At 47.9% G+C, this 114,557-nt stretch carries 119 protein-coding genes, 4 tRNA genes and 1 riboswitch (1 of these 124 cut by a window edge); of the genes, 27 read left to right on the top strand and 96 right to left on the bottom strand.

Annotated features, from left to right (window positions below):
* The 28 genes from rplQ to rpsJ all read right to left on the bottom strand — a co-directional run.
* A protein-coding gene (rplQ, locus tag AKL11_RS09065) for a 50S ribosomal protein L17 (RefSeq protein WP_067516611.1) crosses the window boundary here: on the bottom strand, positions 1-195 show its beginning. The gene continues 198 nt to the left of window position 1, outside the view; 195 of the gene's 393 nt are visible here — the first part of the coding sequence; the start codon lies at positions 193-195; the stop codon falls past the left edge of the window.
* 68 nt (positions 196-263) lie between these two features.
* Positions 264-1,265, bottom strand: a complete 1,002-nt coding sequence (locus tag AKL11_RS09060; protein ID WP_067516609.1) for a DNA-directed RNA polymerase subunit alpha — start codon at positions 1,263-1,265, stop codon at positions 264-266.
* A gap of 31 nt (positions 1,266-1,296) precedes the next feature.
* Entirely contained in the window at positions 1,297-1,917 is a 621-nt protein-coding gene (rpsD, locus tag AKL11_RS09055) for a 30S ribosomal protein S4 (RefSeq protein ID WP_067516606.1), read from the bottom strand.
* Between the two features lie 15 nt (positions 1,918-1,932).
* A complete protein-coding gene (gene rpsK / locus AKL11_RS09050) occupies positions 1,933-2,322 on the bottom strand; it encodes a 30S ribosomal protein S11 (protein ID WP_067516604.1) in 390 nt (129 codons plus the stop codon).
* A gap of 60 nt (positions 2,323-2,382) precedes the next feature.
* Entirely contained in the window at positions 2,383-2,739 is a 357-nt protein-coding gene (gene rpsM / locus AKL11_RS09045; RefSeq protein WP_067516602.1) for a 30S ribosomal protein S13, read from the bottom strand.
* Between the two features lie 320 nt (positions 2,740-3,059).
* Positions 3,060-3,173 carry a 50S ribosomal protein L36 gene (gene rpmJ / locus AKL11_RS24545; RefSeq protein WP_081622108.1) on the bottom strand — a complete coding sequence of 38 codons (114 nt, stop codon included), beginning with the start codon at positions 3,171-3,173 and terminating at the stop codon, positions 3,060-3,062.
* A gap of 59 nt (positions 3,174-3,232) precedes the next feature.
* Complete coding sequence (secY, locus tag AKL11_RS09040; RefSeq protein ID WP_067516600.1) at positions 3,233-4,558, bottom strand: preprotein translocase subunit SecY; 1,326 nt, start codon at positions 4,556-4,558, stop codon at positions 3,233-3,235.
* Positions 4,559-4,993, bottom strand: a complete 435-nt coding sequence (gene rplO, locus AKL11_RS09035; RefSeq protein WP_067516598.1) for a 50S ribosomal protein L15 — start codon at positions 4,991-4,993, stop codon at positions 4,559-4,561.
* A gap of 1 nt (position 4,994) precedes the next feature.
* On the bottom strand, positions 4,995-5,180 hold the full coding sequence (gene rpmD, locus AKL11_RS09030; protein WP_020582398.1) for a 50S ribosomal protein L30: 186 nt from the start codon (positions 5,178-5,180) through the stop codon (positions 4,995-4,997).
* Between the two features lie 3 nt (positions 5,181-5,183).
* A complete protein-coding gene (rpsE, locus tag AKL11_RS09025; protein WP_067516596.1) occupies positions 5,184-5,699 on the bottom strand; it encodes a 30S ribosomal protein S5 in 516 nt (171 codons plus the stop codon).
* A gap of 12 nt (positions 5,700-5,711) precedes the next feature.
* Positions 5,712-6,062, bottom strand: a complete 351-nt coding sequence (gene rplR, locus AKL11_RS09020) for a 50S ribosomal protein L18 (RefSeq protein ID WP_067516594.1) — start codon at positions 6,060-6,062, stop codon at positions 5,712-5,714.
* A gap of 14 nt (positions 6,063-6,076) precedes the next feature.
* Positions 6,077-6,610: a 50S ribosomal protein L6 gene (gene rplF / locus AKL11_RS09015; RefSeq protein WP_067516592.1), complete on the bottom strand. Its 534-nt coding sequence runs from the start codon at positions 6,608-6,610 to the stop codon at positions 6,077-6,079.
* A gap of 12 nt (positions 6,611-6,622) precedes the next feature.
* Positions 6,623-7,015 (bottom strand): 30S ribosomal protein S8, encoded by a 393-nt coding sequence (rpsH, locus tag AKL11_RS09010; RefSeq protein ID WP_067516590.1) that lies wholly within the window; start codon positions 7,013-7,015, stop codon positions 6,623-6,625.
* Between the two features lie 28 nt (positions 7,016-7,043).
* Positions 7,044-7,349: a 30S ribosomal protein S14 gene (rpsN, locus tag AKL11_RS09005; RefSeq protein WP_067516588.1), complete on the bottom strand. Its 306-nt coding sequence runs from the start codon at positions 7,347-7,349 to the stop codon at positions 7,044-7,046.
* A 16-nt stretch (positions 7,350-7,365) separates the two neighbouring features.
* Entirely contained in the window at positions 7,366-7,905 is a 540-nt protein-coding gene (gene rplE / locus AKL11_RS09000; RefSeq protein ID WP_067516586.1) for a 50S ribosomal protein L5, read from the bottom strand.
* Between the two features lie 10 nt (positions 7,906-7,915).
* Complete coding sequence (gene rplX, locus AKL11_RS08995; protein WP_067516584.1) at positions 7,916-8,233, bottom strand: 50S ribosomal protein L24; 318 nt, start codon at positions 8,231-8,233, stop codon at positions 7,916-7,918.
* A gap of 12 nt (positions 8,234-8,245) precedes the next feature.
* Positions 8,246-8,614 carry a 50S ribosomal protein L14 gene (gene rplN, locus AKL11_RS08990; protein ID WP_067516582.1) on the bottom strand — a complete coding sequence of 123 codons (369 nt, stop codon included), beginning with the start codon at positions 8,612-8,614 and terminating at the stop codon, positions 8,246-8,248.
* A 129-nt stretch (positions 8,615-8,743) separates the two neighbouring features.
* Positions 8,744-9,007 (bottom strand): 30S ribosomal protein S17, encoded by a 264-nt coding sequence (gene rpsQ, locus AKL11_RS08985; protein WP_067516580.1) that lies wholly within the window; start codon positions 9,005-9,007, stop codon positions 8,744-8,746.
* Positions 9,008-9,011: 4 nt separating this feature from the next.
* Positions 9,012-9,203 carry a 50S ribosomal protein L29 gene (gene rpmC, locus AKL11_RS08980; RefSeq protein WP_067516578.1) on the bottom strand — a complete coding sequence of 64 codons (192 nt, stop codon included), beginning with the start codon at positions 9,201-9,203 and terminating at the stop codon, positions 9,012-9,014.
* The gene (rplP, locus tag AKL11_RS08975) at positions 9,203-9,616 is read right to left on the bottom strand and encodes a 50S ribosomal protein L16 (RefSeq protein WP_067516576.1); all 414 of its coding nucleotides are present in this window, start codon (positions 9,614-9,616) and stop codon (positions 9,203-9,205) included. The genes rpmC and rplP overlap by 1 nt, the downstream gene beginning before the upstream one ends.
* 11 nt (positions 9,617-9,627) lie before the next feature.
* Positions 9,628-10,332 carry a 30S ribosomal protein S3 gene (gene rpsC / locus AKL11_RS08970; RefSeq protein ID WP_067516574.1) on the bottom strand — a complete coding sequence of 235 codons (705 nt, stop codon included), beginning with the start codon at positions 10,330-10,332 and terminating at the stop codon, positions 9,628-9,630.
* 11 nt (positions 10,333-10,343) lie between these two features.
* Positions 10,344-10,679, bottom strand: coding sequence for a 50S ribosomal protein L22 (gene rplV / locus AKL11_RS08965; RefSeq protein WP_067516572.1), 336 nt, complete (start codon positions 10,677-10,679; stop codon positions 10,344-10,346).
* Between the two features lie 11 nt (positions 10,680-10,690).
* Positions 10,691-10,969 carry a 30S ribosomal protein S19 gene (gene rpsS, locus AKL11_RS08960; RefSeq protein ID WP_067516570.1) on the bottom strand — a complete coding sequence of 93 codons (279 nt, stop codon included), beginning with the start codon at positions 10,967-10,969 and terminating at the stop codon, positions 10,691-10,693.
* 21 nt (positions 10,970-10,990) lie between these two features.
* Complete coding sequence (rplB, locus tag AKL11_RS08955; RefSeq protein ID WP_067516568.1) at positions 10,991-11,818, bottom strand: 50S ribosomal protein L2; 828 nt, start codon at positions 11,816-11,818, stop codon at positions 10,991-10,993.
* Positions 11,819-11,829: 11 nt separating this feature from the next.
* Entirely contained in the window at positions 11,830-12,126 is a 297-nt protein-coding gene (rplW, locus tag AKL11_RS08950; RefSeq protein ID WP_067516566.1) for a 50S ribosomal protein L23, read from the bottom strand.
* Positions 12,123-12,725: a 50S ribosomal protein L4 gene (gene rplD, locus AKL11_RS08945; RefSeq protein WP_067516564.1), complete on the bottom strand. Its 603-nt coding sequence runs from the start codon at positions 12,723-12,725 to the stop codon at positions 12,123-12,125. The genes rplW and rplD overlap by 4 nt, the downstream gene beginning before the upstream one ends.
* A 12-nt stretch (positions 12,726-12,737) precedes the next feature.
* The gene (gene rplC / locus AKL11_RS08940; RefSeq protein WP_067517284.1) at positions 12,738-13,376 is read right to left on the bottom strand and encodes a 50S ribosomal protein L3; all 639 of its coding nucleotides are present in this window, start codon (positions 13,374-13,376) and stop codon (positions 12,738-12,740) included.
* Between the two features lie 102 nt (positions 13,377-13,478).
* Positions 13,479-13,814, bottom strand: a complete 336-nt coding sequence (gene rpsJ / locus AKL11_RS08935; RefSeq protein ID WP_020582417.1) for a 30S ribosomal protein S10 — start codon at positions 13,812-13,814, stop codon at positions 13,479-13,481.
* 529 nt (positions 13,815-14,343) lie between these two features.
* Between rpsJ and AKL11_RS08930 the strand changes: the two genes are divergently transcribed.
* Positions 14,344-15,006 (top strand): class I SAM-dependent methyltransferase, encoded by a 663-nt coding sequence (locus AKL11_RS08930; protein WP_067516562.1) that lies wholly within the window; start codon positions 14,344-14,346, stop codon positions 15,004-15,006.
* Between the two features lie 154 nt (positions 15,007-15,160).
* Here the strand turns inward: AKL11_RS08930 and tuf are convergent, their stop codons facing one another.
* The 5 genes from tuf to AKL11_RS08900 all read right to left on the bottom strand — a co-directional run bounded on the left by tuf (position 15,161) and on the right by AKL11_RS08900 (position 22,202).
* Entirely contained in the window at positions 15,161-16,354 is a 1,194-nt protein-coding gene (gene tuf, locus AKL11_RS08925) for an elongation factor Tu (RefSeq protein WP_067516560.1), read from the bottom strand.
* A 169-nt stretch (positions 16,355-16,523) separates the two neighbouring features.
* The gene (fusA, locus tag AKL11_RS08920) at positions 16,524-18,626 is read right to left on the bottom strand and encodes an elongation factor G (RefSeq protein ID WP_067516558.1); all 2,103 of its coding nucleotides are present in this window, start codon (positions 18,624-18,626) and stop codon (positions 16,524-16,526) included.
* An 18-nt stretch (positions 18,627-18,644) separates the two neighbouring features.
* Positions 18,645-19,115, bottom strand: coding sequence for a 30S ribosomal protein S7 (gene rpsG, locus AKL11_RS08915; RefSeq protein WP_067517282.1), 471 nt, complete (start codon positions 19,113-19,115; stop codon positions 18,645-18,647).
* A gap of 182 nt (positions 19,116-19,297) precedes the next feature.
* Positions 19,298-19,672: a 30S ribosomal protein S12 gene (gene rpsL, locus AKL11_RS08910; protein ID WP_067516556.1), complete on the bottom strand. Its 375-nt coding sequence runs from the start codon at positions 19,670-19,672 to the stop codon at positions 19,298-19,300.
* A 394-nt stretch (positions 19,673-20,066) separates the two neighbouring features.
* Positions 20,067-22,202, bottom strand: coding sequence for a gamma-glutamyl-gamma-aminobutyrate hydrolase family protein (locus AKL11_RS08900; RefSeq protein WP_095210278.1), 2,136 nt, complete (start codon positions 22,200-22,202; stop codon positions 20,067-20,069).
* 353 nt (positions 22,203-22,555) lie between these two features.
* Between AKL11_RS08900 and glpX the strand changes: the two genes are divergently transcribed.
* Entirely contained in the window at positions 22,556-23,566 is a 1,011-nt protein-coding gene (gene glpX / locus AKL11_RS08895; protein ID WP_067516551.1) for a class II fructose-bisphosphatase, read from the top strand.
* A 78-nt stretch (positions 23,567-23,644) separates the two neighbouring features.
* Positions 23,645-23,908, top strand: a complete 264-nt coding sequence (locus AKL11_RS08890; protein ID WP_067516549.1) for a YihD family protein — start codon at positions 23,645-23,647, stop codon at positions 23,906-23,908.
* Positions 23,909-24,217: 309 nt separating this feature from the next.
* Here the strand turns inward: AKL11_RS08890 and AKL11_RS08885 are convergent, their stop codons facing one another.
* Entirely contained in the window at positions 24,218-25,096 is an 879-nt protein-coding gene (locus AKL11_RS08885) for an AEC family transporter (protein WP_095210277.1), read from the bottom strand.
* Between the two features lie 362 nt (positions 25,097-25,458).
* On the opposite strand from AKL11_RS08885, the gene AKL11_RS08880 reads away from it, so the two are divergent.
* Positions 25,459-25,833: a hypothetical protein gene (locus AKL11_RS08880; RefSeq protein ID WP_157673478.1), complete on the top strand. Its 375-nt coding sequence runs from the start codon at positions 25,459-25,461 to the stop codon at positions 25,831-25,833.
* Here AKL11_RS08880 and AKL11_RS08875 read toward each other — a convergent pair.
* The 17 genes from AKL11_RS08875 to birA form a co-directional block, all read right to left on the bottom strand.
* Complete coding sequence (locus tag AKL11_RS08875) at positions 25,830-26,594, bottom strand: TlyA family RNA methyltransferase (RefSeq protein ID WP_067516545.1); 765 nt, start codon at positions 26,592-26,594, stop codon at positions 25,830-25,832. The two genes, AKL11_RS08880 and AKL11_RS08875, sit on opposite strands and share 4 nt — an antisense overlap.
* 124 nt (positions 26,595-26,718) lie before the next feature.
* Positions 26,719-27,441 carry a hypothetical protein gene (locus tag AKL11_RS08870; protein WP_067516543.1) on the bottom strand — a complete coding sequence of 241 codons (723 nt, stop codon included), beginning with the start codon at positions 27,439-27,441 and terminating at the stop codon, positions 26,719-26,721.
* 314 nt (positions 27,442-27,755) lie between these two features.
* Positions 27,756-31,967 carry a DNA-directed RNA polymerase subunit beta' gene (gene rpoC, locus AKL11_RS08865; protein ID WP_067516541.1) on the bottom strand — a complete coding sequence of 1,404 codons (4,212 nt, stop codon included), beginning with the start codon at positions 31,965-31,967 and terminating at the stop codon, positions 27,756-27,758.
* An 81-nt stretch (positions 31,968-32,048) separates the two neighbouring features.
* The gene (rpoB, locus tag AKL11_RS08860) at positions 32,049-36,125 is read right to left on the bottom strand and encodes a DNA-directed RNA polymerase subunit beta (RefSeq protein WP_067516539.1); all 4,077 of its coding nucleotides are present in this window, start codon (positions 36,123-36,125) and stop codon (positions 32,049-32,051) included.
* An 899-nt stretch (positions 36,126-37,024) separates the two neighbouring features.
* On the bottom strand, positions 37,025-37,396 hold the full coding sequence (rplL, locus tag AKL11_RS08855; RefSeq protein ID WP_067516537.1) for a 50S ribosomal protein L7/L12: 372 nt from the start codon (positions 37,394-37,396) through the stop codon (positions 37,025-37,027).
* A gap of 95 nt (positions 37,397-37,491) precedes the next feature.
* Complete coding sequence (gene rplJ / locus AKL11_RS08850; protein ID WP_067516535.1) at positions 37,492-38,022, bottom strand: 50S ribosomal protein L10; 531 nt, start codon at positions 38,020-38,022, stop codon at positions 37,492-37,494.
* A 298-nt stretch (positions 38,023-38,320) separates the two neighbouring features.
* A complete protein-coding gene (gene rplA / locus AKL11_RS08845) occupies positions 38,321-39,016 on the bottom strand; it encodes a 50S ribosomal protein L1 (RefSeq protein ID WP_067516533.1) in 696 nt (231 codons plus the stop codon).
* The gene (gene rplK / locus AKL11_RS08840; RefSeq protein WP_067517280.1) at positions 39,016-39,450 is read right to left on the bottom strand and encodes a 50S ribosomal protein L11; all 435 of its coding nucleotides are present in this window, start codon (positions 39,448-39,450) and stop codon (positions 39,016-39,018) included. The genes rplA and rplK overlap by 1 nt, the downstream gene beginning before the upstream one ends.
* Before the next feature lie 214 nt (positions 39,451-39,664).
* On the bottom strand, positions 39,665-40,198 hold the full coding sequence (nusG, locus tag AKL11_RS08835; protein WP_067516531.1) for a transcription termination/antitermination protein NusG: 534 nt from the start codon (positions 40,196-40,198) through the stop codon (positions 39,665-39,667).
* Positions 40,199-40,210: 12 nt separating this feature from the next.
* Entirely contained in the window at positions 40,211-40,579 is a 369-nt protein-coding gene (gene secE, locus AKL11_RS08830) for a preprotein translocase subunit SecE (RefSeq protein WP_067516529.1), read from the bottom strand.
* A gap of 55 nt (positions 40,580-40,634) precedes the next feature.
* A tRNA-Trp gene (locus tag AKL11_RS08825) sits at positions 40,635-40,710 on the bottom strand.
* A gap of 146 nt (positions 40,711-40,856) precedes the next feature.
* Positions 40,857-40,932: transfer RNA gene (locus AKL11_RS08820), tRNA-Thr, on the bottom strand.
* Positions 40,933-41,002: 70 nt separating this feature from the next.
* Positions 41,003-41,076: transfer RNA gene (locus tag AKL11_RS08815), tRNA-Gly, on the bottom strand.
* A 99-nt stretch (positions 41,077-41,175) separates the two neighbouring features.
* Positions 41,176-41,259 (bottom strand) — tRNA-Tyr (locus AKL11_RS08810).
* A gap of 141 nt (positions 41,260-41,400) precedes the next feature.
* On the bottom strand, positions 41,401-42,096 hold the full coding sequence (locus AKL11_RS08805; RefSeq protein ID WP_067516527.1) for an SPOR domain-containing protein: 696 nt from the start codon (positions 42,094-42,096) through the stop codon (positions 41,401-41,403).
* Positions 42,097-42,107: 11 nt separating this feature from the next.
* Positions 42,108-42,836, bottom strand: a complete 729-nt coding sequence (locus AKL11_RS08800; RefSeq protein WP_067516525.1) for a type III pantothenate kinase — start codon at positions 42,834-42,836, stop codon at positions 42,108-42,110.
* Between the two features lie 8 nt (positions 42,837-42,844).
* Entirely contained in the window at positions 42,845-43,822 is a 978-nt protein-coding gene (birA, locus tag AKL11_RS08795) for a bifunctional biotin--[acetyl-CoA-carboxylase] ligase/biotin operon repressor BirA (protein ID WP_067516523.1), read from the bottom strand.
* A gap of 214 nt (positions 43,823-44,036) precedes the next feature.
* Between birA and AKL11_RS25615 the strand changes: the two genes are divergently transcribed.
* The gene (locus AKL11_RS25615; RefSeq protein ID WP_067516521.1) at positions 44,037-44,990 is read left to right on the top strand and encodes a DUF1186 domain-containing protein; all 954 of its coding nucleotides are present in this window, start codon (positions 44,037-44,039) and stop codon (positions 44,988-44,990) included.
* 49 nt (positions 44,991-45,039) lie between these two features.
* Here AKL11_RS25615 and AKL11_RS08785 read toward each other — a convergent pair whose 3' ends face one another.
* Genes AKL11_RS08785 through AKL11_RS08765 form a run of 5 tightly spaced genes read right to left on the bottom strand, consistent with a single transcriptional unit; the run spans position 45,040 to position 49,990 of the window.
* On the bottom strand, positions 45,040-46,014 hold the full coding sequence (locus AKL11_RS08785; protein WP_157673477.1) for a CNNM domain-containing protein: 975 nt from the start codon (positions 46,012-46,014) through the stop codon (positions 45,040-45,042).
* Positions 46,015-46,057: 43 nt separating this feature from the next.
* Positions 46,058-47,164: an extracellular solute-binding protein gene (locus tag AKL11_RS08780; protein WP_067516517.1), complete on the bottom strand. Its 1,107-nt coding sequence runs from the start codon at positions 47,162-47,164 to the stop codon at positions 46,058-46,060.
* A gap of 50 nt (positions 47,165-47,214) precedes the next feature.
* Positions 47,215-48,051, bottom strand: coding sequence for an ABC transporter permease (locus tag AKL11_RS08775; protein ID WP_067516515.1), 837 nt, complete (start codon positions 48,049-48,051; stop codon positions 47,215-47,217).
* The gene (locus AKL11_RS08770) at positions 48,051-48,923 is read right to left on the bottom strand and encodes an ABC transporter permease (protein WP_067516514.1); all 873 of its coding nucleotides are present in this window, start codon (positions 48,921-48,923) and stop codon (positions 48,051-48,053) included. The genes AKL11_RS08775 and AKL11_RS08770 overlap by 1 nt, the downstream gene beginning before the upstream one ends.
* The gene (locus AKL11_RS08765; RefSeq protein WP_067516512.1) at positions 48,920-49,990 is read right to left on the bottom strand and encodes an ABC transporter ATP-binding protein; all 1,071 of its coding nucleotides are present in this window, start codon (positions 49,988-49,990) and stop codon (positions 48,920-48,922) included. The genes AKL11_RS08770 and AKL11_RS08765 overlap by 4 nt, the downstream gene beginning before the upstream one ends.
* A 376-nt stretch (positions 49,991-50,366) precedes the next feature.
* Between AKL11_RS08765 and AKL11_RS08760 the strand changes: the two genes are divergently transcribed.
* Entirely contained in the window at positions 50,367-51,197 is an 831-nt protein-coding gene (locus AKL11_RS08760; RefSeq protein ID WP_067516510.1) for a glycerophosphodiester phosphodiesterase, read from the top strand.
* Positions 51,198-51,241: 44 nt separating this feature from the next.
* Positions 51,242-52,336, top strand: coding sequence for an ROK family transcriptional regulator (locus AKL11_RS08755; protein ID WP_067516508.1), 1,095 nt, complete (start codon positions 51,242-51,244; stop codon positions 52,334-52,336).
* Positions 52,337-52,385: 49 nt separating this feature from the next.
* Here AKL11_RS08755 and AKL11_RS08750 read toward each other — a convergent pair whose 3' ends face one another.
* Entirely contained in the window at positions 52,386-52,658 is a 273-nt protein-coding gene (locus AKL11_RS08750; RefSeq protein WP_067516506.1) for a BMC domain-containing protein, read from the bottom strand.
* On the opposite strand from AKL11_RS08750, the gene AKL11_RS26620 reads away from it, so the two are divergent.
* Both AKL11_RS26620 and AKL11_RS08745 read left to right on the top strand, forming a co-directional pair.
* Positions 52,591-52,893, top strand: a complete 303-nt coding sequence (locus AKL11_RS26620; RefSeq protein ID WP_366556853.1) for a restriction endonuclease — start codon at positions 52,591-52,593, stop codon at positions 52,891-52,893. The genes AKL11_RS08750 and AKL11_RS26620 overlap by 68 nt on opposite strands.
* A 239-nt stretch (positions 52,894-53,132) precedes the next feature.
* The gene (locus AKL11_RS08745; protein ID WP_067516504.1) at positions 53,133-54,506 is read left to right on the top strand and encodes a hypothetical protein; all 1,374 of its coding nucleotides are present in this window, start codon (positions 53,133-53,135) and stop codon (positions 54,504-54,506) included.
* 592 nt (positions 54,507-55,098) lie between these two features.
* On the opposite strand, the gene AKL11_RS08740 is transcribed toward AKL11_RS08745, so the two are convergent.
* From AKL11_RS08740 to eutH, 6 genes are all read right to left on the bottom strand, one after another.
* Complete coding sequence (locus AKL11_RS08740; RefSeq protein WP_067516502.1) at positions 55,099-55,647, bottom strand: BMC domain-containing protein; 549 nt, start codon at positions 55,645-55,647, stop codon at positions 55,099-55,101.
* A gap of 5 nt (positions 55,648-55,652) precedes the next feature.
* Positions 55,653-56,981 carry a 4Fe-4S dicluster domain-containing protein gene (locus tag AKL11_RS08735; protein ID WP_067516500.1) on the bottom strand — a complete coding sequence of 443 codons (1,329 nt, stop codon included), beginning with the start codon at positions 56,979-56,981 and terminating at the stop codon, positions 55,653-55,655.
* A 387-nt stretch (positions 56,982-57,368) separates the two neighbouring features.
* A complete protein-coding gene (locus AKL11_RS08730) occupies positions 57,369-58,721 on the bottom strand; it encodes an iron-containing alcohol dehydrogenase (RefSeq protein ID WP_095210275.1) in 1,353 nt (450 codons plus the stop codon).
* A 23-nt stretch (positions 58,722-58,744) separates the two neighbouring features.
* Positions 58,745-59,341, bottom strand: a complete 597-nt coding sequence (locus AKL11_RS08725) for a cob(I)yrinic acid a,c-diamide adenosyltransferase (RefSeq protein WP_095210311.1) — start codon at positions 59,339-59,341, stop codon at positions 58,745-58,747.
* A gap of 10 nt (positions 59,342-59,351) precedes the next feature.
* Complete coding sequence (eutA, locus tag AKL11_RS08720; RefSeq protein ID WP_067516498.1) at positions 59,352-60,812, bottom strand: ethanolamine ammonia-lyase reactivating factor EutA; 1,461 nt, start codon at positions 60,810-60,812, stop codon at positions 59,352-59,354.
* Positions 60,813-61,079: 267 nt separating this feature from the next.
* Positions 61,080-62,189 (bottom strand): ethanolamine utilization protein EutH, encoded by a 1,110-nt coding sequence (gene eutH, locus AKL11_RS08715; protein WP_067516496.1) that lies wholly within the window; start codon positions 62,187-62,189, stop codon positions 61,080-61,082.
* A 374-nt stretch (positions 62,190-62,563) separates the two neighbouring features.
* Here eutH and AKL11_RS08710 point away from each other — a divergent pair, with 374 nt between their 5' ends.
* A complete protein-coding gene (locus AKL11_RS08710) occupies positions 62,564-64,756 on the top strand; it encodes a hypothetical protein (RefSeq protein WP_067516494.1) in 2,193 nt (730 codons plus the stop codon).
* 9 nt (positions 64,757-64,765) lie between these two features.
* Here AKL11_RS08710 and eutB read toward each other — a convergent pair whose 3' ends face one another.
* Positions 64,766-67,189: an ethanolamine ammonia-lyase subunit EutB gene (eutB, locus tag AKL11_RS08705; RefSeq protein WP_067516492.1), complete on the bottom strand. Its 2,424-nt coding sequence runs from the start codon at positions 67,187-67,189 to the stop codon at positions 64,766-64,768.
* Between the two features lie 506 nt (positions 67,190-67,695).
* A complete protein-coding gene (locus tag AKL11_RS08700; RefSeq protein WP_067516489.1) occupies positions 67,696-69,153 on the bottom strand; it encodes an ethanolamine ammonia-lyase reactivating factor EutA in 1,458 nt (485 codons plus the stop codon).
* Positions 69,154-69,412: 259 nt separating this feature from the next.
* Between AKL11_RS08700 and AKL11_RS08695 the strand changes: the two genes are divergently transcribed.
* The 5 genes from AKL11_RS08695 to AKL11_RS08675 all read left to right on the top strand — a co-directional run bounded on the left by AKL11_RS08695 (position 69,413) and on the right by AKL11_RS08675 (position 71,303).
* Entirely contained in the window at positions 69,413-69,682 is a 270-nt protein-coding gene (locus AKL11_RS08695) for a EutN/CcmL family microcompartment protein (protein WP_067516487.1), read from the top strand.
* Positions 69,679-69,942, top strand: a complete 264-nt coding sequence (locus AKL11_RS08690; protein ID WP_067516485.1) for a hypothetical protein — start codon at positions 69,679-69,681, stop codon at positions 69,940-69,942. Before AKL11_RS08695 ends, AKL11_RS08690 begins: the two co-directional genes overlap by 4 nt.
* A 28-nt stretch (positions 69,943-69,970) precedes the next feature.
* Positions 69,971-70,441, top strand: a complete 471-nt coding sequence (locus AKL11_RS08685) for a cupin domain-containing protein (RefSeq protein WP_067516483.1) — start codon at positions 69,971-69,973, stop codon at positions 70,439-70,441.
* Between the two features lie 65 nt (positions 70,442-70,506).
* Positions 70,507-70,878 (top strand): BMC domain-containing protein, encoded by a 372-nt coding sequence (locus tag AKL11_RS08680; protein ID WP_095210274.1) that lies wholly within the window; start codon positions 70,507-70,509, stop codon positions 70,876-70,878.
* Complete coding sequence (locus AKL11_RS08675; protein ID WP_067516481.1) at positions 70,878-71,303, top strand: EutP/PduV family microcompartment system protein; 426 nt, start codon at positions 70,878-70,880, stop codon at positions 71,301-71,303. The genes AKL11_RS08680 and AKL11_RS08675 overlap by 1 nt, the downstream gene beginning before the upstream one ends.
* Before the next feature lie 54 nt (positions 71,304-71,357).
* On the opposite strand, the gene AKL11_RS08670 is transcribed toward AKL11_RS08675, so the two are convergent.
* From AKL11_RS08670 to AKL11_RS08630, 9 genes are all read right to left on the bottom strand, one after another.
* A complete protein-coding gene (locus AKL11_RS08670) occupies positions 71,358-72,095 on the bottom strand; it encodes a hypothetical protein (protein WP_067516479.1) in 738 nt (245 codons plus the stop codon).
* An 11-nt stretch (positions 72,096-72,106) separates the two neighbouring features.
* The gene (gene eutJ / locus AKL11_RS08665; protein WP_067516477.1) at positions 72,107-72,946 is read right to left on the bottom strand and encodes an ethanolamine utilization protein EutJ; all 840 of its coding nucleotides are present in this window, start codon (positions 72,944-72,946) and stop codon (positions 72,107-72,109) included.
* 18 nt (positions 72,947-72,964) lie between these two features.
* The gene (gene pduL / locus AKL11_RS08660) at positions 72,965-73,684 is read right to left on the bottom strand and encodes a phosphate propanoyltransferase (RefSeq protein ID WP_067516475.1); all 720 of its coding nucleotides are present in this window, start codon (positions 73,682-73,684) and stop codon (positions 72,965-72,967) included.
* A gap of 109 nt (positions 73,685-73,793) precedes the next feature.
* Entirely contained in the window at positions 73,794-74,081 is a 288-nt protein-coding gene (gene pduA, locus AKL11_RS08655) for a propanediol utilization microcompartment protein PduA (protein WP_067516473.1), read from the bottom strand.
* A gap of 71 nt (positions 74,082-74,152) precedes the next feature.
* Entirely contained in the window at positions 74,153-75,619 is a 1,467-nt protein-coding gene (locus AKL11_RS08650; RefSeq protein WP_067516471.1) for an acetaldehyde dehydrogenase (acetylating), read from the bottom strand.
* 1 nt (position 75,620) lies between these two features.
* A complete protein-coding gene (locus tag AKL11_RS26770; protein ID WP_067516469.1) occupies positions 75,621-76,181 on the bottom strand; it encodes a BMC domain-containing protein in 561 nt (186 codons plus the stop codon).
* A gap of 50 nt (positions 76,182-76,231) precedes the next feature.
* Entirely contained in the window at positions 76,232-76,885 is a 654-nt protein-coding gene (gene eutL, locus AKL11_RS08640) for an ethanolamine utilization microcompartment protein EutL (RefSeq protein ID WP_067516465.1), read from the bottom strand.
* A 63-nt stretch (positions 76,886-76,948) separates the two neighbouring features.
* A complete protein-coding gene (gene eutC, locus AKL11_RS08635; protein ID WP_067516463.1) occupies positions 76,949-77,878 on the bottom strand; it encodes an ethanolamine ammonia-lyase subunit EutC in 930 nt (309 codons plus the stop codon).
* A gap of 12 nt (positions 77,879-77,890) precedes the next feature.
* Positions 77,891-79,255, bottom strand: a complete 1,365-nt coding sequence (locus tag AKL11_RS08630) for an ethanolamine ammonia-lyase subunit EutB (protein WP_067516460.1) — start codon at positions 79,253-79,255, stop codon at positions 77,891-77,893.
* 380 nt (positions 79,256-79,635) lie between these two features.
* Positions 79,636-79,852, top strand: a riboswitch (cobalamin riboswitch).
* 319 nt (positions 79,853-80,171) lie between these two features.
* On the opposite strand from AKL11_RS08630, the gene AKL11_RS08625 reads away from it, so the two are divergent.
* Complete coding sequence (locus AKL11_RS08625) at positions 80,172-82,040, top strand: TonB-dependent receptor domain-containing protein (RefSeq protein ID WP_095210273.1); 1,869 nt, start codon at positions 80,172-80,174, stop codon at positions 82,038-82,040.
* Positions 82,041-82,349: 309 nt separating this feature from the next.
* Complete coding sequence (gene cobU, locus AKL11_RS08620; protein WP_067516453.1) at positions 82,350-82,877, top strand: bifunctional adenosylcobinamide kinase/adenosylcobinamide-phosphate guanylyltransferase; 528 nt, start codon at positions 82,350-82,352, stop codon at positions 82,875-82,877.
* On the opposite strand, the gene AKL11_RS08615 is transcribed toward cobU, so the two are convergent.
* On the bottom strand, positions 82,872-83,159 hold the full coding sequence (locus AKL11_RS08615) for a cysteine-rich small domain-containing protein (protein ID WP_067516452.1): 288 nt from the start codon (positions 83,157-83,159) through the stop codon (positions 82,872-82,874). The two genes, cobU and AKL11_RS08615, sit on opposite strands and share 6 nt — an antisense overlap.
* Positions 83,160-83,198: 39 nt before the next feature.
* Here AKL11_RS08615 and AKL11_RS08610 point away from each other — a divergent pair, with 39 nt between their 5' ends.
* Genes AKL11_RS08610 through cobD form a run of 3 tightly spaced genes read left to right on the top strand, consistent with a single transcriptional unit; the run spans position 83,199 to position 86,187 of the window.
* Positions 83,199-84,233, top strand: coding sequence for a cobalamin-binding protein (locus AKL11_RS08610; protein WP_157673476.1), 1,035 nt, complete (start codon positions 83,199-83,201; stop codon positions 84,231-84,233).
* 10 nt (positions 84,234-84,243) lie between these two features.
* Positions 84,244-85,182 (top strand): adenosylcobinamide-phosphate synthase CbiB, encoded by a 939-nt coding sequence (gene cbiB, locus AKL11_RS08605; RefSeq protein ID WP_216636781.1) that lies wholly within the window; start codon positions 84,244-84,246, stop codon positions 85,180-85,182.
* Between the two features lie 12 nt (positions 85,183-85,194).
* Positions 85,195-86,187: a threonine-phosphate decarboxylase CobD gene (gene cobD, locus AKL11_RS08600; RefSeq protein WP_067516451.1), complete on the top strand. Its 993-nt coding sequence runs from the start codon at positions 85,195-85,197 to the stop codon at positions 86,185-86,187.
* 21 nt (positions 86,188-86,208) lie between these two features.
* Here cobD and AKL11_RS08595 read toward each other — a convergent pair whose 3' ends face one another.
* From AKL11_RS08595 to AKL11_RS08565, 7 genes are read right to left on the bottom strand one after another with little or no spacing between them, the layout of a single operon-like run.
* Positions 86,209-86,913, bottom strand: a complete 705-nt coding sequence (locus tag AKL11_RS08595) for a Dph6-related ATP pyrophosphatase (protein WP_067516450.1) — start codon at positions 86,911-86,913, stop codon at positions 86,209-86,211.
* On the bottom strand, positions 86,910-88,430 hold the full coding sequence (locus tag AKL11_RS08590) for a cobyric acid synthase (RefSeq protein ID WP_067516448.1): 1,521 nt from the start codon (positions 88,428-88,430) through the stop codon (positions 86,910-86,912). Before AKL11_RS08590 ends, AKL11_RS08595 begins: the two co-directional genes overlap by 4 nt.
* On the bottom strand, positions 88,427-89,521 hold the full coding sequence (locus AKL11_RS08585; protein ID WP_067516446.1) for a nicotinate-nucleotide--dimethylbenzimidazole phosphoribosyltransferase family protein: 1,095 nt from the start codon (positions 89,519-89,521) through the stop codon (positions 88,427-88,429). Before AKL11_RS08585 ends, AKL11_RS08590 begins: the two co-directional genes overlap by 4 nt.
* 38 nt (positions 89,522-89,559) lie before the next feature.
* Entirely contained in the window at positions 89,560-90,378 is an 819-nt protein-coding gene (gene cobS / locus AKL11_RS08580) for an adenosylcobinamide-GDP ribazoletransferase (RefSeq protein WP_067516444.1), read from the bottom strand.
* Entirely contained in the window at positions 90,375-91,037 is a 663-nt protein-coding gene (locus tag AKL11_RS08575) for a histidine phosphatase family protein (protein WP_067516442.1), read from the bottom strand. The genes cobS and AKL11_RS08575 overlap by 4 nt, the downstream gene beginning before the upstream one ends.
* A complete protein-coding gene (locus AKL11_RS08570; RefSeq protein WP_245673325.1) occupies positions 91,021-91,950 on the bottom strand; it encodes a helix-turn-helix domain-containing protein in 930 nt (309 codons plus the stop codon). Before AKL11_RS08570 ends, AKL11_RS08575 begins: the two co-directional genes overlap by 17 nt.
* A gap of 54 nt (positions 91,951-92,004) precedes the next feature.
* Positions 92,005-92,880, bottom strand: a complete 876-nt coding sequence (locus AKL11_RS08565) for a helix-turn-helix domain-containing protein (RefSeq protein ID WP_067516440.1) — start codon at positions 92,878-92,880, stop codon at positions 92,005-92,007.
* Between the two features lie 321 nt (positions 92,881-93,201).
* On the opposite strand from AKL11_RS08565, the gene AKL11_RS08560 reads away from it, so the two are divergent.
* Positions 93,202-93,864: a hypothetical protein gene (locus AKL11_RS08560; RefSeq protein ID WP_067516438.1), complete on the top strand. Its 663-nt coding sequence runs from the start codon at positions 93,202-93,204 to the stop codon at positions 93,862-93,864.
* Positions 93,865-94,048: 184 nt separating this feature from the next.
* Here AKL11_RS08560 and AKL11_RS08555 read toward each other — a convergent pair whose 3' ends face one another.
* The 13 genes from AKL11_RS08555 to AKL11_RS08500 all read right to left on the bottom strand — a co-directional run bounded on the left by AKL11_RS08555 (position 94,049) and on the right by AKL11_RS08500 (position 109,383).
* Entirely contained in the window at positions 94,049-94,537 is a 489-nt protein-coding gene (locus AKL11_RS08555; RefSeq protein WP_067516436.1) for a flavodoxin, read from the bottom strand.
* 5 nt (positions 94,538-94,542) lie between these two features.
* Positions 94,543-98,043, bottom strand: coding sequence for a pyruvate:ferredoxin (flavodoxin) oxidoreductase (gene nifJ / locus AKL11_RS08550; RefSeq protein WP_095210271.1), 3,501 nt, complete (start codon positions 98,041-98,043; stop codon positions 94,543-94,545).
* A complete protein-coding gene (locus AKL11_RS25085) occupies positions 98,040-98,186 on the bottom strand; it encodes a hypothetical protein (RefSeq protein ID WP_157673475.1) in 147 nt (48 codons plus the stop codon). The genes nifJ and AKL11_RS25085 overlap by 4 nt, the downstream gene beginning before the upstream one ends.
* Positions 98,183-99,439, bottom strand: coding sequence for an FMN-binding protein (locus AKL11_RS08545; RefSeq protein WP_067516434.1), 1,257 nt, complete (start codon positions 99,437-99,439; stop codon positions 98,183-98,185). Before AKL11_RS08545 ends, AKL11_RS25085 begins: the two co-directional genes overlap by 4 nt.
* Positions 99,440-99,504: 65 nt before the next feature.
* Positions 99,505-100,608, bottom strand: a complete 1,104-nt coding sequence (locus AKL11_RS08540) for a tetratricopeptide repeat protein (RefSeq protein ID WP_157673474.1) — start codon at positions 100,606-100,608, stop codon at positions 99,505-99,507.
* A gap of 381 nt (positions 100,609-100,989) precedes the next feature.
* On the bottom strand, positions 100,990-101,304 hold the full coding sequence (locus tag AKL11_RS08535) for a VcrB family reductive dehalogenase putative membrane anchor (protein ID WP_067516429.1): 315 nt from the start codon (positions 101,302-101,304) through the stop codon (positions 100,990-100,992).
* 1 nt (position 101,305) lies between these two features.
* Positions 101,306-102,835, bottom strand: a complete 1,530-nt coding sequence (locus AKL11_RS08530; RefSeq protein ID WP_216636491.1) for a 4Fe-4S dicluster domain-containing protein — start codon at positions 102,833-102,835, stop codon at positions 101,306-101,308.
* Positions 102,836-103,125: 290 nt separating this feature from the next.
* Entirely contained in the window at positions 103,126-103,440 is a 315-nt protein-coding gene (locus AKL11_RS08525; protein WP_067516427.1) for a VcrB family reductive dehalogenase putative membrane anchor, read from the bottom strand.
* Position 103,441: 1 nt separating this feature from the next.
* Positions 103,442-104,971 (bottom strand): 4Fe-4S dicluster domain-containing protein, encoded by a 1,530-nt coding sequence (locus AKL11_RS08520; protein ID WP_245673327.1) that lies wholly within the window; start codon positions 104,969-104,971, stop codon positions 103,442-103,444.
* Positions 104,972-105,378: 407 nt separating this feature from the next.
* Entirely contained in the window at positions 105,379-106,653 is a 1,275-nt protein-coding gene (locus tag AKL11_RS08515) for a TRAP transporter large permease (protein WP_067516425.1), read from the bottom strand.
* Between the two features lie 10 nt (positions 106,654-106,663).
* The gene (locus tag AKL11_RS08510) at positions 106,664-107,149 is read right to left on the bottom strand and encodes a TRAP transporter small permease (RefSeq protein WP_067516424.1); all 486 of its coding nucleotides are present in this window, start codon (positions 107,147-107,149) and stop codon (positions 106,664-106,666) included.
* A 140-nt stretch (positions 107,150-107,289) separates the two neighbouring features.
* The gene (locus AKL11_RS08505) at positions 107,290-108,267 is read right to left on the bottom strand and encodes a sialic acid TRAP transporter substrate-binding protein SiaP (RefSeq protein WP_067516423.1); all 978 of its coding nucleotides are present in this window, start codon (positions 108,265-108,267) and stop codon (positions 107,290-107,292) included.
* Between the two features lie 267 nt (positions 108,268-108,534).
* A complete protein-coding gene (locus AKL11_RS08500) occupies positions 108,535-109,383 on the bottom strand; it encodes a MurR/RpiR family transcriptional regulator (RefSeq protein ID WP_067516422.1) in 849 nt (282 codons plus the stop codon).
* 351 nt (positions 109,384-109,734) lie between these two features.
* On the opposite strand from AKL11_RS08500, the gene AKL11_RS08495 reads away from it, so the two are divergent.
* Genes AKL11_RS08495 through AKL11_RS08470 form a run of 6 tightly spaced genes read left to right on the top strand, consistent with a single transcriptional unit; the run spans position 109,735 to position 114,068 of the window.
* Positions 109,735-110,415 (top strand): N-acetylmannosamine-6-phosphate 2-epimerase, encoded by a 681-nt coding sequence (locus AKL11_RS08495; protein WP_067516421.1) that lies wholly within the window; start codon positions 109,735-109,737, stop codon positions 110,413-110,415.
* Positions 110,416-110,425: 10 nt separating this feature from the next.
* On the top strand, positions 110,426-111,289 hold the full coding sequence (locus AKL11_RS08490; protein WP_067516418.1) for an N-acetylmannosamine kinase: 864 nt from the start codon (positions 110,426-110,428) through the stop codon (positions 111,287-111,289).
* An 18-nt stretch (positions 111,290-111,307) separates the two neighbouring features.
* On the top strand, positions 111,308-111,772 hold the full coding sequence (locus AKL11_RS08485; RefSeq protein WP_067516416.1) for a NanQ anomerase/TabA/YiaL family protein: 465 nt from the start codon (positions 111,308-111,310) through the stop codon (positions 111,770-111,772).
* 29 nt (positions 111,773-111,801) lie between these two features.
* A complete protein-coding gene (locus tag AKL11_RS08480) occupies positions 111,802-112,713 on the top strand; it encodes a dihydrodipicolinate synthase family protein (protein WP_067516414.1) in 912 nt (303 codons plus the stop codon).
* A gap of 37 nt (positions 112,714-112,750) precedes the next feature.
* Entirely contained in the window at positions 112,751-113,488 is a 738-nt protein-coding gene (locus AKL11_RS08475; RefSeq protein ID WP_067516412.1) for a hypothetical protein, read from the top strand.
* A complete protein-coding gene (locus AKL11_RS08470; protein ID WP_067516410.1) occupies positions 113,481-114,068 on the top strand; it encodes a transposase in 588 nt (195 codons plus the stop codon). Before AKL11_RS08475 ends, AKL11_RS08470 begins: the two co-directional genes overlap by 8 nt.
* Before the next feature lie 112 nt (positions 114,069-114,180).
* On the opposite strand, the gene AKL11_RS08465 is transcribed toward AKL11_RS08470, so the two are convergent.
* Positions 114,181-114,557: ankyrin repeat domain-containing protein (locus AKL11_RS08465; RefSeq protein ID WP_172807260.1), on the bottom strand; the 377-nt coding region annotated here is incomplete at its 5' end.

Below are 114,557 nucleotides of genomic sequence, written 5' to 3'. Positions count from 1 at the left end.
AAGACGACGGTTAGCAACACTGTCTTCTTTAGACAGAGTGATCAGCGGTTCAGCAACACGACGAAGCTCTTTAGCCTTCGGCAGTGTTGTTTTGATTACTTCATGCTCAACCAGGGAAGCAGTCATGTTCTTGAACATCGCTTTGCGATGTGAACTGTTCCGGTTGAGCTTGCGGCCACTTTTACGATGACGCATGGCACAAACTTCCTCTTTTTACTGGACGCTACCTCTGTTTCAACAACGGTGGTAGCGCTCAGCCGCAATTAAGCAGAAACCTTGTCGTCGCCCTTCAGACTGGCCGGTGGCCAGTTGTCGAGACGCATACCCAGGCTCAGACCACGAGAAGCAAGTACATCCTTGATTTCAGTCAGGGACTTCTTGCCAAGATTCGGAGTCTTGAGCAATTCAACTTCGGTTCGCTGGATCAGGTCACCAATGTAGTAGATATTCTCTGCTTTGAGGCAGTTAGCACTACGTACAGTAAGTTCAAGATCATCAACAGGACGGAGAAGAATCGGATCAACTTCATCTTCTTCCTTCACTGGCTCTGGCTCAGACTCACCTTCCAGATCAACAAATACAGCCAACTGCTGCTGCAGAATAGTCGCAGCACGACGGATGGCTTCATCCGGATCCAGAGTACCATTGGTTTCCAGGTCAATAACCAGCTTGTCGAGGTCAGTACGCTGTTCAACACGAGCACTTTCTACGACATAGGAAACACGGTATACAGGGCTGTAGGTGGCATCCAGCTGCAGACGACCGATAGCACGAGTTTCCTCTTCGTCTTGACGACGGCTGTCGGCTGATTCATACCCACGACCACGAGCAACCCGCAGTTTCATGTTCAGATTGCCCTTGTCATTCATGTGGGCAATAACATGATCAGGATTAACGATTTCAACATCGTGATCCAGCTGGATGTCAGCAGCGGTGACGACACCGGCACCTTTTTTGCTCAGAGTCAGAGTAACGCTGTCACGGCCAGTCATACGAATAGCCAGACCTTTCAGGTTGAGCAGGATTTCGATAACGTCTTCCTGAACACCTTCAATGGCGCTGTATTCGTGCTGTACGCCATCAATCTCTACTTCTGTCACGGCACAGCCGGGCATAGAAGAGAGAAGGATACGACGCAGGGCATTACCAAGAGTATGCCCAAAACCACGCTCAAGCGGTTCCAGGGTAACCTTTGCCCGTGTCAGACTGATTTCTTCGACATCAATATGTCGAGGAGTTAAAAATTCAGTAACCGAATTCTGCATGGATGTCACACCCCACCTAACTGTCTATCCCTTACTTGGAGTACAGCTCGACGATCAAGTTTTCGTTGATGTCGGCCGCCAGATCACTCCGCTCGGGCAGCGTCTTGAAGATGCCTTCTTTTTTAGTAGCATCGACTTCAACCCACACGGAAAAACCGCGTTGAGCTGCAAGTTCAAGCGCTGCACTGATACGCAGCTGGTTCTTTGCCTTTTCACGGATAGCAACCACGTCACCAGCTTTAACCTGGTAAGACGGGATGTTTACAGTCTTGCCATTAACCATGACAGCTTTGTGGCTGACCAGCTGACGCGCTTCTGCACGGGTAGAACCGAACCCCATGCGGTAAATCACGTTATCAAGGCGTGACTCAAGAAGTTGCAACAGGTTAGAGCCTGTAGCACCCTTCAAACGGTCAGCTTCCTTGTAGTAATTACGGAACTGCTTTTCCAGAACGCCGTAGATACGACGAACTTTCTGCTTCTCACGAAGCTGCACACCGTAGTCGGAAAGACGACCACGACGCTGGCCATGCTGACCAGGTGCATTTTCTGCCTTGCACTTTGACTCGAGCGCACGAACACCACTCTTCAGAAAGAGATCGGTGCCTTCACGACGAGACAATTTGCACTTAGGGCCTATATATCTAGCCATTTACCGTTCTCCTGCTTATACACGACGCTTCTTGGGCGGACGACAACCATTGTGTGGGATCGGAGTAACATCAGTAATGTTATTGATCTTGAAACCACAAGCGTTGAGCGCGCGTACAGCGGATTCACGGCCTGGACCAGGCCCTTTAACATTCACGTCGAGATTCTTCAGACCAAACTCAGCGGCTGCACGTCCAGCACGTTCAGCAGCAACCTGTGCAGCGAACGGAGTACTTTTACGGGAACCACGGAAGCCGGAGCCACCTGCAGTTGCCCAGGACAATGCATTACCCTGGCGGTCGGTAATTGTCACGATAGTGTTGTTAAAAGAAGCGTGGATATGGGCTACGCCATCCACTACCGACTTTTTAACCTTCTTACGTGTACGAGTACCTGGCTTTGCCATATCAGAACAAATCCTGTATTAAAAAAGTCGTTGCTGTCTCATTAAAGAGAGTCAACGATCTTACTTGCGAATCGGTTTGCGCGGACCCTTACGAGTACGGGCATTAGTCTTCGAACGCTGACCACGAACCGGAAGACTGCGACGGTGGCGAAGACCACGATAGCAACCCAGATCCATGAGGCGTTTGATGTTCATGCTGATTTCGCGACGCAGGTCACCCTCAACGTTCAGTTTTGCAACTTCAGTACGCAGGGATTCCAGCTGATCTTCGCTCAGATCAGATACTTTGGCAGAAGGGTTAACACCAGTAGTAGCACAAAGCTGCTGAGCTGAAGTTTTACCAACACCAAAAATGTAGGTCAACGAGATAACGGCATGTTTGTTATCTGGAATGTTGACGCCAGCAATACGGGCCATTCAATCGTCTCCGTTATTACATTTAACCGTACATCAGCTATTTGCAATTCTTACGAACTTAAATAAGACTGAAGTACGTCACCATTTCATTTCTCTGACTTTCATCAGTCTCGTGAGAATGGCTGCCTTCATCCTGTTGTACTGTTCAGGCTGGTGTAAAACACAGCCCTCTAACAACAACAGGTCGAAAGGCGGAAATTCTAATCCGTCTTTCGATAAAACACAACCGCTCATGACAAAATCATGAACGGCTGTGTAATTCTTAGTCACATTAAACCAGATCAGGTCTCATTCAGGAATCCGTAGATTCCCGATAAATGTTAGCCCTGACGCTGTTTGTGACGTGGCTCCTGACAGATCACGCGCACATTACCCTTACGCTTAATGATCTTACAGTTGCGGCAGATTTTTTTAACCGACGCACGTACTTTCATAACTTACTCCACAACCGTTGCAGAACTACTCTTTAAAAGAGTCTCTTAACGAGTGGTAACTAGCGAACCAAGCCGCCGTTACCATAGCCCTTAAGATTGGATTTCTTCAGCAGCGACTCATACTGATGCGACATGAGATGCGACTGCACCTGAGCCATGGTGTCCATCACCACGACAACCACGATCAACAAGCTGGTTCCCCCGAGGTAGAAAGGCACGTTAGCCGACACTACCAGAAACTGAGGAATCAGACACACTGCTGTCATGTAAAGAGCACCGAACATAGTCAGGCGAGTCAATACACCATCAATATAACGCGCAGACTGTTCACCAGGACGAATACCCGGGATGAATGCGCCTGACTTCTTCAAGTTATCAGCAACATCTTTTGGATTAAAGACAAGCGCCGTATAGAAGAAACAGAAAAAGATGATGCCTGCCGAGAACAACAGGATGTTCAGTGGCTGACCCGGACCCAGCGCCAGAGCAATATCTTGCAGCCAACCCATGCTCTCACCCTGACCGAACCACTGCGCAATTGACGCAGGGAACAGCAGCAAGCTTGAAGCAAAGATAGCTGGTATAACACCCGCCATATTAACTTTCAAAGGCAGATGACTGCTCTGAGCCGCAAACACCTTACGTCCTTGTTGACGCTTGGCATAGTTTACGGTGATCCGACGCTGTCCACGCTCAATAAAGACCACAAATGCGATAATCGCGACTGCCAGTATAGCGACAGCCAGCAACATCAGAATATTAACGTCACCCTGACGTGCGGACTCGAAAGACCGCACAATCGCACTTGGAAGACCTGCGACAATACCTGCAAAGATGAGAATCGAGATGCCGTTGCCAATACCTCTTTCAGTCACCTGTTCGCCCAGCCACATCATAAAGACGGCACCGGTAACGAATGTAACAACAGCCACTATGTAGAAGCTCATGTCAGTGCTGAAGGCAACACCCTGATTGGCCAGACCGACAGTCATGCCAGTGCCCTGAATCAGAGCAAGGGCAACGGTCAGGTAGCGGGTGTACTGGCTTATCTTGCGACGTCCGGACTCACCTTCCTTTTTAAGTTGCTCCAACTGCGGGCTCACTACGCTCATCAACTGAACAATAATGGACGCCGAAATATAAGGCATGATACCCAGAGCCAGTACAGACATTCTCTCCAGCGCACCGCCAGAGAACATGTTGAACAGGCCTAATATAGTGCCTTCATTTTGTTGAAACATCCGAGCCAGTGCATCAGGGTTGATGCCCGGCACAGGGATGTGCGCACCGATCCTGTAAACCAGGATCGCCAGAAACACGAACTTAACACGAGACCATAGCTCGTTTAAGCCGCTTTGATTCCCAACAGGTAGTGTCTTAGCCATTTAGTCCTCGATCTTACCACCGGCAGCTTCAATCGCAGCACGGGCGCCTTTGGTAACAGCCAGACCTTTAATGGTGACTGCTTTAGCCAATTCGCCAGACAGTACCACTTTCGCACGTTTGATGCTACCGCCGATCAGATCTGCAGCTTCCAGAGCCGCCAGATCGATCACGTCAGCTTCAACGTTGTTCAATTCGTGCAGACGAATTTCAGCAGTAAAGCGCGCCTTGCGAGAAGTGAAACCGAATTTAGGTAGACGACGCTGTAATGGTTGCTGACCACCTTCGAAACCAGGCTTAACAGAACCACCAGAACGAGCCTTCTGACCTTTATGGCCACGACCGCCGGTCTTGCCCAGGCCGGAGCCTATGCCACGACCTACGCGCTTACCCTCTTTGCGGCTACCTTCAGCCGGGCTCAGAGTATTCAAACGCATATTATTCTCCTTCTACCCGGACAAGGTAGGAAACCTTGTTGATCATGCCACGAACCGCTGGAGTATCTTCTACTTCAACAGTGTGTCTGATACGACGCAGGCCCAAACCCCGTACGCAAGCCTTATGGCTTTCGAGGCGACCGCTGGTGCTCTTCAAGAGCGTCACTTTGATCATCTTCTTAGCCATGACTTACCCCAGGATGTCCTCAACAGCCTTGCCACGCTTGGCAGCAATGCCTTCAGGAGAACGCATGTCACGCAGACCGTTGAAAGTTGCACGAACGACGTTCACAGGATTGGTGGAACCGTAGCATTTAGCCAGTACGTTATGCACGCCAGCTACTTCAAGAACGGCACGCATTGCACCACCGGCGATAACACCAGTACCCGCAGAAGCAGGCTGCATGTAAACCTTGGAAGCACCGTGACGGGCTTTCACTGCGTACTGCAGAGTATCACCGTTCAGGTCAACATTAATCATGTTGCGACGGGCAGCTTCCATAGCTTTCTGGATAGCGATTGGCACTTCACGGGCTTTACCGCGACCGAAACCAACCTTACCCTTACCATCACCAACAACGGTCAGTGCTGTAAAGCCGAAGATACGACCACCTTTCACCACTTTGGCTACTCGGTTGACCTGTACCAACTTCTCAATCAAGCCTTCGTCGTTGTTAGGCTTACGATCATCTCTATCTCTTGCCATGACGTTCTACCCTTAGAATTCCAGTCCGCCTTCACGGGCTGCATCGGCTAACGCCTTGACACGACCGTGATATTTGAAACCAGAGCGGTCAAACGCCACCTTGGTCACACCCGCCGCCTTGGCACGTTCAGCAACCAGAGCACCAACTTTCTTGGCAGCATCTACGTTACCGGTAGCTTCGCCACGCAGTTCTTTTTCAACAGTGGAGGCAGTAGCCAACACTTTGTCGCCGTTAGCGGCGATAACCTGCGCATAAATGTGGCGAGGCGTACGATGAATGCTCAGACGTATGGCACCCAGCTCACGCATCTTAACCCTTGCACGAAGGGCACGACGCAGGCGAGAAGATTTTTTGTCCATCATGATCTCACCCTACCTTACTTTTTCTTGGCTTCTTTGCGACGAACACGTTCGTCAGCATAGCGAACACCCTTACCTTTATAAGGCTCAGGACGACGGAATTCACGAATTTCCGCAGCAACCTGTCCGACCAACTGCTTGTCGATACCCTGTACCAGAATTTCAGTCTGGGTTGGGGTTTCTGCAGTCACGCCTTTTGGCAGGCTGTATTCAACCGGATGGGAGAAGCCCAGGTTCAAAGTCAAGGTATTACCCTTGGCCTGTGCACGATAACCAACACCAACCAGCTGAAGCTTTTTAGCAAAGCCAGTGGTGACGCCAGTTACCATGTTGTTAACCAGAGCACGGGTGGTTCCTGCCAGAGCACGTGAGTACTTGGCACCATCACGTGGAGCAAACGTCAGAACGTTTTCTTCCTGTGCAACTTCGACATTGTTGTGAACAACAAGTTCCAGTTGACCTTTAGGTCCTTTGATAATCAGACCTTGGCCATCGTGCTTGATCTCTACACCAGCAGGGATAGCAACAGGGCTTTTGGCTACTCGAGACATAATACCCCTCCCTTAGAATACTGTGCAGAGAATTTCGCCACCAACACCGGCTGCACGAGCAGCACGTTCGGTCATTACACCTTTGTTGGTTGACACGATAGCGATACCCAGACCGCTGTTTACTTTAGGCAGAGCTTCCTTGCCTGCGTATGAACGCAAACCTGGACGACTGCTGCGCTTAAGGCTTTCAATAACTGGCTTGCCTTCGAAGTATTTCAGTTCGATGGTCAGTTCAGTTTTAACGTCGCCAGCTACGCTGTAGTCAGCAACAAAACCTTCATCCTTTAAAACCTTGGCTACAGCCACTTTGATTTTTGAGGATGGCATGGTGACAGAGGCGTGCTCTGCCATCTGGGCATTACGGATACGAGTTAGCATATCTGCTAACGGGTCCTGCATACTCATTATCTATATCTCCCGAAGATGAAATGGCTTACCAGCTGGCCTTAACCAGACCTGGAACATCACCACGCATCGCTGCTTCACGCAGCTTGATACGGCTCAGGCCGAATTTGCGCAGAACGCCGTGTGGACGTCCAGTAACTCGACAACGGTTACGCAGACGAGCTTTGCTCGCATCACGTGGTTGCTTTTGAAGAGCTACCTGTGCATCCCAACGCTCATCTTCAGTGCTGTTAGGATTGTTAATCACAGCTTTCAGCTGTGCGCGCTTTTCAGCGAATTTGGCAACGGTTTGCTGACGCTTCAGTTCCCGTTGCTTCATGGATACTTTTGCCATAAAACTCGTACCTGTATCAGTTACGGAATGGGAAGTTGAAAGCCTTCAGCAGAGCACGGCCTTCATCGTCATTCTTGGCAGTTGTGGTCAGAGTAATGTCCAGACCGCGAAGAGTGTCGATTTTGTCATAATCAACTTCAGGGAAGATGATCTGCTCTTTAACACCCATGCTGTAGTTACCACGTCCGTCGAAGGACTTGGCACTCACACCACGGAAGTCACGTACACGTGGCAGAGCGATGTCAACCAGACGCTCCAGGAACTCATACATGCGATCGCTACGCAGAGTTACCTTCACACCGATTGGCCAACCTTCACGAACCTTGAAGCCAGCAACAGAGTTGCGAGCCTTGGTTACCACAGGCTTCTGACCGGCGATTTTTTCCATGTCGGCCAGTGCGTGCTCGATGACTTTCTTGTCACCAATCGCTTCACCCACACCCATGTTCAGGGTGATTTTGGTAATGCGTGGCACTTCATGAACGTTCTTCACACCAAGCTCTTCTTTGAGCTTTGGAAGAATCTCTTCACGATATTTAGTTTTGAAATTTGCCATCACTCTCCCCTTACGCGCCAACAGGCTTGCCGTTAGACTTGAATACGCGCTGCTTTTTACCATCTTCAGAAGTGGTAAAGCCAACACGATCAGCCTTGTTGGTTTCAGGGTTCAGAAGCGCAACGTTAGAAGCTTGAATAGCCGCTTCTTTCTCTACGATTCCACCAGGAGTGCCCAACATTGGGTTAGGCTTCTGATGTTTCTTCATCATGTTGATACCAGAAACAATCAGTTTGCCGTCAGCACGAACGGTTTGCACTTTACCGCGCTTACCTTTGTCCTTGCCGGCAATTACGATGACTTCGTCATCACGACGGATCTTTTTCATGTTCTGCTCCCGTTACAGTACTTCTGGGGCCAGTGAAATGATCTTCATAAACTGCTCACCGCGCAGTTCACGAGTCACTGGTCCAAAGATACGTGTACCGATAGGCTGGTTGTTTGCGTTAAGCAGAACAGCCGCATTGCCATCGAACTTGATCAGGGAGCCGTCTGGACGACGAACACCTTTACGTGTACGAACAACAACGGCGTTCATCACCTGGCCTTTTTTGACCTTACCGCGTGGAATTGCTTCCTTAACGGATACTTTGATGATGTCACCAATGTGTGCGTAACGGCGATGGGAGCCTCCCAACACCTTGATACATTGTACTCGACGTGCGCCGCTGTTATCAGCGACTTCGAGTTCACTTTCTGTTTGGATCATTACTTTATCTCCAAGCCCAAACTGCAGGCGGGTACTCGCCGGCTATCATACAAACAGCCGATCCGACAGACAATAAAAAACCATCTGCCAGACCGGCTATCATCAACTCAAGCCCAAAGCACCAAAGCCTTAGATCTGAGTGGCACGCTCGTCAATGGATACAAGTGCAAATGTCTTGCTCTTTGACAGAGGACGCGTCTCTTTAATGGTTACAACGTCGCCCATACGGCATTCGTTGTTCTCATCATGAGCGTGCAACTTGGTGGACCGCTTCACGATTTTACCCAGAAGCGGATGCTTTACCCGGCGTTCGATGAGAACAGTGACGGTTTTATCCATCTTGTCGCTCACAACCTTGCCGGTAAGAGTACGGACCATTTTGGCTTCAGTCATCTTTTTACGCTCCTGCCTTTTGGTTCAGGATGGTTTTCACGCGAGCGATGTCGCGCTTAACCTGCTTCAGCAGATGACTCTGTGCCATTTGGCCAGTAGCTTTCTGCATACGGAAATTAAACTGATCCCGCAGCAGAGAGAGAAGCTCAGTATTGAGCTCCTCTACAGACTTTTCACGCAGTTCAGCAGCATTCATCACATTACGCTCCGCTTAACGAAGGTAGTTTCCAGTGGCAGCTTCGCAGCAGCCAGAGCAAAGGCTTCACGAGCCAGCTCTTCGGACACACCTTCCATCTCATAGAGAACGCGGCCTGGTTGAATCTGGCACACCCAGTATTCCACGTTACCCTTACCTTTACCCTGACGAACCTCAAGAGGCTTGCCGGTGATCGGCTTGTCTGGGAAGACGCGGATCCAGATTTTACCACCACGCTTAACGTGACGGGTCATGGCACGACGAGCCGCTTCAATCTGACGCGCAGTTATACGTCCACGACCAACAGCTTTCAATGCGTATTCGCCGAAGCTAACCTTGGAGCCGCGCAGAGCCAGACCGCGGTTGCGGCCTTTCATCTGCTTACGGAACTTAGTACGTTTAGGTTGTAACATTTCCGCGCTCCTTAATTCTTAGCTTGACGCTTTTTATTAGGGCGACGTGGCTGCTGATCTTTTGGAGTTTCAATAACCGGTGGAACGCCACCAATTACTTCGCCTTTAAAGATCCAGACCTTCACGCCCAGGATACCGTAAGTAGTCAGGGCTTCGTACTGTGCGTAATCAATATCAGCACGCAGAGTGTGAAGCGGCACACGACCTTCGCGGTACCATTCGGTACGTGCGATTTCAGCGCCACCCAGACGACCACTCAACTGAATCTTGATGCCCTTGGCACCCATACGCATAGCATTTTGTACAGAGCGCTTCATGGCACGACGGAACATCACACGACGCTCCAGCTGACCAGCGATGCTCTGAGCTACCAGCATGGCATTCAGTTCAGGCTTACGAATTTCTTCAATGTTGATGTGCACAGGCACGCCCATCATTTTGGTAATGGCCTGACGCAGCTTCTCAACGTCTTCGCCTTTCTTACCAATCACGATACCTGGACGGGCAGTGTGAATAGTAATACGAGCGCTTTGAGCTGGACGCTGGATATCAACATGACTGACAGAAGCATTTTTCAGCTTCTTTTCAATGAAACTACGCACTGCTAGATCGGCATTCAGCTTGTCAGCGTAATCGCTACCGTCTGCGAACCAGACTGAACGATGAGGCTTGACGATGCCAAGGCGAATTCCATTAGGATGTACTTTTTGACCCATGTGACCGCTCCTTAGACCTCTGCAACCTTAACCGTAATATGGCAAGACCGCTTCAGAATGCGATCAGCACGACCCTTGGCACGTGGACGAATGCGCTTCATGGTCATTGCTTCGTCAACGAAGCAAGTAGACACTTTCAGCTCATCAATATCCATGCCGTCATTGTGCTCAGCGTTTGCAATAGCAGACTCAAGCACTTTCTTAACCAGAACCGCAGCTTTCTTAGGGCTGTAGCTCAACAAATTCAGGGCTTCGCCTACTGCCTTGCCACGAATCTGGTCAGCGACCAGACGCGCTTTCTGGGCAGAAATGCGAGCGCCTTTATGCATAGCAGCAACTTCTTTCATTTCATAACCCCTTAGCGCTTCTTGGCCTTTTTGTCTGCTGCGTGGCCGCGATATGTACGGGTAGCAGCAAACTCGCCCAGCTTATGGCCGACCATGTCTTCACTTACGAAAACGGGTACGTGCTGACGACCGTTATGAACAGCCAAAGTCAGACCAACCATAGTTGGGATAATCATTGAGCGGCGGGACCAGGTCTTGATCGGACGCTTGTTGCCGCTGTCAGCCGCTTCTTCAACCTTCTTCAACAAGTGAAGGTCGATAAATGGGCCTTTTTTCAGTGAACGTGGCACTATCGTATCCTCTCTCTGGGCTTACTTCGCGCTGCGACGACGTACGATCATTTTGTCCGTACGCTTGTTGGAACGAGTCTTACGACCCTTAGTCGGAACACCCCATGGCGTCACAGGATGACGACCACCGGAAGTACGACCTTCACCACCACCATGTGGGTGATCAACCGGGTTCATGGCAACACCACGAACGGTTGGACGCACACCACGCCAGCGCTTAGCACCCGCTTTACCCAGGGAGCGCAAACTGTGCTCACTGTTAGAGACTTCGCCCAGAGTGGCACGACAGTCAGCCAATACTTTACGCATTTCACCGGAACGCAGACGCAGAGTAACGTAAGCACCGTCACGAGCGACCAGCTGGGCAGAAGCACCAGCACTGCGGATCATCTGAGCGCCTTTACCAGGCTTCATTTCAATACAGTGTACGATGGAACCCTGTGGGATATTGCGCAGTGGCAATGTATTTCCCGCTTTAATTGGGGCATCAACACCGGAGAAAAGTTGATCACCGGCTTTCACACCTTTAGGTGCGATAATGTAACGACGCTCACCGTCAATGTATTTCAACAGAGCGATATGCGCGGTACGGTTTGGATCGTATTCCAGACGCTCAACAACAGCTGGAATGCCGTCCTTGTTACGACGAAAATCTACGATACGATAGTGCTGCTTATGACCACCACCACGATGACGGGTAGTGATACGGCCAGCATTGTTGCGACCACCAGTTTTAGACTTCTTTTCCAGCAGAGGCGCGTATGGACGGCCTTTGTGGAGGTCAGGGTTTACAACCTTGACTACGAAGCGGCGACCTGGAGAAGTCGGCTTGCATTTGATAACTGCCATTCTCTAGCTCCTTATTCCGCGTCCGCGAAGTCAATTTCCTGACCTTGCTCCAGGCTGACGTAAGCCTTTTTCCAGTCTGAGCGATGGCCCATACCGAAACGTGTACGCTTAGTCTTGCCCTTAACAACGACAGTCCTGACAGCTTTAACGCTGACTTCAAACAGCTGCTCAACAGCTTTTTTGATTTCGAGCTTGGTTGCGTCCTTAGCTACCTTAAAGACGTACTGGTTATGCTCTTCAGCAACAACAGTGGCCTTCTCGGAAATGTGAGGACCAAACAGTACTTTAAAAATACGTTCCTGGTTCATCCCAGCATCTCCTCGAACTTCTTGATGGCAGCAACAGTCATCACGACTTTGTCGTGAGCAACCAGGCTAACCGGATCAATACCCTGTACGTCACGAACATCCACATAAGGAATGTTGCGAGCAGCCAGATAAATGTTCTGATCCACTTCTTCGGACACGATCAACGCGCCGTTAGCGTTCAGCTCATTCAGCTTGGCAACAACCAGTTTTGTCTTAGGAGATTCAACAGCGAACTGCTCAACCACCACCAGACGATCTTGACGAACCAGCTCAGACAAGATGGAGCGCAGTGCTGCGCGGTACATCTTTTTGTTCAGCTTTTGAGTGTGATTCTGTGGTTTAGCAGCAAATGTTCTGCCGCCCCCGCGCCACAATGGGCTACGGATGGTACCGGCGCGCGCACGACCGGAACCTTTTTGACGCCATGGCTTACGACCACCGCCGCTAACTTCGCTGCGTGTCTTTTGAGCCTTGGTACCTTGACGAGAACCCGCCATGAAAGCAACAACCGCCTGGTGAACCAGAGTTTCGTTGAATTCAGTGGCAAAAGTTACGTCTGAGACCTGAACGGCATCTGCACCGTTTACCTTCAGTTCCATAATCTAATCCCCTCAGGCGCCAGCTTTCACTGCTGGTTTAACAACAACGTCAGCACCGGTAGCACCAGGTACTGCGCCTTTTACCAGCAGCAGGTTACGCTCGCCATCTACACGAACGATTTCCAAGGACTGTACGGTTACTTTCTCAGCACCCATATGTCCAGCCATTTTCTTGCCTTTGAAGACTCGACCTGGAGTCTGACACTGGCCGATAGAGCCAGGTGCACGGTGAGACAGAGAGTTACCGTGAGTCGCGTCTTGCATACGGAAGTTGTAGCGTTTGATAACGCCCTGGAACCCCTTACCCTTAGACTGACCAGTAACGTCTACTTTCTGACCTTGTTCAAACAGGTCTACACCGATAACGTCGCCAGCTTTATATTCAGCGTCAGCGTCGATACGGAATTCCCAAAGCCCATCACCAGCTTCAACGCCTGCTTTGGCGAAGTGGCCAGCCTTTGGCTTGCTTAAACGGCTGCTTTTTTTGCTACCAGAAGTTACCTGAATCGCAGTATATCCGTCGGTTGCCTGGGTTTTCACCTGGGTAACGCGGTTTGGATCAACTTCGATTACGGTTACTGGTATTGAAGCACCGTCTTCGGTGAAAACACGGGTCATACCGCGTTTCTTGCCGACTAATCCAATAGTCATTTCAACCTCTCTCGTGTACGGGGCTAACACCCACTATGGCCGCTCACTTCAGAGCTGTTACACAAAAGTGTGCACACTTTGATGGAGAGCCCATTGGCCTTATTAACCGAGACTGATTTGCACTTCAACGCCGGCTGCCAAGTCCAGCTTCATCAGTGCGTCTACAGTTTTTTCGGTGGGCTCGATGATGTCGAGAAGACGTTTATGAGTACGGATTTCATACTGATCACGAGCGTCTTTGTTGACGTGTGGAGAAATCAGAACTGTAAAACGTTCTTTTCGGGTTGGCAGAGGGATCGGACCACGCACCTGCGCACCAGTTCTCTTCGCAGTATCAACGATTTCCTGCGTAGACTGGTCGATCAGGCGATGATCAAAAGCTTTCAGACGAATGCGAATTTGCTGCGCCTGACCGCTTTGTTTTGATTGTTGGCTCATCTTGTTCTAACCATGGTATATAAAGAACGAAGTCTGGCGATCAATGTCACCAAGACAAAAGGACGCAAAATTTTACTAATCACAAAAGCATCTGTCAACACAAGTATTCAGACAAATTAATCTCAACCCTGAAGGCAGTGGATTTGCTCTCTGTAAAACGGTCGAATCATCTACTGGAAATCATACTCTTTTAAAGCCATAGAAATGTATAAGGATTAGCTGAAGCCCTGAGAGGCGTTTGCTTATTTTTGACCGCCCAGGATAACCTGTTATTTTATAAAGAACATCTACGCGAATATGGAATAAGTAAAAATGGAGATCATACCTTTGACGCAAACATCCACCCCGAGACCACCAAGGAAACAAAAAACACCACAAACATACCGACCTGAATTACGACGCACCCCACTACCCAGAGATTATGGGGTGCCTCTATCGACAACCCTCAAACATTACCCAGCTGCCTCCCCCCCTTAGTACCACCAACCAACTTGCTACCAATGCAGAATCAAAATAAAGGCATAGAAAAATGAGCACACAGACACTTCAACTAACAGAACCCCTGATAGACTACCTGCACAAATTTGGCTTACGAGAACACCCAATACAGGCCCAACTTAGAATACTCACCAGCAAACACGCCAGAAGCGTCATGCAAATTTCTCCAGAGCAAGGTCAATTCATGGGCATGCTCGCCAAACTAATCAACGCTAAACATTGCATAGAGATCGGTACGTTTACCGGGTACAGCGCACTGTCTGTTGCACTAAATCTCCCCAAGGATGGAAAACTCATCGCCTGCGACATCAGCTCTGAGTACACAGATCTTGCAAAACCCTACTGGAAACAAGCTGGCGTAGATCAAATCATCGACCTTAATATAGCCCCCGCACTTGAAACCCTTTCACGACTCATTACCGAAGGGCGGGAAAACTCATTCGACATGGCTTTTATTGATGCAGATAAAACCGGTTACGACACCTATTACGAGCAATGCTTAAAGCTGATTCGCCCCGGCGGACTCATCCTTATTGATAACGTGCTTTGGAGCGGACATGTTGCCGAAGCAACAGCAATTGACGAGGATACTATCGCGCTCAAAGCGCTTAATATAAAGATCCATCAAGACGACCGTGTCGATATGATGATACTGCCTATTTCTGACGGATTATCGTTAATCGTTAAGCGCTAACCCAAATACCGTAACGATCCAAACCTGCCGACCAACATAATAATCCTGCATGCAGTTATAAAGGATTGAGAAACAGTCCTCTATTTTAAAGTCAAAAAAAACCCGGCTAATGCCGGGTTTTTCGAGGTGACTTTATGTCTTTTAAAATCGTCGATTATTCGAAGATTTTAGCAACAACACCAGCACCAACTGTACGGCCGCCTTCACGAATCGCGAAACGCAGACCTTCTTCCATAGCTACTGGGTTGATCAGAGTAGCTACGAAGTTGATGTTGTCACCAGGCATTACCATTTCAACGCCTTCGTTCAGCTCAACAGCACCAGTCACGTCAGTAGTACGGAAGTAGAACTGTGGACGGTAGCCCTTGAAGAATGGAGTGTGACGACCGCCTTCTTCTTTGGACAGGATGTACACTTCAGCTTCGAACTTGGTGTGCGGAGTAACGGTACCTGGCTTAACCAGACACTGACCACGCTCAACGTCTTCACGCTTGGTACCACGCAGCAGAGCACCGATGTTCTCACCTGCACGACCTTCGTCAAGCAGCTTACGGAACATTTCAACACCAGTAACAGTAGTCTTGGTAGTGTCTTTGATACCAATAATTTCTACTTCGTTACCAACGTTAACGATACCACGCTCAACACGACCAGTTACAACAGTACCACGGCCAGCGATGGAGAATACGTCTTCGATAGGCATCAGGAACGGCTGATCGATAGCACGTTCTGGCTCTGGGATGTAAGAATCCAGAGTTTCTACCAGCTTCTTAACAGCGGTAGTACCCATTTCGTTAGCGTCTTCACCGTTCAGAGCCATCAGGGCAGAACCGATGATGATTGGAGTGTCGTCGCCTGGGAAGTCGTACATGTCCAGAAGTTCGCGAACTTCCATCTCCACCAGTTCCAGCAGCTCTTCGTCGTCTACCATGTCAGCTTTGTTCAGGAATACCACGATGTATGGTACACCTACCTGACGAGACAGCAGGATGTGCTCACGAGTCTGTGGCATGGGGCCATCAGCAGCGGAACATACCAGGATAGCGCCGTCCATCTGAGCAGCACCAGTGATCATGTTTTTAACATAGTCAGCGTGGCCTGGGCAGTCTACGTGCGCGTAGTGACGAGCTGGGGAATCATACTCTACGTGTGCAGTAGAGATGGTGATACCACGCTCACGCTCTTCAGGAGCGTTATCGATCTGGTCGAATGCACGCATGGTGCCGCCCCAGATCTCTGCACATACGCGAGTCAGCGCAGCAGTCAGAGTGGTTTTACCGTGGTCAACGTGACCGATGGTGCCGACGTTTACGTGCGGCTTTTTACGTTCAAATTTTTCCTTAGCCATTTCTCTTAACCTTAAGCTATAGATAAGTTTGATATCAGGTATGATTTCAGGCCGGCATTCTAACAGCGATTGCTTATGGAAAGAAATTTCTCAGTGTAAAAAACTGAGAAATTCCACTGCTTTCGTAAAAGCGTCCGTAGACTTCGCCATCAAACTACCGAATCAGAGATCAACCCTGGTTCTTGATAACCGCTTCAGCAATGCTGGCGGGCGCTTCGGCATACTCATGGAATTCCATGGTGTATGTTGCACGCCCCTGAGTTGCTGATCGCAGGTCGGTAGCGTAGCCGAACATTTCACCCAGCGGCACCTGAGCGTCAATAGTCTTGCCAGAAGACGTATCTTTCATGCCCTGAACAATACCGCGACGGCGACTCAGGTCACCCATAACGTCACCCATGTAGTCTTCAGGTGTTACCACCTCAACCTTCATCATCGGTTCCATCAGCACAGGCTGAGCCTGTGGTGCGTATTTCTTCAGCGCTTGTGAAGCAGCGATTTTAAACGCCATTTCGTTGGAGTCAACATCGTGGAAAGAACCATCGTACAGACGAGCTTTCAGACCCAGTAATGGGTAGCCGGCGATAACGCCGTTCTTCATCTGTTCTTCAATGCCTTTCTGGATCGCCGGGATGTATTCCTTAGGAATAGTACCACCCACGATTTCATTGATGAATTCCAAACCTTCTTCGCCAGCAGCGGCAGGAGAGAATTCAACAACAACGTGACCATACTGACCACGACCACCAGACTGCTTGGCAAACTTGTGGTTAGCGTCAACAGAACCTTTGAGCTTCTCACGGTAAGCAACCTGAGGCTTACCAATGTTGGCTTCAACATTGAATTCGCGACGCATACGGTCAACAAGGATATCCAGGTGCAACTCACCCATGCCGGAGATAATGGTCTGGCCACTTTCTTCGTCAGTGTGAACGCGGAAAGACGGATCTTCCTGAGCAAGTTTGCCCAGAGCGATACCCATTTTTTCCTGGTCAGCCTTAGTCTTTGGCTCAACAGCAACAGAAATTACTGGCTCTGGGAATTCCATACGCTCCAGAGTAATAATGCTGTCCATTGAACACAGAGTGTCACCAGTGGTTACATCTTTCATGCCGATCAGGGCAACGATGTCACCAGCCACACACTCTTTAAGCTCTTCACGGTTGTTCGCGTGCATTTGCACCATTCGACCAACACGCTCTTTCTTGTGCTTAACCGGGTTGTAAACTGTATCACCGGAGTTCAGAACACCGGAGTAGTTACGGATAAAGGTCAGCGTACCCACGAATGGGTCAGTGGCAATTTTAAATGCCAGCGCTGCGAAAGGTGCACTGTCGTCCGCTTCGCGAACCGCAACCGTTCCGTCTTTATCGTCCAGAATACCTTCGATCGCCTTAACTTCTTTTGGAGAAGGCATCAGTTCGATCACAGCATCCAGAACAGCCTGCACACCTTTGTTCTTGAAGGCAGAACCACCAAAGACAGGAATGATCTCGTTCGCCAGAGTACGGGCACGGATACCGGCCTTAATCTCTTCTTCGGACAGATCGCCTTCTTCGAGGTACTTTTCCATCATTTCATCAGTGGCTTCGGCAGCAGCTTCAACCATGTATTCGCGCATTTCTGCACACAGGTCAGCCATATCTGCAGGAATGTCTTCGTATTTGAAGGTCATTCCCTGGTCTTCTTCGTTCCAGATGATGCATTTCATCTTCACGAGATCAACCACGCCTTTGAAGTCATCTTCAGCGCCGATGGTCATCTGCATAGGCACCGCGTTAGCGTTCAAACGCTCACGCAGCTGGCTGATTACCATTTCGAAATCGGCACCGGTACGGTCCATCTTGTTCACGAAGACCATACGAGGAACTGCGTACTTATCCGCCTGACGCCATACGGTTTCAGTCTGAGGCTGAACACCGGAGGAGCCACACAGCACAACAACTGCGCCGTCGAGTACACGCAAGGAACGTTCTACTTCGATAGTGAAGTCAACGTGTCCTGGGGTATCGATGATGTTAACGCGGTGCTCATCAAACTGAGCGTCCATTCCGCGCCAGAAACAGGTAGTCGCAGCGGACGTGATAGTAATACCACGCTCCTGCTCCTGTTCCATCCAGTCCATGGTGGCTGCGCCATCATGAACTTCACCAATTTTATGGCTCAGGCCGGTGTAAAACAGTACGCGTTCTGTAGTCGTTGTCTTACCCGCGTCAACATGGGCACAAATACCGATGTTGCGATAGCGGTTGATCGGGGTTTTACGCGCCACGATACAATCCTCTGATACTTAGAAACGGTAGTGGGAGAATGCCTTGTTGGCTTCAGCCATACGGTGCACGTCTTCACGCTTCTTAACTGCAGCGCCCTTGCTTTCGGCAGCGTCCATCAGTTCTCCAGCCAGGCGGAGCTTCATGGATTTTTCACCACGCTTACGCGCAGCGTCTACCAGCCAACGCATGGCCAGAGCACTACGACGAGCAGGACGAACTTCAACAGGCACCTGGTAAGTAGCACCACCGACACGGCGGGACTTAACCTCTACCATAGGAGCGATAGTTTCCAGAGCTTTTTCAAAAATCTCCAGAGGCTCCTTGCTGGTGCGTTCCAGAACAACGTCCAGAGCACCATAAACGATCTTTTCAGCGACAGATTTCTTACCGCTGACCATCACGTGGTTGATGAATTTAGTGAGTGTTTTATTACCAAACTTAGGATCTGGTAATACGTCGCGCTTAGCGACTACGCGTCTTCTTGGCATTGATAAGCCCTCTACGTCGGTCTTCAGGTAATCCAGGAACATTCAGCAGTTAACTGCCTCAGCCCGGCCTTACTCTCATCAACCTGATGTTAAATTCTTACTCTTTCGAGCAGTTTGTCTGCAGCCCTCAAGCTTTTTATTAGCTTTAGGCAGCCAGACCAAAACTTAAGCTAATCAGGCGATTAGGACTTAGGTCTCTTGGTACCGTACTTAGAACGGCCCTTCTTACGGTCGTTAACACCCTGGGTATCCAGGCTACCGCGAACGGTGTGATAACGAACACCTGGCAAGTCTTTTACACGACCGCCACGGATCAGAACAACACTGTGCTCTTGCAGATTGTGACCTTCACCACCGATGTAGGAAGTCACTTCAAAGCCGTTAGTCAGACGCACACGACATACTTTACGCAGCGCAGAGTTAGGCTTCTTAGGAGTAGTGGTGTAAACACGGGTACAAACACCACGACGTTGTGGACACGCCTGCAGCGCAGGCACGTCGGTCTTTCTGACCTTACGCTTGCGTGGCTTGCGCACCAACTGGTTAATTGTTGCCATTCAGCAAACTCCAAATCTCATTAATGAGGATCGTTTCTAAGGTTTCTCGCAAGAGAATGAATCTGAATCGTCAGAGGATTGGCAATCCAGAATCGGCTTTAAACAGCAAAAGCCGGCGTCAACCGGCTTATGCAGCACCTGAGCTCCACTGACTTGTAACGTGTCAAGCGCATGGAGCACGGATAGAATAAAGCGCACAGATTTTACGGGGCGATGATACTAACGTCAAGTACTGAGTCACTCATTAAAACCAGTGATTACCCATACCTTAACGTTATAATTGGCAAGGAAGGTTTAGCGAAGCAGGTAATGAAAACTCAGATACTATTCATTACCTGTATCTTTTCGTTAGAGTCTGGACCCCGTAAAGTGCTGGATTCCAGCTGGCTTATTCTCAACGATTTTTGAACTGTAAAAGCACCTTTTGTTTTGCTTGGTTTGAGGCCATTGTGCTTACAAAAGCATCAAATATCGAATCATTATTCTTCGTCATCAAACCAGATACAATTTTAGCAGCAGTCGATGTTTTATCACCCTGAAACTCTGGATGAAACTGAGTAAATATATGAGGCACACCGAACTTAGATTCTGCAGCTTTCGGAACGCTTTTACCGTTAAAGTTGTCAACAATCACAAAATCCAGCTCACCTTCTGCTTTTTCATCAACCATTTGTTTGTGAGCTGAGATAGTTGATATTTCATTTCCTATAACCCCTTTAATAATACCGTCTCCGGACTCTTCAACTTTACTTTTCTTGACAGGAAAACGATTCATACCTCCATACTTTGAAATCAATGCTTCAAACTTAACCTTTATCTGTTCATTAGAAAAATTACAACCAGACTTCTTATAGAATGATCCACCGGAAATACACAATAACCGTGCGCCATAATACGAAAACTCAACATCATACCCCTCTTTCGCCAACTCATCTTCAAATGCACAGCATTCTTCATCACTTAGCTCATGATCAAATTGCAAGACATAGTCATAATTCAGGTCAACATATATAGATTTGTTAGTTACAGATAAAGCATTTAGCGTCGCAATCTCTGGCTCAGCCCCCTGCTTTTTGACAAGACCTGATACGCCGTAGCGCTGAACTTTAGCAAATTCTCCATTAACATCTTTTAATGTACCGCCATCATATACATTGACCATCTGCAATGCTCTACACATCCCCAAAACGGGAACTCCTTGATTCCTTGCCTGCTCAAGCAAAGCAAACTCAAAAACTGTTCTCCTCAAATCTTTACCAACCATTGCATCACGAGAGTCAGGACTGCGATCATAGAACCCCTCTTCAACATTGGCCCCCCCCGGAAAGACAACACCATCCAATTGCTTAGATAATAGCACCGACTCTCTTTTCAGCTTTGAGACCTCTTTTTGCTTGTCTTCCTCCGAAAGTCGAATAACACCTTTTCCTAGACTGTCTTCTTTATCGGTAATCCCTGATTTGAGCAGATCAGATATTTCATCAGAAAGATTTGATGTATCAATCCAATAAGGCGTATAACCAATACGCATTGGTATAAGCCCTTTTGATTTGAGTTTCTCAAAAACTTTAGTTGCTGTCATCCCCGGACGAAGCGGGTCCCACATCAAACCAACCACCGGTTTAGATGGCGGCTTGGGCACTATCCCTGAAAAAATGATTTTACCAACTGCATCAAAGAACAACGTATCATTTACAGAGGCAAGCTTATTTAGCCCTGCATTCTCAACCACTACATTTTGACCAACCTTCACCTGCCAAAATGAAGATCTTGAAAGATCATTGTTTAAAAATTTAACATCTTTCAACTCGGCTCGCTCAAAATTATTTTCATCAATTTCACAATCATTAAATAGAACTTTTTCAAACAAAGCTTCGTTAAACTGTGCACCAGTCATTTGGTTTTTCACGAACATGGAATTATTAAAACTTGATTTAGAAAACACTACACCCCTTAAATCACAACCTGAAAAAAGAGCACCATTGAACTTGGATTCATCAAGCCTTATTTGACGCAAGTCACAATTTGAAAAAGTACATCCTGAAAAATCCACACCAGACAGTAACTCACCTCCAACAAACGGGGTCTTACCAGGGCCCGACATTTTATTACCAAGCAATCCTTTCTGTTGGAAATTGATATTACTAAATACTGATTTATAACCTTTCGACTCCAAAAAATCTTTGAATACACAGGCACCTTCATTATTGATTTTTTTCTTATACGCCCGGAACTCTATTAGCATCAACCTAACATTCTTCTGGGAAATATTTTTCTCCCATCTATTTTTCTTAAGCATCCTCACATTGCTTAACAATTCACCCCTAAAAAGTCTAACTCTTCTATTCAAAAGGACACTTTTTTTCCTTAATGGCCTAATAGACCTAGCTATCAAAAGGAAAGCCTCAGAAAATCCAGAAGCAACCTTCCTTTTTACAGAAAACGCCAACCCTTCTTTACACACTGGGTTCTTTTTATTGTTTTTCACACTAGAAGCACTTGGAAAATTTAAAGATCGCCGGATTCCCATTTCATCCTCCTTGAAATACTTTAAATTAAAAAGTATTGAGAATTCATAATTCTTGATTAACTTTGATCGGTTTTGAATAGCCTACCCGCTCTTTGAAAAGCGCTAAATTAGCGATAAGTATTAGTTTAAAATCAGAATATTACTTCCACCTCGGTCTGAACAAGGATTATCAACTACTTACAGATGTAAGTGGGTTATAGATTGAAAACGGATATTTTCATCTCCGTAGGCCGGAACTAACGAGGAGCCTTCTTCAAAAGCAAACCTTACACTACTTATCAAGTATAAATTGGTCTGCTCCCTACATGTAATTATGCTAAAGTCCAACACTTTATTTTTCGAAGTTAACCTTTATGAAACGCGAACTGGCAATCGAATTTTCAAGAGTCACGGAAGCCGCCGCCCTGGCAGGCTACAAGTGGCTTGGTCGTGGCGACAAAAATGCTGCTGACGGCGCTGCTGTAGAAGCGATGCGCACCATGCTGAACAAAGTCTCCATGAATGGCGAAATCGTCATTGGAGAAGGGGAAATAGACGAAGCTCCCATGCTCTTCATTGGCGAAAAAGTGGGTACTGGCGAAGGGGAAAGCGTTGATATCGCAGTCGACCCCATTGAAGGCACCCGCATGACCGCTATGGGCCAGAATAATGCCATTGCCGTTCTGGCCGCTGGAGAGAAAGGCTCTTTCCTGAAAGCGCCTGATATGTATATGGAAAAGCTGGTTTGCGGTCCTGGAGCCAAAGGCATCATCGACCTGAACATTGGGCTGAAAGAAAACATTCATAATGTCGCCCGCGCGCTCCACAAACCTATTGAAAGCCTGGTTGTTATTACCCTCGCTAAACCTCGCCATGACAGCGCCATTGCCATGATGCAGAATATGGGCGTGAAAGTATTTGCCATTCCTGACGGCGATGTTGCTGCGTCTATTCTGACCTGCATGCCAGACAGCGAAGTTGACTTAATGTACTGTGTTGGCGGTGCGCCGGAAGGTGTTGTTTCTGCTGCCGTTATCCGCGCTCTTGGCGGAGATATGAATGGTCGACTATTAACCAGAGATCAGGCTAAAGGGGAAACGCCGGAAAACATCGAAGCCGGTAAGCTGGAAGCTGAACGCTGCAAAGAGATGGGGGTTGAGCCCGGCAAGCTGTTACGTCTGGACGATATGGCCAGTTCCGATAATGTGGTTTTTTCCGCTACTGGCATTACCAAAGGCGACCTGCTTCAGGGTATTACCCGCAATGGTAACCTAGCGACCACCGAAACTCTGGTGGTTCGTGGCAAATCACGTACCATACGCCGCATCCAATCCAGTCATTACCTGGATCGTAAGGATGATGACATCAAAAACATCATCCTTTAACGCAGCCCTTCCTTTATATAGAGTACTGCGCCACCGCAGTACTCCTGACTCTTCAATACAAATATTGAGTAAAGCTATATGAGCTGTCACAGAATCAATGAACTGGCTGAACTATTAATGCCCGAATGGCAAAAGCAAAGCCACCTTAACCTGGTACAAATCATTGAATCTCTTGCATTGGAAGCAGGGCATAAAGGCCCTCTAAACGAAGTAACCGATGATATCCTGATCTATCACCTCAAAATGAAAGGTGAAACGCCGGATGCCATGATTCCGGGTATCGCTAAAGATGTTGAAGTGGATTTTAAAGCGGCCTTGCTAAAAGCTCGTGGTATTACATAACCTCTGCTCAACCGATGTCCTCATATATTATCCGGTGAAGCTTGTCTGGCTTCACTACCTAAACCATCTATCTCAAACACAAGCGCACCCCACTGATTATTTTCATCTATCTGTAGCTAAGAAAGTTGAACCTTGCGTTCTAAAAAGCATCAGGCGTTCATATTTTTATTATGGATGATCTATGATTTACAGGCATAAGCACGTCAACTCTATCCGAACATTGTTGCTCAAATTAAATTACAATAGCGTAGAGTGAAAATACCAATAGCCGTTGCAGGTAGGCTACCTAAGGTCGTCAAGACTACAATATTAGCAGCAAGTTTGTCGTCCCCCCCCCCCCATCGCCTTAGTCATCACAAAACTGGCAGCCGCCGTTGGGCAGGCAAAGATCAAAAAGATAATACCAAGATCAATTCCTCTCAACCCCAGCAACCATGCCACCAACACTGTCATCACAGGCATCAGACATACTTTGTGCAGAGTTGCCCATACTGCACTCTTACTGGTTTTTCTGAGCACATCCATGCTCAGGCTTCCGCCAATACTGATTAATGCCAATGGTAAAGTGATCTGAGCAAAGTACAGGCTGACCTTTTCTGCAACCGCGGGCAGTTGCAATCCCAACGAAACAAAACAAAAGCCCACAACAATGGAGGCAATGAGAGGGTTTTTGGTCAGATCAATAATCAGTTTTTTCCAACTGAAAGGAACATCATTTTTATCGGATGCATAATACGCCAGTACAAATACAGAGAGCACATTATACAGAGGTACCAGAAAGGCCAGAGCGAGAGACATCAATGCAATACCATGACTGCCATAGATATTTCCCGCCAAGGCCATACCCACAATAGCAAGATTTGCCCTGGCAGCGCCTTGAATAAATGCACCGTAGTCGGCTGACGACGTACAAGCTTGCGCAGCCAGTATTCTCGCTGTCAGAAATGTCACAATTGATGCTATAACAGCATAAATAACCATCCTGAAATCAAGAACTGATGCCATGTCCAAGTTAATAATGGATGTAAACAACAGTGCCGGCATACAAAAGTTGAAAACGAGCCTTGATGCCGTGGTTACAAAATGATCATCAATAAACTGAAAGCGCTTAAGAGCAATCCCTGCCAACAGCATCGCACAGACAGGCAGCGTCACACTGGCCGTGAATAAAAGCGTTTCCCAAAACATAGCCACTAGTCATCTGGTAATTTGCCAGCGATTATACCCGTCGCCTTTCAAGTTGCTACTTTGTTGGCTGCGTTCACTCACCTCGATCACCTACTATTTGTAGGCTCACAAGGCTTCACTCACTTGCCGCCGCGTAGCAACTTGAAATCCTTTGGGTATATAACCGTTGCTCATTTATGTACACATAGCTCCAAATAAAAAAACACTCAAGAAATTACCCGAGCCAGATTGTGTTGGCATAAGCCTCAAACGCTATTTTTTACCCCACTATTTTCTCACTGGCTGTAGCCGCTACTTAGTCGATACAGGCTAATAATGCCCCATCACTCTACAGCAACATCAAGGGGCAACGAGGTGAGTAAATGACCAACCGAAATATAGGGTATTTCAGTATCGTGCTTTTACTTCTTTTACCCTCATCCATAACTGTCGCAGCACCTATAGAGGCCTGGTATCAAAAAGTCTGGTGTAATGGCATGGGTGGTCAATTGGAGTATCGATTGGACAGTGGCCGACGCATTGACTGCCTCACGAACAGTCATGCCATTGAGATTGAGTTTGCCCGAAAATGGCCTGAAGCCATTGGACAGGCTCTTGATTACAGCATGCTGACTGGCAAACATGCCGGGATTGTTTTAATTTTGAACAAGGGGGTAGATTTTACTCATTGGGAGCGCATGCGGAAAGTGATTGATCACTATCAACTGCCAATTCAAGTTTGGCGACTCGGCCCTTAACTCGCGCCCTTCTCAGCCCAGATGAAGAACTCTCGATTACCATCGCCACCGGTAATCGAGCTATCGAAATAACCTTTTACCGTCATACCCAACTTCTCACAGAAGCTTTTTATGGACTGCTCTACCTGCGGATAAAGATTTGCATCTCTGACAATACCGCCCTTACCAATACCTGCAGAACCTACCTCAAACTGCGGCTTTACCAGACTTAACAACTGCCCACCTGGTTTCAACAGGGGAGCCAGAGAAGGAAGAATTTTGGTTTGGGAGATAAACGACACATCCATTACAGCGAAATCAAACCCCTTCACATCGGTTGTGTAATTTAGTAAACCCCGCGATAAATCCCGCGCATTCATTCCTTCCAGGCAGACAACCCTCGGATCATCCCGTAACGACGGAACCAATTGCCCATGACCAACCTCAATACCAATGACTTTTGCAGCCCCGGACTGGAGCGCACAATCAGTAAAGCCACCGGTTGACTGACCAACATCGATAACAACCGCATTGGCGAAGTCTGCACCGGATTTCTCAATAGCACCAGCTAGCTTTAATCCACCACGGGATACAAAACAATCTGACTCATCCCACACAACATCCAACTCAATAGAATCAGGGTACTTCTGGCCAGGTTTAACCACTGCCACCCAGCCGCCAGACTGATGTACCATTACACGACCTTCGCTTATCAGCTGTTGAGCTTTTGTTCGGGAGATAGCCTTTCCCCGCTCAACCAAGAGCATATCAAGTCTTTGCATCTTAATAGCCAGACGTAACCGAAAAAACTGAATTATACCGTCAACTGATTACCACTATGCATATTTCGTCGTTTTCTTTTTCGGAAGATCAATTTATCAAACTGCAAATCAGCTTAACGTCAGTCTATATCGCTTTCTTCCCTTCTCCAGCAATTCCCTCAAGATCCAAGATCTTGTTTCTCTGATCTTTCAAGGTTTCTACTATTTCAGCTTCATCTGTTATCTCCCCTTCCGAACCATATGTTTTTTTGCTCATGATTTCTTTTGCAATTTCCGTATGTTTATCTATTAGAGAGTTTTGCAACGATACTCTCTGGTCGGCAGGCAGTTTTAAAACCAATGAATCCAACCGCTTATCGAAGGCTTTTATCGAATCCTTAAACACTGCCCCTCCAATCTCTACTAATGTATTTGCCTTTGCATTCACTCTTTCCATATCCATCAGCTGATTTCTAGTCGAATTGTCACTACTCTCTACATACAACAGGCCTACACCTGCTATAACAACAGCTGGAATAGATACCCCCAGCATTCCATAAGTCGCAGTTACTACAGCAACGTCCTGAACTGAACGCTTGTGACTCTCATAGAACCCTTTAGCCGAGGGTGATACTGCTTTGTATACATGAGTTTCGGTCAGTTGATTGGTCACTTCATTTAGGCTTTCAACAACCCTTCCATAAGCTGTTGTCTCTTTAAGCTTCGTACAGCCGGCTTCAAGGCTCGAATATGCAATTCCCCCTATTTCTTTACCCTTCTCAGCTAAAACAGAAGCTATTCGTGCGTAGACTGATGGCATCGCAGTTTGAACATTCGACATATCTTCATCCTTTATAAGTTTGTTCATTGGATGCAGATATAGACTCTAAGTTCCTTCATCTGAAAATTTTGCCATTCAAGAGGTTGTCGCAAAACTCCAAACATCTCGTTCCCATGCTTTGCGTGGGAATGCATACCCTTGAATTTTCAAAGCGTTAGAAGTATGGGTTCCCACGCAAAGCATGGGAACCAGGGCTTTTGCGACACCCTCTCAAACCATCTTATGCTTTTTGCTTTTACGTTTTTAGAATAAAAAAAACCGCCGCTTACCAGCGACGGTTTTATAAGAGATAGAAGAGGAGCAAACTCCTCCTCTTATGTCAGAGCCTCTTATAATAAGAGTTACACTTCCCCGAAGTTCAACGCATCAGACAGTGCCTGCTCTGCATCGGAAGTAGAGATACGAGCAGGTGCATCGAACTCAACTTCTTCACGGCTCTTACGACGCTCAGCGTGGTAAGTCAGACCGGTACCTGCAGGAATCAGACGACCGACAACTACGTTCTCCTTCAGGCCACGCAGATAATCGCGCTTACCATGTACCGCAGCTTCCGTCAGGACTCGTGTAGTCTCCTGGAAGGACGCAGCAGAGATGAAGGATTCTGTTGCCAGAGATGCCTTGGTGATACCCAGCAGTACGCGTTCGAACTTGGCAGGGAAACTGTTTTCACGGCTAACCTTGTCGTTCTCTTCGAGCAGACGAGTAAACTCAACCTGATCACCACGGATAAAGTGAGTATCACCGGTATCGGAGATTTCAACCTTACGCAGCATCTGACGCAGAATGGTCTCAATGTGCTTATCGTTAATTTTTACACCCTGGAGACGGTATACGTCCTGGATTTCGTTAACGATGTAGCGAGCCAGTTCACTGACACCCAATAGACGCAGAACGTCGTGTGGGTTGGTCGGACCGTCGGAGATAACTTCACCCTGGGTCACCTGTTCACCTTCGAACACGTTGAGGTGACGCCATTTAGGAATCAGCTCTTCGTATGGATCACTGCCATCAGTCGGCGTGATAACCAGACGTTTCTTACCCTTGGTTTCTTTACCGAAACCGATGGTTCCGGAGATTTCTGCCAGGATAGAGTGCTCTTTTGGCTTACGCGCTTCGAACAAGTCAGCAACCCGTGGCAGACCACCGGTGATGTCCTTGTTACCACTGGACTGCTGTGGAATACGGGCAAGTACCGCACCCACTTCTACCGTAGAGCCGTCTACCAGGTTAACCAGAGAGTTGGCTGGCAGGAAGTACTGAGCAGGTACATCAGTGCCTGGCAGCTTCAGTTCGTTACCGTTGGCATCCTTCAGCTGAACTGCAGGACGGATGTCCTTACCAGCGGATGGACGATCCTTCGGATCCATAACTTCCATGTTGGACAAACCGGTCAACTCATCAGTCTGAGTCTTAACGGTGATATTTTCATCCATGCCCTGGAATTCAACAATACCAGCAGTTTCAGTGATGATCGGGTGCGTGTGCGGATCCCACTTAGCCACAGTCTGGCCAGCTTCGATCACTTCACCGTCTTTAACGGAAATCATTGCACCGTAAGGCAGCTTGTAACGCTCACGCTCACGACCATATTCATCCGCAACAGCCAGTTGTCCGGAACGGCTTACTGCAACCAGTGTGCCGTCTTTACGTTCAACAGACTTCAGGTTCAGCAGTCGCACTGTACCTTTATTCTTCACCGTTACACTGTCAGCCGCTGCGTTACGAGACGCTGCACCACCGATGTGGAACGTACGCATCGTCAACTGAGTACCCGGCTCACCGATGGACTGGGCTGCGATAACACCGACCGCTTCACCTTTGTTTACGATGTGTCCGCGACCCAGGTCACGACCGTAACAGCTTGAACAGATGCCGTGACGGGTTTCACAAGTGATTGGTGAACGTACGAGCATTTCGTCAACGTTCAGCAGCTCAAGGCGTTTCACCCAGGCTTCGTCAATCAGCGTACCGGCTGGAACGGCGATTTCGCTGTCGCTGCCCGGCTTGAGCACGTCTTCTGCAACCACACGACCAAGGATACGATCACCCAGTGGTTCTACGATGTCGCCGCCTTCAATGTGCGGAGCCATCCACAGACCAGCTGTCGTACCACAGTCGTCTTCTGTGACGACCAGATCCTGAGCAACGTCTACCAGACGACGGGTCAGGTAACCGGAGTTCGCCGTTTTCAGTGCGGTATCCGCCAGACCTTTACGAGCACCGTGAGTGGAGTTGAAGTACTGCTGTACGTTCAGACCTTCACGGAAGTTCGCGGTGATTGGCGTTTCGATGATAGAGCCATCTGGCTTAGCCATCAGACCACGCATACCAGCCAGCTGACGAATCTGCGCCGCACTACCCCGTGCGCCGGAGTCGGCCATCATGTATACGCTGTTGAAGGATTCCTGATCGACTTCCTTACCGTCACGGTCGATGACTTTGTCGACTTTCAGGTTGTCCATCATCCGCTTGGCCAGCATTTCGTTGGCACGGGACCAGATATCGATAACCTTGTTGTACTTCTCGCCTGCTGTTACCAGACCGGAAGCAAACTGGTTTTCAATTTCACGTACTTCGTCGTTGGCGTCATCGATGATGCGCGCTTTTTCCGGAGGAATAACGAAGTCGTTAACACCAATGGATGTACCAGAGATGGTGGCGTACTGGAAGCCCATGTACATCATCTGGTCAGCGAAGATAACGGTTTCTTTCAGACCAACGTTACGATAACAGGCGTTCAGCAGGCCGGAGATCGCTTTCTTCTTCATCGCCTGGTTAACCAGGGAGAATGGCAGACCCATAGGCACGATATCCCACAGAATCATACGGCCAACGGTGGTGTCCGCCAGGAACTTGTTATCGTGCTCAACGCCATCGTTGTCGCGATATTTTTCGTGTACACGTACTTTAATTTTGGCGTGCAGTTCAGCAGCACCTGTACGGTACGCGCGCATAACTTCGTCGATATCAACGAAGACCATGCCTTCACCCTTGGCGTTAATACGGTCACGGGTGATGTAGTACAGACCCAGTACAACGTCCTGAGAAGGTACGATGATAGGTTCGCCGTTTGCTGGTGCGAGGATGTTGTTGGTAGACATCATCAGGGCACGGGCTTCAAGCTGGGCTTCCAGAGTCAGAGGTACGTGTACCGCCATCTGGTCACCGTCGAAGTCGGCGTTGTATGCCGCACACACCAGTGGGTGCAGTTGAATAGCTTTACCTTCGATCAGAACCGGTTCGAACGCCTGAATACCAAGACGGTGCAGGGTTGGTGCACGGTTCAGCATAACCGGGTGTTCGCGGATGACTTCAGCCAGAACGTCCCACACTTCTGGAGTTTCACGCTCTACCATCTTCTTGGCAGCTTTAATCGTGGTAGCAAGACCACGGGCTTCCAATTTACCGAAGATGAATGGCTTGAACAGTTCCAGTGCCATTTTCTTTGGCAGACCGCACTGATGCAAACGCAGGGTAGGACCTACGGTGATTACCGAACGACCAGAGTAGTCTACTCGCTTACCCAACAGGTTCTGACGGAAACGACCCTGCTTACCCTTGATCATGTCGGCCAGGGATTTCAGAGGACGTTTGTTAGAGCCAGTGATGGCACGACCACGACGACCGTTGTCCAGCAGCGCATCGACAGATTCCTGCAGCATACGCTTTTCGTTGCGGACAATGATGTCTGGCGCGTTCAGATCCAGCAGACGCTTCAGACGGTTGTTACGGTTGATCACTCGACGGTACAGATCGTTCAGGTCGGACGTTGCGAAACGACCACCATCCAGAGGTACCAGAGGACGCAGATCTGGCGGCAGAACCGGCAGAACGGTCAGGATCATCCACTCAGGGTTGTTGCCTGAGTTGTGGAAGGCTTCAACCAATTTCAGACGCTTGCTCAGCTTCTTCAGTTTGGTTTCGGAATTGGTCTGCGGAATTTCTTCACGCAGGGTATTCACTTCGTCTTCCAGATCAATATCACCCAGCAGCGCTTTGATCGCTTCAGCACCCATGCGGGCGTCAAAGTCGTCACCAAACTCTTCCAGGGCTTCGTAGTATTGTTCGTCAGACAGCAGCTGGTTCTTTTCCAGCGTGGTCATGCCCGGATCAACAACAACGTAAGATTCGAAATACAGAACCCGCTCGATATCACGCAGGGTCATGTCCAACAACAGACCGATACGGGATGGCAGGGATTTCAGGAACCAGATGTGGGCAACCGGGCTGGCCAGTTCGATATGACCCATGCGCTCACGACGCACTTTAGCCAGTGCAACTTCAACGCCACACTTCTCACAGATAACACCACGGTGCTTGAGACGCTTGTACTTTCCGCACAGGCACTCGTAATCCTTTACCGGGCCAAAGATTTTGGCGCAGAAAAGGCCGTCACGCTCAGGTTTGAACGTACGGTAGTTAATTGTTTCCGGCTTTTTAACTTCGCCGTAAGACCAGGACCGGACCATATCCGGTGATGCCAGGCCGATCCGAATAGCGTCGAATTCGTCCGTCTGGCCCTGTGACTTGAGCAGATTCAGCAAGTCTTTCAAGATCGTATCTCCTCTCGGTGCAAGACACCTGTTCCACTCTTACAAATAAGATGCGTTACAGGTGTCTTAGCCACACGTTCGTTATTCGGTTTCCAGTTCGATATCGATACCCAGCGAGCGGATTTCTTTCAACAGTACGTTGAAGGATTCCGGCATTCCAGGTTCCATTCTGTGGTCGCCATCCACGATGCTTTTGTACATCTTGGTACGGCCAGCGACGTCATCGGACTTCACGGTCAGCATTTCCTGCAGAGTGTATGCAGCGCCATAAGCTTCCAGAGCCCAGACCTCCATCTCCCCGAAGCGCTGTCCACCGAATTGTGCCTTACCACCCAGAGGCTGCTGAGTTACCAGAGAGTAAGAACCAGTAGAACGAGCGTGCATCTTGTCGTCTACCAAGTGGTTCAGCTTCAGCATGTACATGTAGCCAACAGTCACCGGACGCTCAAAAGAGTCACCGCTACGACCGTCGATCAGCTTAACCTGACCGCTGTCGTTCATGTCAGCCAGACGGAGCAGACGCTTAACTTCTGTCTCTTTCGCACCGTCGAATACCGCTGTTGCCATCGGTACACCGCCTTTCAAGTTACCGGCCAGTTCCATGACTTCAGCATCGCTGAACTTGTCAATTTCAACCGGACTGTGACCTGGGATGCCGTTGTACACTTCATCCAGGAACTTTCGCAGTTCAGACATACTCTTCTGGGATTCAATCATGCGATTGATCTTAACGCCCAGACCTTTAGCCGCCGCACCCAAGTGGGTTTCCAGTACCTGTCCAACGTTCATACGGGACGGTACACCCAAAGGGTTAAGTACGATATCAACCGGATTACCTTCTTCATCGTGCGGCATATCTTCAACCGGCATGATGATGGAGATAACACCCTTGTTACCGTGACGACCCGCCATCTTGTCACCAGGCTGGATACGACGTTTGATCGCCAGGTAAACCTTAACGATTTTCAGGACACCCGGTGCCATGTCGTCGCCGGTCTGCAGCTTTTTCTTCTTGTCTTCAAAACGCTCGTCCAGTTGTGCACGACGCTCTTTCAGCTGTTCTCTGGAGAGATCCAGCATTTCGTTCAGAGCTTCGTCCGCCATGGACATCTTGAACCACTGTTCGTGATCCATACCGTTCAGGAACATATCGGTGATCAGATCACCTTTACCCAGACCCGGTGCACGAACAACAGGCTGGTTAACCAGGGCAGCACGCAGACGTTCGAAAGTATCGTGCTCAACCACACGGAACTCTTCGTTCAGGTCTTTGCGATACTCATCCAGCTGGGTCTTCTCGATCGCCAGTGCACGGGTGTCTTTTTCCACGCCGTCACGGGTGAAGACCTGCACGTCAATAACGGTACCTTTAACACTGGTCGGTACACGCAGAGAGGTGTCTTTAACGTCAGACGCTTTTTCACCGAAGATGGCACGCAGCAGTTTTTCTTCCGGAGTCAGCTGAGTTTCACCTTTTGGTGTCACCTTACCGACCAGAATATCACCAGCGCCCACTTCAGCACCGACATAAACGATACCGGCTTCATCCAGCTTGTTCAGCGCGGACTCACCAACGTTTGGAATATCGGAAGTAATTTCTTCAGAACCCAGCTTGGTGTCACGAGCCACACAGGTCAGTTCCTGAATGTGAATCGTGGTGAAACGGTCTTCCTGAACGACACGCTCAGAGATGAGGATGGAATCCTCAAAGTTGTAACCATTCCATGGCATGAATGCCACACGCATGTTCTGACCCAGCGCCAGCTCACCCATATCAACAGATGGGCCGTCGGCCATTATGTCGCCACGGGCAATCTTGTCACCAGACTTCACCAGGGCACGCTGGTTAATACAGGTGTTCTGGTTAGAACGTGTGTATTTAGTCAGGTTGTAGATGTCAACACCGGCTTCACCTGGCTGCAGCTCTTCACTGTTGACACGAACCACGATACGGGCCGCATCAACGGTATCAATAAGACCGCCACGTTTGGCAACAACGCAGACACCGGAGTCGGACGCTACGTTACGTTCCATACCAGTACCAACCAGAGGCTTCTCAGCTTTCAGGGTTGGAACCGCCTGACGTTGCATGTTCGATCCCATCAATGCACGGTTGGCGTCATCGTGTTCCAGGAATGGAATCAAAGAGGCTGCAACGGACACCATCTGCTTGGTGGAGACGTCCATGTACTGGACTTTCTCAGGACCCATCAGAGTCGCTTCACCACGGTAACGAACCGCTACCAGGTCTTCTGCCAGCTTCTTGTTTTCATCAACAGAAGCGGATGCCTGTGCGATAACGTATTCACCTTCTTCAATAGCAGAAAGGTAATCTACGTCGTCAGTAACCAGACCATCAACAACACGACGGTATGGCGCTTCAAGGAAGCCATAGTCGTTAGTACGGGCATAGGTAGCCAGAGAGTTGATCAGACCGATGTTCGGACCTTCAGGTGTCTCGATTGGGCATACACGACCATAGTGAGTGGAGTGTACGTCACGAACCTCAAAGCCGGCACGTTCACGGGTCAGACCACCTGGGCCCAACGCGGATACACGACGCTTGTGAGTAATCTCAGACAGCGGGTTGTTCTGGTCCATAAACTGGGACAGCTGGCTGGAACCGAAGAATTCCTTAATAGCAGCAGCCACAGGCTTGGCATTGATCAGATCCTGAGGCATCAAGCCTTCAGATTCTGCCAGGCTCAGACGCTCTTTGACGGCACGCTCAACACGAACGAGACCAACACGGAACTGGTTTTCAGCCATTTCACCAACGGAACGTACACGACGGTTACCCAGGTGATCGATGTCATCACAAACACCGTGACCGTTACGGATATCTACCAGAATCTTCAGAACATCAATGATGTCTTCATTATCCAGAACACCGGAGCCAGTGTCTTCAGCGCGACCCAGACGACGGTTGAACTTCATACGACCAACCGCAGACAAATCGTAGCGTTCCGTAGAGAAGAACAAGTTCTGGAACAGAGCTTCAGCAGCATCCTGTGTTGGCGGCTCACCAGGACGCATCATGCGGTAGATTTCTACCAGTGCTTCCAGACGATTTGTGGTGTTGTCAGCTCTCAGAGTATCTGAAATGAACGGACCACATTCCAGTTCATTAATGTACAGGGTCTCAATAGTCTTGATACCTGCAGAGAGAAGCTGTTCATAAACTTCCGGAGTGATTTCAGCGTTGCATTCAGCAATGATTTCACCGGTAGACTTGTGAACAACTGTCTTGGCCAGTACACGACCAAAGATGTATTCAACAGGTGCTTCCAGATTTTTGATCGCAGATTTCTGGATATCACGAATGTGACGTGCAGTCACACGACGACCTTGTTCTACAATCAGGTTGCCATCGTTATCGTAGATATCGAAACTAGCAGCTTCACCTCGGAGGCGATCTGCAACCAGTTCTGTTTTAACGTTATCAGAACTGATTTTGAATTCTACGAAGTCAAAGAATCTTGAAAGAATTTCTTCATTTTCAAGACCAATCGCACGCATCAGAATCGTTGCTGGCAACTTACGACGACGGTCGATACGAACGAAGAGCAGATCTTTAGGATCAAACTCGAAGTCCAACCATGAACCACGGTAAGGAATGACGCGAGCAGAATAAAGCAGCTTACCGGAGGAGTGTGTTTTACCCCGGTCGTTATCAAAGAACACACCAGGAGAACGGTGCAGCTGAGACACGATTACACGCTCAGTGCCGTTAATAACGAAGGTACCGTTATCGGTCATGAGCGGAATTTCGCCCATGTACACTTCCTGTTCTTTTATGTCTTTGATTGCCTTGTTAGAAGACTCTTTATCATAGATAATCAGACGTACTTTCACACGCAGTGGTACTGCGTAGGTTACGCCTCTTAACTGACATTCCTTGACATCAAACGAAGGAGTGCCCAGTCTATAGCTAACGTACTCAAGGGCAGCATTGCCTGAGTAACTAACAATCGGAAAAACCGATTTAAAGGCTGCATGAAGGCCAATATCTTCTCTTGCTGCCGGCTCTTTACCTGACTGCAACAGCTTGTGATATGAATCAAGCTGAATCGCCAGCAGATACGGCACATTCATGACACTCGGCAATTTGCCGAAGTCCTTGCGGATGCGTTTTTTCTCAGTATACGAGTATGCCATCAGCGTTCCCCAGCTTGGTTACCTGTTTTCTGGAAGCAGGCGGCATCGCCTGACCATGTAGGTTTTTCGAGAGCGGGTGGCTCTCTGTCTAAACCAATCAATTCCAACATTCACTTCATCAGTAGCCGCGCTACCTTCGAAGCCTCCATCACTTTCTCAACGTTCAATACAGGTACTGCATCCATACTGATCCGGAAGACAAGTTCAGCAGGCTTGCAGGTGTCTGGGTTCCCCCACGACCACCTTTAAACCGTTGCATGAGCTTTAGCGCCTGCTTTGAGAATGCTTAACCAGCACCTTCAAACTCAAACACACTTTCAATAAAGCCCTGAAAAAAGAACTACCGTTCTGTTTTTCATTCCTGCTTTCACAGCAAAACCGCCAACATCGCGTAAAGCAACGAAAGCGGTATCACTGGTCTGATTGATGCGATATCAATCAGCAAATCTTTGTCAGGCGACTCTTTAATACGAGAATAAATCATCACAATCCGGACTATTCACCGTAACCTACCATCATCTCACAGCTTTAAGAGAAGTGGTATTGAAAGTTCTGGCAACGCCTACTATCTGGGACTGCAAATCCTCAGCATGACCTGCTGATTTGATTTCATGTCGCATCAAACCGCCCTGAACAACACCCTCTTTGCAACTACCTTCGACGCAAAAACCCAGCATACTGAAAGCACAAAACTCCCCATTAAGCCAAACCGGCTTTTCGGAGATAAAGGATTCACAGCATGGCTCAGACGTTGTGCGCAAATATTGTTACTCAGACGATATAGCTCATACAACGGAAAAAAGGCCGGCGCCTTTACAGGCACCAGCCACACGAGCCCATTATGCAACAGACTCGAGATTATGCAACGCTTTTTTAGACGCTATGGGCATCTATAGAAATTACTTGATTTCTACTTTAGCGCCAGCTTCTTCCAGCTGCTTCTTCAGGTCTTCAGCTTCTTCTTTAGAAGCGCCTTCCTTCAGAGGAGCAGGAGCGCCGTCTACAACAGCCTTAGCTTCTTTCAGACCCAGGCCAGTAGCAGCACGTACTACCTTGATTACGTTTACTTTCTTGTCGCCAGCTTCAGTCAGAATTACGTCGAATTCAGTCTGTTCTTCAACAGCAGCAGCGGCAGCAGCAACTGGAGCAGCGGCAACAGCAGCAGCAGCAGAAACGCCGAACTTCTCTTCCATAGCGGAAACCAGTTCAACAACGTCCATTACAGACATGTCAGCGATCGCGTTCAGGATATCTTCTTTGGACAGAGCCATCTCTATATCTCCAAATATTTTCTAATGAGCACCCTTCAATAGAGCTGCCCAGTAAATTTGTTTAAGCAAAAAATAGAAAACCAATTCAAAAAGAATTAAGCGGCTTTCTTTTTCTCGTCGGCAACAGCTGCCACGACACGGGTAACCTTGGTAGGAATCTCGTTCAGAGTTCTTGCCAGCTTGGTTACCGGTGCGATCATTACACTCATCAGCATTGCGCGAGCTTGATCCAGAGTTGGGAGCTTGGCCAGAACATCGATCTGATCCGCACCCAGCAGCTGACCAGAAACGGACAGCGCTTTGATTTCCAACTCTTTATTCTCTTTGGCAAATTCCTGCATCACGCGCGCGGCGGAGCCTGGATCTTCCATAGAGAAAGCAAGCACAGTAGGGCCTACCAGCACTTCCTGCAGACACTGAAGTTCAGTACCTTCAACTGCGCGCTTAGCCAGTGTGTTACGAACTACCTTCAGGTAGACGCCACCATCACGAGCTTGCTTACGCAAGGAAGTCATCTGACCTACGGTCAGACCGCGGTAGTCCGCGATTACAGCCGACAGAGCGCTTTGTGCAGCCTCGCTGACTTCGGCGACAATCGCCTTCTTGTCTTCGAGTCCTAACGCCATGGGCTTTACTCCAATAGTATGAAGTTACACTTAACGAAACATTTAAAAAAATGAACCATTAAGCACTTACAATACGGTGAGGGTATATGCACTAAGCATGTTCACCGTCTACGCAGGAAATTAAGCTTTCCGCTTTTAAGCCTTTTCGAAAAAAGACTCCTGACTTAACAGGCACAGCGTCCAACACCTACGATCTTTGACAGCCCCCGTCATAAACGGAGACCCCAAAGTCTTTCGCAATCAGTCAACGACTGATCAGAGACCCGGAAAACCAAATCTCAGTAATTCTTTTTACTGCTTACGCAGTCAGGGAAGACATGTCGATAGTCAGACCTGGACCCATAGTAGAGGACAGGGTAACTTTCTTCACGTAAATACCTTTGCTGGAAGCTGGCTTCAGCTTCTTCAGGTCAGCGACCAGAGCTTCAACGTTCTGCTTCAGAGCAGCCGCTTCGAAGTCGATCTTACCAACGCCAGCGTGGATGATACCGTTCTTATCAGTACGGAAACGAACCTGACCTGCTTTAGCGTTCTTAACCGCTTCAGCAACGTTAGGCGTTACAGTACCAACTTTAGGGTTAGGCATCAGGCCGCGTGGACCAAGAATCTGACCCAGCTGACCAACAACACGCATCGCATCCGGAGAAGCGATAACTACGTCGAAGTCCATCTGACCAGCTTTAACTTGCTCAGCCAGATCATCCATACCAACGATTTCAGCACCCGCTTCTTTAGCGGCTTCAGCGTTAGCACCCTGGGTGAACACAGCTACGCGAACGTCTTTACCAGTTCCGTTTGGCAGAACAGTAGAGCCACGAACAACCTGATCAGATTTACGAGGATCAACGCCCAGGTTCACAGAAACTTCGATAGTTTCTTTGAACTTAACGCCAGAAAGCTCTTTCAGCAGGCTTGCAGCATCTTCAAAGCTATAAGCCTTGGTAGATTCGATTTTTTCTGCAATCAGTTTTGCACGCTTGGACATTTTAGCCATTACTCAACTCCTTCCACATTCAGACCCATGGAACGAGCGGAGCCAGCGATAGTACGGATAGCTGCATCTTCGTCAGCAGCAGTCAGATCAGGTTCTTTGATCTTGGCAACTTCAAGCAGTTGCTCGCGAGTCACAGTACCAACCTTCTCAGTGTTTGGACGACCAGAACCTTTCTTCAGCTTCAGAGTCTTCATCAGAAGAACAGAAGCAGGCGGAGTTTTGGTTTCGAAGGTGAAACTGCGATCACTGTAAACAGTAATAACAACAGGAATTGGCATACCGGCATCCATTTTCTGGGTGCTGGCGTTGAATGCCTTACAGAATTCCATGATGTTCACACCGTGCTGACCCAGAGCAGGACCAACAGGTGGAGAAGGATTTGCCTGTCCAGCAGGCACTTGAAGCTTAATATAAGCTTGTACTTTCTTGGCCATTTTAACCTCAACTTGGGTCACTGCCTCATTAACAAACTCTTCCTTAGGCCAGAAAGAACCCATCAAATCCACGGCTACCCGATTACAAAGCGCAGCAGTTTACAGAAAACTTCCCGAAACCGCCAGCGCAAAAATACTTAAGATGAACATTCACCATAAAACAAAGCCCCGCAACCCATAAACAGGATCAACGAGGCTGTCGAGAAAAAGCGACTTAAACTTTTTCTACACTTCCGAACGTCAACTCAACCGGAGTCTCACGCCCAAAAATCATAACCAGAACCTGCAAACTGTTCTTGTCATAATTAACCGCTTCAATACGCGCATCGAAATCAGCAAACGGACCATCAACCACCCGAACCATTTCACCTGGCTCAAACAACGTCTTAGGTCTTGGCGCCTCAACACCTTCTTCCATTCTACGAAGAATGGCATCCGCTTCTTTCTCAGTGATTGCAGCCGGCTTTTCTGGCGTTCCACCAATAAAGCCCAGAACTCGCGGCGTTTCCTTAATAAGGTGCCAGGAGTCATCATTCATCTCAACCTGGACGAGAACGTAGCCAGGGAAGAATTTGCGCTCACTTTTACGCTTTTGTCCGTTCTTGATCTCTACAACTTCTTCTGTAGGAACCAGAACTTCACCAAATAAATCTTCCATGCCATGAAGCTTGATGCGCTCATTCAATGAACGTAACACCTGCTTCTCGTAACCGGAGTAGGCATGAACTACATACCAACGTTTCGCCATGTCTTGTCCCTATTAAATCAGGCTGCTGACCATCCAGCCTAGCAGAGAATCGAGCCCCCACAAAATAAGACCCATAACCAGAACGACAGCAACCACTACCAGAGTGGTTTGCACAGTCTCCTGACGTGAGGGCCAGACAACCTTGCGAATCTCGGTTTTGGCATCCTTGAGCAGCGTCCAGAATGCATCACCTTTGACAGTTTGCAGAGCAACAAACCCAGCAATAACTGCAAGAACCAGCAGACCTGCAACTCTCAGAAAGAGTGACTCAGAGGAGAAATAATAGTTACCGTAAACGCCAATAGCGACCAGAACCGCCGCAAGGCCCCACTTGAGACCATCTAGACGACCCGTAGCCGCAATTTCAGAATTTCCACTCATCAGATTGATTTTCTCTATTAAGATTCGCTCAGAGTAAGAGCTTGATCATCGGAAGTGGCAGGCCAGGAGGGAATCGAACCCCCAACCCCCGGTTTTGGAGACCGGTGCTCTACCAATTGAACTACTGGCCTAAAAATCTACCAACCCAAACTTTCACAGGTGTCGGATTATAATCATGTTCCGTCACCGTGAAAAGCCCGCCGGCTCATGTAAGTGTAATAATGCGTAACACTTACAAAAATAGAGACTGGCGTCTCTATCAAATCCATTATTAAAATGGAGCTCTTAACCGGAGTTGAACCGGTGACCTCATCCTTACCAAGGATGCGCTCTACCAACTGAGCTATAAGAGCACAATCTCTTAACAAGAAATCCTTTTTAAGAATTTCCAACAAGAATCTTTCACAAAGACTTTAAAAAGATTGGAGCGGGTAGCGGGAATCGAACCCGCATCATCAGCTTGGAAGGCTGAGGTTCTACCGTTGAACTATACCCGCATCAAATTTTTCCAAACTTTTTCTTAAGCAGCAAACAGAAGAAAAACAGATTTTGAATCTTAATTCAAGATTTGATTTTACATTCTATTTTAAAGAATCTGGTGGTGGGGGCTGGATTCGAACCAGCGAAGCTTTCGCGTCAGATTTACAGTCTGATCCCTTTGGCCACTCGGGAACCCCACCCGATGCTGCGCTATTGTATTCAGGAAGTTTTTCTTGTCAACCCTGTCGTTTTTGTTGATTAAGCTTTCTCTCAAAAGCGTTTAATCCGTCTCTTTCGACCCGGTGACTGTCTCCCTCAGCGCGAGGCGTATACTATTGAAACTATTCTTCCGTTGCAATGCTTTTGCAGTTCTTTTTTCGTTTTTTCGCATCCGGATAGCGGCTGGACATTTGTTCCCAGAAGCCTGCACCGACCTTTTCATCAACCGCAGAATCCATCTCCAGCCACCATTGTTCCGGGGAATGAGACAGTTCTTTAATTTTAACAGTGTAGCCTGTATCAGATAAACGACGCTGTACTGATTCCGCATATTCCTTTTTAGAAAACAGCCCTAAAGAAATACCGTTATCCAATTCACCATAAGTGATAACAAAGCTGTCTATTTTCTGCGCGTGCAACTCTCTCAACATTCGAGCGGCAGCCACTCTGCTGGGCAAGGGTGGAATGTGCACCCAGTAGTCCTTCATTTCACTCGTTGCATCCGATCGCTCCTGGCTATCCACCCCTATGGAAAACAATTGCTGCTTTATTGCATCCACATCTAACGGGCTATCAAACGGGCCGACAAAAAGACATTGGCCGTCTGATCCACCAGAAATATCCAGATGATAGGGCGCTTCCTGTCCAGGCTTCTCTTGCTCCATCATTTCAGACAGCAATACCAGCCGTCCACCGGCGCGCTCTTCATAATTAAAATCTGTTTCCGACAAGCGATAACCTGCTCTGGATTCTTTATAGGAGCCCCAAGCAAAATATCCAACGTTCAGAAAAACCAACAGCAATACAATCCAGCGCATTTCTCTCTCATTTAATCAAACGCTAACGCTATTCCATCCATAACCAGTTCCGGCCGATATTCCCATTCGCCACCAACAAAGCGGCTCAGCAACTCACCATCGCCACCGGTAAGACAGACAATCGCCTCCGGATAACGATCAACCTGAGCATTAATCATTGCGGATACCATAGCCAGAACACCATTATTGATACAATCGGCGGAGTTCCACCCCGGTGTAATCTCAGAAGCTGTCGCCTCTATTAGCTCAAGCTGCGCCGTCGATGTGCTTAGCGCTTTTTTCATCAATTGAAGACCTGGCACAATAAAGCCACCCTGATGAACACCCTCACCACTAACAACATCAACCGTCATAGCAGTACCACAACTAACCACCAGCTTGGTTTTCTCCTTATATTTTTCAGCAGATGAATGATGAGCCGCCAGCATCGCCAGCCAGCGATCGACACCTATCGTCGTGTAAGCCAATGATAAGCCAAGTTGGCCATCACTGACCTTAACAACGGATAATGGAATGCCTGACTGAACCTCAATAACCTGACACAACATCTCAAGCCGTTCTTGACCAGAGACAATAGCCAATCTCGCCTGACGCACAGGCGCAAGCTGTTTCAGCACATCCGAAACCTCACCCTGAACATCACTATCATTATCAATCACTCCGCGAGACGTAATGTCGCCAGCGTCACGCAGCCGCCACTTCAATCGGGTATTACCAGAGTCCAGTTCAAGTATTCTCATACTACCTTCTAAACCTGTTCCCGCAGAGACACTTCACCGCCGCTATAAGCCAACACCCCATCAGCATTCTCCAGCAGCAGCGCGCCATGCTGATTAACACCGCCGGCAATGCCCGCGACTTTTTTGCCCGATGCATCAAGCATGACTTTTCTACCAGCAAATGCATCATAAGCCAGCCACTGTTCACGAAACGCAGCAAATCCGCTTTTGCCAAAACCATCCAGCATGTGACTCAGCTCATTTATAACGGCTCCGGCAATCCTGTTGCGGCTCACCGCCTTGCCGCAGATCCGCGTCATATCCACCGCAGGCTGACCAATGCTGTCTATTTGCTCATTGGTCAGCGCCACATTAACACCAATACCAATAATGACTTCACACTCACCGGTAGGGTCACCATGAACCTCCAGTAAAATACCACTGAGTTTCTGATAACCATTTTCGGACTGCCAGAGCACATCGTTCGGCCATTTCAGCTTTAAATGACTGGCGCCGCAGGATTCCAGCGCCTTTACCACCGACACCCCAACCGCCAGACTAAGCCCTTCCAGAGACGCCATCCCTTCATTAATAAACCAGCGCAAAGAAAGGCATATGTTCGAGCCAAAGGGATTATTCCAGACTCGGCCACGACGACCACGCCCACCACTTTGATATTCCGCCAGACACACGGCCTTTAAGTCAGGGCGATCCACAATAATATCCCGCACCTGATCATTGGTAGAGGTTGTCTCCAGCAGAGCCTGCACTTTTACCGATGCTGCCGTGTCAACATCCAGATAATCGACAATCTTTTCCTGACTCAGTAACTCAACACCCGGATGCAACCGGTAGCCACGACCTTTTACGGAATCAAGGGTTAAACCCAGCGTCTCCAGGGATTTTATTTTCTTCCACACGGCAGCCCGGCTTACGCGAAGGGACTCCCCTAGCGCCTCACCGGAATGAAAGCGACCATCCGCCAGCAAATTCAGTAATTCTTCCATTGAACGTTCGGACCACCAGAAGGCTGCACAGAATAGTTCAGCTCGCAGACAAAACGAACCGGGAATTCTGTCATTAGTTGAAAATGTGATTTCTGCCGCATTGGGTTAACAGTCCACCAAAGTTACCGGCATTAGCCAGAGTAGACTATTTATTCCTGCAACGAACGTCTATCCTAACGCCCATTATATTGATCGAATTTTGGATAAGCAGGCCATGCCCCTTTCTAACGAAGAAGCTTCGAGATTAAAAAAAAGCCTCTCCCAAGTATCCAGCCAACTGCCCGTTGCCGCTCTTAGAGAAGCAGCCAGTCTGGGAGAATTAATCACCCCACTGCTATTTGATGCGCTTAACTCTGTAAAAATACAAGACAACCGCAGCAGTTCCCCAGCGCAAAGCCGGTTTGCACTTCACGCTCTCTACCTGCTGACCCAGTTCCGCGAAACCAAAGCATGGCCAGTGGTTATCGACCTGTTCAGTTCTATGAGCGCCGAAGTGAACATCCCCATTGGCGATGATTTTGACGAAGTGGTGTGCGACCGCCTGAGCCAGATCTTTGCGACATTGTGCCCTGGTGACATCCGCCCCCTGCAATCCATCATTGAAAACAGCAGTATCGATGAGTACGTTCGTGATGCAGCACTGGGGGCACTGGTGGTTCGTTACCAGCAGGGCGACCTTGAACTGCAAACACTGACCACCTACCTCCACCAGCTCTATGAATACGCGCTGGAGCATGAAAAGAATCAGGTATGGAATGCCTGGGTACAGGCATGCTACAACACACAACCAGAGTCGTTTATGACCGCCCTGAAGGATCTCTACGAAAAAGAGTGGGCAGACACTTACTACATTACTCTGGATGAACTGACTTTACGCTGTGGTGTTGACCCCGAAAAAATCAAAAAGTACGTCATGAAAGATGAAGGTGATTTTTACTGCTATCTAAATGATGCGACCAATGCGCTCAGACAACTGAGCTGCTATTCAGGCGAAGAAAATGATTTGCTGAAAAATATGGAAAACATGGTACTTCAGCAAACCACACCGAAGCATCCCGATCAGCAACAACCCGCTTTTGATATGAATACCTCAGCAGCTGGTGTTGGCAGAAATGATCCTTGCCCATGTGGCAGTGGCAAGAAGTTTAAGAAGTGTTGTTTGCATTAACTTGATGCGTATACGACGACATCCATACGAGATGTCGTCGCCCTCCGAACTACTTTTTCCCTTTTTTCAAAACTGCTTTATAGATAGCTTTCAGGCTAATTGTTCTTGGTTGCCCCATCCCCGTCACAACACACAAATTCACTTTGTTTTTCTTCATCACCTTTAATGCTTCAAGAAGTGAAGTATTAGCATCGAGGAAGCTGACGTCATTACCAATCTCTTCCAGCATCACATCTCCACCACCCATGTTCATTGTTCGTAATATGGCGCGATGGGACACAACAGCAATAGCACTGCCTGAATCCATGAGCAGATACCATTTCCGATTCAGTGTTGCTACCAGTTCACTCACCGAAGTGACCGTTGCCCTGCAATCCAGACAGTTTTTATCCGCTACCTTAGACAGCTCACCAATGGCTCTGCTCTCAGATGCCAGCACATATTCAAGCGCCCGCCTTGTATCCTTCCTCATCACACCATCATGGTTTAATTGACGCAATATGTATTTCAGCTCATGAATAGACAGCCCCTGCGGATCTTTCACCTTGAACAAACGAGCCCAAATCATGGTCACCCATCTTAAGGGCGCAACACCGATATAAATGATTCGAAGAAATAGCGACGCTTTGGGAAGGGTCTTACTCGCTAGTTGCGGCCCAAGTAATTTGGGTAACATTTTTGCGAACACTAACATGACATAAGTCAGTAGCATTGAGAACATAACCAGATAGGAATCGGTTAAATACTTTGCTGCCACCCCACCGATGATTGCACTTCCGCCAATACTGATCAGATTGATCAATAACACCATTGATGAAAGGTAAGATTGTTTATTTTGTACAATTTCTTTCAAAAGCTGTTGCCGAGGCGGTCGGGCACTCAAAATACCTGCAAGCCTGACATCATCAACATAAATAAGAATTGATTCAAGTAGCGTTAGAAAAGCAGTAACAATAAGAAGAAGCGCTGCCAGGGCCATTAACATCATCATAAATTTCGGCTCGCAAGACAGATAAAGAAGCAACCAACGGTTAGATTGAGAGGTCTAACCGTCAGCACATCATAGGTCACATAATGATTTCTTCAAGGAACGCTCGAATAGACGCATTCTTGTAGTTATTGGAAAAGAAATCAGTGGAATTTTGTCTCTGCCCTTTGCTAATTAAAGACTTAGAATCATCGGACTCAGGATGTTGCGGCGCAGAACCAAACATCTCATTCATACGACTCTGGGTTTCTTTAGACGTCAGCCACTGCACAAACAAAACAGACGCCGCTTTGTGTTTTGCATTAACCGGCACAACCACCATGTTGCCACTGCCGCCCATACCGAACTCAGGAATATAAATCTTCATCCGCTCAGCCACAGCCCCTTTTTGCTGCAAACCGTCCATATGATCTTCCCACGCCGGTGTTATAGCGATCTCACCATCATTCAGACGAGACAGACTATCCGCATTGGATGCGGTAAGAACGTACTTACCTTCAGTAGATTCAAACCAACTCCAGACTGGCTCCCAGGTTTTGGTCACATTTGCATCGACTTTATCCTGAGTATAATTTGCAACTGGTGCCAAATTACGAATCGCTGATTGAATAAACGCCTGACCAGCACCACCACCGTTAGGATCATTAAAGCCAAATTGTTCTGGATGCTCATTAATCCAGTCACTCATTTCTTCAAAGGTCTGCGGCAAAGTAGATTCATCAACACGATCCGGGTCGTATGCCAAACCAATCTGATTTCCCCAGAAGGCAAAGGCCTTGTTATCCCGTGGCTCACCGGAAAGAGTTGTTTTACGATAACCATCCTGAATCACACTCATGTCCAGCAGCATACCCATCCTGCGGAACATATCAGCACGATCCAGACTGATAGCAACGGCATCCATACGCCCAGTATCACGATCCTTCTCGGCAATGATCTTTTTCATATTCCCTTCAAGGGTACCTTCAGGAATACGAACCTTAATGCCATACTCTTGTTCAAATTCTCGTACGAAAATTCGCCACTGATCCTGTAGATACCAGACAGAAAATGTCATTTCACCTTCTTTTTTTGCCTGAACCTCGATCTCATCAATAGACATCGAACCAATGTCGTACGCACTGGCGACACTGGATGCCACACCCACAATCGAACCCAATACCAGAGATAACAGTTTCGCTTTCATATACTCTCCGTACTACTAACTACGTCAAATGTTGCTCAAACAAACATGGGTCAAGCTTTACCGGTAGACTGAGATAAATAATTACCTTTCAACAGTCTTTCTATAACAATCATCAACAGCACGTTAGGCACCAGCAGAATCAAAGAGACCACCGCGGCATCCGGGCGTACAAAGTTATATCCCAGGAACGAGAAAAGAATGGTCGGTACCGTTACAAAATCCGGCGCACCCAGCACAAATGAGATATTGAATTCCTCAATACTCTTCACCAGACAGAAAATGATGGAGGCGAGAAAGCTCGGCTTGAGCATTGGCAGAAACGCGTGCTTAAACGTTTGCCAATGGCTGGCACCCATGTCACGACTGGCTTCTATCAAATCCTGAGGTACGGACTTAAAGCCCGCGCTCATAATCCGGATGGCATAGGGTAATGACAGAACCACATGTCCAAGAACGATCCCTATAAACGGGCTATCAATCTCAAGGTTGATCAACGTGGCACTGAAGAAGATACCCACCATCATGCCCGGCATCACCAGAGGAATCAGAGTAATCAGCTCAGCAATTTTTTGTCCTCTGAATTCCATACGACCAAAAGCGTATGCTGTAGGCATGGCCAGCAAGATCGTAACAACGCCAACCACAGGCGCGATGGTGTAACTGTTAACCAGCGCTTCACTCAATGATGTGTTCTGCCACACATCCACCCAGCGCCCCAGAGAAAGCACAGGCGGCAGCACATCCGGATAACTCCAGGCATGATCCGGATCAACAAGGGACCAGAGCACCGCCATCGCCAAAGGAAGAAAAAGCCAGAAAAAATTAACCACCAAAAAGAAAATCAGAGAAATTCGAGCAATCAATTTGCCGTTTTTTGTTTCGCTCATCACTTTAACCGTCCTTTTTTAAAGGCCAGCGGATTGGTCAGCAGTGTTGTTAATACAGCCATAACGCCAGACATCAGAATTATGATCATTCCTATTACCGCAGCCGTGTTCCATTCCATATATTCATTGGCATAGAGTTGCATCAGCATGGACAGTGAATAGGTGTTTCTGGGTCCGGCAATCACAAAGAATGAGAAGTCACCCAGAGCACCAATAAAGATCAAGATGAAAGCCGCCTGAACGGCAGGAATGGATAATGGGATGATGACATCCACCAACTTTCGGAATTGACCGGCGCCAAGATCGCTGGCGGCATCCAGCACATCGGAACGAATAGAGTTCACCGCACCACTGACAAGAATCAAGGCAAAAGGCAGGTTTTTCCAAATCTGTAAGAAGATAACACCCCAGCCAAACGAATCGTTTTGCATGCGGATGGGCTTATCAATCAAACCCAACCACATCATCAACTGGTTCAGTATGCCGTGATAGGAAATGATATTAACGAAGAGAAACGCCGCCACCAACCCGGTGACAAACATGGGAGCACGCAAGACACCAATAATGATTTCTTTTCCTGCCATTGGCTTTCGCAGCCAGATAGCCAATGGATAAGACAGCGCGATGGAGCCCATAGCGCCAATAAACGACACCTTCATGGAATACAACAATGAGCTGAAAACAATGTCATCACTCAGCGCTGCCTGCCAGTATTCAAGGGAAAAGCCACTTTCACCGGTCAGATTGTAGAATCCGAAGCTCTGGGCAACCGCCATATACAGGGTGGAGCCCATGAGCATCAGGATCATCCCCAATCCTGTAGCCATCAGCGCCCAGGCTTTTAAATCCTCTTTGATAGACGCGTTGCTCATGGATTCACCTTCTCAAGAAAACGGATACCGTTTTCAGGCATCTTGAAGGTCACCGTATTATTCTCATCAAACGCCGGTTTTTTCGGCAACTGAACCCGAATCAATTCATTACTGGTTTCGAGACGGGCAAACAGGTCCGTCATGTTCCCAAGGAAAGCGAACTTATCAATCTTCAGGGTAAACGTATTAGTATCACCAGGACGTGCAATCTCAGCATCTTCTGGGCGCCAGAACACATTGATTCGATCCGCTGCAGGGGCTTTGTCGGACTTGATCCGGAAGTCGCCCAGTGAACAACTGACGTCGTAAAAACCATCATCTTCCGCAGGTAGAACTGTTGCTTCAGTGATATTGGCAGCGCCGATAAAGTCCGCAACAAACGAGTTCGCCGGGCTGTAATAAATTTCTTCGGGCGTGCCAATTTGCTCCACACAACCTTTATTCAACACCACGATTTTATCCGACATCGCCAGCGCTTCAGCCTGGTCGTGAGTCACATAAATCGCCGTGAGGTTATAACGGTGCTGCAGCTCCTTGATTTCGAATCGGACAGATTCCCTTAACTTGGCATCCAGATTGGAAAGCGGTTCATCGAACAGAATAACATCCGGCCTGTTCACCATCGCTCGGGCTAATGCCACTCGCTGCTGCTGACCACCGGATAACTGAGCCGGCATTTTATGGGCATGCTCATTAAGCCCCACTTGATCCAGCGCTTCCTGCACACGCTGCTTCTGTTCAGCAAGAGGGATTTTTTTCTGTTTAAGACCAAAAGCAATGTTATGGGAGACACTTAAATGAGGAAATAACGCATAAGACTGGAAGCACATGGACGTGTTGCGTTTTTCAGGCGGAATATCATTTATCACCTGATCCGCAATCCTGATCTCACCAGAGTCCGGAGTATGAAACCCGGCAATCATTTTCAGGAGGGTTGTTTTACCGCAACCGCTTGGCCCTAACAATGTGACAAATTCACCCTGCTCAGCAGTAAATGAAATATTTTTGGATGCGTAAAAATTACCATCAAATGTCTTTGTTAAGTTTTGAATCGTTAACTTGGACATACTTACTACCTGATCCAGGAAAATTACCCGAGTTCATATCATTCTCTGCTGGGCAGATGGGCAATACAGCATCTATCAAACAGCTTTCCGAACTCTATTAAATTTATCTAACGAAGTTATTCTATGTTTGAAACAACCCGACCTCTAGTTAGATTTTGTCAATAATGGGTTAGATATGATCCAAATCAATAAACAAAGTGTTATGAACTCGCACCAGCATGAATAACTATTGGGAAGTTTAAATATACCTGTTAAATTTATTATGAAAATGTAAATGCCGATATTCCACGGGTACTGCTCACTTAATCAGCCATACCATGCGAACAAAATTCGGTAGCCACCCATCATTTAGTCAACACAGAAAAGCAGGTTTAAGATGTCGTTTAACTTTCATGTTTCGGGATCTGGTAAGGTTCTGGCTGCAAGCCATCGGGGATACTGCGCCAAATACCCAGAAAACACGATGCCGGCATTTATCGGAGCAGTTGAGGCGGGCACCAGCTGTATCGAACTAGACGTGAATGTCACCAAAGACGGTGAGGTCGTTGTTATCCATGATCCCAGCATTAACAGAACATCCACCGGCACCGGTTTTGTCCGTGATTTAACTTATGCTGAGTTACTGGAATACGACTTTGGTTCTTATTACTCAGAAGCGTTTACCGGCACAAAAATACCATTATTGAAGGACGTTTTGGTATGGGCTGTTGATAGCGGGGTTGGTCTGATTGTCGAGATGAAAGACCGTGAACCCTCTGAACATAACATCAATGCCATCGTTAACGCCTTTAAAGCGGTACCAGGCTCAACCGAACACGCTCTTCTTCTGTCGTTTAACCATGTAAATATCAATAAAGTGAAGGAACGACTGCCCGAGTTAAAACTCGAAGTCGTGACACTGGCTCGATACGCAGATCAGCTGGATGCCGTGACCCGCTCCAACGCTTACTCAGTCTGCACCGAATACCATTACTACTCTCCGGAAGATGGCAGGGCTTATAAAAAAGCCGGTCTGACCTCTCGCATGTTTTTGCACACAGCACCGGAAGGTATGACGTCAACGGAGCTCTATGACAAAACATGGGGGCAGAATTCCAAAGAAGAAATATCCAGTTGGCTAAAGGAAGGGTTAATCGATATTCTCTGCCACGATGATGTTGAATACCTGAAAGACTTTATTAAACAAGCCGGACTGGAACCTGTATAAACACAGGAAACATCACATAGCAAAATGAGATTCGAGAGCAGTAAATGAGAGTTGAACCACTGACGCTATCCACTAACCAGAAGATGATACTGGATCTGATTCGTCGTAATGATCAGATTACACGATCAGAGATCAGTAAGTTATCAGGCCTGACGGCTGGCGCCATCACTCAAAACTGCAAAGAGCTTTCGTATCTTGGTTTGATTCGTGAGGGAGAAAAGAACAAAGGTCATCGCGGCCAGCCTTCTCTCCCCCTGCTGATCAATGAGAAAGGTGCAATTGCTGTCGGAATTTCGTTCAGTATGGGCTTTATTGATTTGACCGTGCTGAACCTGAAAGGGGAAAGCATTGTCACCACTCGCCAACCTCACGACGAAGCCCAGCCTTTTTCAAAAACACTGGAACAAGTCCAGCAGCTTATCGAGCTGACATTGAAGAGCAACTTTCTTAACCATGCCCGCATGATTGGCGTAGGTTACTCCGTCAGTGGTTTTATGATGGATGGCATACATCGGCACTGTGTAGAGCCGCTAAAACACTGGCGCACGTTGAATCTGGAAACAGAATTTCAAAAAAACGTCGACGCGCCTACCTGGGTTGAAAACAATGTGAACGCAGCGGCTCTGGGTGAGTTTTATTCTGGACAATGGAACAAAGCATCCTCCATGGCTTTTATTGAAATGGGCCACGGGTTCGGGGGCGGTGTCATCATCGATAGCAAACTCATGCCCGGCTTTTCACGCAATGCCGGCGAAATTGGTGGATTTTCACCCACTGGAATCAGGCCTTCTTTCACCAGTCTCAATAATGAGCTACATAAGCAGGGCTTAACAATTGATCCCATCAATGCAGATCACCCTGCGGTGAACCAATGGCTAACGAATATTCGGGACACCGTTTCACTCGCCACCCTGTCGTGCATTAACTGGATTGATCCGGAAGTGATTGTCTTTGGCGGAAAGATGCCAAAGGACATTCTTGGAAAAGTCGTAGATAGTTTTAAAGAAGACTATGCTCGTGAATTTGAAGCGTACCCCACCTCAAGAGCACCTGAAATTGTGGTTTCAGAATTTGGTGAAGCCATTTCGGCCAAAGGTGCAGCGATGCTGCCTATTTACCATACCCTTTGGCTAAAATGATCGAATCAGCAAGGTGTAATTGCTACTACTTGCTGATGGCCTTTAATGTTTACAGCAACTTCTGGAAAAACTCTTTAGCCGGAGATGGAATTACCGTTTTACCAATCAGCATTCCCGCGTCTCTCGACGCCATTACGCCAGAATCCACAGCAGCGTTCACCGCAGACAGCTCACCGGTCATTACAATAAACGACTTACCACCAATAGCCATAGCCAGTCGAACTTCAATCATCTTCACATCCGCCGCTTTCGTCATGGCGTCGGCAGCTTCCATACCTTTTGCAATGCTGGTGAATTCCAGCAAACCTAATGCTTTACTCATTCTGATTATCCTCGGGCAATCACAACCTGACGCTCATCAACACTCACAACCCGACCAGCAAGGCTGGCATGAATCATTGAGCCCAAATTTGTTTGGAGTTATGGCGGCTGATGATGTGCCTTTTGGAGTCTTTGCTACCTCCAGTAGTTTCAATGCGGAAGCTGAGAACTTCGCCGCTGGAAAAAAGTTGAAACTTATTTCTGGCGCGCAGTCACCACCTTATTTCTCGATTTAGCTATAAAAATATCGAACTTATTACCTTATTCGCGGTCTTAATAAACTTAACAACTCAACGAGAGAACTGTGATGAATCCAAATAACGTGACTGATTCAAGCTATCGACCAACCCCTGCCCCACGCTCGAGAAACTCACCAGACTCTCGAGCAACCCCACGGCCGCGCAATTTCCATAACCATGCAGTAGCGTCGGCATCTGCATGCTCAGTTAGAGAACCAATAGAAAACAGGGAGACTATGCCCAGCGACCAGCATTTGCACAATCGCAGTGCAACTCCTACTCCTGACAGCATGCACTCTTGCTTTAACTCTCTGGGCGAAGAAGAAAAGATGAGCGAAGACAGGCAGCTTGAAGTTGCTGAAAGAGTGGTTCGCAGCACGGAAATCTCAGAATCCGTGCCCGATACAACGAGTGACGAAGAGTTAGCAAAGGTACTTCAGCAATCAGAATATCAACAACAACCGTCAGTTAGTGCGAATTTCCCTAGTGCACCGCCTGTTGATCTTCTGCCTGAAACCAGAAACAACCAGCCGCCGCCCAATATTTTTTGCCATTCAGGCTCAATAAGGTGCATGGTGGATGGCATTAACTACAGCGGCTGTTATCATCAGGGCATATGGGTTTCTGACCCATCAGAGAATGACAATCCTTTTAGCAATCTAGAGAGTCTTAATCTATTACCATCAGGATTAGCAGCCTTGTGTGATGCTGATCTGAATACTCCTACATCTCCAGACGATCTAACGTTTTTTACTGACCTTCTTACTCAGGTCCCAGACAACCATAAAGCCATAATCATTCAAAAATATTCAGACACCCACTCATTTACTATCAATTTTGAGCAACTGCAATCTTTTATCAGAGAATCCAATGGCAGTGATATTGTTAAAATATTACAAACTTTAAAACCCCGGTTTACTGGCGAGGAACTTACCGGTTCATCAAAAGATCGGTTGATAATGGCAATTATGCCAATGGTTTCTAATTCAGATAAAGCAACAATTATTCAGTCACTGCTTGACCCGAAGACCGATAAACTGGGTATCGAGACCTTTTCATCAATCATAAACAATATAAGTAATCGTTATAAAGAAGAGCTTATAACCGCCTTGAAAACTTATCTTGTAGAGACACCCTCAAACCTAATGGCTGTTCAGATTGTCAACTCATGCAGTAATAGTTGCAAAGTGGCAGTAATTAGCAGCTTATTGAAAAATAGCATGCAATTAGTAACACCTGACGCCTTGTATGCTATTGTCTCTGGCGCAAGCAATCGCTTCAAGGCAGACATTATTAAAGCCATTAAACCTTATTTATCAGCCGAACCTTCACCACAATTAATCAATAATATCGTTCAAGATTGTAGCCGATCCTATCGGAGTGCTATACTCAACAGCCTACCGATTAGGCAAACTCACGCCATAAGCTCCTTTCAACAAGTACCAACAGACCTCCCTCCAAGTTATGCTGAATCAATATCCTCATCGGAAGGAGGTCAACAAGTACCAACAAACCTCCTTCCAAGTTATGCTGAATCAATATCCTCATCGGAAGGAGGTCAACAAGTACCAACAAACCTCCTTCCAAGTTATGCTGAATCAATACCCTAATCGAAAGGAGGCTTCGGTTTATCAGCAGCAGGCTCTGCCAACTCAACCGGTGCAGAGTTTGATGATGAACGGCTTTTAGATGTCTTAAGGAATATATCTGACTTTTATAAAGAAGGTGCATTCAATGCTGCGGTAGATAGAAACTCCAAGGTCTCATTTACTTTCTTAAAAACGGCGGTTTCGGAAACAGGCGATTTTTACAAGGCAAGGATTGCTTCAGCAATAAAACCTTTTCTCTCGAAGAATCTGACCAACCGAGAAATAAATGAAATAACCCGGCTCTGTGCTGATTTTTATAAAGCTAATGTCCTTAGAGCTCTGAGAAACTAAAGTCGATATCAAAAAAACTGGTGTCAGGTTATTCGACCTATTTTACCGGACACTAGTTCTAAGCTAGAACCATATCTGCCACCTCATAGCAGGCAATACGGTTTAGATTTTCAAGACCCTGTAGGAACTAAAGAGGTTGTCGCAAAAACCCTGGTTCCCATGCTCAGCGTGGGAACCCATGCTTCTAACCCGTTGAAAATTCAGGGATATGCATTCCTACGCAAAGCATGGGAACGAGATATTTGGAGTTTTGCCATAACATCTAAAGCAACTTATGGAAAAACTCTTTAGTCGGCGAAGGAATCACCGTTTTACCAATCAGCATTCCCGCGTCTCTCGACGCCATTACGCCAGAATCCACAGCAGCGTTCACCGCAGACAGTTCACCGGTCATCACAATAAACGACTTACCACCAATAGCCATGGCCAGACGAACTTCAATCATCTTCACGTCCGCCGCTTTCGCTGCAGCATCCGCCGCAATCACTGCAGATGCCACACTGAAGAACTCAATAACACCAATAGAGTTAACTTCTTTAATGTCGTTAGAGCCGCTGAGGCCAGCCAACAGTTCTTCATGAATATTGGCGATGATCAAACGATCGACGATGGTCTGACGACCCACTTCTTCACCCACTTCAACAGATGCTTTTACCGCTGCCACATCGCCGGAAACGATGATCAGGTATTTGCCCGGACAGATCGTTTTGGCTTCATCCAGTCGCACATCCGCCGCTTTCGTCATGGCGTCGGCAGCTTCCATACCTTTTGCAATGCTGGTGAATTCCAGCAGACCTAATGCTTTACTCATTCTGATTATCCTCGGGCAATCACAACCTGACGCTCATCAACACTCACAACCCGACCAGCAAGGCTGGCATGAATCATTGAGCCCAATTGGCCTTCAGGAGTTGCACCAATCAACTGCCCTTTAGCTACCTGATCACCAACACTCACCACCGCCTGACTTGGAGCACCGATGTGCTGACGCAGTGATACAAACACTTCATCCATTGCGACTTCACGGTATTCGCGCAGTGTCTGATGATCGTAGTCGTTCAAATCCAGACGAGAAATCAGGCGGGTTGGGGGTACCTTTCTGAATTCACGACCATCACGGGCAATGATCTCACTGCCGTCATGCTGATAACGAATGCCCTTCTCACGCAGTTTATTGGCGATGTAGAAATTCACCTTCCGTGGAGAAATACCCATCGGGCAGGAGTACATTTCACAAACACCACAGCCACAGCACAGTAGAGCTTCCTGATGGCTTTCATTGATCTCTTCTGCGTACTTCACCGCTTTCATCATTTTGTGCGGGTGCAGTGGATGACCAATCAAATAGCGTGGGCACTGTTCTGTACAAAAACCACACTGAATACAGGCTCTGGCACGATTGATAATCTGGGTTTCTGTTTCTGTCGCGCGGGTTACCAGATAGTGATCCGCCGGAATCACAATCAGCGCGCCATCGGTTTTACCAATGGTCATTCCAGCAAGCTGCTCTTGACTCACCACGCCGCCCATCATTGGGCCACCACGGATAATGCAAAAATTACTAATAGTGGTACCACCGGCAGCTTCAAGGCAGGCTTCAAATGGTGTACCCAGAGGCACTTTAATCAGCCTTGGCTCACGAACCTCACCCAAAACCGAAACGTACTTATCCGTCACCGGAATATTCTGGCTGGCTTCAAAGACGTTGATCATGGTCATCACGTTTGAAACCACGCAGCCCACATTCAGTGGAATACCGCCCGGTGGCACTGAACGACCAGTGACTTCAAATACAGTCATCTGTTCATCACCGGCAGGGTAAAAGTTCTGCAGGTCATGAATGTCGATATCGGCCTCAAGGCGAGTAATGGTCTCTTTCAGGCAGGCCACTTCCTGAGCGTATTTACCTTTTACGGCAATGACGGCTTTTGTGGCTTTGATCTGACGCTTAGCCAGCAAAATCCCACCAATCAATTCTGCAGTACGCTCACGCATCAGGAACTGATCCGTTTGCAGCAGTGGTTCACACTCCGCAGCGTTAATGATCAGGTATTCCGCTTCTGCGTTTAATTTGACATGAGTAGGAAAACCGGCGCCACCAGCACCGACCACTCCGGCCTGTCGGACAAGTTCAACTAAATCCATGGTATTTCCGGAACAGGGAAAGAAAAAGCGAAACATTTATACGTAGAAACACTTCGCACAACATCAATAATAAAAAGTGATCACATAATATCAGTGCTCAGTGAGACGATATTTGCACCAAATCAATAAGATGTGTTTTTTCTTAATTGATTTGAATCAGTTTTTAAAATTGAATGAGAGGTAACATCGGGCTCACACCTCATTCCCATGCTCCGAGGGTGTCGCAAAACCCCAAACATCTCGTTCCCATGCTTTGCGTGGGAATGCATAGCCTTTAATTACAATGGGTTAGAAGTATGGGAACCAGGGGTTTTGCGACAGCCTCGCTCCGCGTGGGAACCAGAGCTTTTGCAACAGCTTCGGGAGCGAGTGTAAAACCTTTATAACTCAAAGAGCATTCTTAAAAATCTGCTCAATTTCTGCCTGAGTGCCTTGTCTTGGATTGGTCGCTGCACAGGCATCTCGTAAAGCATTGATGGCCATCAGAGGAATATCTTCTGCCTTAACGCCAAGCTCAGAAAGCCCACCTGGCACACCAACTTCCAGCAGCAATTTACAGACTGCTTTTATGCCTAGAACAGCAGCATTATGGGCATCCATACCATATACGTCACAACCCATATAACGGGCGATGTCCGACAATTTCTCAGCACTGGTAGAAAGGTTGTACATCATGACATGAGGAAGCAGCACCGCATTACAGACACCATGAGGCAAACCATAAACGCCACCTAACTGGTGAGCCATGGCATGCACATAACCCAAACCACCACTGTTAAACGCCATCCCCGCCATGTACTGGGCATAAGCCATTTGTTCTCTGGCTTCCCGGTCAGCTCCGTCTTTGACGGCACGGGGCAGGTATTCCGCCACCAGCTTAATAGCTTTACTGGCTACCGCATCGGTAACTGGGCTGGCACTGGACGACAGAAACGCTTCAACCCCATGAGTCAGTGCATCCATCCCTGTTGCCGCCGTCAAACTGGCAGGCATTCCCAGCATTAATTCCGGATCATTAATCGCAATGGCTGGCGTCACATTCTGATCAACAATGGCCATTTTAATATGGCTCCGCTCATTGGTTATGATGCAGAAACGAGTCATTTCAGATGCAGTACCGGCTGTCGTATTAATAGCGACCAGTGGCAGACAAGGGTGTGTGGATTTATCCACACCTTCGTAGTCCGCCACTTCGCCGCCATTGGTTGCCAGTAATGCAATGGCTTTGGCGCAGTCGTGGGGTGAACCACCGCCAAGTGAAACGACAGCGTCACACTGATGACGTTTTAAGATGGAAAGCCCTTCACTGACATTGGTCGTTGTCGGGTTTGGCTGTGTACCGTCATAAACGACCGAAACAATACCTCTGGCAGAGAATCGGTCAGTCACGGTGCCAACCAGTCCGGTTTGATTCAACACCGCATCTGTCACCACCAGAACTTTTTTACAATTCAATGATTTCAGACGCTCAATGCCCTTATTCAAACAACCAAAGCCCAGAAGGCTTTGACGAGGCATGATAAATTCATGCCCTGCAGACATTGCTTGTGATGCAAACTCAGCTACTACAGCGGAAGGATGCTCATTACCAACAGCCTCATCATTGCGACAAACCTTGATGCCCAGATCACGAGCCTTATCCAGCGCACCCGGCGATAAAATATAGCCCGGTTGCAGATAAAGCGTATTCCCCTGACAAAATGACTGCAGGTTTGACTCACGGATCAATTGCTTTTTCACCGCATTACCCTAAAAGTTACTCATTAAATTCTTTGCTTTTCAGACTGCTGCCAGAGCACCTCACCACCGGACTGTCTGGCAACCACTCTGGCCAGAACAAACATTAAATCCGACAGTCGATTGAGGTACTGCATCAGCGGCGCATTAATCTCTTCACCCGCTTCTTTAGCAGCGATCACTCTGCGTTCAGCTCTACGGGAGATGGTTCGCACCATATGACAGTTGCAAGTCAGGCGGGAGCCACCGGGTAAAATAAAATTTTCCAGTGCTGGCAAATTGTCGTTTAATTCATCCAGCAAATGCTCAAGATCCGTCACAAAGGATTCCTGAATCAGCTGATAGCCCGGCATGGCCAATTCACCACCCAGATCAAACAACCGATGTTGAATGTTTTCCAAGGGCTTTTGTAATCGATGACGCATGATCTGAGCCTCTTTCAGCTCACTGATCAGCAAACCCATCCAGGTATTCAATTCATCAACAGCGCCGATGGCTTCAATTCGGGCATGGGCTTTGGATACCCGTCGTTGGTCACCCAAACCCGTGGTGCCTTTATCCCCGGTTCGGGTGTAGATTTTGGACAGTCGGTTGTGTTCCTGTTCTGACATCACTTTTGACATAAGAAAGTCCTCAATACCCAAATACCAATGTTTTCACAATCACAGGCAACACCTTGCCATCCGCCAGTGGTTTGCCAATATCAATGTAGTCACCATCCTTGACGGTAATGCTGTCGATGCAAATCACGTCTTTGGCGTCGTTCAATTCGTTTTTACGCTTTAAGAGCGCTTCGATGCTTTGCCCAAGCACCTTACCTATGTCTTCTTCCACAATCACAATCAAAGGTTGTGGCAACTGAATCATTGCCTCCATGCCCTCAATAATGATGGCCGCCAGTTCCTGCACATATTGAAAGTCAGGATTCTTTGCCCCCTGAAGCGACAACGCCACGTGTTGAGAGCCGGTTTCCAAATCAAACCAGGACAGCTTTTCCCGAATCGTGGCTGCCAGCTCCTTGGCGGGAAGCCCTTCGTCTTTCGCTGTCAGGCGCAGCGCAGGCACGTTTTTGATGGGGAAAACATCCCTCGAGAAATTGATGGTGCTACCGCTGATATCCGTAGCATGGGAACCTGCACCAATCACCGTCGCTCGAATGGTCTCTACCGCATCGAAAACAGACAACTGCGTAAAAAGCGGCGACTGACGTATAGAACGACCAAGGAGCACACCCAGATCACCATACTGATAATCCGTTGCCGAAGGTTCCTGATCATACACATGAACGGCAACACCGCCAGAAAAACAGATCTGATCCAGCTGATAATTTCGGTGCAAATTACTGGTACCACGACCGACCAGAAATTCAAGATCTGCACTGGCCGGTTTCAGCCCCATCACTTCTTCAAGAATGGCGACCATTCGATCAACAATGCGATCAATCTGGTTGCGGTTCAGGTGATCACCCACTGTCACCGGCATACCCATGCGACGGGTCATCTCTGACCATTTTTCAGAAATGTAGGTAACTTCTGTACCGCCCTTTTCAAACTTGATCAGACGACCACCAATATCCAGACAGGTGGTATCGATCACTTCACCCACTTCGTAAGTTGCAATGTTGGTCGTGCCGCCACCAATGTCCAAATTAGCGACAATGGTGTTCTTATCGAATGACTGCTTTGCTGCACCCGCACCTTTACCAGAAATAATACTTTCCAGATCCGGCCCTGCGGTTGCGACTACGAAATCGCCAGCCAGAAGGCTTAAAGCATCAGCAACTTGTCGTGCATTTTCTTTACGGGCGGTTTCACCGGTAATGATCACGGCGCCAGTATCAATATCTTTGGCGTTTATGCCTGCCTTGATAAATTCCTGCTCCATGAGCTGACGCACTTGATCGGCGTCAATCATCGTGGGCGATAGCAGAGGCGTGAAATACACCTGACTTCTATAAATAACTTCTCGGTCAACAATCTCAACTTTGGGAATCATCGCTCCCGGAGAGACGTTCTCCAAAAACATTCGGGTAAAAACCAACTGCGTGGTTGACGTACCAATATCAATGCCGGCACTGAGAATTTCTTCGCGCATGGCTGCTCCGTTGTAGAGGCATCTGCTTGAGTTTGTCTACTTTGTACTATGGCAGAATAGATAAACTGAAACAGACGTAAGAAACTTCCGACCCGCCCCCACGCAGAACAAAGCTGTCGCAAAACCCCAAACACCTCGTTCCCATGCTATGCGTGGGAATGCATATCCCTGAATTTACAGGGAGTTAGAGGTATGGGTTCCCACGCATAGCATGGGAACCAGAACTTTTACGACAACCACAACACATGGGAGCGAGCGGAAAAAGAATTAAGCGTGCTTGGCGTTCATAGCAGCCTTTGGCTCTGCCATGTCTTTCGTCACCAGAATCGCGATGATCACAGCAGTCACACCACCCACCAGCTTACCGGCAACCATGGCAGCGATCATGTCACTGTTCACAGCGGCAGTGAAGCCCAGGTGATCACCCAGTGCGAAAGAAGCACTGACGGCAAACGCAACGTTGATGATCTTGCCTCGGTTATCCATGTCTTTCAGGATATTGAACATGGCAATGTTGTTTGCCAGAGTAGCAACCAGGCCTGCAGCCGCAGTCTCACCCATACCAATCGCACGACCCATCGCCATCAGCGGCTTGTTCAGCTTAGTAGTGATGAAGTGAACCATTGGGAACGCACCCGCCAGAACAATAGAGATGTGACCAACAGTGGATACGCCGTCAGAAATTGGCGCCATGCCTGGAATCACAACAAAGCCGGTCAGCGTTTCAATAACGATAGCCGCCAGACCAATGGTGATCAGAATAACAACACCCTTACCGAAGACTTCGAAACCACGAATCATGGCAGCAGGTGCAATTTTCAGACCCGCCGCAATGGCACCGGCAACCACAACGATAGGCAACAGGTTTACAACGATCATGCTGACGTCATAACCAGCGATCAAACCGCCTACCAGAGAACCAACAGGCACTGTGGTCAAACCGATCAAAACACCACGAGCCAGATATTGAGTGTCTTCTTTATTGATGATGCCCAGAGCAACCGGGATAGTGAACACAATGGTTGGCCCCATCATGGCGCCCAAAATCAGACCGGAAAAGTTAGCAACGTCGGCATTCGTCGTCATTGCCTGAGCCAGTGGATAACCACCCATGTCGTTAGCCAGCAGAGTACCAGCGAACATAGCTGGATCAGCACCCAGAGCTTCATAAAGCGGAGAAACCAGCGGGCTGAGAACAGTGTTCAATACAGGCGCCAGTGACACAACACCAATCATGGCCAGTGCCAGAGCACCCATGGCCATAAAGCCTTCTTCAAACTTCTCACCGTAACCCCAGCGGTTACCCAGAATTTTATCCACGGCGCCGAGCACCATGAAACCCACCATTATGTACAGAATAATGTCGTTAATACTCATGACTTCCTCGCAACTGCAACAACTTATGATTCTGAAATGACAGCCGGAAGACGGGAAAGTTCATGGTTTCCGAGCAGCGTATCAGTTGGGGCAAGGCTATCAGTAGCTGAAGAGAGGGATAATGACCTGACGCAAGTCATCCAGCATTCAATTAATTGACCTTAATCAATAAAAATAAGGACACCATGACCTCTCGGTTTTTCAAAAGAGCCAATAATTTGAACTTACTGCTTGGTAGATGGTCTCAGGTAAGTCAATCATTGAATATTTGAAAGGAATACTGTACCAACTAAAGGTTAAACATTCTCTCCTTACTAATATTTTTTTGATTTACTATCCATCCTGACAAACTGTTTGAGTATATTGATTTCGCCATGCTAGATGCTATTAACACTATCCTTTCAAAACTTGATACCATAGAAGAGGATGGCTTTTTCTTTAACGATGAAGACAAAGCGCTTTATTCTTTTAAAGGGAGAGTAGTGGGTGTTGAGAATTATGCCCTTATCCCCAAGGGTATGACCGACCTCAATGAAGATACAAAATCTGTCTATGAATACTTTAAAGATCTTCATGATCGTGGCGTCAAAAAAATTGGGTCTCTCCCTGCGCTTCTCACAAAGCCGATACTGTCACTTGAAAAAATACGAAACATTGTCAGCAGAAGCCTCATAGAGATGCAGCCGGCGGAACCCGAAGCGAAAGCGTTTTTTGTAGAAATTATTGCGGACAAAATTATTTCAGATTACTCGATCTGCCACAGAGACAATCATAACCCTGACAACAGCCAAGATATTTTCCAACAATCAGAAGATGAGTTCATGTGCTTTGCAAGGGAACGTATCTCTTGTATTTTTTATGAATTTACCAATACCTATTATCAGGAATACTACATTCAACCTAAATTTGATTGTAGCCAGTTGCCACGTTTAATAGAGTTTGTTACCAAACATGACTCTAAGGCTGAAATCGATACCGTTGAAAACCTAATAAAGAATGGTCTGCTTCAGAAACCCTCTAGATTACTGTATCGGGGCGGTAGTTATCATGAACAAAACAAAGCTAAAACCCACAAACTAGGCAACCCCGCATTTAATATCGAGAATGTAAACGTCGAGGGCGCTCAATACGGCAAAGGCCTGTATACCTCGAAGGATGTCTCTGTTGCTGAAGAGTACATCCCACATAATGGCGGACTCATGGTAGAAATCACGACCAGACAGAATGGTAAAAACCTACAAATCGAACCAAGCATACTTACCTCCAATTTATATAAAAATGTCGGGAATTATGGAATCAGCCACCCATTTGTCGGGTGCACTTTTCATAATAATGATGACAGAAATATAGCATTAATTAAAAAACCGGAGCTCATTGAGAAAATCAAAGTCTTCGACAAAACGTTAACAACCAAGGCAGCACTTGTCTTTTCGGCAACTGAAATCACGTCAAATAAATACACACAAAAAACAGTTTCTTCCATTCCCTCCCATAAACTTACCAAACCATCCAATAAACTAGTAATAGATCACTTAAAGGGTCAATCCTCTTTTGCTGATGTGTACCGATATTCACAAGAATTAAATCCTGATATAGCATCTGCAAGAAATAAGAATATCGAAACCAAGTATTACATCAAAAACATGTCAGGGCAGTACATACGAGTTAAGCCATTATTTTATGAAAATGCTGATAACAATCGTCATTATGAAAATCAGATGTTTGCTATTACCTACGCTCCGCCTCGGCAAAGCGAATGCGCCGCTTCAGAATCAATTCATACATTATTTGATAATACAGAAGTTTACCCAGCTCTTGCTACTAACGATACCGTTCCCACTCCTTCAACTTCAACATCCAGAATCAGTGCACCGAGAACTGCCACACATACTAGCTTGCTGCAAAACGCCGGCGAGCCGTCTAACTCAAAAAGTACTTCTGCATGTCACGACACACCTGCAAATACCAACTGCGATGTCTGCCTGTGTTCATGCGATAGGAATGACACTGCAAATATCAAACTTCCAAATGAAACCTTCAGACATCCGGACTGCCATACTCACGCCACTCAGGCTCTGAGCAAACCAACAGCCGAAGAGTGCATCGGCGGGCATATGAGTTGGTCTATAGAAGATGCTCCGCACCTGTCACATATTGCTCAGGAGGATAGAGGTCAGGGGGTTATCGTTGTCGAATTTAACTTTGAGGCTCCCGCATCTTTCGGAGGTCGACCCATCGTTAACCGCGACAAGGACTTTACACACTACATGCCAAATTCCCTCAGGGGACGTCAGTTATTAGAGTCACTGAAAACGGCTTTTCATAAAGGGAAAGTAGTCACGCTGGATAATTCTCACACGACTGGCCAGTACGGTATCTGTTTCAATCTCCACTTAAAGACAAATGATTTCCAGGGAGGGAGCCACGGATACCCCTGCTCAACTTGGGATCAGGCTCTGATAGAAAGCATGCTGGGCGTTGGGGTTGTTGTAGACCTGGATTCCAATCCACCACTGCCAGAACCTGGTTCTGTTTCCAAACCGGTAAGATCTGACTCTGGCCAATAACGCCTCAACTCATTTTGCCAGACTATCGTTATACCTAAGCTTGATACCTTCATGCTTTAGAAGGTCTCCAGCCAGAGGGGAAATGATGGTTCTCTGGCTCAGTAAAATTTCCTTCACGCCCCAGTGTAAAAGCATCATCACATCCGCTTCTGAAATAGACTTTTGTCCCACGAAGTCATGCACACGAATAGTACTGCCAGTTTTTGTAGACTCTACTTTGCTTTCACGAACCGCATCGGATAACCCCATGCGACTACCAAGAATCGCATTCAAGCGATTCCCCGCTGCCTTATTATCCATAATCTGCATCGCCCGCTCGGCAATCAGGGAGCCTGCTTCCATAGGAGGAATCCCACCATAATAGATATTCGGCACTACGGTATTTTCAAACTCGATATCTTTAATCTTGCTGAATTCAGCCGCCTGCTGTCGTGCTTCCGGATCATCCAAACGATAAACCAGATACCCTGAGAGACTTCGGGAAGATTTGCCATCCGCCCCAGGCCTTTCCCCCAGCAACACAATCACCATTCTGGCATTGACTGTATTGGCAATATCTTCAGAAAGTTTCACACGACCATGGGGTGCTATCATGGTTTGCCCAAGAGAATAACCATGGCTGCGTAAACCATCTTCAAGTACCGGTAACAGTTCATTAATGTTCTGATGCACTGCCTCGGCACTAAGCCCGTCGGTAATCAGAATCTGAATATCCCGGTTTTCCGCTTGCAGGTGACTTTTTGTTTTTTCACACAGGCGAGAGCCCGCATCTGGATCAGCATGGTGTCGTTCAATATTATTGGCTTGAGAACGAATCAAGCGGAAGTCGATCTCTTCCAACTCATCAAATCGAAGCTTACTTTTTGCCGCCGCCCGGGCAACTGCAATATTCTGCTTTAATTTCCGATTCACATGGTTGGACATTCTTGGCCCGGCATTGGTGGTGCCATAGCACATGGGTACTCGACTGATCAGATCTTTCCAGGCTTGATTGGATTCCGCAAAAATGCCGGGATTGCCCCAGTTTGGGCCACGGGCGATTTGCCCATCGCGGGACTCTTTGAAAATGCCTTTCTCCAAAGCCCAGTGATAAAACTCCGGTGACGGTTTCAGGTTATGGATTTCACGAATGGTCTGATCGTCATGCCCGCTGGTATCCGAATACGCCAGCATACGATCCACGCCCATGTAGATATCCATAAAGTAGTTAGCGCCCGCTACGGTGAGCAACTCAACCGCAATCTCCTGACCTTCGCTGGAAGCATCTGCGTGAAGTGTAAAACAAGGGGACACGCCCATGGGCAGACCCATCACTTTGCCCATAAACAGATCCTGAAGATTGGCATAGATGATCTGCAAACTGTCTTTATGAGTTTCCGGGCCAATAAAACCCGTTACGCTGTTGACCATGCACGGGTCATAACGACGACATAAGCCGTACGACAGCGCCTCCGCCGTGGACATATCAATGCCGCAGTGTTTGCCGTAACTGATCTCACTGCCCTGCCCGGTCTCAAAATACATAAACTGATGTTTATTGAGAACGCCCTTTTCTTTCATCACCTGCCAGGCTTGATCAAGATAAGACACCGTCACATCAAAGGCTTCACGCAAAGTTGAATCCGTACCGGCCAGAGACTGAAAGAGAATCTCCAGTGGCGCACCTTCTTCCAGGCACGCCAGCTGGGTTCGGATATGAGAAAGCACACACACCTGGGTTGGCGCGCCTGTCTGGCGTCGTATTTTATCCAGATGGAGCAAGCAGGCACCGATGTTATCCACCGTGTCGTCTGCAGGGTTCAAACCAATCAGCAAATCACCATTGCCCATGGACAACCCCATCCAGGTCAGGGCGGTAATCGCATTCAAATCATCGGTGGGATGGTTGGGTTGAATTCGGGTCGATAACGAGCCCGATAAACCAAGGTGGGTTCGCGCCTGAGTTGCGCATTCAATCTTACGGGCGTTGTACACCATATCGTGCACACTCATCAGCTTGGTTACCGCCGAGATCATCACGCCAGTCAAACCTTTACCTGCACGCTTGATCTGAGGGCCGGATGCTTTTTGCATCCAGTCTTTCAGCTCACCCACCGTCATCATGGCCATTTCATCAAATATGGCCAGATCAATGTCATAATTGACGCGCATAATGTCGTCTATCTCACCATGATCATTGGGCAATGGTCGATCATAGAAATGCTGCAGACTTAAATCGGATAAAATGGCTCGTGCAGCCTCTCGACTGACTTCAGTTTCTGCCGCGAGATTGGCAATCTGATCACCACTGGTATGAAAGCCTGCCGCCCCCAATAGTGCTTTTAAGCCAGTAAAGCTGAAGTCCTGCCCAATGACCCGAGTACGGTAGATTTCATCCGTTTTTACAGAAGGAACCAGAATCTGGTCCAGAGGGGTCATCATTGGTTTGGGCATGGTTAACACTCCACCTTACAGCATCACCTTACAGCATCGCCTTACAGGACACCCGGTATGATCTGGCATGATTTTTAATGGTGTTTGCTGGTTTTATCAGCGATATCAATGATCATTTTTGTCAGAAAATACCGAGCCGTATATATGACTACAAATAGGCGAGAATTACATTCCGTAGAAATACGCGGTCATACCCGTCGCCTTTCAAGTTGCTACTTTGTTGGCTACATTCGCTCACCCCAATCACCTACTACTCGTAGGCTCATGGGGATTCACTCGGTAGCCGCCGCGTAGCAACGTGAAATCCTTTGGGTATATGAACGGGTTAAGCTTTTAAGTAGTTGGCCATTTGGAATCGAATATTTCTGGCTGAGTGGGCAGTTGCTATGCAAGGCACAACGCAGAGAGCATAGCCGTAGCTATGTGACCGGAGTTGTAACGCAGGAGAGCGACTGTACACTTAGTCAGAAAATATGATTTCATGTGGTTAACTGCTTAGACAACGGTCAATGCATACCGTAAAAGTAGACGGGAATAACAAAGTTTTTCACTTTTCCGAGACTGACAAAACCCGCCTTCCGATCGGGAACTTCATCAACCGCCATCAAATTGATAGGCAATTTTCCCCAACGGCTCGCATAACTGCCAATGGCCTTACCAAAGTCTTTAGGCACTAGCAGCAATAATGGCAACGCTTCGGGAAAGTTCACCGACTCGAGAACCGACGCAAAGCGTTCACCAAAAAGCTTCAACTCTTTAAAACCCGGGTAATTGTCATTCTTCAGCATGATCCGAATACAACCACCACTATTGGTTTTACGAGCCAGTTGAATAGACTGCGTAATGCTCTCTTTATCCGCATCAAGCGCCAATCGTGCGACGATGGGCAGATCATTTACCGGTAGTTGTTCGGGGTTTGGCATATAGAGGGTGTTGCCGGAAAGCTCGGCACTGTGCAGTGCCAACCCATACACGGTCGCGCGTCCCTGATATTCCGGAACAAAGCGGGTCACACTGCGACTCAGAATCTCTGATTGCGCAATCCCCTTGCACAAATCAACACCCAGATCACCAAAAGCTGTGGTACCGGGTAACGATTCTGTCTGTGAGTATTGATAAAGCAACTCTCCAACACCACCAGAAAAAGTGATGGCCGCGCTTGTTGTTCTGCTTGCTGTTTCAGGAAGGTTCGCTTGAAAAGCGACCTGACACAGAGGCTTACCAACATCTGTGTCAAACCAGCCCTGATCTCCGGATACAATGGCTTCAAGCCCCTGCACATAGTAACTGACAATACGCTCAATGCTTTCCGGGCTACATTCCTCACCAGGCTGAAGCACCAGGTTCAATTGCTTCAGCAGTTGCTGACCATGGTTAGATATCTCAAGCAGGCGATAAGTCCCGGGCTCAAACTGAAAATGACGGGCACCGATGTAGTAGCTGCCGGATGAGAATACATTGCCGTCTATGCCAAGAGCGGGGTTGGTGGTTCCACCGCCAATATCCAGGTTAATCACTGGCACTTCCGCATTAGCCCGGGAAAGTTTCAAACTATTCCCCATAAATGCCAACCATGACTCCATGCACGGGTCATCTGCAGTTGCGACGATGGCATGACTCACCTTTTCGCGGACGGAACGGGCAATGATGTGTGCATTTTCTTTTTCTGCCGCAAGTCCGGTGACAATAGCACCGCCGGAGAAAAGCTGATCCGTATCAATACCACTTTCAAGAAGCCAACGGTCAATACACTGATCAATACGCTCCGGGCACAGCTTGCCATGTTCAAATGGCGTCAAAATGGCTTTTGATCGGTAGAGTAACTCCGGCTCGCCCAGCTCCATTCTTTCGCTGACCGGATTGCGCTCAAGATGTGCGCAGGCAACCATAGCCCGACTGGTCGTGGAACCAAAATCGAGACCAATCATCAGGACGGATTGGTTACCTTGAAAGTGTCTAAACATGAAAGAAACGAGATAAGTAATGGCTTAACAACAGGTTAACTGACAATTACTTTACTTCAGAGTGTCTAAATACCAAACAGATTTTAACCACTTTATAGCCAGTATTTTTTACCTCTGAAAAAAGCGCCTAAAAATTGATCCAGATTAATTTTTTGATGCTGGAAAAGATGACTTTCGTCAACTGTACTTCCACTGCCATGTATTAATGTTCCACCCTAGACAGTTTTATTGACCAAGCGATTTTCCGGGAGTATGGCAAGTGCTGATTGGTAAGGTAACAGGCAACATTTGGGCCACCCGAAAACAGGATGGTCTCAACGGATTCAAACTCATGGTCGTTGAACTGATCAACGCCAGTGAGCAGGAAACCGGTCAATCTCTGGTGGCTGTTGATACCGTTGGCGCAGGTATAGGCGACGTCGTACTGATTGCCCGTGGAGGTGCTGCACGCCGGGCGATCCTGCCATCCAAAGGGCCTGTTGATGAAGCCATTGTCGGCATTGTGGATAATATGGAAGTCAACCCATGAGTCGTCTGATCACCCGCAACAACCTCAGTGAATTTGTCACTGATGGCTGCCTGATTCTTGAAAAAGGCATGCTCCTGAGCCCCGGTGCCGACGATCTGGCAAAAATCCAGGGCATTCAGGTGATTCGCAGCAACCAGCTGGAATCCACAGCCCTCCTGAAAAAGCGCATTCATCAACTGCTGATCGATGTGTTCAATGTGACTAACACACAACACATTGAACGAGTTCAGCAGGCCGTTCTGAAACATCTCGTTAAATAGTTCACCTTTCATTTTTGTGAGTAAGCTAATGAACCAGATCACCCCTGAAGCACTGGAACAGATCATCCGTAAAGTGGTTGCAGAGCAGCTGCACAAACCGGCCGCTGAGTTTGAGAAACACGCAGATGCTTCCGGCGTTGCGGTTATCAAAGCACCTACCGTGAAGTGCAAACCGTTCGACACTGGCAATCCAAACGACAAAGTGTTTATTACTGATATTCTGGACCTGAATGAAAGCCCACGTCTTGGCTGCGGCATGATGGAAATCCATCAGACCACTTTTGACTGGACTCTGGAATACGACGAAGTGGATTACATCGTTGAAGGCACCCTGAAGATCATCATCGATGGCCGTGAAGTGGTCGGTCATGCCGGCGACGTTATGTTTATCCCTAAAGGATCGACCATCAAGTTCAGCGCCCCCGACTTTGCCCGCTTTATGTTTGTTGCCTACCCAGCAAACTGGGAAGAAATCGCCCGTCAGAAGCAACAGCAGTAATTATTTTTGGTGCAGCGTTCACAGCTGCACCAACTCCTCTGATTAAAAGACAAGAGCCGTAAAACATGAACGCCAGCATTTTGGGCAACCTTCTCGAAAAGAAAGAACGTATTATTCAAGAATACGTTCCGGGGAAGCAGGTCACTCTGGCCCACCTGATCGCTAACCCGCAGGAAGACCTCGTCATCAAACTCGGCCTGGATGCGGATGAAGTCAGCGCTATCGGCATTATGACCATCACGCCAAGCGAAGGCTCCATGATCGCTGCGGACGTTGCGACTAAAGCATCCGGTGTTGATATTGGATTTCTGGATCGCTTTTCCGGCTGCTTGATCCTGACCGGAGATGTTTCCAGTGTGGAAGCCGGTCTGAATGCAGCCATTGATATGCTCAGAGACACCCTGCAATTTGCTCCGACTCAAGTAACCCGTTCGTAATGAAAAAGATGATGTTGGTCGGCACAACGACCGCAGGAAAGACGACCCTGGTTCAGGCGCTGATGGGCGAGGAACTGAGGTATCAAAAAACTCAGGCTATGACCTATAACAAACAGTTTCTTGATACGCCTGGTGAATTTATTGAGAACCGTCGTTTTTATTCTGCCCTGATGTCTTCTTCCGTTGATTATGATGCCATTGCCGTACTGCACGATTGCTCAAAGCGGCAAAACTTGATTCCACCGGGCTTTGCCACCATGTTCAATAAAGAAGTGATTGGCATCATGACCAAAGTTGACAGCGAAAAAGCGAACCGGGAATTCTCAAGAAAGATGCTGACTGCTGCGAAAGTCTCAAGAATATTCGAAATCAGTTCTTATACTGGCGAAGGAATGGATGAGTTGAAGGCTTGGCTGGAAAGCTGATTCATAGGATCAAAGAATATAAAAGCCTGAATCCTTTCAGGCTTTCAAATCAAATCAGACGGCAAGAACCAGATCTTTATTCATCCGAATAAAATCTTTTGCCAGTGGTGTTACCACGGCCTTTTCCATCAGTTTGATATGGCGATATCCCTGTTCATAACAGGTGCGAAGATCTTTCTCTCCAATCACCCGTTTTTCAAGCATGTGGATATCGTTATTGACTAACTGTACACCAGCTACGTTCTTTTCACGGGCTGCGCCCACCTGATAAACCACTTCATTCACGGCAGCCGATTCCGTTCTTGCAAACGTTTCCGCACCCGCCAATACAGAAGACAGTTGACCAAGGTTAACCACCTTCATGCCAAACGAGCAAAGTGTGGTTTCTTTATCCTGAAAGACCTGATAAAAAGCAGGCGTTGCCGTTTCACGAAAACGACGATAGGCAATGCCTTCTTCCAGAATATGAACCGTCTTACCCAACAGCAGACTGTTCACAATCACACAGCCTTCATCGCCTCTTTCCAAACCTATTGCCAATGCCGACAACAGACTGTTTGGTAAGGTGGTCAGAAGTACATGGTCAAAAGCAGCAGGATCTGCTGATGGCTGTTCAGCGCTGTACGTCAGTTGGAAGCCAGCAAGCCGTTGCTCTAACTGCACTCGATCATCACAATCACCAACCACCAGAACAGACGGCATTGGTTTACTGATTGCCTGAGAACTTTGAAGCGCCAGTAACTGCTCCATCACTCGCTTGGCAATTAATTCCACCAGAGCATCGGTGTTCATTTTGGACATCCTTACGTCAAAGCTTCTAATGCACTGATAGCGATACCCAGCGGCGTCACCAAAAATGGGTTGTCCGGTTTCCAGGTTGTCACTCCGGTTTGCTTTTCAACGATCTGCTCAAACTCGGGCAAGCAGGTAGTACCGCCTACCAAATAGATATCCTGAACGTCGAAACCCTGAATATGGTGGCGAACAATAGAGCCCATCTTTTCAATCACCGGACGAACAATGGCCACCACATCGCGATGATTGGCAGTGATCTTCTTTTGCTCTTCCGCTTCTTCAAAGCTGGTTTTGTAGTGTCCGGCCAGAACCAGAGACAGGTGCGTACCACCTGTGGCTTCATCTGCCGTGTAAATCACCTCCCCATCTTTAAAGATAGAAAGGCCAGTGGTGCCACCGCCGATATCCACAACCGCCCCGTTCTGAATACCCAGAACCCGGTTAGCCGCAGTCGGCTCATCCAGCATATTCACCACTTCCATGCCTGCGCCTTCCACCACATAGCGGTGCGTTTTGCAGACGGATTCCGGCGTGTTGGATGGCATGGCAATCGCCGCTTTTTCCAGGGAGACCTGAAGACGCTCTTCCAGTTTTTCCTTCAACTGTCGGACAATGGTCAGTGCGCCGATGTAATCAACAACCAGCCCGTCCTTCAATACCTGGGCAAACTGCATCTCAGTGGCCACCGGCTCACCATCCTGATTCAGAACCACCAGAACAATATACGCCGTACCCAGATCGACACCGACGACAAGGTTATCCGAGTCGGCAACCTTGATCGTTTTTGTCAGGCTTGTTTCAACTTTCTGGATCAGCTGACTGACATACTCAGGATTGAATTCAGACATCGTCGTTTTCTACCTTAATCAGCCAGTGATTTCGCCTTTAGCATCAGCCGGCAGGCCAACCGCATTGGCTTCATCAAAATCAATGTGCATCGCCAGAGCAAAACTGTCTTTCACCCGAACCAGTACACGGTGGAAAGTGACAGGGCGATCAGTTTCGATCCGCACGTCCACTTCCTGCTTATCCTGAACACCCAGTCGTTGAGCGTCCGCGCTGGTCATGTGAATGTGGTTGCGGGCAATAATCACGCCGGCTTCCAGCTTCACCATGCCCTGATTATTTCCAAGCCCCGAATACAGGAATACACCCGGGCTGCCAGCAATATCGCCAGACTCTTTCAGCGGTGCATTCACACCCAGCTGACGGGAATCGGTACGGGAGATTTCTACCTGACTGTCCGGTCTTGCCGGGCCAAGCACCGCAACATTTTCAAACGTGCCCTTCGGGCCAATCACCGTCACGCGCTCTTCACACAGGTATTGACCCGGCTGAGAAAGTTCGCGCTTAGGCGTCAGTTGATGTCCAGCACCAAACAAGGCTTCCACGTCTTTTTGACACAGATGCACATGGCGAGCGGACGTTTCAACAGGAATTTCTTTTTTGCCACTGTTGTTGTCACTGTTGCTGCCGTTTTTGTTGGCATCAACACTGTCTGAATTACTCAGAGCCATGGCAGTGCATTCAACAATCACCTGATCAACAATGTGCTTCAGGAGTTGTTCGGTTTCGAGGGTATTCACAGCGGAGTCTCACAATCAGCACAGGCGAGATTGCCAGTGTTTGAACTCGCTCCTGCACACGACAGGAGCGGTATACATCCCCGCGTTAATCAATAACGCGGGAACGAAATTACTCAGCCTTAGCTTGTGGCAGAATAACTTCAACTTCACTGTGTGGACGTGGGATAACGTGTACAGAAACCAGTTCGCCAACACGCTCAGCAGCAGCAGCGCCAGCGTCGGTAGCGGCTTTAACAGCGCCAACATCACCACGAACCATGATGGTTACCAGACCACTACCAATGTTCTCTTTACCAACCAGAGTCACGTTAGCAGCTTTAACCATCGCATCAGCAGCTTCGATAGCACCAACCAGACCTTTAGTTTCAACCATGCCCAGAGCGTTAGAGATAGCCATTGTTTCTTACTCCAAATTGTCTCCGCGGAGACGTGTTTAATACATTAAATAAAAGCGTTACCTGAAAGCACTTACAGCGCTTTCAGTCGTTCAATCACCATGCGGGTGATTGCTTCAATATCCATTTCAGTCGCAGAAGACTGGTTGGCAGCAGCTTGAGCCAAAGAAGGGGCCTGAGGCTCACGGATGCCATAAGCGACATAGCGCTTATTGAACAAATGCAGCGGTGTTACGTTGTCCGAAGTGGCGGAACCACCCACGCTGCCACAACCCAGAGTAAACGCCGGTGGCAGACCAGTGGTCGCACCAACCGCACCATGCGTGGAAGGCGTGTTCACCACCAGACGGGAAACCGGCTTCTTCAGAGCAAACTCACGAACCAGATCATCGTTCTGGGTGTGAATCGCCAGAGAGTGACCAGCACCTTCGTAATTCAGCAGCTCAAGGCAAAGCTCACAGGCTTCGTGAGCATCTGTCGTACGATAGAAGCCCAGCAGTGGAGACAGCTTTTCCCAGGAGAATGGGTACTGCTTACCAACGCACTCACGACCCTGTTCTGCAACCAGAACACGGGTATCTGCAGGAATTTCCAGGCCGCCCATACGAGCGATTTCAACCGCAGGCTTACCAACGATCTTGGCATTCAGGCCGCCTTTTGGCCCCATGATGACGCGCTCGATCTTGGCGGTTTCCACTTCATTCAGGAAGTAGCAACCCTGAGCGATCATCTCTGCTTTCACCTGATCGGCAATCACATGTTCAGTCACCACGTGCTGCTCAGAGGCACATACCGTTCCATTGTCGAAGGTCTTGCTCATCAGAACGTACGACACAGCCTTTTTAATATCAGCAGTGCGTTCAATAAACGCTGGCACGTTGCCTGGTCCAACACCCAGAGCAGGGTTGCCAGAACTGTAAGCAGCCTTCACCATGGCAGAACCGCCAGTGGCCAGGATGATGCCAGTGCCGCTGTTCTTCATCAGCTCGCTGGTGCCTTCCAGAGTCGGCTGACTCATAACATTGATCAGATCCGCCGGGGCGCCCAGGCTCTGCAGCGTTTCACGCAGAACACGTACCGTCTCGGAAATGCACTTCAGCGCAGAAGGATGCGGGCTGATGATGACGGCATTACCGGCTTTGATAGAAATTATCGACTTATAAATTGCTGTCGATGTTGGGTTAGTAGACGGCACCAGACCGGCAACCACGCCGTAAGGTACAGCCACTTCTTGCATTTTCTTGACAGGATCTTCGGAAATAAAACCGATGGTTCTCATGGAACGAATCGATTCAGCCAGATGCTTACTGGCAATCAGGTTCTTGGTGATTTTGTCCTGAACCTTACCAAAACCCGTCTCTTCTACGGCCATTTCTGCCAGACGAGTCGCATTGGCTTCACCGGTGCGAGCCATGGCTTCTACCAGTGCATCCACCTGTGCCTGACTGTAATCAGCCAGTACTTTCTGGGCAGCAGACGCCCGGCGGATTAAATTTCTTACTTCCTGAATGGAAGAAAGGTCTTTATCAAGAAGTTCCAATTTACTTCACCCTCTGGTGATATTCGATCATGGCCTGAATCAACGTGGCTTTGTTGGCAAACTTGATTTCCTGCTTGCTCAATGAAAAGCCCGGCAGCTGTCGTGCCATATTTCTCAATTCAACTGTCTTATGTGCCTTCAGCTCATCTGCAGTCATGACACCTTCTGGTGTTTCCACAGACAAAGCGTCGCTGTCAGCAGCATCCTTAACGGCGAGTGTCGTCTCTTCCGCAACGTCAGGCTGGGTTTCCACAACCGGTGCCGCTTCTTCAACCACTTGCTCAACGTGACAGCCCAGCAGCACATCCAGTTCAGCAACAGGTCGTGCAATAACATGGGAAGAAATCACCTTGCCTACACGATCAGCTGCCATAGTGCCGGCTTCCACAGCCGCCTTAACAGCGCCCACGTCACCGCGGACGATGACGGTAACAAGACCGCCACCGACGTTTTGTTTAGCGACCAGGCTGACATTGGCGGTTTTCACACAGACATCTGCCGCTTCCACCGCCGCGAGGTAGCCAAACGTTTCAATAAAACCCGCCGCCTCTTGTGTTCTCATTGTCAGCCTCTCCATTCTTTACTCAGTAAGAGCAAATCTTTAAATACCAATCAAAAATGCTTTGGGTTGTCCGCAACAAACTTCACCGCATCGGCAAAAGCGTCACATGCCGCTTTACAGGCAGACTGGCTACCGGTCAGCAGGGCACCGCCAAAGTTGGTCTCTGATGGAGGCTCAAACAGTTGACACAGTTTCACGTCCGCTGCTTTCATTGCTGCGTCCAGTGCGTACATGGCTTCCAGTGGTGGAGCAATCAGGTACGCCAGGGCTTCGCCTTCTTCAATTTCAGCCATGCCAGACAGGAAAGAACCTGTACGGGAGATGCACTGAGCGAAGTAAGCAATGCTGTCGTCTTCGTTCGCACTGTAGAAAGAGAATTCGTTTTCGATGTAATCGATAGCCACGTTCAAGCCGCTGCGAACTTCCGCAGGGCTTGGGCCAGCGATCATACCGATCACTTCACCAGCCAGTTTGCTGTTGGCATTGGCTGCGCCGCCGTAGAAGCTCTTGCCCATAACCACAGAGACTTCAGCGTTTTTACACGCTTCGTCCAGGGCACAGAAAGTCACGTCATCGGCATCAGCAGTCAGGATACCCAGACTCTTCCAGCCTTTTGGCATACCCAGCTTTTCCGCCATTTTGGCGTCAACATTGGGGATCATTTTCACGGCCAGTACGCTGGCACCCAGGCGATCACCTTTCATTGCTCTACTCCTTTCAACCGGCAGTAGTCGTTTTAAAAACGATTACTGCCTTATATCCAAAGATCAGAAACGGAAACCAACACCGCTGCACTTCTGCTCAAACATCTTCTTAACGATGTTGGAGATGTGCGCACCGGCTTCAGCAGCAGGTGTTCCGCGACGATGGATATTAGAAACCACGGTACGACCCGCTTCCGGCATACCCACCTTGCCTTCATAAGTGATGTAGGCACCCATGGACTCACCAGTAGCCAGTCCTGGACGTTCACCCACCAGCATCACAGTGACTTTGCCGCTGGTCAGTTCAGTCAGGTGATCCATAGCGCCCACACGACCAAACTTAATGAACACGGTGTCGCCTACACTCAGGCCATAACCTTCCAGACCCTGTTTCAGAGCTGGCAGGATGTTCTTCAGGTTGGCGGTAATCGCACTGGAAGACAGGCCATCAGCAATCACGATCTGAACGTCCGCACCTTTGCGGCATTCAGATTGAATTTTTGCGGCACCTTCTTCATTGATAGTACGACCCAGGTCAGGACGAGTGACGTACATATCTTTGTCTTCACACTTGGAAGACACGGCAATCAGGCCAGCTTCAGCAACCAGCGCTTCATCCACTTCGTTGAATACGGAATCGATTGCAACAGCATGGTCAGCACGGAAACGCAGCATCGTTTCAGTCTTGTAACGAGGACCGGCACGACCAATACCCAGACGCGCTGGCGTCTTGGCCTTGAGCTTCATGTACTCAGCCTTGTTCTCCGCATTTTCAATAGCGAAGAAGTCTGACATTTCGATAGCCGTAATGTCGTACAGTTCGCTGTCGTCTACTTGCGCAGCGCTGTTATTTGCCGCAGCGCTATTCGCCGCAGCGCTTTCAACCTTACCAGCAACCGCCTGAGCAACCTGTTCAGCCTTACCGGCGTCAGACAGATCGATTTCCTTCAGGACTTTGCCAATCAGGTCTTTCAAATCATTTTCAGAAATCATGGTGAGCCCTCATTACTTCAGGAAAATAGAAGCATCGCCTGCCTTGGCAGTCAGACGACCATTTTCCATAATGCCCATACGCTCACACCAGGCTTCGAATTCCGGGATTGGGCGCTTGTTAAACAGCTCACGCATGGTGGCTACATCGTGATAACCGCTGGTCTGATACATCAGCATGATGTCGTCACCGGCAGGAATACCCATGAAATAGGTACAGCCAGCTGCGGTCAGCAGTGTCATCAGAGCTTCGTTATCGTTCTGATCGGTCTTCATATGGTTGGTGTAGCAAACGTCCACGCCCATTGGCAGGCCGTGCATCTTACCCATGAAGTGATCTTCCAGACCGGCACGGATTACCTGCTTACCGTCGTACAGATATTCAGGACCGATAAAGCCAACAACAGTATTCACCAGGAACGGGTTGTAACGACGGGCAAAGCCGTAGCAACGGGCTTCCATGGTCACCTGATCGGCACCGTGGTGTGCATCGGAAGACAGTTCAGAACCCTGACCGGTTTCGAAATACATCACGTTAGGACCAGTACAGGTGCCCTGCTTGAGCATCATGTCCTGGGCTTCTGCCAGATTGCCAGCGGTGAAACCAAACGCTTCGTTACCCTTCTGGGAACCAGCGATGGACTGGAAAATCATATCTGCTGGTGCACCGCGTTCTACGGCTTCCATCTGAGACAGCACGTGAGCCAGCACGCAGTTCTGGGTTGGGATTTCAAACTTCTGCTTGATCTCCTCGAACTGATGCAGACAGCGATAAATACTGTCTGTGGTGTCGTCTACCGGGTTCAGACCAATGACCGCGTCACCCATACCGTAGGAAAGACCTTCCAGGGTAGAGATGCGGATACCATCCACGTTATCGGTGGTGTGGTTAGGCTGCAGACGAGCTGCCAGCGTACCCGGTTGACCGATGGTGGTGTTACACGTCGCCAGCACAACAATTTTGCTGGCCGCGTAGATCAGGTCACCGTTGGTCATGATCTTGGCAACCGCCGCGATCATTTCAGACGTCAAGCCACGGCTGATACGACGAATCTCGGAACTCTGGGCTTCATAAGACAACAGCCACTCACGCAGCTCGCCTACCGTCCAGTTCTTGATTTCGCTGTAAATGCGCTCGTTAACATCGTCCTGAATAATTCGGGTAACTTCATCTTCCTCGTAAGGAACGACCGGGTTATTCCGAAGATCAGACAACAGCATGCGGGAGAGAACATCTTTCGCCGCAACCATCTCTGTAATTGATTCGGCGGCAATGCCCGCCAGTACGTCGCCAGAACGCTTTTCGTTGGCCTTGGCGAGCACTTCTTTAATGCTGGAGAAGGTATAAACCTTTCCGAACAGTTTCGTTTTAAGAAGCATGAGGAGCCTGCGCCTCGCTCGAATGAAAAAATGTATGAATTTGCGCGGCTAGACTAACCAAATGAGCACGACATCGGTTTGATATGTGTCAGAGAGCACCATTTAATAAAAATTGACGCAGATCAAAAAAACCAAACCATGATTATCAAATTCATGCAGAGATTGACCAGAAATGATCAAAATCAATTATGTGGAGCGGATTCTGACGGAAAACCCACAAAAAATTATGACCCTGATCAAACTATTGGCCATTTTTAAAAAATGAAAAATCGTATTCGAATTGAGTTGCCACCGGACCAAATCAGGAATTGTACAAATGAATGTATAACTACCTAAATCGAATCGGAAAAACACACTATTTATTAGCTTCTTTTTCATTAAAACTTTTGTTAACTGAAGGTAAACAGACCGTAAAATACAATACGACTGTTGATGAATAGATCATTTGGGAATTGGGTTTAAAACCCTGCTGTACCCGCAACTGTGATGGACGAGTTCTGATCAAAAGCCACTGGCAATACTGACATAGTATTCTGGGAAGGCGATCTGCAATAAAGACTCCAGAGCCAGGATACCTGCCTTAGTTAAGCAACCTATAAGTAGTTAACCAAATGAAATCATATTTTCTGACTGAATGGACAGTCACTCTGCTGCGTTACAACTCCGGTCACATAGCTACCGCTATGCTCCCTGCGTTGTGCCTTGCATAGTAACCATCCATTCAGCCAGAAATATTCGTTTTCAAATGGTCAACTACTTAGAAACAACCTCTGTTGTTTTAACCGGGCGGGTTACCTGGCGGTTGAGAGAATCTTCTGATTTCCTCTCCAAAGACACCGACATTTGTCTTACAACATGATCACTCATCGTTGTAGCTACCCACCCAGTTTCTAATTCGATTTTTTCGAGAGAACTGATGAAATACTTTTCTTTTTCTCCTGTGCTGACTTCTCTGGCACTGGTGATTTGCAGCACAACGGCTCTGGCTACAGAACCAAAAGCTTACACAATGGATCGAGTGGTGGTTTCTGCAACCCGAACCGCACAGTCTGTTGATGAAACGCTGGCGCCGGTTTCTGTGATTACCCGCGAAGATATTGAGCGTAGTCAGGCTTCTTCTGTGCCGGAGTTGTTGCGGACAGTGCCTGGAGTACAGTTTTACTCCAATGGTGGCCGCGGGTCGGCAACATCCATGTTCATACGTGGTGCGAGCAGTGCACAGACACTCGTATTAATTGATGGACAACGAATGAACAGCGCTACAAGTGGCGGTGCTGATTTACAATACCTTGATCCAAGCCAGATTGAACGTATTGAGGTTGTACGTGGCAGCGTAAGTAGCTTATATGGTGCAGATGCTATAGGCGGCGTTGTTCAAATTTTCACTCGCAAGGGTAAGGGAGAACCTCACCTTTCAATTCGAACGGCCGCTGGCACAGAAAACACCAGAGAACTTGGCCTTAACTTTGGAGGAAAAACTGGCAATACCAAGTTTAATTTTGGAACATCATTAATTGAAACTGATGGCTTCGATTTCACTAACGATGAGAATACATCTAGCCCTCACAAGGGTATCAACTTAGACGATGACGGCTTTCGGAATAAGTCCATATCCACCTCCATTTCACATCTATTCGATAATGGCATAGAAGCGGGTGTTAGCTTTTCTCATAATAAAGGTAAGCTTCACTACGATGAAGATACTAACGAGAAGAACCCATACAATGCCTACTCAAGCTTTGAAAATACAATTTTCAATAGCTACGCCAGTCAATCAATAAATGCTATTTGGTTCACGCGTTTGGATCTTGGCTTCATGCATAGCAATAAGCAATATCTTGGCGACAATATCCCCGCAGGAAACACTGTAAGCAACACCGAACTGGAGACCGAACGTCATTCTCTTCTATGGCAAAATGATGTTTCTTGGCAAGAAAACCAACTACTAACTGTTGGCTTGGATTACTATATAGATCAAGTTGATGGCTCCAACACTTATAGTGAAGACTCACGCTATAACGCTGCGATATTTATTCAAAATCAAACACAGCTAGATGATAGCAACTTACAAATAGCTTTACGTCAGGATAAAAATGAATCTTATGGTTCCAACACAACTGGCAATATTGCATACGGCTATAACTTAACAAATGATCTTCGCTTGATAGGCTCATACGGTACAGCTTTCAGAGCACCAACTTTTGGCAACCTTTATGGTAAATACGGAAAGCCAAGCCTGAACCCTGAAAGTTCTAAAAACCATGAGGTTGCGTTGAAAGGCAATGAATCTTTCGGTTCGTGGGAAATATCTGCTTTTCAGAATGATATTGAAGATATGATTGCCTACGCAGAAGGCACATATTTCAATACCGATAAAGCTCGTATTCGTGGACTGGAAGCAAGCATCCAAAGCAGAATTAAAGGCTGGGATGTATATTCAGCTGTTACTATAATGGATCCAAAAGATCAAGAGAACGACAGCCTCCTTACACGCAGAGCAAGACAAAGCTTCAACCTAAGCATTGATCGCAAGATTAATAGCTGGTCAGTTGGTAGTACACTCTTCGCTCAAAGCGAGTCATTTGAATATGACAGAGATGACAATCCTATCAGGCTCTCAGGCTTTGCAACTGTGGATCTGCGTTTAGCCAAGCAGCTCAACAAAGAATTTAAGTCCGAGTTCAAGGTAACCAACTTAATGGACAAAGAATATTCAACAGCAAAAGGCTACAATGCCCCACCACGCGCAGGTATCATCAGCCTAACCTGGACTCCAGAGTTCTAAGACTAAGCTCGTTCCCATGCTCCGCGTGGGAATGCAGACCTCTTAGTTTCAAAGAGATAGATGTATGGATTCCCACGCTAAGCATGGGAACCAGGGCGTTTGCGACACCCACGCTGGACATGGAAACGAGTTGGCTGAGAGTTTTGCGACAACCGCGAAGCATGGGAACGAGGTCTTTGCAGTTTCGCGCCAATCTACTGCGCAAGAATAACGCGGGAAGATTCTTAACTGACTCTACCCTTACCTGCTAAAACCAACACTGTGCGGCAACCAAACCACACAGTGCACCCTAACTTTTGGAATACCCCCGTGATAGAGCTAATTCTTGGTGGTGCCCGCTCCGGCAAAAGCAAGCTTGCAGAAAAGAAAGCGGCTGAATCCGGTCTTGAGGTTATCTATATCGCCACAGCCACCGTACACGATGGTGAAATGGCTGATCGTGTAGAGCACCATCGGGCACAACGCCCTGATCATTGGGCTGTTATCGAAGAACCGCTATTGCTGGCAAAAACCCTGAAAGAACAGGCAAACGACAACCGATGCTTATTGGTGGATTGCCTGACATTATGGATGACTAATTTGCTCTGCCATGAGAACCCTGATGTATTTCATGAACAACGAGCAGAGCTTCTGTCATGCCTTAAAGCGCTGAAAGGCCTGGTGATTTTCGTATCCAACGAAGTGGGCATGGGTATTGTCCCCATGGGTGAACTGACTCGTAAGTTCTGCGATGAAACCGGCCGACTGCATCAGAATCTGGCTGAGCAGGCTGATCGTGTTGTGCTCACCGTCGCCGGTTTACCTCACGTATTGAAAGATGAAACGGCCGCTTTATGATTCCACCGCAACAAACTGAAGCCGGACTGTCTCATTCCGCTCTTTCAGTTTTTGCATGATGTGGTCATAGCCTTTAGGGGCATGGGGAATCGTACAATCTGTGCAGATTTTAATGCCGGACTTGAAGGTATTCTTACCTCCACAGTCGTCCATTAGATAGAGCGGGCAAAAGCACATCAGGCAATTAAAGTGTTCCGGTTTTGGGGCTTTATGACACGGAAAATATTCACATTCCGTATTTCTGAAAAACCGGGAACCATTGTTAACAGGATCGCTTTTCATAGGATCGCTTTCAGCTGGAGTGACATGATGGAAAAATGCATGGAAATTAGTACAGCCAATGTATCAGCTTTACCGGTACGCTCCAATGAATCCGGCCTGAGAGATACCGTACTGAAAACCGTACAAACATCCATAAATCAACTGATCCGATTCAGCTTATTGTGCCTGACGATCAGTGCCTTTTCCGTTAGCGCCCTAGCATCTATTCAGATCACCGATGATAGCGGCAAAGAAATCACATTGCCCAATATTGCGCAGAAAATCATCAGCCTTGCGCCGCACATTACCGAACTGCTTTATGAAAGCGGTGCCGGCGATCAGGTGATTGGTGTCGTCAAATACAGCGATTACCCTGAAGCCGCAAAAACCAAAACCAATGTGGGCAGTTACAACAACATCAATATTGAAAAAATTATTGCACTGCAGCCCGATCTGATTGTTGCCTACAGCGGTGGCAACCCACCCATGCAGCTGAAACAACTGGAAGACTTGGGTATTCCTGTTTATCACTCCAACCCTGAGACCATTCCTGACATTATTCAGAACATCCGCAATCTTGGGCTGATGACGGGTCATAGCAAGGCCGCTAATCAACATGCCGACCAATTACAGCGACATTACCAAACACTGGCGGAAACCTACGCTCACCTTGAGCCTGTGAGTATCTTTATTCAGATATGGCACGAGCCACTGTTAACCGTCGACAATGGTCATATTATTGGTGAAGTGGTCGAGCTTTGCGGTGGTAAAAATGTGTTCCCCAGCATGGTATCCCGCTTTGCCAATGTCTCTCTGGAATCGGTCATTGCTCAGAACCCACAATCCATTATGCTTCGTGGTGGTCACGGAACTGCAAAGCCTGTGGATGTTTCTGCGGCGGGCTGGTCTTCCCTTCAGGCAAGCCAGAACCAACAAATTATTACCATTGATGAAGACCTGCTTTATCGCGCCTCTGGTCGCCTGATTGTAGGCACCGAAGATCTGTGCAAGAAACTGGACAACGTTCGACGTTTTTATGCCGCTAACAAAGAAAATGAATTCTTTGCCTCACAACCAACTCCACTAACCCCTTGAGAGCAACCTCGTGATAGAACTGGCATTGTCTTCCGCTGTACAGCTGACATTGGCATTATTGATGGACCACTATTTGGGAGAACCCAACCGTTGGCATCCACTGTCCGCTTTTGGTCGTATGGCTCGATGGATAGAAAGAGCAGTTTATCCTGATCAACCAGAGCGCTCTCTATCATCATTTTTGTGTGGTTTACTGGCACTGGCTCTGACGGTGATACCAACGACTATTGCAGTTTATTTTCTCATTCAGATACCGGGTTTCGGCTGGATACTGGAAGTCTTTCTACTGTATCTGGTCATTGGTCGATTCAGTTTGATTCAGCACGCGGGCTATGTTTCCAGTGCCTTAAAGAGTGATATCCTGACTGAAGCAAGAATAAAAGTAGGCTGGATCGTGAGCCGCCACACCGACCAACTGACACCAGCGGAAATTATCCGTGCCACCATTGAATCCGTCTTGGAGAATGGGAACGACGCTGTCTTCGGTGCAATATTCTGGTTTCTTCTGGCAGGCGCACCGGGTGCCGTGTTGTATCGCATGGCCAACACGCTGGATGCCATGTGGGGCTATAAAAACACCAAATACCTTTACTTTGGTCGCGCAGCTGCCCGATTTGATGATCTTCTCAACCTGATTCCGGGTCAATTATGCGCCCTGACCTACGCCCTGTTTGGTCATACCCGACAAGCCATTCGATGCTGGTTTTCTCAGGCACCTGCCTATAAAAGCTTTAATGGCGGCTCTGTGATGGCTTCCGGCGCTGCCAGTCTGGGAATATCCCTTGGCGGCAAGGCAACCTACCATGGTCAGGAGATTTCCGGCGTTCAGCTAGGCTGTGGACAAGAACCCAATTTAAACGACATTGATCGTTCCACAGCACTGGTCACCAAAGGCACCATACTCTGGGCACTCATTACCCTGCTCTTTACTGCCTGCTATTACATCTAACGGACATAGTTTATGTTGAATCACGGAGGAAAACTCAGGGCTGCATCGGTGCGGTATCAGATACCACTGTCAGACTGGGTCGATTTATCCACAGGGGTCAACCCACACTGCTACCCGATACCAGAGATTCCATTAGTCAGCTGGAATCGTTTGCCAGAAGACGACGATGGGTTAATTGAAGCCGCCACTGTCTATTATGGTTGCAACTCGATTTTACCTGTTGCGGGATCTCAAGCCGCCATACAAAGTCTGCCAGTTATTCGCCGTCGGTTATTTCCAGACAGCAACACCGTTGCCATTCCAGCCATTGGTTATCGCGAGCACTTCCATGCCTGGAGTCAGCAAGGTTATGAAATACTGACTTATGAGGATGAACCCACGGAAGCGCAGTTGCATCAGGCGGATGTTGTAGTAATCATCAATCCTAACAATCCAACGGGTCATTTGATTGATCCGGAAAAACTGTTGATGTGGCACAATCAGCTGTCTAAACGACAGGCATGGCTGGTTATCGATGAAGCCTTTATGGACTGCTCACCAGAACACAGCCTGACCGATAAAGTACCTTGTTCAGGGCTGATACTATTAAGGTCTATTGGAAAGTTTTTTGGCCTTGCGGGCATACGTTTAGGCTTTGTACTCGCTGAAAAGAGCGTGTTGACGTGTCTGCAGGAGCATCTTGGTCCATGGACTATAAACGGTCCAAGTCGTTTTATTGCACAACAATCCCTGAAAGATGAAATCTGGCAACAACAGAATATGACCCGCTTGAAGACATCCGGTAACCGGCTATTGAAATTACTACAGGAACATTTTTCTAAGGTTTATGGAACACCCATGTTTGCTACCGTTTTCACAGATCGGGCATGTGTTTTACATGAGTTACTCTGCAAGCAAGGTATCTTCACCAGACTTCTGGATGATGAAAGCGGTATTCGATTTGGACTTCCCAGAAACACGGACGACTGGCATCGTCTGGCTTCTGGATTACAACGTACCTGTTAAAGTCTGTGGTTATCAGCCAGTCTACTCACTGAGGGTAATCTGAATCATTGAGTGCCCCCAGCTGTCCTGTCGGATAGCACCGGTTTTCACCTTTAGCGGTGAAGTAAAACAGGGACCATCCACCACCAAACTGTGAAATTCACCATCTTCTGCGGTCGGGCAAATACCCAGCACTTCAATTTCATCCGCCAATTCTGGCGTCATAATCTTGCCAAGGTATTTCATGTCCATTTTGTCGTGCTTCACACTGACAATCATGGTTTTGAAGCCCGCGGATAGAACATCATCCAGCAACTGTCGTCGAGTGTAATGCCACAGCGGAAATCGGGGAATAATATTGGCTTCATCCGTGACCCTGTCCAGCCAGTCTTTGTGCGCGTCAAGATCAATATCCCCAAACACGACACTGGTAATTCCAAATTTCTCCCGGGCTTCACCGATTACATCTTTCATGTGCTGTTCGTAATGCCCTCGGGGTACCGAACGAAACAGAACAGGCACACCCAACGCATTAGCCTGTGCCTCAATAATCTCACGATGCAAACCATGGGAGCCGGTATGTGTGCCGTCTGCATCCAGCATGGTGTAAAGCGCAGCGGGATGACTACCTTGACGCTGTGCCAACCAGAAAGCGTAGCAAGCATCTTTACCACCACTCCAGGAGGTAATAAATGCTTCGCCGGTTTCGGGAAAGGTTGCACTATCGGATAATGATTGACGACTCATTGGGCAACGGACTCCGGTCCAAACATGATTGAGATGATCTGATCCATATCCAACGACGCTTCAAGAGCACTGGCAATCCGCTCAATGCCCTCTTCTCGAACGGCATCATAATCCGGCACTTCGACGTTTTTTAATCCAGCCCATTCGAGGATGGCACGGCAAGCTTCGGAATGATCAAAAATTCCATGAAGGTAACTGCCAAATATCTGACCATCGGCTGACATCACCCCATCGTCGTGGGAATCCAACTGGATTAACGGCGTTTCAAGGGCAGAGCCGACCGTGGTGCCCGCATGAATTTCATAACCGGTGACGTTGGCTTTTTCTTGTCCGGGCAATTGCATCACACCTTTAACCCGTCGCAGCTGTTTTTCTTTTTCAATCGTCGTTTCCAGATCCAGCAAACCAAACCCATTGCTGGAACCTGGCTCACCTTCAATGCCATCCGGATCATGTACAAACTGTCCCATCATCTGGTAGCCACCACAAATACCCATGACTTTGCCGCCAAAACGAATATGTCTGAACAGATCTTCATCCCAGCCATTCTCGCGCATAAATGCCAGATCGGAGCGAGTGCTTTTGCTACCGGGAAGAATGATTAAGTCAGCAGGCGGAAGTCGTTTACCTTTGTAGACAAAGGTAATATCTACCGCCGGGTTCAAACGCAGCGCATCAAAATCCGTGTGGTTACTCATGCGACTGAAGACGGGCACTACAACTTTTAATGAACTGCCTGATAATGTATTGCCTGATTCGGTATTCAGCTGCTGAACGGCCACCGCATCTTCTGCTTCCAGATGAAGGCCATGCAGGTAAGGAATCACGCCGAGAACGGGCTTGCCGGTTTTCTCTTCCAGCCAATCAAGGCCAGATTCCAGCAATTTAATATCCCCCCGGAAGCGGTTGATGATAAAGCCTTTCACCCGCGCCTGTTCAGACTCAGACAACAGCGCCAGTGTTCCATAGAGATGGGCAAATACACCACCACGGTCAATATCCGCCACAATGACCACAGGGCAATCCGCTTCTTCCGCAAAGCCCATATTAGCAATATCCCGATCCCGCAGATTTATTTCTGCCGGACTACCCGCACCTTCGACCACGACGGCTTCATGAGCACTTAACAGACGTTGGTAAGATGCCTGAACTGCTGCCATCACTTTGGGTTTGTAATCGTGATAGGTTCTGGCATCCATATCCGTCAACGCTTTACCGTTCACAATAACCTGGGCACCAATATCGGTATTGGGTTTAAGCAACACTGGGTTCATATCCGAATGAGGCTCAAGACCACAGGCCTGTGCCTGAACGGCTTGCGCACGACCAATCTCGCCATTGTCCACAGTGACTGCGCTGTTTAGGGCCATGTTTTGCGGCTTGAATGGTGCGACTTCTATTCCACGATTCCGTAATGCACGACAGAGGCCTGCACAGATCACACTTTTGCCGGCATCCGATGTCGTGCCCTGAACCATAATGGCTCTTGGCCCAGCGGAGGATTTGTAATCACTCATAAAGCTTTATTTCCAGAAACGTTAAAAAGTGAGAAATGCTCGTCAACAAACTCATCGATGACGGCAATAATCTGTTCAGAAGAAAAACCGAGATATTCTGCAAGATAAAGACAGCCACCAAGACCACAGCCCTCGACCACCAATCCCTGTTCATAGAGTTCGACACAAGGGTGACGGGACTCTGAAAAATTAACGACAGGTGTCCTTATCTCAATATTGTCTTTGATAAACGTCAGCAGTGATTGGGCCTGACCGGTATCGGTATAAACCCAGCGGGTAGTGACCTGTTGAAAACGTTGTCGATATTCTGCGAGCCGCTGCAGATTTTGATGACAGTGCATTAACCATGGGGCAACAAACATCAACCCACCCGCTAACCAGACAGGGTTTGCATGATCCTGCGCCATCAAACCCTGAAGCAACCCACTCACTGTTTTTTGAAAGCTGTCATGCCAGCCAGACTGGCTTAGCAGTGATTCTGTTGAAGACGTTATGCCACTGCCCAATACTTCACGGCGCAGTTTATTAATAACCTGACGTTTATACTCCAATTTATGGGAGGCTTTAGTGCTGCCAGATACGGGCACCTCTTCGCCCATCAGTAAACTGAACCACAATGATGAAAATAACGTACTGCCCACGCCACACTCACCAATCAGACTGATGTTATTGCCATTGGCTTCCTGCTGCAGGTTGGGGAGCATAACCTCATTAATAAGAGCCTCAATCCCATCGCAATCACAGTGCCACTGCTGAACACTGTCCAGCTGATGTAACGATGGCGGCAAGTCTGGTGTCACCGGCAGGTCGATATTGTAGACCCGCATATGTACTTCATAACCATTGCGACGCAACAGCTGTAACAGACTGTGGACTAATAGCGCAGGCGTGATTGCATTATTGGTCAGCAAGGGTTGGGGGATAATACCCGGCAGTGGCGTAATATCCCTGCCAGTCACAATCATTTCGGTGTTATTAGCTGGGGTATACCCCATCAAACCCAAACCGGCACCCGCATCACTCAAATTATGAAGCTCGGGCAGATCAGCGACAGCATTGATCATGCTGAAGTATATGGCAGGTTTATTCATCACGATTTACAACAAAGTCTAAGAACGCAATCAGATTGTTAAACTAACAAAGCGGAAGTGACCAACAGCACCATTTCCGTTACTTCAATAACACCGCCGGCCACATCACCGGTAAAGCCACCCAGCCTCTCGATGCTCTGACGACGAAGCCACCACCAGACAACGGCGGTTATTAATGCAGGAAAGATGAGAAAGAAACCGGATATTAGTACCGCTGCAGTCAAGCCAGTAAACAGAAAAATCGAGCATTCCGGCTTTTTGGAATAATCACTGAAAGCCTGACCCAAACCTTTAGGCCTTACATAGTCGGTTGTCATAAACAATGCCATACCGGCACATCGACTGAGTATGGGTATCGACAGCAAAACCCACCAGGAAGACGACAGAACCAGTCCAACGACGGCAGCCATCTTTAATAACAACAAAACCACCAATACTAAAACAGCCATGGGGCCGCAGGTGGGGTCTTTCATGATTTCCAGAGTACGCTCTTTACTACCCAGCCCACCAACCCAGGCATCCGCACAATCACCGACACCATCTAAATGAAGGCCGCCCGTGATCAGCGTCATCATGGCAAACACCAGCGCGCCAATCAGCCCAAGATGAACCATGGAGACAGCGCCATGCCAGTATAAAAGTGCACCGTGTAACATCAGACCAAAACAAACGGAGGTTATGCCCACCGCCAAACCCACAAGAGGAAAATACAGCAGCGCTCGCCCCATATCTTCATCATAAATGTCCTTCAGGTGCCAAGTTGGCAAACGGGTAAAAAATCCCATAGCCAACGCAATCGCCTTACCATGGGATAACCAGACACCCGCCGTTTTCTGGTTGTTTTTATCCATATTCATTGTGAACACTGACCATTAAGAAACATAAGGCGGGGCCACTGACCGCCCTGCTCATCGTGATAAACTTCGATACGGGAAATACTGCCGTAGGGAATATGCAATCTGGACATTGCCAGATTCTGACTGGGATCCATGCCAAGAATAATAGACAGTAACTGTCGAATAACGCCGGAATGGGTGACGAGCAGTATCTTATCACCTTCATGTTCACTCAACAGTGTTTGCCAGGCATCATTAATTCGCTGATGAAAATCCGGTAGACTTTCACCACCTTCGGCGGCGTGCTTCCATGGGTCCTTCCAGAAGGCGGATAGCGTTTCAGGATAGTGCTGATGAATCCATGTATAGGGCTTGCCATCCCAAAGACCAAAGTTCATTTCCTGCCAGCCTTCAACTACCTGCAAAGGCTGTGCGTGCTGATTTGTGTAGTATTCAGCAAACAAACGACAGCGTTTCAGTGGCGAGCTGATGACGGCCTGATAATCAAAAGCGTTAGCCACAGCAGACTGCAGTTGCTGCCATCCGGTACGGCTCAGTTCGACATCATACCGACCATTCAGACTGCCATCGTTCAATGGCTCGCCATGGCGAAGTAAGTCAATCACCGTCACTTTTGCTTTTTCAGACACTGTGCCCCCTGCTTTACGTATTAATTTCATTCTGCCGACAGACTGCTCGAAACGCCTTTGGCGAGAGTTGCGTATGACGACGGAAAAACTTGGTCATATTAGTGGCTTCATTAAATCCCATCTTTACGGAAATATCCGTGATTGTGTAGTGGCTAAACGCCAGTAGCCGCTTAAGTTCGACCAGTAGTCGATTATCCAGTAATTCTTTGACCGTGTGACCAGTATTTTCCTTTGCCACCTTATTGATCTGTTTGCAGCTCTTCCGTAATGACGCGGCATAGTCATTCACATTGCGTGAAATATGAAAATTCGATTCGATCAACGACTTCAGTTGATAGTAAGTATTGGCTCTTGCCGAGCAGGTGCGTTTGTCCTTCATGGACTGATATTCCCTGACCACCGTCTTCAGAATGATGGTACGCAGTATCGTTCTGGAAATCTCGCCACTGAATAGCTGACCATGGCTGACAAACTCATCCTGGAGTGCCTGAAACATGCTAAGCAATGACAAGTCCGCATCCTGCAGGGTATTGACTTCAGATAGAGCCGTAGAAATAAGATCTTTCAAGGTATCATCATGGCCAAAGAATAGAGGCTCATCATCAAACGACAGAACATAGCCAGTAATGTCAGGGTTATAACAAAACTGATGAACCTGATAGCGCGAAAGAAACAGAAGTGTGCCGGGCTTTAACTTGTACTTTTTATAGTCAATATAATGCTCACCTTTACCAGAAGCGATATAAATGATGGCATTAAATTGCAGACGGTGAGGCTTGACTGCCCTCTCCATTTGTCGCTGATAAAATTGTTCTATGGAAAACAGGTTAAGACTGACATCTTCCCGAAACCGTTCCAAACTGATGCTATCAATGTCGCTGGCGTGCATAGGTGAATTTACAGACACAAAATCCTGAGACTCGAATTCTGCCTGTATTTTCATCACACGATACTGACAGAGGTTAATATTTAGTCATATAATGCAAATAATTTGACGTTATATTTTCACCTCACTCATACGACATACCATCCGGAACTGCCTTGGTGTCAACTGGGTATGCCGCCGAAAAAACTTGGCCATATTAGTAGCTTCATCAAACCCTGATTTCTGAGAGATGTCCGCAATGGAGTCATGACTGAATGCCAACTGTCGTTTCAACTCCACAAGAAGTCGGTTATCCAAAAGCTCTTTTACGGTATGACCCGTATTTTCCTTCGCAATCGTGTTAAGGTGCTTCACACTTTTGCCGAGTGAAGAAGCGTATTCATTAACATTTCTGGAAATATTATAATTGGATTCAATTAGTATTTTCAGTCGATAGTAATCATTTTCCAAGACCTGTTCTGTAATACTCTCCTGCAGTGAATAGTGTTGTCTGACAACTGTCTTCAGTATGATCGCACGCAATAACGTTCTCACAATTTCATGACTGAACAATCGACCAATATTGACAAACTCACTCTGTATCACTTGAAATAAGCCCAACAGTGATAAATCTTCATCCTGAAGCGCATTGATAGCGGATAGCGAGCCAATAACCAGTTCCTTTAGAGAGTCATCGTTACTTAAGAACAAAGAGTCATCATCAAACGATAAAACAAAACCAGTAATTGAAGGGTTATAACAAAACTGATGAACCTGGTATCTGGACAGGAAAAATACAGTCCCCGGTTTTAGCTTGTACTTTTTATAATCAATGTAATGCTCACCTGATCCGGCTGAAATATAGATGATCGCATTAAAATAGATCCGATGAGGCTTGATCGCCTGCGAAAGCCTTTGCTGGTAAAACTTATCCATAGAAGACAAGTACAAAACATTGCCTTCCGAAGACGGTGCCAGACGGACTGACTCGATATTGCTACTTTGCATATTAGACGGTACAAATTTCAGATTGGCATATTCTGCCAGGAAACTTAGCCTGATATTATGACGAAGGTTAATAATTATTCATTAAATATAATTTTCTTAAAGGCATCCGTGTACAGAGTACAATACAAATCTTTCGTCTTGTACGTTTTACACACAACGCAGCAACTCTTTCAACAACTTGTCTATTTAACAAACAAATGGATAAAAAAAATCAGACCTCCACCGGTTTATGGCATATTCATAAGAAGAACCTCCAATTTCAATAATAATACTCTCCCCAAATAATGTGTTGAACGTCAATAAATTAAAAAGGAGAAGTAAATGAAGCGTATCCTTCTGGCGGCAACACTGGCCTCTGCATCCACTTTATCTCTGGCTGATTTCAGCCTGATCAGCGGTAATATTCAGTTCCATGATGACCCTGCAATGAGTGGCAATAACGATGCAAGCATGATGCTTGAGTTCAACCACTTTCTGGTGAACAACATCGATCGTGGACGTATGAGACTATTCGGCCGCTTTGATGGCATTAAAGTGGGTGAACAGACTGAGGGCACCAAAAGTAGTAACCCTGTTGTCACTGTGGGAGTTGAACAGGAATATTACCTGACCGATCAGTTCTGGGTAGCAGCCGGTTATCACCACACTATGCAGGATGGTGATCTGATTTCTGCCAGACCACTGATCAAAGCAGGCTATTTCTTTAACGATCAATTTGAAATCAAACATCGTACACGTTTTCATATTGATAAAACTGGCACTAAAGACGACGACGTTTATACAAATACATTCTTAATCTACAAACTGTCGAGCCTTCCTGTAAAGCTTCAGTACAATCATGCAAAGCTGTGGGAAGTTAAATCAACGGATCATGAGTTCCAAGTTGCCTGGTCCAGAAAAGGCTTTCAGCCTTACATTGAATACCGTGATCAGAAAGATGGTGAAACCAGTGCTTTTGTACTGGGTGGCTCTATTAAATTCTAAACCAATCTCATAAGTAGCGCCCCAAGGCGAAAACGGCTGAACATCTACGACTAACAATCGTACAAATTAGATAATGTTAGTCAGAAGTTAGCCGCATGAATTCATATTTTCTGATCGAGTAGACCAACTACTTACTCAGAAAATACAGGGACGTGACGAAAAGCTCTCGTCCCTGATGAACTACTTATAGCGCAATAGTTTTAAGCCATTCATTAACACGACTTTCTGTAAGATCCGCCTGATTATCTTCATCCAACACCAGGCCAACAAAGTGGTTACCACGCTGTGCTCTGGACTCGGTAAAATGATAACCGTCCAGCGGCCATTCACCCACCAGCTCTGCACCAGCATTTTCAACGGCTTCTGCCAGATTATCCAATGCATCAGCGAACGTATCGCCGTACTCTTTCTGGTCACCAAGGCCAAAAAGAGCCACTTTAACGCCGTTTAATTCAGCGTCTTCCAGATCGGGCAGAAAGTAATCCCAGTCGCCCTGCACTTCACCCTGATTAACGGTCGGTGCACCCATGATCAGCAGCTCATAATCTGAGAGGCTGTCTGCAGCACAATCCGCTACATCGATGCAATCTGCTTTTAACAGCTCTGCCATATTTTCTGCGATGCGTCGTGTATTGCCGGTATCACTTCCATAAACAACTGCAATGCTAGCCATAAACGTTACTTCCATTCCTGTAATTTGCTCAGCAGGTGGTGCTGATGTTGAACCTGCTGCTGCAGGGCGTTGACATAATGTTCAAACTGTTCAGGATTTTTACGCTGAATCTGATTAAAGCGGGCTTCGGACGCCAGTAACTCCTGAACCCCTTTTTTCGGTGCTCTTGAGTCCATTTGCAATGCTGCTTTGCCTGCATCAAACCGTTTTGGATCGAATCGATACAGAGGCCACATGCCGGTATCGACCATCTGCTGTTGGTGCTCAATACCGCAACTCATATCGATACCGTGAGTAATACAGGCGGCATAAGCGATGACCAATGAGGGGCCTGGATAAGCAGCGGCTTCCTGCAGTGCTTTCAATGTCTGGTTGATGTTGGCACCCATGGCTACCCGGGCAACATACACGCCACCCTGGAGCATCACACTCATGGCAAGGTCTTTGCCTTTGGCAGATTTTCCGCGAGTGGCAAATCGAGCGACGGCGCCAGTCGGTGTTGCTTTGGATTGCTGGCCTCCGGTGTTGGCGTAAACCTGATTATCCATTACCAGTACGTTGACGTTTTCACCACTGGCCAGCACATGATCGAGACCACCAAAGCCAATGTCGTATGCCCAGCCATCGCCACCCACAATCCAGTGAGACTTCTCTACCAGACCATTTAATCCCTGCAGCGTATTGTCACTTTCCAGCAGCTGCTGGATAACGTTTCGTTGCCTTGATACCGCAGCATCGCTGCCATCAAAAGCATCCTGCATCACCTGCTGTTTTTGTTCCTCGGAAAGACCGGAAACAGACTTCAGTTGCTGCAGGGCATAGTCACGACGACTGCTGCTGGCAAGACGCAAGCCCAGACCAAACTCAGCATTGTCTTCAAATAATGAGTTCGCCCAGGCTGGTCCCTGCCCTTTGTCGTTCTGTGCATAAGGTGTAGTTGGCAAGTTACCACCATAGATTGAGGAACAACCGGTGGCATTGGCAATCATTAAACGATCGCCGAATAACTGAGTCAGCAGTTTAATGTACGGTGTTTCACCACAACCACTGCAAGCGCCAGAGTATTCAAACAGCGGCCTTAACAGCTGACTGTTGCGACCATCAATGCGCTTCAACTCTATGCGATCAAGGTCTGGTAAATTCACAATAAAGTCATAGTGCTCACGCTGTTTTTCCACGATGGGCGCTTTAGGCTTCAGGGTCAGCGTATCGCCTTTGCTATTGCCTGTGCATAAGCGGGTACAAACACCACAACCGGTACAATGATCTGGCGACACTTGCAGTGTGAATAACTTGTCGGAGAAATCGCGATACTGATAAGGCGCGGTGGCAAAAGACTCAGGCGCACCTTCAAGTTGCTCATGGCTGATCAGCTTGCTTCGAATCGCACCGTGCGGACACATCAGGCTGCACTGGGCGCATTGATTACAATGATCAGGATTCCACTGGGGAATCTCGGCAGTGATACTTCTCCGTTCCCACTGGCTGGTAGCTGTTGGCCAGCTGCCGTCTATTGGGAAAGCACTGACCGGCAGAGTATCCCCTTTATTGGCAAGAATCAGTGCAGTCACTTTTTCCACAAACTCAGGGCTGTGCTCGCTGATCACCGGGGTGCGGAACAAGGTACTGTCAGCCAGAGCAGGAATCTCTACCTGCTGTAAATGTTGTTCGGATTCATCCACCGCCTGCTGATTTGCCAGTACTTTGGCCGGCCCTGCTTTGGCATAGCTTTTGGCAATACTGGTTTTAAGCAGATCCCGGGCCTCATCCATCGGTAGAATCTGGCTAATCGCAAAGAATGCGGTTTGCAGAATAATGTTCTGATGTTTACCCAACCCCAGTTTTTGGGCGATAGCAGCAGCGTCAATGACATAAAGCTTTAACTGTCGTTCAACAATGACGGTCTGAACTTCACGGGGCAGCTGACGCCATACAGCATCGGCAGAATAGGGCGAATTCAACAGCAGTGTTGCCCCATGAACAGCCTGCTCAAACATTTCCAATCGGAAGATGAAGTCAAACTGATGGCAGGCAATAAAACCGGCTTCCTGAATCAGGTAAGGCGCTTCAATGGGGAGTTGATCAACCCGAAGGTGTGAAACAGTGACACTGCCAGACTTTTTCGAATCGTAAACAAAATAGCCCTGCACGTTCAGCGGTGTTTGTTCACCGATAATCTTCAGGGTGTTTTTATTAGCACCGACGGTGCCATCAGAACCGAGGCCGTAAAAAATGGCAGACAGCTGTCTTTCAGGTTCGTGGCAGAAACTCGCGACGGGCAGTGACAGCCCCGTCACATCATCGGTAATGCCCACGGTGAAGTTATGCTTCAGCGTGCCCATTTGCATCGCAGCAAACACCGCCTTGGCATGTTCCGGCGTAAACTCTTTGGAAGACAGCCCGTAACGCCCACCAGCAATAACAGGTACAGACTTGAGGCCAGCTTGTGCCACCGCAGTGACAACATCCAGATAAAGCGGCTCGCCCAACGCGCCCGGTTCTTTGGTTCTATCCATTACCGCAATGTTTTTCACTGACTCAGGAAGCACCTCCAAAAAATGCTTCAGAGAGAAAGGGCGATACAGATGAATCACCAGAACACCGACTTTGCTGTTCAACTGCAACAACTCATCAACCGCTTGATGCACGGTGTGTGCCGCAGACCCCATAATTACAACAACATTGTCGGCTTCTGGGTGGCCGTAGTAATCGAACAGGCGATACTTTCGTCCGGTCAGTACTTCAAACTGCGCCATTTTCGCCGCCACCGTATCCGGGCAGGCCATATAAAATGGGTTAATGGCTTCTCTTGCCTGAAAGAACACATCGGGGTTTTGCGCTGTGCCTCGGATGGTTGGATTATCCGGCGACAGTGCCCGACTTTTAAACGCATCAATGGCTTTCTGATCCACCATTGACCGGATATCATCGTCTTCCAACCAGGCAATCTTATTCACTTCATGGGAGGTTCGAAAACCATCAAAAAAGTGCATAAAGGGAATTCGGGATTCCAGCGTCGCCGCCTGACTGATCAAGGCAAAGTCATGAGCCTGTTGCACAGAACTGGAACAAAGCATGGCAAAGCCAGTCTGCCTTGCAGCCATCACATCGGAATGATCACAGAAAATCGACAGCGCATGGGTGGCTAATGTACGAGCAGCGACGTGCATAACAAACGGTGTCAGCTCGCCGGCAATTTTGTACATATTAGGGATTTTCAGCAGTAATCCCTGGGACGAAGTAAACGACGTTGCCATGGCTCCGGCCATCAAGGCTCCGTGAACCACACCCGCCGCACCGCCTTCAGACTGCATTTCCATAATGCGGGGCACGACACCCCAGCAGTTGGCTTTATCCTGACTTTCCCAGATTTCACAGGCTTCAGACATCGGTGAAGATGGGGTAATCGGGTAGATACCAATCACATCGTTGCAACGATAAGCGACAGAGGCTACTGCTTCATTGGCATCGATGGTGATCAGCCGAGGATTTACTGAACCCGTCATCGTTTCTGTCCTTTAATCTCGGTCATAAACACAGGTTCGGCACTGCCGGAAGCATTGTGAACAGCCTGAACCTGATTACTGATATTGGCCATCACCAGACCCGAGGCCACGACGAAAAAGAAGATCGCGATACCCTTTCTCATGAGTTGATGCTCCGCGCTGGAATGGTGTCGGCTTTTGGTGTGCTTTTTGCGTTACTTTTTGCGTTACTTTTTGCATTACTTTTAGAGCTGGCACGCTGGCGATCTTTACTCATTTGCTTACCCCAACTCTTGGCAAATTTCAGGCAGTCACTCATGGCGCTTACCGGGCAGAGAGATTTACACCATGGGCGATAGATAGCCATCGACGTCAATACAATAAGGAAGGTCAGAGCAAACAGCTGCATGGCACCGGTCATACCGAACATAATGCCAAAAGGCTCATAAGCAATGGCCGCTGGATTACGGTAATAAAGCCCAAGGGCAAGAACGGCCAGCAGCAAAAAGCGTGGAAACCAGTTGAAGAATTGATGTTTAAGCGTGACGGTGGGTGGATTGGTAATCTTACCAAGACACTGCTGAGCCGTACCAAATGGACAGAGGGTATCGCAATAAAAATTCTTGTTGGCCACTAAAATCCCGGCAATGGTCAATACCAGAAGAATCAGTGACGTGTAATTGCCAAGGCCGGATACCCAGACTCCAGAGATCAAAATCCCCATGCTTGATGATGAGAACAATGCCGACGTGTAGAATCCGAACAGCACCATACTGGTCAGCATCAAACCCCACTGCAAAGCCTTTCGTTTTGGATGACGGGTTTTACTCAACCAGTAGGCGGTGCCAAACACCAGCACAGCCATAAGGTCCATCCAGCCAAAGTAAGACAGTGGGCTGGTACTTTCCAACAGCGTTTTCCCAAGCGTCTGTTGACGGACAGCTTCTGCCGCTTTATTTGCTCCCAGTGCAATAGCGTTAGAGGTTAGGGTGGCGCCACTGATGGCATCCACTTCAAGAACGGTGTCGATGGATTGACCCACCAATGCTTGCGGCAACTTGGCAGCTGTCACTTTCTTCAGATAAGACGAGGTTTCGCGGGAGCTCAGAATAGCCAATTGATGGACACGATTTTCGTCGTCTATGGTGACGGAAACCTCCATCGCGCCACCATAACCGATGCCAGTACCCCGACTTAGAAAATAATTATCGCCCTCTTCGGTCAATATTTTGTGGAAGCCAGAGCTGACCTGTTCCACTTGGGCACCTTCAGGCACCAGATAACCGAGCTGTTCAATTTCCTGATCCGACAGGCGCATACCGCCCAGTGCCCAGGCGCCTATCAGCACCACAACCGTGGCTATCGTGGCCAGCTTCTCCGGAAGCTGACGGATTTTCTTACGTGCGTTTGCTTTCATCAGGTTTGCATTAAAGAGGCATTACTGCCTCTTCCTTCATCAAGAGTCGATAGACGTTCTGGTCTTTAACAGGTTTCTGAGTCAACCAACGAGAGCGGTTTTGCGAAATTTCTATTCAGTTCCTGCAGCTCATCACGGAACCGATGGGCATAGTGTTCCGACATTTGAAGTAAAGAATTCATTACCTGATCCGCTTCAGTCCACTGTTGCAGATGGAAATGCGCCAGAAACAGGTTTTCAAGACACCATGCATCGGATGGATCCACACCCAACAGCGCAGGAAGCGTTTCTAATAATGCTTCCCATCGACCGAGAGCTGCTAAAGAACGACCGCGAAAATGAAGGATATCCAGGCTGGGTTCGGTGTTATCGAGATATTTGGAAAACAGCTCTACTGCCGTTTCATGATCTTCACGACCAGCGGCGTATAATGCATGCAGACGATCAATTTCCAGATCATCGATACCCTGCTCACGGGCACGCTCCAGCCAGATAGCTGCGTTGTCTAAATCACCCATGGCTAAATTACAGCTCAATGCCGTAATGTAAGAGGAAGGGATATCCGCTTGAATCTGATACGCCTTTTCACAGTTTTCCACTGCCAGCTGAAACTCACTTTGCTGATAGTAACAACCGGCCAGATTCTGGAACCCGCCAACAAAATCCGGAGCCAATTCTGTGCAGGTCTTAAAGGCAGCCGTCGCTTGCTCAACACCACCGGTCAATAACAACAGGAAGCCGTAATGGAAAAAAGCCAAATGGTTTTCAGGGTTCAACTGGCAGGCTTTTTCAATACTCTCTTTTGAGTGTTCATGGTCTCCCATGCTCTGAAACACCAGACCCTGTTTCAGCGCCACCTCATCCGCCGGCATTACGGATTGCGCTTTATTCAATGCCGTCAGTGCCACCTGGCTCAACCGCGCCTGCATCAGAGCCAGAAACAATGCGCGATACTCATCGGCAGTGAACGTTTCTGAACTCAGCAGATCACCCAGTACAAAGGTAACGGCTTCGTGTTCCAGCCAGCCCTTCTGATGAGGGTCATCCTTTTTCGTATCATCACTGAACTGACTGAACAGAAAGTGGTAACGGGCGGTCAAACGCTCCGTCAACTGCTCATCGTCAATAAAAGAATGGGCTTTGTCCTGTAGGTGATGGAAAAAATCCATCCATTTTTGCTCAATCATGGAATTAATGGTTACGCTATAAGCAGTGAAAATATTGAGCACTATCTTAGGGGAAGCGCCGAAACGGAAAAGGTAAGAAACCTCCAGAAAAGGGTAAAAACATGCCCTTAGGAAGTTTTATTGATACAGGTCAGCCGGCGTTTAATCAGCGGATTTTGAGAGAGAACGGTTCCCATAAGAAGATGAGACTGTCGCGAAACTCTCAACCAACTCGTTCCCATGCTCCAGCGTGGGAATGCATACCCCAAATATCAGGATTTCCGGCTCCCACGCAATACCCAAAGGGCATAAAAGCATGGGAGCCAGAGTTGGAAGGGTTCGCGACACCCTCAAGATATGGGAACAAGTGACATATTAAAAAGATCAGACGCTCTGGTTTACAGGCTTAGTCATCAACAGCACTTTCAAAATTATTGCACCGGCAACAATCACAAACGCCCCGACGAAGCCAAGAAAATACCAACCAGCATTCCCTTCGTTTTCACCCAACAAGGTAAACGCACCGGCAACGGTCAGTGCCAGTGTGTACCACCAGCCACCGACGACAAGCCACTTCCACCAGTTCATTCCTAACTGATACAGTTTTGCCCATTCATTAGCACCCATAAAAACGAGTACCTGCACGGCGCCCAATAGCATCCAGAACAGTGGGTCTAACATCGTTGATTGTGGAAACATTTCAGAAGCCCTCCCAGTTGCCGTCGTATTCCCAGGTTTTCTCTACGTCCAGATAGTTTTCGGTGCGTAACCATTCCGGAGGCTCGTGATAGCCGGCAAAGTTACCGCCGGTCCACTCCGGATGGAATGCTTCAGCATCGGGGTAATAGAAGAAGTTGTGCTGCATGGCCAACAGAGTTTTACGGGTAATGCCCGTTGGGTCTCGTGGATCCAGCTCTTTAACGACAGTGTGTATCCAGTTGTTCTTACGGGTGTATGGACAAACGGCAACACAGATTCGACAGCCTTTGCCATTATCCGTGGGCACTGTTGACCAGAACCGGAAGCAGCTGTCCTGATTAAAGTCGAAAACACTCCAGCCCCTGACGACAGCATCCGGCTCATCGGATTTGGAAATCGAGCCACTTGGGCAAGTATCTGCGCAGATTTTGCACTCGTTACAGAATTCACGAACGTGGGTATTGATTGGCTTGTCTGCCTCAAGATCCAGATCGGTAATAACTGCCGCAAGACGTATATTAAGACCCACTTCAGGTGTCACCAGGCATCCATTACGAGAAGATTCGCCCATACCTGCCTGTACAGCTATTGGCGGTAGAATCACCTCATAGTCACCACCAGGCCACTGCGGCCGTGCTGCATAACCTAATTCACCTAACCATACAGACAGCAAACCGGAGATGTTTTTGCAGCGGAAGTAACCATCATAAGAAGTGGAATAGCCCGCCGCAGCGTACATTGGATCCCAATTCATGGGCACACCAAAAACAATGATGTTCTTCCAGTGTTTAGGCACCTCTTCACCCCAATCCCGATTTCCCCCTTCTTTACGCATCATGTTTTTAAACACAAAGCTATGGTCGAGTTTGGTGATGCCCACAATACTGGCACCAAAGGTGTACGCCATTTTCTTCACAAGCTTGGATGCGTGAGCCGCAGATTTAAACTTGGTCGGTGCAACCTTTATAAATTTAAAGTCATCAACCTCTGGCCCTTCTTTTGGATTGGGCGGGAAGTTCGAGAGGGTTCTACCAGTCTCCCATGCATTACCATGAGCCCAGGCAAGGGCAAAACGATCACGATACTTCTCACGGTGTTCACGACGGGTGTCCATTTCCCGAAAGGCCTGAGCCATTTCCGGCCAACGCTCTGGATAGCGCGAGTAATAATCTCGTACACGATCATCTTCAATGGCTTCCCAACCGCTCTCAGGGTTCCAACCACCAGCAATGGCATTTGACAGCACCGGCAGGCGATTAAACAAAAAATCGCTCCATTCCGGGCGCTCAATAGGAGCAACTTCAATCAGCGTTGGCGCTTTATCCACCTCAAAAGGTTTGCGATTGAAAAACTGGTCAGCACCTGCCTCAGTGCGCCCCCAACCAACGTTGGCATCCGGATCACGACCCAGAACAAAACCTGCGCCTGCTCCAGCGACAAGTGTCGTACCAGCCGCAGCCAGACCTCCCATTTTGAGAAAATTTCGACGGGAAGCAACCGCTGCTTCTTCATCGATAACTTGGTTCGTCACATTAAGCTCCTATTGTTATCCACTAAATACTGTGTGCAATTATGGTTCTTGGAAGAAATAGAATTCAGGTGTCGCCGTACAGGCATCACAACCACGGTAGCGCCTGCTGCTGTAAGCAATGTGTGTAAAGACAAGGTCAGTATCTATGGGTACAGTTGTGAGGGAAAAGGTAGGAATGTGCCGAAAAATGGTAAAAAGAAAACCTAAAAATGGTTTGTTGATATAGGTCAGAAGTCGTTGGTTAAGAAAGGGGCAGAACTGCCCCCTTTATAGATAACTGTGGATAAATATTAGCCGTGTTTTGCTGCAGGCCGAGTCATCAGCAGCACTTTCATCAGAACAGCACCGGCAACAATCACAAACGCCCCGACGAAGCCAAGGAAGTACCAACCGGCATTACCTTCGTTTTCACCCAGCAGGGTAAAGGCTCCGGCAACAGTCAGAGTCAGTGTGAACCACCAGCCACCGGCCAGTGCCCATTTCCACCAATTCATTCCTAACTGATACAGTTTTGCCCATTCATTGGCACCCATAAATACCAATACCTGAAGTGCACCCAGCAACATCCAGAACAATGGGTCCAGCATGGTTGATTGTGGAAACATATTAGAAACCCTCCCAGTTACCGTCGTATTCCCAGGTCTTATTCACTTTCAGGTAATTCTCAGGACGCATCCACTCCGGTGGCTCGTGATAACCGGCGTTATTACCGCCAGTCCATTCTGGATGGAAGGCTTCTGCTGTCGGGTAATAGAAGAAGTTATGCTGCATGGCCAACAGGGCTTTACGGGTAATGCCCGTTGGGTCCCGCGGATCCATTTCTTTTACGACAGTGTGAATCCAATTGTTCTTACGAGTGTATGGACATACAGCTATACAGACCCGACAACCCATGCCACTGTCCGTTGGTGCGGTGCACCAGAACCGGTAACAGCTATCTTGGTTGAAGTCGAAACGCTCAAAACCACGGATGACTGCGTCAGGCTTATCCGCCTTGGATATTGATCCACTTGGGCAGGTATCTGCACAAATCTTACAATCTTCACAGAAAGCCCGGATGTGTAGGTTAACAGGTTTATCCGGCTCAATATCAAGATTGGTAATAACAGCAGCCAGTCGTATGTTTGGTCCAACTTCCGGTGTTACCAGAATACCGTTACGGGCAGACTCGCCCATACCAGCCTGAATAGCGATAGGTGGCAGTACTGTTTCATAGTCACCGCCTGGAAACTGTGGGCGTGCAGCGTAACCCATCTCACCCAGCCATGCCGCCAGCAGACCGGAAATGGTCTTGGCACGGAAATATCCATCGTAAGAGGTTGAATAGCCAGCTGCGGCATACATCGGGTCCCAATTCATAGGGACACCGAAGACAATGATGTTCTTCCAATGCTTGGGAATGCTGTCATCCCAATTATCATCGGTGCCACCCATACGCATCCGGTTTTTGAAAACAAAAGCAGGATCCAGCTTGGTTACGCCCACAATACTGGCACCAAACTTATGAGCCATCTTCTTCACCAGATCAGAAGCATGCTGTGGGGTTTTAAATTCTGCCGGTTTACCCTTAACCCAGGCAAAATCAGCAATATCCGGATGTTCAACTGGCACTGGTGGGAAGTTAGCAACGTACATACCTTTCAGGTAAGAACGACCATAGGCCCAGGCCAGAGAATAGCGCTCAGCAACGGAATCGATGTTTTCCTTTCGACGCCCCATTTCCACAAACGCCTGAAGCATTTCTGGCCAGCGATCAGGGTAACGACGGTAGTATTTCCGGATTCGTTCGTCCGGGAAATTCTCGTAGCCAGAATCCACATCCCAACCATCTTTAATCGCTTTCTGAATCAAACGACGGCGGGAGAATAAATAATCTTCATACTCCGGGCGCTCAACCTTACCCACCACCTTCAGCGTTGGAGGCGTGTCTACCTCAAAAGGCTTACGGTTAAAGAACTGATCAGCACCGGCCTCAGTCCGCCCCCAGCCCACATTGGCATCGGGATCACGGCCCAGAACAAAACCCGCACCAGCGGCAGCACCGATGGTTGTGCCGGCAGCCGCAAGGCCACCCAGCTTCAGAAAATTACGACGCGAGGCAATTACGCTCTCTTCGTCGTGCTCAATGTTCGACACATTCAACTCCAATGGTTACCGGAATGATAAAATTGTGCCGATGATAGGTGTCGTTCTATCCCTGAAAAAGGTTATAAATAGGCTAAAAAAGGTAGAAAAATGCCCTTAGGGCAGATGATTGATTCAGGTCATGTAAGCGCTGTTTATAAAATCATCGGAAGGCAGGAGTATGAGACTGAAGAAGAGAGAAGGACACGCCTCATTCCCATGCTTTGAGAGTGTCGCAAAACTCCAGAAATCTCGTCCCCATGCTTTGAGGCTGTCGCAAAACCCCAAACATCTCGTTCCCATGCTTTGCGTGGGAATGCATACCCTCGAATTTTCAAAGGGTTAGAAGTATGGGTTCCCACGCACAGCATGGGAACCAGGGTTCTTGTGATAACCCACTTTTCGTGGGGTGGAGCATTTTACCCCATCAACAAATTAGGCAGGAACAAACTGATTTGAGGGAAGATAGTCACCAGAATCAGTACAAAGAACAACGGAATCAGGAAAGGAATAACCCCTTTGGTCAGCACATGGAATGGAATATTACCCACCCGTGATACCACAAACAGCGCCATACCCATTGGCGGCGTCAGAATACCAATCATCAGGTTCAAAATAACCATCACACCAAAGTGCACAGGATCCACACCTAACTGTACGACAACCGGTACCAGAATAGGCACCACCAGCATGTTCAGCGCCAGAGATTCAATAAAGGTTCCCAGGAACAGCAACACCAGGTTAATGATGAATAGAACCACCAACGGGTTATCAGACAATGCAATAAAGGTTTCAGCAATGGCCACCGGCAACTGAGCGCGCGCAACAATCCAACCAATAATCGTCACACCCATGGTCATCAGGGCAACTACGGCTGTTGTGCTGGCGGTTTCCTTCAGTACATTGTAGAAAGATTCAATGGTGAGCGAACGATAAACGACAGCGCCCAGAAACAGTGCATAGGAAGCCGCAATAACTGCCGCTTCTGTTGGCGTGAACATACCGCTGAAAATACCGCCAATAATAATGACCGGCGTCATCAGAGATAGAAACGCACGTTTGAAAGAAATAAAACGCTCTTTCGCAGGTGCCTTTGGCAGCGTTGGATAACCACGTTTACGAGCAATGTACCACATCATGGCCATCAAACTGGCACACATCAGCAAGCCTGGGATGGCACCGGCAAGAAACAGCTTACCAATGGAGGTATTGGAAACAACACCGTAAATAACCAGAGGAATAGACGGCGGAACCAGTGGACCAATAATGCAGGATGCCGCTGTTAAACCACCACAGACATCATCGTCAAACTTGGCATCGCGCATGGATTTAATTTCCAGCTGCCCAAGGCCACCGGCATCCGCCAGTGCTGAACCGGACATTCCAGAGAACAATAAACTGGCCATGATATTCACATGACCAAGGCTGCCGGTGATGTGTCCACACATGGTTTTGGCGAATGCAAAAATCCGCTCGGTAACACCGGCACTGTTCATCAGATGACCGGTCATAACAAAGAAAGGTACGGCAAGCAGAGGAAAGCTGTTCAAGCCTTCCATCATCATCTGCCCACCAAACATGATACCCATGCCGCCCTGCATCAGCAGATAAACGACAGCAACAATGATCATGGCAAAGCCCACTGGCATCCCGGTGATCATCAGTGCAAACCAACTGAAAAATGTAGCAAACATCCTTGAATCCTCAGCTCATGATTTTGGTTTGGGTCGGAATAGAACCGGTGCGCAGATCACCGACAATTCGCTCAACCAGTCGGAATAACATCAAGCCAGCGCCCAGACACAGCGCGCCGTATAACCAGGCATTGGAGATACCCAGAGTAATCAATTCAAGAAACTGGTTACGCATGGCCACTTTCCAACCAAGGTAAATCAGATAACACAGTAAAAAGCAGACCAATACATCCATAATGATCAGCGTGGCCAGCATCATTCTTTCCGGCAGCTTTTCAACAAAGAAAGCAATACTGACGTGATGACGATGCTTCACCGCCGTAGCACAGGCGAACATGGACATGTAAATAAAAATCAGACGGGCAAGTTCTTCTGTCCAGATCGCAGGATCATTCAGAATCTGCCGTGAAACAATCTGCCAGATGAGGGTAACAAACAGAAGCATCAGCAAACCGGCACTGATAACTTCTTCAAAATTCTCTAACAGCTTTTTCATAGTTGGTTCTTCCTGATTCCCTGGAACCAGTCATTCAAATAGAAAAGAACGACAAAAAAATAGAAGAGGGAGGTTTTCTGGTGTCACTCCCTTTCACTGGTAATGAAGACGGAGTGACGGTGTTTCAGGTGAAGTGCGTATTACAGAGCCTGCAATTCTTTCACCAGGCCTGGCTTTTTCACTTTGTCTTCAAACTCACTGTACATTTCCACCATGGCAGTACGGAATGGCGTGATGTCTGGCTTGGTAATTTTCATACCTTGGCTTTCGAAGAATTCCAGCATTTCAGTTTCAGCCGCAATTGCCTGACCAGTGTGGTATTTTCCGCCTTCTTTCAGCGCGGCATCCAACCAGCCTTTTTGTTCTTCATTTAGACCATTCCAACGATCGTTGCTCATCACCACAGAGTGATCGTTGAGGATGTGATTAGTTAGAGCAAGATAGTTCTGCACTTCGTAGAACTTATTCTGGTTAATGATTGGCAGTGGGTTTTCCTGACCGTCAACAGAGTTGGTCTGCAGCGCAAGATACACTTCAGAGAACGCCATCGGGACTGGAGAACCGCCGGAGTATTTCACGAAATCAAGGTTAGACTTGGCGTTTGGCACACGAATCTTGCGACCTTTAAAGTCTTCAATGGATTCGATAGGACGGTTAGTTGTGGTTTGTCGTGTACCAAGATACCAGGTATCAACAATGCGCCAGTTGTGGTTATCTTTCAGAGAAGCCTGAACACTCTGACCCCACTCACTATTGATTACACGCAACAGGTGATCATAGTCAGTGATCGCATAAGGCAGGCTGACCACTTGAGCCTGAGGCTCCCAAAGACCGAAACGCTCGAACTGTGCATAAGTCATATCCAGTTCAGAAAAAGAAACCTGAGAAAGCATGGCGCGGTCATCACCCAGCTGACCACCGGGGAAAACTTCCATATTCATGGTGCCGCCAGACAGCGTTTTCAGCGCTTCTGACATTTTAGTAACAGCGGTGTATTCCAGAGAGCCAACCGGCTGCTGTAAACCAAACTTCAAGGTGACAGATTCAGCAGCCTGGCCGATGCTGGCACCCATGCTGACTGCGGCGGCAAGGCCAAAAGTGAGAAGGCGATTTTTCATGTTTTTTCCCCTGCAAGTCATCAGTATTGCTTTTCGTTTTTGGTATCTTCTGTGAATTATTATCAGTAAGAACCGCTTTTTATTATTTGATCCTGATCAATATGAAGAAATATTTCAACTATTTTGTTTTTATGAAGTTTTATTCAACACAAGAAAAACTGTAACGGTTCAGACCAACAGACACAAGCACTCACAAGCTTTTGATGAATGCTTGTGGGTGCCAGAACATGAATAAGAAAAAACTTATGAAGAAAGGAAAAGCGACAGTTACTGAATGAAAGCAACCGATTCTGCCGTTTTTGAAACAGACTCTTTCAGTCTCGGGTACTTGCCCAGAATCCCATTGGCTATCAGGTCAATCATAAACATCTGCGCAGCCTTAGAATAAAAGGCACCCGCACTGAACACCGATTCCGACACTGCTGTTTGCAGTGCCACCGTTGCGGTATTGGCCAGCTCACTCTGGGTATTACCAGTGATGGCAACAATGTCACACCCCTGATCTCGGGCTTTGGCAGCCGTGTGTAAGATATCCTGGGTTTTTCCACTGCCGGAAATAAGGACAATGACGTCTTTGTGACTCATACACGACACCGTCATCAATGCACTGTGCATATCATTCAGCGCTCGGGTCTTCATACCAAGGCGTGTCATTCGATACTCACCGTAAGTCGCTATGGTGGCGGAAGCCCCTACACCAAACAGGTAGATGGTGTCCGCTTTGGCCAGAAGCTCTACTGTTCTATCCAGTAAAGCTCTATCCAGCAACGTTGCGGTGTCATTGAGAGAGCTGACGGTTTTCAGCAAACTACTTCTGATACTGTCATCATCACTGCCCTTTTCCTGAGGCGCTTCTTTCAGCAAGCTGATGGACAAATCAATTTTAAACGCTGAAAAACTGCTGTATCCCGCGTCCCTGCAAAAACGCACAACACTGGCCTCACTGGCACCGGAGCCTTCTGCAACATCCACCAACGTCTGATGAATGACTTTTTGAGGTTCGTGAATCACATACTCCGCCACCTTCATTAAGGCGGGCGACAAGTGCATTTTTCGACCACGCAGCCGAGCAAGAACATGCTCATCACTGGCGATAGGGGAAACAACTGAGGTCATTGTAATTCTCTCTGGGCTCGCTCTGGCCCCGCTATGTGATAAGTCGTGTGATAAGTCGTGTGATAAGTCGTGTGATAAGTCGTGTGATAAGTCGTGAAAAAATATTTCAGAAATATACCGTATGTTTTTATCTGAAGACAGTGAGGCATTATCACATAAAATCATCCCTCTTATTGATCTATGCCTGATCTGCAGAGGATCTGATGCATAAATCCCCTTCGAAAACATCTTCTCATAAAACCACTTGCTGTAGTAACACTTCATGATATAAATTTATAAGAAATATTCCTTCAGACTGTAGATACCCATTTCGGTATTTGAAATTTACTGAGTCAGTACGCTGGATAGACAATGGAACAAGAACGCATCCTAAAACTGCTGGAACAAAAACTGATCGCCTCCTGCCAACCTGTTGATGACAGTTCAATGGATGCGCCAGATATTATTGCCCGCATGGCAATGGCCTGCCGGGATGGTGGAGCTGCCGCCGTCAGGATTGAGGGCGTGGAAAATGTTGCCGAAACAGCCCGCGTTTTGGACATCCCCATCACCGGCATTGTTAAACGTGACCTGTCTGACAGTGATGTCCGTATCACCCCTTTTGTAGAAGATGTTTATGCCCTTGCTGAAGCAGGCGCACAAATCATTGCCTACGATGCAACACAACGCCCCCGCCCGGTTGCCACCACTGAACTGGTTGCGGCCATTCATGCCTCCGGCTGCATCGCCATGGCAGATTGCGCGACATTGGAGGATGGCATTCTTGCCGCTGAAATGGGCGTTGAATTAATCGGTACCACGCTATCTGGCTATACCGGTGGCCCCATTCCAAAAGAACCCGATTTCCAGCTGATTCATGATCTTGCCAGCCGTGGTTACAAAGTAGTGGCAGAAGGCCGGTTTAATCAGCCTGAACTGGCGGGTGAAGCCATCAGTGCTGGCGCTTATTGCGTGACAGTGGGTTCGGCCATTACCCGGATTGAACATATTTGTCAGTGGTTCAATGATTCCATTAGCCATGCCCGTAAGTGAATAGACATCTATGATCATTGCAGTTGATATTGGCGGCACAAAACTCGCAGCCTCTCTGGTTCACAACCAGCAGATACTGGAAAGTCGACGCATAAGCACGCCAAAAAGTGGCGCTTCCGGTGATCTATCTCATGCTCTTGAGCAATTAATAACGCCTTTTCTACGACAGGGTAAACAAGTTGTTGTAGCTTCAACCGGCATTATTAATCAGGGTCGACTCACCGCCGTCAACCCAGACAATCTTGGTGGCCTCAATGATTTTCCACTCCAATCTGTGATTGAAGGTATTTCCGGATTACCCGTCAAACTTCTCAATGATGCCCAGGCAGCTGCATGGGGAGAGTTCTACCAGTTAGAGTCTACTTGCCAGAATATGGCTTTTATTACCGTCTCCACCGGAGTTGGCGCTGGGCTGGTGATCAACAGCTCTCTTCAGACCGGAAGCTCTGGTTTAGCCGGTCATGCCGGACATACGACGATTGATATCCAAGGGCCAGTATGCGGCTGCGGTCGTACAGGCTGTGTAGAAGCCATTGCCTCAGGCACAGCCATCGGCACACTAGCCAGTGAGCGCTATGGCATTTCCATGGATGCCAAAGCAGTCTTTGAACGTTTTCATCAGGGCGAGCAGGATGCTCGATTCATTATCCATCGTTCAGCCAGTGCCATCGCGCAGCTGATCAGCAACCTAAAAGCACTGCTGGATATTGAAGTTGCCGTATTGGGTGGCAGCGTCGGTCTGGCTGACGGTTATCTTGACCTCGTTCAATACTACATCACACAGCAACCGGCATTATTTCAGGTTGACACCAGACTCGCTCAATTAGGCCACGATGCAGGCATCACAGGCGCCGCACTCTGGGCATCGCAATAATCAGTTTGAGAATTAAATATGATCTTCGATCACATCAGTAATATAGAAAAATACCGTAACCTGCCCTGGCTTTACGGTGCTCTTGAAGCCATGCAGCCAACCAACGCTGAGAGTTTCATTCCCGGTCAGATAGTGATTGATGAGCAGACACTGTTCCTGAATTGCAATGCCTATACCAGCAAGCCTGAATCAGAATGCTTCTTTGAAACGCATAAAGATTACATTGACGTCCACTTTATGATCGAAGGTGAAGAAATCATTGCTCACAACGATATGAGCAGCCTGAGAGAAAGCAAACCGTACATTCAGGACGACGATGTCTCTCTATACAAAGGCAATATTCAAACGCAGTTTGTTTTAAAAGCCGGTTGGTTTGTTGTGTTTATGCCCGGTGAGCCACATCTGGTAGGACTACACACCGCAAACAAAAACGTACCTGTTAAGAAAATTGTCGCTAAAGTTGCCCAGCATCTAGCGGCGTAATTCATTTGATAAAGATAACGGACCTAACAATGAATAAGCTCGAAGGCCTGATTGCTGCCCCCCACACCCCCTTTGATAAGAATGGTGATGTTAACCTGCCAGTGATTGATCAGATTGCAGAACTACTGATTAAACAAGGTGTCAAAGGTGTCTATGTTTGCGGCACCACCGGCGAAGGCGTTAACTGCTCCGTTGCAGAACGCAAAGCCATTGCTGAACGCTGGGTAAAAGCCGCAAATGGTCGACTAAGCATCACTGTACATACCGGCGCTTTGTCAATTGCGGATACTATAGACTTAACCCGCCATGCAGAAACACTGGATATTTTTGCCACATCCGTCATCGCGCCCTGCTTTTTCAAACCTGGCTCTGTCGATGATCTGGTGGCCTATTGCGCAACGGTTGCCGCCGCCGCTCCCAGCAAAGCCTTTTACTACTACCACTCCGGCATGTCCGGCGTGATGTTTGATATGGAACAGTTTCTGGAAAAAGGCGACAAAGCCATTCCAAATCTGGCAGGCATCAAGTTTAACCATATCGATCTTTATGAATATCAACGCTGCATTCGTGTCTGCGATGGCAAGTTTGATATTCCTTTTGGTGTTGATGAAATGCTGCCAGCCGGTTTAGCAGTGGGTGCCATTGGCGGGGTAGGCAGCACTTACAACTATGCAGCGCCACTCTACCTCGACATTATTGATGCCGCTAAACGTGGTGATCAGGTCACTGTCAGCAAGCTGATGGATAAAGTCATCGCCCTGATTCGCGTACTGGTTCAATACGGCGGTGTAGCAGCGGGCAAAGCCGCTATGGAATTGCATGGTATTGAGGTGGGAGACCCTCGACAGCCAATTCGTGCTTTAACGGCAGAACAAAAGGCTGAAGTCGTTGAAAAGATGCGTGTTGCAGGATTCATGGAACATATGAATCGTTGTGAGTAACATCACCTGATTTTCCAAAAAACCACGGCACGTCACCGTGGTTTTTTTATTTTCCGCCCATCACACTGCAGCTCATTTACATCTGACACAGATCAAAATAGCCCTACCAGCGACCACCTATAATCCAACCCACCTTTACTTCGGAATACCGGACTTGGCTTCTATTGACCTTCCAAACACGGCACTTCATTTAACGAGAGGGTGTAATCCTGAATCACTGTTTGATTACTTTCTATCTCAGTTAGATAAGGCTGGGCTGATTGCCGTGTCTGTCCGGGGTATTCCAAACGATGTTGGACCACACCAGCTATTGCCTGAAGTTTTGGGTGAGTCATTAGGGAATGGTCGTTCAATGGCTTACGTCAAACCCGATTATCGATCACTGATAACCGACTTCAGTAATGGATACCGCAAACATTTTACTCCCATCGACCAGAACTTCATCCACTCTCTTGCCAGCCAGAGCAGCTTTTTATACGACTTTGATCTTGCACCTGAAGGCAGTCAGGATTTTTATTACCATCATGGTGTTCGAGCAACCATGGTCGTCCCTGTAATACTGGCAAAAAACAAAAACTGGAAGCTCCGGTTTGTGTTGCACAGTCAGCTGGACAATCATGACTTATCCCATCTCCTATCGCTCGAATCTGCACTCTTCTGGAATGAGCTTCGCCACCTTTGCCTGGAATTAATGACGGAACACGAAGACCACTTCCACCCTCCTATCAATAGCTCACTTATCATTCACCCCAAATCACTACAGGTTAATGCATGACCGGTTTGTATTGCTCAAGAGAAATCATGAACTTAATGATGAGCAAGCTTTCTTATTAGATGGTTGGTGTAAAAATTATCCTGAACTTGGGCTTGCCTATCAGCAGAAAGAAGCTTTCTTTCAAATTTATGAAGCTCAGACGAAAGAGGAGGCTGCCGCACTCTTTGTAGAGTGGCAACGCAACCTTACTCCTGAGATTACAGATGCCTATGCCGACTTGGTTAAGGCCTGGAACAACTGGGAGTCTTACATCTGCAATTATTTTGACCATAAGATTACTAATGCCTATACAGAATCGCTTAACAACCTGATCAGGGTTACAAACCGCCTTGGTCGTGGGTACTCATTCGAAGCGTTGAGAGCCAAGATCCTTTTTTCTGAAGGCATATACAAACTGGAGCAAAAGAAACCTAAGTTCAAACGCAGGAAGATTATGTCATTTAGCAGATCGACGTCTATTTCGTGGGTCGATGATACTCATCAGTCAGATAACAGCAAGGATGGCCTGCCTGTTAAACCGATAAATTATGGTGTGGATATGATAAAGCTGACAGAAATACTTGAACGGGATGGTTTGTAATCCATATTTCGTCTTTCGTCGGCTTGAAATGCTACTTCTTTTCACAGCTTCAGCGCCTTAGGAATTGTCCTGAAATAATTTGGAAATTTTGAACTTGTGATTCCTTTGCACCTCATCGATCAAACCTTAGCGCTGTCATTATTCGATGAAGGTGGGGGTTTAGCCGCGAATCATTCTCCAGAAGGTTGATAATTTCGGTTAATTCTTTTTTCCTGGCTTTTGTTAAAGCAGTATCCAGAGACAGACCGACTTTATTGATATCTGTACGCATATGCTGAATCAAAAGTTTTGCACATTCCTCATGCTCATATTTTATGGCTAGCATCAATGGTGTCTTCAGCCCATAAGGGCTCCTTTTATTTACCTTGATGTTTTGTGCTTGAAGCAACTCACGGACGCACTCTGCGTGGCCTTCTCTGGCAGCGCTGTTCAGGGGCGTCCAGCCATCGTTATTCTTCTCATTGACCTCAATGCCGTCGGCGGTCAGTA

Origin of the sequence: Endozoicomonas ascidiicola (assembly GCF_001646945.1) — a bacterium.
Classification (GTDB): domain Bacteria; phylum Pseudomonadota; class Gammaproteobacteria; order Pseudomonadales; family Endozoicomonadaceae; genus Endozoicomonas; species Endozoicomonas ascidiicola.
The sequence above is the reverse complement of the archived record's forward strand: the minus strand, read 5'-3'. Positions and strand labels throughout refer to the sequence as shown.

What these genes read in the sequence shown, in the direction of transcription:
- AKL11_RS09060 (WP_067516609.1), bottom strand. Translation starts at nt 1,265, where the DNA reads ATGCAGAATTCGGTTACTGAATTTTTAACTCCTCGACATATTGATGTC.
- rpsD (WP_067516606.1), bottom strand. Translation starts at nt 1,917, where the DNA reads ATGGCTAGATATATAGGCCCTAAGTGCAAATTGTCTCGTCGTGAAGGC.
- rpsK (WP_067516604.1), bottom strand. Translation starts at nt 2,322, where the DNA reads ATGGCAAAGCCAGGTACTCGTACACGTAAGAAGGTTAAAAAGTCGGTA.
- rpsM (WP_067516602.1), bottom strand. Translation starts at nt 2,739, where the DNA reads ATGGCCCGTATTGCTGGCGTCAACATTCCAGATAACAAACATGCCGTT.
- rpmJ (WP_081622108.1), bottom strand. Translation starts at nt 3,173, where the DNA reads ATGAAAGTACGTGCGTCGGTTAAAAAAATCTGCCGCAACTGTAAGATC.
- secY (WP_067516600.1), bottom strand. Translation starts at nt 4,558, where the DNA reads ATGGCTAAGACACTACCTGTTGGGAATCAAAGCGGCTTAAACGAGCTA.
- rplO (WP_067516598.1), bottom strand. Translation starts at nt 4,993, where the DNA reads ATGCGTTTGAATACTCTGAGCCCGGCTGAAGGTAGCCGCAAAGAGGGT.
- rpmD (WP_020582398.1), bottom strand. Translation starts at nt 5,180, where the DNA reads ATGGCTAAGAAGATGATCAAAGTGACGCTCTTGAAGAGCACCAGCGGT.
- rpsE (WP_067516596.1), bottom strand. Translation starts at nt 5,699, where the DNA reads ATGGCAAGAGATAGAGATGATCGTAAGCCTAACAACGACGAAGGCTTG.
- rplR (WP_067516594.1), bottom strand. Translation starts at nt 6,062, where the DNA reads ATGATGGACAAAAAATCTTCTCGCCTGCGTCGTGCCCTTCGTGCAAGG.
- rplF (WP_067516592.1), bottom strand. Translation starts at nt 6,610, where the DNA reads ATGTCTCGAGTAGCCAAAAGCCCTGTTGCTATCCCTGCTGGTGTAGAG.
- rpsH (WP_067516590.1), bottom strand. Translation starts at nt 7,015, where the DNA reads ATGAGTATGCAGGACCCGTTAGCAGATATGCTAACTCGTATCCGTAAT.
- rpsN (WP_067516588.1), bottom strand. Translation starts at nt 7,349, where the DNA reads ATGGCAAAAGTATCCATGAAGCAACGGGAACTGAAGCGTCAGCAAACC.
- rplE (WP_067516586.1), bottom strand. Translation starts at nt 7,905, where the DNA reads ATGGCAAATTTCAAAACTAAATATCGTGAAGAGATTCTTCCAAAGCTC.
- rplX (WP_067516584.1), bottom strand. Translation starts at nt 8,233, where the DNA reads ATGAAAAAGATCCGTCGTGATGACGAAGTCATCGTAATTGCCGGCAAG.
- rplN (WP_067516582.1), bottom strand. Translation starts at nt 8,614, where the DNA reads ATGATCCAAACAGAAAGTGAACTCGAAGTCGCTGATAACAGCGGCGCA.
- rpsQ (WP_067516580.1), bottom strand. Translation starts at nt 9,007, where the DNA reads ATGACTGAAGCCAAAATGGTCCGTACTCTTACCGGCAAGGTTGTGAGC.
- rpmC (WP_067516578.1), bottom strand. Translation starts at nt 9,203, where the DNA reads ATGAATGCTGCTGAACTGCGTGAAAAGTCTGTAGAGGAGCTCAATACT.
- rplP (WP_067516576.1), bottom strand. Translation starts at nt 9,616, where the DNA reads ATGTTACAACCTAAACGTACTAAGTTCCGTAAGCAGATGAAAGGCCGC.
- rpsC (WP_067516574.1), bottom strand. Translation starts at nt 10,332, where the DNA reads ATGGGTCAAAAAGTACATCCTAATGGAATTCGCCTTGGCATCGTCAAG.
- rplV (WP_067516572.1), bottom strand. Translation starts at nt 10,679, where the DNA reads ATGAAAGAAGTTGCTGCTATGCATAAAGGCGCTCGCATTTCTGCCCAG.
- rplB (WP_067516568.1), bottom strand. Translation starts at nt 11,818, where the DNA reads ATGGCAGTTATCAAATGCAAGCCGACTTCTCCAGGTCGCCGCTTCGTA.
- rplW (WP_067516566.1), bottom strand. Translation starts at nt 12,126, where the DNA reads ATGAACCAGGAACGTATTTTTAAAGTACTGTTTGGTCCTCACATTTCC.
- rplD (WP_067516564.1), bottom strand. Translation starts at nt 12,725, where the DNA reads ATGGAACTGAAGGTAAACGGTGCAGATGCCGTTCAGGTCTCAGACGTA.
- rplC (WP_067517284.1), bottom strand. Translation starts at nt 13,376, where the DNA reads ATGACTATTGGATTAGTCGGCAAGAAACGCGGTATGACCCGTGTTTTC.
- rpsJ (WP_020582417.1), bottom strand. Translation starts at nt 13,814, where the DNA reads ATGAGCCAACAATCAAAACAAAGCGGTCAGGCGCAGCAAATTCGCATT.
- AKL11_RS08930 (WP_067516562.1), top strand. Translation starts at nt 14,344, where the DNA reads ATGAGCACACAGACACTTCAACTAACAGAACCCCTGATAGACTACCTG.
- tuf (WP_067516560.1), bottom strand. Translation starts at nt 16,354, where the DNA reads ATGGCTAAGGAAAAATTTGAACGTAAAAAGCCGCACGTAAACGTCGGC.
- rpsG (WP_067517282.1), bottom strand. Translation starts at nt 19,115, where the DNA reads ATGCCAAGAAGACGCGTAGTCGCTAAGCGCGACGTATTACCAGATCCT.
- rpsL (WP_067516556.1), bottom strand. Translation starts at nt 19,672, where the DNA reads ATGGCAACAATTAACCAGTTGGTGCGCAAGCCACGCAAGCGTAAGGTC.
- AKL11_RS08900 (WP_095210278.1), bottom strand. Translation starts at nt 22,202, where the DNA reads ATGGGAATCCGGCGATCTTTAAATTTTCCAAGTGCTTCTAGTGTGAAA.
- glpX (WP_067516551.1), top strand. Translation starts at nt 22,556, where the DNA reads ATGAAACGCGAACTGGCAATCGAATTTTCAAGAGTCACGGAAGCCGCC.
- AKL11_RS08890 (WP_067516549.1), top strand. Translation starts at nt 23,645, where the DNA reads ATGAGCTGTCACAGAATCAATGAACTGGCTGAACTATTAATGCCCGAA.
- AKL11_RS08885 (WP_095210277.1), bottom strand. Translation starts at nt 25,096, where the DNA reads ATGTTTTGGGAAACGCTTTTATTCACGGCCAGTGTGACGCTGCCTGTC.
- AKL11_RS08880 (WP_157673478.1), top strand. Translation starts at nt 25,459, where the DNA reads ATGACCAACCGAAATATAGGGTATTTCAGTATCGTGCTTTTACTTCTT.
- AKL11_RS08875 (WP_067516545.1), bottom strand. Translation starts at nt 26,594, where the DNA reads ATGCAAAGACTTGATATGCTCTTGGTTGAGCGGGGAAAGGCTATCTCC.
- AKL11_RS08870 (WP_067516543.1), bottom strand. Translation starts at nt 27,441, where the DNA reads ATGAACAAACTTATAAAGGATGAAGATATGTCGAATGTTCAAACTGCG.
- rpoB (WP_067516539.1), bottom strand. Translation starts at nt 36,125, where the DNA reads ATGGCATACTCGTATACTGAGAAAAAACGCATCCGCAAGGACTTCGGC.
- rplL (WP_067516537.1), bottom strand. Translation starts at nt 37,396, where the DNA reads ATGGCTCTGTCCAAAGAAGATATCCTGAACGCGATCGCTGACATGTCT.
- rplJ (WP_067516535.1), bottom strand. Translation starts at nt 38,022, where the DNA reads ATGGCGTTAGGACTCGAAGACAAGAAGGCGATTGTCGCCGAAGTCAGC.
- rplA (WP_067516533.1), bottom strand. Translation starts at nt 39,016, where the DNA reads ATGGCTAAAATGTCCAAGCGTGCAAAACTGATTGCAGAAAAAATCGAA.
- rplK (WP_067517280.1), bottom strand. Translation starts at nt 39,450, where the DNA reads ATGGCCAAGAAAGTACAAGCTTATATTAAGCTTCAAGTGCCTGCTGGA.
- nusG (WP_067516531.1), bottom strand. Translation starts at nt 40,198, where the DNA reads ATGGCGAAACGTTGGTATGTAGTTCATGCCTACTCCGGTTACGAGAAG.
- secE (WP_067516529.1), bottom strand. Translation starts at nt 40,579, where the DNA reads ATGAGTGGAAATTCTGAAATTGCGGCTACGGGTCGTCTAGATGGTCTC.
- AKL11_RS08805 (WP_067516527.1), bottom strand. Translation starts at nt 42,096, where the DNA reads ATGCGCTGGATTGTATTGCTGTTGGTTTTTCTGAACGTTGGATATTTT.
- AKL11_RS08800 (WP_067516525.1), bottom strand. Translation starts at nt 42,836, where the DNA reads ATGAGAATACTTGAACTGGACTCTGGTAATACCCGATTGAAGTGGCGG.
- birA (WP_067516523.1), bottom strand. Translation starts at nt 43,822, where the DNA reads ATGGAAGAATTACTGAATTTGCTGGCGGATGGTCGCTTTCATTCCGGT.
- AKL11_RS25615 (WP_067516521.1), top strand. Translation starts at nt 44,037, where the DNA reads ATGCCCCTTTCTAACGAAGAAGCTTCGAGATTAAAAAAAAGCCTCTCC.
- AKL11_RS08780 (WP_067516517.1), bottom strand. Translation starts at nt 47,164, where the DNA reads ATGAAAGCGAAACTGTTATCTCTGGTATTGGGTTCGATTGTGGGTGTG.
- AKL11_RS08775 (WP_067516515.1), bottom strand. Translation starts at nt 48,051, where the DNA reads ATGAGCGAAACAAAAAACGGCAAATTGATTGCTCGAATTTCTCTGATT.
- AKL11_RS08770 (WP_067516514.1), bottom strand. Translation starts at nt 48,923, where the DNA reads ATGAGCAACGCGTCTATCAAAGAGGATTTAAAAGCCTGGGCGCTGATG.
- AKL11_RS08765 (WP_067516512.1), bottom strand. Translation starts at nt 49,990, where the DNA reads ATGTCCAAGTTAACGATTCAAAACTTAACAAAGACATTTGATGGTAAT.
- AKL11_RS08760 (WP_067516510.1), top strand. Translation starts at nt 50,367, where the DNA reads ATGTCGTTTAACTTTCATGTTTCGGGATCTGGTAAGGTTCTGGCTGCA.
- AKL11_RS08755 (WP_067516508.1), top strand. Translation starts at nt 51,242, where the DNA reads ATGAGAGTTGAACCACTGACGCTATCCACTAACCAGAAGATGATACTG.
- AKL11_RS26620 (WP_366556853.1), top strand. Translation starts at nt 52,591, where the DNA reads ATGGCGTCGGCAGCTTCCATACCTTTTGCAATGCTGGTGAATTCCAGC.
- AKL11_RS08750 (WP_067516506.1), bottom strand. Translation starts at nt 52,658, where the DNA reads ATGAGTAAAGCATTAGGTTTGCTGGAATTCACCAGCATTGCAAAAGGT.
- AKL11_RS08745 (WP_067516504.1), top strand. Translation starts at nt 53,133, where the DNA reads ATGCCCAGCGACCAGCATTTGCACAATCGCAGTGCAACTCCTACTCCT.
- AKL11_RS08740 (WP_067516502.1), bottom strand. Translation starts at nt 55,647, where the DNA reads ATGAGTAAAGCATTAGGTCTGCTGGAATTCACCAGCATTGCAAAAGGT.
- AKL11_RS08735 (WP_067516500.1), bottom strand. Translation starts at nt 56,981, where the DNA reads ATGGATTTAGTTGAACTTGTCCGACAGGCCGGAGTGGTCGGTGCTGGT.
- AKL11_RS08725 (WP_095210311.1), bottom strand. Translation starts at nt 59,341, where the DNA reads ATGTCAAAAGTGATGTCAGAACAGGAACACAACCGACTGTCCAAAATC.
- eutA (WP_067516498.1), bottom strand. Translation starts at nt 60,812, where the DNA reads ATGCGCGAAGAAATTCTCAGTGCCGGCATTGATATTGGTACGTCAACC.
- eutH (WP_067516496.1), bottom strand. Translation starts at nt 62,189, where the DNA reads ATGAGTATTAACGACATTATTCTGTACATAATGGTGGGTTTCATGGTG.
- AKL11_RS08710 (WP_067516494.1), top strand. Translation starts at nt 62,564, where the DNA reads ATGCTAGATGCTATTAACACTATCCTTTCAAAACTTGATACCATAGAA.
- eutB (WP_067516492.1), bottom strand. Translation starts at nt 67,189, where the DNA reads ATGCCCAAACCAATGATGACCCCTCTGGACCAGATTCTGGTTCCTTCT.
- AKL11_RS08700 (WP_067516489.1), bottom strand. Translation starts at nt 69,153, where the DNA reads ATGTTTAGACACTTTCAAGGTAACCAATCCGTCCTGATGATTGGTCTC.
- AKL11_RS08690 (WP_067516485.1), top strand. Translation starts at nt 69,679, where the DNA reads ATGAGTCGTCTGATCACCCGCAACAACCTCAGTGAATTTGTCACTGAT.
- AKL11_RS08685 (WP_067516483.1), top strand. Translation starts at nt 69,971, where the DNA reads ATGAACCAGATCACCCCTGAAGCACTGGAACAGATCATCCGTAAAGTG.
- AKL11_RS08680 (WP_095210274.1), top strand. Translation starts at nt 70,507, where the DNA reads ATGAACGCCAGCATTTTGGGCAACCTTCTCGAAAAGAAAGAACGTATT.
- AKL11_RS08675 (WP_067516481.1), top strand. Translation starts at nt 70,878, where the DNA reads ATGAAAAAGATGATGTTGGTCGGCACAACGACCGCAGGAAAGACGACC.
- AKL11_RS08670 (WP_067516479.1), bottom strand. Translation starts at nt 72,095, where the DNA reads ATGAACACCGATGCTCTGGTGGAATTAATTGCCAAGCGAGTGATGGAG.
- eutJ (WP_067516477.1), bottom strand. Translation starts at nt 72,946, where the DNA reads ATGTCTGAATTCAATCCTGAGTATGTCAGTCAGCTGATCCAGAAAGTT.
- pduA (WP_067516473.1), bottom strand. Translation starts at nt 74,081, where the DNA reads ATGGCTATCTCTAACGCTCTGGGCATGGTTGAAACTAAAGGTCTGGTT.
- AKL11_RS26770 (WP_067516469.1), bottom strand. Translation starts at nt 76,181, where the DNA reads ATGAGAACACAAGAGGCGGCGGGTTTTATTGAAACGTTTGGCTACCTC.
- eutL (WP_067516465.1), bottom strand. Translation starts at nt 76,885, where the DNA reads ATGAAAGGTGATCGCCTGGGTGCCAGCGTACTGGCCGTGAAAATGATC.
- eutC (WP_067516463.1), bottom strand. Translation starts at nt 77,878, where the DNA reads ATGATTTCTGAAAATGATTTGAAAGACCTGATTGGCAAAGTCCTGAAG.
- AKL11_RS08630 (WP_067516460.1), bottom strand. Translation starts at nt 79,255, where the DNA reads ATGCTTCTTAAAACGAAACTGTTCGGAAAGGTTTATACCTTCTCCAGC.
- AKL11_RS08625 (WP_095210273.1), top strand. Translation starts at nt 80,172, where the DNA reads ATGAAATACTTTTCTTTTTCTCCTGTGCTGACTTCTCTGGCACTGGTG.
- AKL11_RS08615 (WP_067516452.1), bottom strand. Translation starts at nt 83,159, where the DNA reads ATGAAAAGCGATCCTGTTAACAATGGTTCCCGGTTTTTCAGAAATACG.
- AKL11_RS08610 (WP_157673476.1), top strand. Translation starts at nt 83,199, where the DNA reads ATGGAAATTAGTACAGCCAATGTATCAGCTTTACCGGTACGCTCCAAT.
- cobD (WP_067516451.1), top strand. Translation starts at nt 85,195, where the DNA reads ATGTTGAATCACGGAGGAAAACTCAGGGCTGCATCGGTGCGGTATCAG.
- AKL11_RS08595 (WP_067516450.1), bottom strand. Translation starts at nt 86,913, where the DNA reads ATGAGTCGTCAATCATTATCCGATAGTGCAACCTTTCCCGAAACCGGC.
- AKL11_RS08590 (WP_067516448.1), bottom strand. Translation starts at nt 88,430, where the DNA reads ATGAGTGATTACAAATCCTCCGCTGGGCCAAGAGCCATTATGGTTCAG.
- AKL11_RS08585 (WP_067516446.1), bottom strand. Translation starts at nt 89,521, where the DNA reads ATGAATAAACCTGCCATATACTTCAGCATGATCAATGCTGTCGCTGAT.
- cobS (WP_067516444.1), bottom strand. Translation starts at nt 90,378, where the DNA reads ATGAATATGGATAAAAACAACCAGAAAACGGCGGGTGTCTGGTTATCC.
- AKL11_RS08575 (WP_067516442.1), bottom strand. Translation starts at nt 91,037, where the DNA reads ATGAAATTAATACGTAAAGCAGGGGGCACAGTGTCTGAAAAAGCAAAA.
- AKL11_RS08570 (WP_245673325.1), bottom strand. Translation starts at nt 91,950, where the DNA reads ATGAAAATACAGGCAGAATTCGAGTCTCAGGATTTTGTGTCTGTAAAT.
- AKL11_RS08565 (WP_067516440.1), bottom strand. Translation starts at nt 92,880, where the DNA reads ATGCAAAGTAGCAATATCGAGTCAGTCCGTCTGGCACCGTCTTCGGAA.
- AKL11_RS08560 (WP_067516438.1), top strand. Translation starts at nt 93,202, where the DNA reads ATGAAGCGTATCCTTCTGGCGGCAACACTGGCCTCTGCATCCACTTTA.
- AKL11_RS08555 (WP_067516436.1), bottom strand. Translation starts at nt 94,537, where the DNA reads ATGGCTAGCATTGCAGTTGTTTATGGAAGTGATACCGGCAATACACGA.
- nifJ (WP_095210271.1), bottom strand. Translation starts at nt 98,043, where the DNA reads ATGACGGGTTCAGTAAATCCTCGGCTGATCACCATCGATGCCAATGAA.
- AKL11_RS25085 (WP_157673475.1), bottom strand. Translation starts at nt 98,186, where the DNA reads ATGAGAAAGGGTATCGCGATCTTCTTTTTCGTCGTGGCCTCGGGTCTG.
- AKL11_RS08545 (WP_067516434.1), bottom strand. Translation starts at nt 99,439, where the DNA reads ATGAAAGCAAACGCACGTAAGAAAATCCGTCAGCTTCCGGAGAAGCTG.
- AKL11_RS08540 (WP_157673474.1), bottom strand. Translation starts at nt 100,608, where the DNA reads ATGGATTTTTTCCATCACCTACAGGACAAAGCCCATTCTTTTATTGAC.
- AKL11_RS08535 (WP_067516429.1), bottom strand. Translation starts at nt 101,304, where the DNA reads ATGTTTCCACAATCAACGATGTTAGACCCACTGTTCTGGATGCTATTG.
- AKL11_RS08525 (WP_067516427.1), bottom strand. Translation starts at nt 103,440, where the DNA reads ATGTTTCCACAATCAACCATGCTGGACCCATTGTTCTGGATGTTGCTG.
- AKL11_RS08515 (WP_067516425.1), bottom strand. Translation starts at nt 106,653, where the DNA reads ATGTTTGCTACATTTTTCAGTTGGTTTGCACTGATGATCACCGGGATG.
- AKL11_RS08510 (WP_067516424.1), bottom strand. Translation starts at nt 107,149, where the DNA reads ATGAAAAAGCTGTTAGAGAATTTTGAAGAAGTTATCAGTGCCGGTTTG.
- AKL11_RS08505 (WP_067516423.1), bottom strand. Translation starts at nt 108,267, where the DNA reads ATGAAAAATCGCCTTCTCACTTTTGGCCTTGCCGCCGCAGTCAGCATG.
- AKL11_RS08500 (WP_067516422.1), bottom strand. Translation starts at nt 109,383, where the DNA reads ATGACCTCAGTTGTTTCCCCTATCGCCAGTGATGAGCATGTTCTTGCT.
- AKL11_RS08495 (WP_067516421.1), top strand. Translation starts at nt 109,735, where the DNA reads ATGGAACAAGAACGCATCCTAAAACTGCTGGAACAAAAACTGATCGCC.
- AKL11_RS08490 (WP_067516418.1), top strand. Translation starts at nt 110,426, where the DNA reads ATGATCATTGCAGTTGATATTGGCGGCACAAAACTCGCAGCCTCTCTG.
- AKL11_RS08485 (WP_067516416.1), top strand. Translation starts at nt 111,308, where the DNA reads ATGATCTTCGATCACATCAGTAATATAGAAAAATACCGTAACCTGCCC.
- AKL11_RS08480 (WP_067516414.1), top strand. Translation starts at nt 111,802, where the DNA reads ATGAATAAGCTCGAAGGCCTGATTGCTGCCCCCCACACCCCCTTTGAT.
- AKL11_RS08470 (WP_067516410.1), top strand. Translation starts at nt 113,481, where the DNA reads ATGCATGACCGGTTTGTATTGCTCAAGAGAAATCATGAACTTAATGAT.